Source organism: Arthrobacter sp. Dra40 (assembly GCF_059091905.1).
In genome coordinates, this window is sequence record NZ_JBNHHB010000005.1 from 1 (window position 1) to 110,583 (window position 110,583).

Here is a 110,583-nt window from a genome sequence, read left to right on the forward strand (position 1 = left end):
GGGAAAACGACCAAAGACACTGCACTAAATTCAAACCAGGCTGATAAAACCGCGACACACCACAGGGGCGGCACGCCACGGCACTTCAACCAATAAATAATTGGTATCAACAAACTTGGCACACTATTGAGTTCTCAAACAACAGGAGCACCCGGCACCAAGACGACCCTCACAGGCCCTCCATCGCTCCGGAGCAACTTTTCAAACTTACCCGGTTCCCGCGACCTTTGCAAATCGCCGTTTCCGGCGGATTCAGGTCCGAATCCCGGCCCCCGCCAAAACCCCAAGAGGCGCGTAAAACGCACCAAATCCTGGTGATGTTTTGAAGGGGTTTGGCCGCTGTTTTGTCTGCTTCAGCAGCAGCGACTCAGAAAACAATACACCCCTCCCGGCATCCCCGCAAATCGCCCCCGCAACCCGCCCGCACACCCCCTCATACCAACCAAACACCCGCCCAAAAAGCCCGCCACCACAAGGAACCGCCGCCCCCAACACCACCCCGCACCGCAGCCCGGCACCGCCGCACCACACCCATAACGCCCTGTGCAGCCGCTCACAAAACCCGCCTCAAGAACGGATGACCCCGGACCCAACGCCAGCCGGAGCACGAACCCGGCCAACCCCGGTCCACGCATACCGGTCCGGGCTGGCTGCCAGAGACGTAGAGGGGGCGGTTGTGTCCGGGCTGCTCGGTTCTCAAGACGCCACCGTCGACAGCGCCTTACATGAATGCCTGACCCCGACGGAGGTCCCTTTCTCGAGCTGGCGTTGTTGACCGCCGCGGTACCGAACCTCGCAGGCACGAGCGACCAGCAGCCGTGCCGGCAACGTTCTTCAGGCGGGGACCCGTCAGACGACTCCGGGGAACCTGCCCTCTGCAGGCTGCGCATCATCCTGCACGAGCTTCATCGACACGAGCTCGGTGAAGCCGACGCGGCGGGCGAAGCGCACGCTCCTGCGCTTGTACACCGTGAAACCGAGCTTGGTGTAGAGGCCAAGGGCGGGTGCGTTGGTGTCCTTGATGTCCTCGAGCACGTACTCGCTATAGCCGGGCAGCGCCAGAAGGTGATGCAGCAACGCGGTCGCAACGCCGCGCCCCTGGTAGGCCGGCTCGGTGGCGACGAACCCGATCTCGGCGAGCCCGGGCAGGGCGGCGTCGGAGGCGGCCATGAACCACTTGCGGATCACCACGTAGCCAAGCAACCCGCGCACCAACCCGAGGTGCCGCCGAATCTCCCGCCATCGCGGCGCGAACAGCGTTTGGTCACCCTCGGTGAGCGAGGCGAGGCCGGCGGGCTCCCCGTTCACCAACGCGATGTAGAACCGTTCGAGCAACAGCATGTGCTCGAACGCGTCGGCCAACTTGCCGGTGTCGCGCGAGAACGCGACGAAGTCCGCCGCGAAACTACGCACATAGACCTCGGCTATACGGCGACGGTACTCCTCGCCCAGCACGTCTCCCCGCCCGACCACGACCATCGTTTCGCCCACCTGTCCACCCCGTTTTCACCCACCCAGATTGGGTCCGACCCTACACCGACGCCACCACCCGGAACCGGATGTCCGGCGGAGCAGCTGTCCCGACGGCAAAGGGCGCGGACATCGCTGTCCGCGCCCCTCATCCGACGGTCGCTGCGCCACCCAGACGGCAGGTGGCACGTAGCGCCAAGCCGCGCCCCGCCGTCGTTGTTTGCTGTGCGTTACTCCGCGATCAAATCCCGGATCACGATGGTCTGGTCGCGGTCCGGACCGACGCCAATGGCGGAGAACCGGGTGCCGGACATCTTCTCCAGCGCCAGCACGTAGTTGCGTGCGTTCGTCGGCAGGTCCTCCAGCGTCTTGGCGCCGGTGATGTCCTCGGTCCAGCCGTCGAAGTACTCGAAGATCGGCTTGGCGTGGTGGAACTCGGTCTGGGTCATCGGCATTTCGTCATGCCGGACGCCGTCCACGTCGTAAGCCACGCAGACCGGAATCTGCTCGATGCCGGTGAGCACGTCCAGCTTGGTCACGAAGTAGTCGGTGAATCCGTTGACGCGGGAGGCATGGCGGGACAGCACGGCGTCGTACCAGCCGCAGCGGCGCGGCCGGCCCGTGTTTACGCCGAACTCGCCGCCCTTCTTCTGCAGGTATTCGCCCATGTCATCGAACAGCTCGGTGGGGAACGGCCCGGCACCCACGCGGGTGGTGTAGGCCTTGATGATGCCCACGGCGCGGTTGATCCGTGTGGGGCCGATGCCCGAGCCCACGGACGCGCCGCCGGCGGTCGGGTTGGAGGAGGTCACGAACGGGTAGGTGCCATGGTCCACGTCCAGGAAGGTGGCCTGGCCGCCCTCCATCAGCACCACCTTGCCCTCGTCCAGCGCCTGGTTCAGCACCAGCGTGGAGTCGATGACCATGGGCCGCAGCCGCTCGGCGAAGGACAGGAAGTACTCCACCACTTCCTCCACGTGGACGTCGCGGCGGTTGTAGACCTTGACCAGCAGCTCGTTCTTCTGCCGCAGCGAGCCCTCGACCTTCTGCCGCAGGATCGATTCGTCGAAGACGTCCTGTACGCGGATGCCCAGCCGGGCCACCTTGTCCATGTAGGCGGGGCCGATGCCGCGGCCGGTGGTGCCGATGGCCCGCTTACCCAGGAAGCGCTCGGTGACCTTGTCCATGGTCTGGTGGAACGGGGCCACCAGGTGGGCGTTCGCGGAGACCCGCAGCCGCGAGGTGTCGGCGCCGCGGGCTTCGAGTCCGTCGATCTCCTCGAAGAGAGCCTCAAGGTTGACCACGCAACCGTTGCCGATAATCGGAGTGGCGTTGGGGGACAGGATGCCGGCCGGCAGCAACTTCAGCTCGTACTTCTCCCCGCCGACGACGACGGTGTGGCCCGCGTTATTGCCGCCGTTCGGCTTGACCACGTAGTCCACGCGGCCGCCGAGCAGGTCGGTTGCCTTGCCTTTTCCTTCGTCGCCCCACTGAGCTCCGACGATCACAATTGCTGGCATGGGATCCTCCCCCATTCGATGCGGCGGAAGCCCCGGACAGTCTGTACAAGAAGGAGCCGCTGCCGCGCATGAGAACGCCCCTCACTCCAAGCGGAGTATGTGGGGCTCTTACCCACCAAGTTTAGCCGATTGGCCTGCGCGGCCCGGAATCGGTGCCCGGCGGGGTGTAGGCCGCGAGACCGGCCGCGAGGGTTGCCGCGAAAGTGTTGTCCTGAATCGCTGCTGGGCGGCTCGCCGCTGCGTAGTTGCAGCTTGAAGTCGGTCCCCGTCATCAAGTGGAGAAAAGGTGCTGTAAAACCTGTGCTTTTGCAGCACCTTTTCTCCACCCGATTGGCGACAGGCCGCGGGGCCGACGTTCGACGACGGCGGTCGCGAAGCCCGTCGGCGGGGCCGGTCCGCTCTGGCCCGCGGCGCGACGCCGGGGCTGGCACGCTCTGGCCTGCGGCGCAGCGGCGGGATAGCCTGCCGAACATGGCCGTCTCTCAACCGATGGCACGGATCGGCATTTCCGGCTGGCGGTATCCGCGGTGGCGGGGCACCTTCTACCCCAAGGGCCTTCCGCAGCACCGCGAACTGGAGTACGCCTCCAGCCACCTGAACTCGGTGGAAATCAACGGCACCTTCTACTCGCTCCAGCGGCCCTCCAGCTTCCGGCGATGGCACGAGGAAACTCCGCCGGGATTCGTCTTCTCGGTCAAGGGCGGGCGCTACATCACGCACCTCAAGGGGCTGAAGGACGTCCGCGAGGCGCTGGCCAACTTCTATGCCAGCGGCGTGCTGGGGCTCGGCGACAAACTCGGCCCGTTCCTGTGGCAGTTGCCCGAACGCGCCACCTACGACGCCGGCGTTATGGAGAAGTTCCTGGCCCAACTGCCCCAAAGCACGCAGTCGGCCGCGGCACTGGCCGCCGAACACAGCGAGTTGATGAAGGACCGGATCTGGATTCCCGACGGCGGCGCCGACCGACCGCTGCGCCACGCCGTCGAAATCCGCAGCACCACGTTCATCACCGAGGAGTTCTACAACCAGCTGCGTCGGCACAACGCAGCCCTGGTGCTCGCGGACAGCGCCGGAAAGTGGCCGATGCTGCATGAGATCACCGCGGACTTCATCTACGTCAGGTTGCACGGCAAGGACGAGCTCTACGTCGGCGGCTATCCGGACTCGGACCTGGACCGGATGGCAACGGCGGTCAGCGGCTGGCTCTCCGGCTCCGACTGTCCTGACGGCGTGGGCCGGGACGCGTACGTGTACTTCGACAACGATGCCAAAGTCCACGCGCCGTTCAACGCGATGGGGCTGGCAGAACGGCTGGGCCTGCCCACCGGTCCCTGACGCCGTGCCGTTCCCGCGCGGCATACTGGACACTGTTGGCGGGCCAGCCCGGAGCCCCGCCAGCGCCGACCCACTACTGATCGAGGAAGCCTTGGCAACGCCCCAGCTGACCAGCACAACAGCTATCCTGTCGCGGGCCGTCCGGGACCTCCAGGCGTTCGCCGAACATCCTGCCGATTATCTCGAAGACCTGTATGAGAATGCGGAGGCGGCAGCCAGAACCTGGCTGCGCGTGGGCGAACTTCACCGCTTCCAGTACGACGACGGCGTCGTCAGCTTGGCGTGGCAGGGCACACCGCTGCTCGGCGCACCCGTCTGGGACGATGTCTGCGGGATCTGGCGTGGTCTGGTTGGGGTGGTTGCGGACTATTTGGCTACCGGGCGGGGCGAGACGCTGCTTCCAGACCAGCCCGTACCGGTAGTGCTGGAGCGAATCCGCGGCGGCGCGCTGCTCAGGATTGGAGACGCGGCCGTCCGCGTGGATCCGGCGGCCTTCAACCTAGAGCTCTTGGCCGAGGCTGAGCGATTCTGGCAATGGACCGTGCTGCACGGCATTCCGGTGGAGGCGCCGGACGCCCTTCAGGAGATCGCCCGGGCAAGGACCGCATTGGGCCCTGAACGGTCAGGAGGCCCCCCAACCTACAGTTTGCCGCCGGAGGCCTCCAGGTAGCAGGTTCCGCAGAGCGACTCGTACCAGACGTCCTCGCCGTCGATGGCGACCTGCTCGCCGTCGAAAACAACCTCCCCGTCCACTCGGCGGGTGTTGAACACGGCCTTGCGGCCGCAGCGGCAGATGGTCTTCAACTCCTCCAGCGTGTGCGCGATTTCCAGCAGCCGGCGCGCGCCGGGGAAAGCCTGGGTGCGGAAGTCGGTCCGGATGCCGTAAGCCAGCACCGGAACGTTATCCATCACCGCGATGCGGAACAGGTCGTCCACCTGCGCCGGTTCCAGGAACTGGGCCTCGTCCACCAGCAGGCAGGCCACCGGCTGGACATCCACGTGTTCCAGCAGGGCCTCCGGATCTTCGCCGGCGGCCACCCGGCCGAAGTGCTCGCGAACCGATTCGCCTGGCCGAATCATGAAGTCCACGTCACGGGTCATGCCCAACCGGGAGACGATCTTGCTGTCCCCCTTGGTGTCCAGGTTCGGCTTGGTCAGCAGCACACGCTGCCCGCGCTCCTCATAGTTGAACGCAACCTGGAGCAGTCCGGTGGATTTGCCGGAGTTCATCGCCCCGTAGCGGAAGTAGAGCTTGGCCAACACAGTCCTTTCAAGCGGTCCCAGCTGTCGATTCTACTGATCCTGGGGTGGGGTGGACCGCAGTGCCGGATCAGGGCGCGGCTTCGGCGAAACGTTTGAAATCTGTCAGCTGGCCGGAGTCCGCCTCGGCCATCGCGGCGCGGATCTGGTCCGCCATGCCGGCCAGTTCCTCAGTGATGACGACGTCGGCCGTGAGCGTCAGGCGGGTGGCGCCGCCATCGTCGTCGAGCTCGTAGCGGTAGTACGCCTGCACGTCCCCCTGCGACGAGGCAATGGTGATGCTGCGTCCGACGTCGAGCTGGCTCACCGTGCAGCTGCGGTCATGCCCCTGGGAGTGGAAGTCGATGGTTTGGCCTGTGACCAAGGGGCCCTCGGCGTGCATCTCGCTCACCCCGGGCATCCACGCTGGCGCGGCAGCCCAGTCGGTCAACAGCGCCCACGCCCGGGCCGGCGGCACGTAGACCTGCTCGGTGACCGTGAACGCAGTGTTCGCACCCATACCTGCATCATCCCTTCCCGGCCGCTGCGGCGAAAGGCCCGGACGGATCGCCGGCTAGCTTTTCGGTCGGTCGAGGACTGGACGAGTCGGCGGCTGGCTTTTCGGTCGAGGACTGGACGAGTCGCCGGCTGGCTTTTCGGTCGAGGACTGGACGGGTCACCGGCTGGCTCGCGAACCCGCGCGACCCGCTGGACTGGCAACCTTTCGGTTGCGTATTGTTGAGGCTATGGACGCAGTTTTCCACGCCCTCGGTCATCCGACTCGGCGGATCCTGTTGGAGGAGCTGGCCGCAAACAATGACCAGACCCTGTTCCAGCTGACCGTGGGTTTGATCAACAAGCACCATCTGGAGATCTCCCGCCAGGCTGTCACCAAGCATTTGGCCATTCTGCGCGAGGCCAAATTGGTTGCGTCCAGCACCCGGGGTCGTACTACCGTGCACCATCTGGACCCTGCCCCGCTGGCCGCCGCACGGGAATGGCTCACGCTTTTCCCACAGCCCACCACCACGAAGGAAAAACCATGATTGTCACCACCACGAGTATTTTCGTCGACGACCAACAGAAGGCGCTCGAGTTCTACACCACCAAGCTGGGCTTTCAGCTCAAGAATGACGTGCCGCTCGGCGCGGACCGGTGGCTGACGGTTGTCTCGCCGGAGGCCCCCGACGGGGTGGAACTGCTGCTGGAGCCGTCCGGCCATCCGGCGGTGAAGCCGTTCAAGGAAGCCTTGGTCGCAGACGGCATCCCGTTCAACAGCTTTGGCGTGGAGGATGTGCACGCCGAGTACGAGCGCCTGGCCGCGCTGGGCGTGGAGTTCATCCAGAAGCCCGCCGACATGGGACCGGTCATCACCGCCGTCCTCGACGACACCTGTGGCAACCTGATTCAGATCGCCAGCAGGAAGGACTAGTCGCACGGCTTGGGCTGGGTGACGCTGGGGAACCCGGCCCGGCTACTCGAGCACGCGCTGCCGCACCAGCGCGGAGAGCTCCTCCGCCCGGCGCACCACCCCGTCCGCCTTCTGCGTATGTTCCCGAAGAGATTCCTGCAGGGAATCCTCTTCGATCGACGCCAAGTTGGCCTCCACGGTAATGCGCGCGGTGGCGGCGGCGGCGCGGGCCGCCTCGGCCGCCACAGCGATGTCGCTGAGAAGGTCGGCTTTGCAAACATCCAGCAGCTCCCCGCCCAAACGGACGACGGCGGTGGCTAGGTCCAGCTGCGCCCTCGCCGGAAGCGTCGCTTCGACGAGCGCCTCGCGGAAGGCCGCGCTGCGCTTGGCCCTCTCCTCGTCGGATCCGGACGGAAGCTTGTAGCAGTCGACCACCCGCTGGAACTTCTCTTCGTCAGATTCCGCCTGCTGCATGGCGGTCCGCATCAGCTCGTCCGCCTCGGACAGAATGGCTTCGAGGTCCGGTTCCGACCTTCCAGACGCGCCATCCTCGGACTCCGATGCCGACCCGCTGGCTCCCTGGGGCTTGGAGAAGCTGGCAACCATCCCGATCAGCGCCGCTGCCTGTGCTGCATGGATCGCCCCGACAGCGCCCGCACCCGGGGTCGGATCGTTCGACCCGAGCCTGCGCAGATACTGCTCGATGGTCTCGGATCTGCTCACGCTTCGGCTCCATCTATTGCTGCGGCGGCTGCGCTCCAGGTGTCTGCTTCCATCTCTGCATCATGCCCAACAACGCATCGCTGCGAAAGGGCCGGACAGGACCCGGGACCGGTCTTTTCACGCCGATTCAGTGGTAAATTCCCCGCATGGACTGGGGCGAGGAGATGGTCCCCGTTGTACGGATGTTCCCGGATTACGCAGACACCGTGCTGTGGTTTGACGGACCGGTCGACTACGCGGATTGCGGCCTGAGCGAGAGGCTGATTCGGGACCTCACACGGTGGGAGCTGGGCTACTATGACGCCCTCGTCAACTTGGAATGGCGGAGCCGTGAACTGGCGGCCCAGTTCACCAGGGATGGGCTCCGGTTGGCGCAGCAGGTTGCCCAAGAACTTGGCGCTGGCTTCGAGGTCGAGTTCAGATCGTACGAGAAGGGAGCGCACGCTCGCCGCTTTCGAGGCAACGGGCCGGGCTCACCTTCTGCCGTTGCCGCCTTCAGCCGTCGGGTCACTGATCTCCGCAGGGACCAAGAGCAATTGGCGCGGCTAAAGGCCGATGACGAGGCCTCCGGCGCGGCCGGCGCCTGGTTCGCCTACGCGCCGAAGTCCGGAGCGGTCTTCCGGCCAGGGGGTGTCAACGGCGGCCACCCCGGATCCCGTGATGGCGAGAATCGGGGCGAGGAATAGACACCGGGTGCTGCCGCCGCTGAAGCAGCCAGCAAGCCAGAAGAATCCAGTGGTTAGAAAACGGGAGCTGACTCAAGGCCAACTCCCGTTTTCTAACCAACCTATTTACACCTCAGGCGCCTTCGATGGCCGCCTTGGCGTTCGGGTCTGAATCGGCCAGGAATTTGCCGATCCGGTCCACTTCTTCGGCCTCGCCGATGGCACCCGCCGCCCGGCCCAGGGCGTACAGGGCGCGCAGGAAGCCGCGGTTCGGTTCGTGCTCCCAGGGAATCGGGCCCGCGCCGCGCCAACCGGCACGTCGCAGCGAGTCCAGGCCGCGGTGGTAGCCCACCCGGGCGTAGGCGTAGGACTCGACGGTCCGGCCCTCGCCGTAGGCTTCATCGGCCAGAATCGCCCACACCAGCGAGGAGGAAGGGAACCTCGCGGCCAGATCCACCGCTTCGTCGCCGGCGTCCAGTCGGGCCAGGACGTCGGTCTCTTCCGGCAGGTAGGTCGGCTCGGGGCCCAGCAGGTTGGTGCGGAAGGGCTCGGTCATTTACTTCACCGACTTTCCGGCAGAGCCCAGGCGCTGGGCTGCTTCCACCACGCGGGCTGCCATGGACTTCTCGGCGGCCGCGCCCCAAACACGTGGGTCGTAGGCCTTCTTGTTGCCCACTTCGCCGTCGACCTTCAGTACGCCGTCGTAATTGGAGAACATGTGGCCCGCCACCGGACGGGTGAAGGCGTACTGGGTGTCCGTGTCCACGTTCATCTTGATCACGCCGTAGGACACGGCGTCGGCGATTTCCTGCTCGGACGAGCCGGAGCCGCCGTGGAAGACCAGGTTGAACGGGTTGTCCTTGCCGATCTTCGCTCCGACCTCTGCCTGGATCTGCTGGAGCAGCTCGGGGCGCAGCTTCACGCCGCCGGGCTTGTAGACGCCGTGCACGTTGCCGAAGGTCAGCGCGGTGATGTAGCGGCCTTTCTCACCCGCACCCAGCGCCTCGATGGTCTTCAAACCGTCGTCCACGGTGGTGTAGAGCTTCTCGTTGATCTCGTTTTCGACGCCGTCTTCCTCGCCGCCCACCGTGCCGATCTCCACTTCCAGGATGATCTTGGCCGCGGCGGTGCGGGCCAGCAGGTCTTCGGCGATCTTCAGGTTCTCTTCAAGCGTCTCGGCCGAGCCGTCCCACATGTGCGACTGGAAGATGGGGTCCTCGCCGCGCTTCACGGCCGCCTCGGACTCCGCCAGGAGCGGCAGCACAAAGCTGTCCAGCTTGTCCTTCGGGCAGTGGTCGGTGTGCAGCGCCACGTTGACCGGGTACTTCTTGGCCACCTCGCGGGCGAACGCGGCGAAGCCCAGCGAACCGGCGACCATGTCCTTGACGCCGGCGCCGGACCAGTACGCGGCACCGCCGGTGGAAACCTGGATGATGCCGTCGGATCCGGCATCGGCAAAGCCCTGCAGGGCTGCGTTCAGGGTCTGCGAGGAGGTGACGTTGATCGCCGGGTAGGCGAAGCCGCCCGCTTTGGCGCGGTCAATCATGTCGGCATAGATCTCAGGGGTTGCAACGGGCATGCTGACTCCTTGGCTAGCGATACGGATTCGAAGGCGTTGCCTCTGCGCCCATCCTATCGAGTCGCGTCCGGGGAGCGGCTTCGAGTCGGTCACCACCGCAGTTTCGAGACGCCCGAGGCTGCCGCACCAGCCGGCTCCTGCCGCCACAGCCGGATCCGGGCAGACGTGTGTGAAGCCGGGTTACATCCGCGGCCTCACTCCCCCGCGGCGTGGCCCGCCGTGGCAAGCTGGAACCATGACTGAATTCCCGCCGCCGTTCCACGGTCCGCGCGATCCGGGCGACGCCTGGGTGGAAGGACCGGACGGTACCCGGATGTGGGGCCGGTTCGGCTCGGCCGGGCTGCTCGCAGTGGACCGCGAGCGCGGCATCCTGCTCCAGCACCGGGCCCAGTGGAGCCATTTCGGCGGCACCTGGGGAATCCCGGGCGGCGCGCGCCACCAGGACGAGTTGGCAGTCGACGCCGCCCTGCGCGAGGCGAACGAGGAGGCCGACGTCCCGCTCGACGCGCTGGCTCCGCTGTTCACGTCGGTGCTGGACCTGGGGTTTTGGACGTACACCACCGCCGCGGCCAGGACCGTGCGGCCGTTCGAACCGGCCATTACCGATGCCGAAAGCCTTGCCCTGGCCTGGGTGCCGCTGCATGAGGTGGACAATCTGCCGCTGCACCCGCACTTCGGCGAGGCCTGGCCCCGGCTGCGCACCTTGCTGGAACACCCGCCGCTGCTGGTCATCGACGCCGCGAACGTGGTGGGCTCCCGGCCGGACGGTTGGTGGAAGGACCGCGCCGGTGCCGCCCATCGGCTGCTGGCCTCGCTGCGCGCCGCGTTGGAACCGGGGCTCCCGGCCGACCTGCTGGCGGTGCCCGCCGGCACTGTGTGGCCGCGCACCGTCGTCGTGCTGGAAGGCGCCGCGAAGGATGCCGCCGCGGAAGGTGGCTATGAGCACGACGGCGGGGCCGAACCTTCCCCGCACGGCACCACCTCGCGTCCGGCTTCCCCGCGCGACGACGGCGGGGCGGGCCAGGCTGCGGCGGCGCACCGCCGCGGTGTGCAGTTGGACGTAGTGCACGCGGCCCGGTCGGGCGACGACGAGATCGTGGCCCAGGTGGAGAAGGCGTTCGGTGCCGACTCCGAGGCGTCGGTGACCGTGGTGACGTCGGACCGCGGCTTGCGCGAACGGGTCGAGAGCCACGGCGCCCGGACCGTCGGCGCCGGGACGCTGCTGGGCCTGGTCGGCTGACTGCGGCGTCCACGCAGCTGCGGAGTCACCCAGACGGCTCCCTGCCCAGGGCTCCCGCGGCCTACTTGGCCCCGCGCTATGCCATCGGTGTCCACGTTTTGGCGGGGCCGTGAGCATCGTCGCAGGTCAGAGGCCTGTGGACAGCCAAGACATGGACAATTCCCGCTGAACGTGGACAGCTGACGGCGGAGCTAGGCTAACCGCGGGTGCCGCCAGGCCCACCCGGCCCGCCTTGGGAGCGGTGCCACCCGGCCCGCCTTAGGAGTCTCCCGAGCCCGCCTACGGAGCGGCCGGTGCCCCCACCGGCTGCGAAAACACGTGGCGGCGGATCCAGGCATGCATGGCGATGGCCGCGGCGGCGGAGGCGTTGATCGAGCGGGTGGAGCCAAACTGGGCGATCGACAGCGTGGCGTCGGCGGCGGCGTGGACCTCAGGCGTCAGCCCGGGCCCTTCCTGCCCGAACACCAGCACAACGTTCTCGGGCAGGTCGTAGGTCTCCAGCGGCACCGAGTCGGGGAAGTTGTCGATCCCGATGATCCGCAGCCCCTCGCCTTGCGCCCAGGCCACGAAGTCCTCCACGGTGGGGTGGTGCCGGACGTGCTGGTAGCGGTCGGTGACCATCGCCCCGCGCCGGTTCCACCGCCGTCGTCCGATGATGTGCACTTCCTTGGCCAGGAAGGCATTGGCGCAGCGCACTACGGAGCCGATGTTCAGGTCATGCTGCCAGTTCTCGATGGCCACGTGGAAATTGTGCCGGCGGGAGTCCAGGTCCGCGACGATCGCGTCGTGCTTCCAGTAGCGGTACTGGTCCGTCACGTTGCGGCGGTCGCCGTCGGCCAGCAACTGCGGGTCCCAGTGGTCGCCCTCCGGCAATGTCCCCTCCCAGGGCCCGACGCCGATGCTCGCCTCCGGGGCGCCGGTTCCGGGCGCGTCGGGGTCGGCTACGGGAACGTCCGATCCGGGCTTCTGTCCGTCGGTCAACGGCTGTCCGGCCTCGGCTTCGCCTGCGTTTTTTTCCACCCCACAAGCCTAGGTGACAGACTGGGTCGAAGGCGCCGTCCCGCGAGCTCAGCGGGGTGCACCCGTACCCGCTCCGGCAGAAAGGGAACCATGCATCTGCAGAAGATTCGCACGCCGGCCGACATCGAATGCTGGCTCACCGACATGGACGGCGTGCTGGTGCACGAGAGCACCGCCATCCCTGGTGCAGCTGAATTGATCCGGCGCTGGATGGACACTTCCAAGCGGTTCTTGGTGCTGACCAACAACTCCATTTTCACTCCCCGGGATATGGCCGCACGGCTGCATCAGGCCGGGTTGGAGGTGCCGGAGGAGAACATCTGGACGTCGGCGCTGGCCACTGCCCAATTCCTGCGCAACCAGACGCCGCCCTCAGAGGGGCACGGCCGCGCCTACGTCATCGGCGAGGCCGGGCTAACCACTGCCCTACACGAGGCTGGTTTCATCCTGACCGACCGGGACCCGCAGTACGTGGTGCTGGGCGAAACGAGAACGTACTCCTTCGAAGCGATCACCAAAGCCATCCGGCTGATCCTGGCCGGCTCACGCTTTATCGCCACCAATCCGGACGCCACTGGCCCGTCCACGGAGGGGGTGCTGCCTGCCACCGGAGCAATCGCGGCACTGATCACCAAAGCCACCAACCGCACGCCGTACATTGTGGGCAAACCGAATCCGATGATGTTCCGCTCGGCCATGAACCAGATTGATGCCCACTCCGAGACCACGGCGATGATCGGCGATCGGATGGACACAGACATCGTCGCCGGCATGGAGGCCGGGCTGCACACGGTGCTGGTCTACACCGGCATCACCCAGCCCGAAGATGTGGCCCGCTTCCCCTTCCGGCCTAACCAAACGGTCGACTCGGTGGCCGACCTGATCCCACTCGTTTAGTCGGCGGCCGGAGCTAGCCGGCGGCCGGACCTCCAAGCCGGGCCAGGCCTATCCGCACCCCCATCGAGCCGCGCGGGGAACGGGCCATCCTAAACGGGAGCGATGCGCGGGCGCAGCCAACCGGATCGGGCTAGAAGAACTGCGCCTTCATGCCAGCCACCGGCAGCGGGAAGAACTCGTTTTCCACCTGCTGGATGATCGGCACGTAGATTGCCGAGTTCCATTGCGGGCTGGCGTGGGCCGGCCGGGCGCCTTCGGTCACCAGGTTGTTGGTCAGGAAGTTCGCCTCGTAGTTCACCAGCCAGCTGCGCCGGGCGGTGGTGTAGTTGATCGTCTGATCGCCCGGGTTCCCCATCCACGCCATCTTGGTCTCGCCGATGCTGTGGCTGAAACGGTGCGCGTCGAAGTGGTAAATGTACGAGGACTGCGACTGAATCAGCGTGCTGGAGACGGCCAGCGGGGACAACTGCTCCATGGTCTGCTCCACGATCTGCCGCCAGCTGCGTTCGTTCTTGTGCACAATCCGCTCGCCCAGCTCGTATCCCCCGCGCAGATAACTCGGGACCCGATAACCGGCCTCGTACAGGAACACCACGCCTTCGAACATGGTCTTGTCCAGCACGTCGAAGCGGCTGTACGGGGACGAGTCCATCAGGATCAGCTCCACCGGGAAGCCCTTGGCCCGCAGCCGCGCGGTCATCTCCACCGCCACCATGCCGCCGAAGCTGTGCCCGTAGAAGTAGAGCTTCTGCAGCTTGTTGTCCTGAATGTGTTTTTGCAGCACCTCGGTCAGCTCAGCCAGATCCAATCCGCGGTTCGAATAGCCCGCCACCGCCAGTCGGCCGCGCTCCGTCAAGCCCGTGCGCAGCGAGTTCAGGATCCACAGCCCCTCCTCCCAGCTGGTCTTGTACCCCGGGAACACTACCCAGCTGGAGCGCGGGAAGCGCCGGTCCGCACTCTCGTCCGCCAGCGTGAGGATCTGCGCTTCGTTCCGCATACTCTGGATGGCCCGGGTGGCCGCCAGATCCGCGGCGGTACCCAGGCCGAAAGCGGCGCCGATCAGGAACGAGCGCCGCGAGACCCGGTGCAGGTCGCTGGCCAGGCGCAGCTGGCGGGCGGCCTTGTTCCTGCGTACATCCATGAGTTTGGTGGGCTGCCTGCCGCGGCTAGTCCAGGCCCAGCTCGTCCTTGCCGAAGGCGAACAGATACGGAACGCCTGCTTCAGCCTCAATGCGTTCCTTGGCGCCGGTGTCGCGGTCCACGATGACGGCCACGGCCTTGATCTGACCGCCGGCGTTGCGCACGCCTTCCACCGCGGTCAGAGCGGAGCCGCCGGTAGTGGAGGTGTCTTCCAGTACGACGACGGCCCGATCCTTCACGTCGGGACCCTCAACTTGGCGGCCCATTCCGTAGGACTTCTGCGCCTTGCGCACCACGAAAGCGTCCACGGCGCGGCCGGCGTCTGCCGCGGCGTGCATCAGCGCGGTGCCCACCGGGTCGGCGCCCATGGTCAAGCCGCCGGCCGACTGGAACTCGATGCCGGCCTCATCCAGCATGGCCAGCATGACCCTGCCGACCAAGCGGGAGGCTTCGTGATGCAGGGTGACCCGCCGCAGGTCAATGTAGTAATCGGCCTCGGCACCACTGGAGAGTGTGACTTTGCCGCGCACCACGGCCAGTTCCTTGATCAGTTCGAGCAGGCGGGCGCGGTCGGCCGCTGGATCGGCCGCAGAAGTCTGGGTCATGATCCCCAGTCTATGGGGTTGCTCCTGCGACGTTCAGAATCGGTGACGCAGGGACGCCCGGCGCGGAGTTTGGTTGCTTCCGGACACCCGACGTACCCGCACCAGTGACCATTCAGGCCGCGCCTGCCATAATCAGGGCCACGCGAGCTAGGGGAGGTTTGCACACATGGCCACCTTTGTGTTGATTCACGGGGCCGGGGATGTCGGCTGGTATTGGCACTTGGTGGAGGCCCAACTGCGTGCCCGCGGGCATGACGTGGTGGCCCCCGACCTGCCCAGCGAGGACGAAACCAAGGGGCTGGACGATACGGCGGACGAGGTAGTCCAAGAGATCGGCGACCGGCGGGACCTGGTGATCGTCGGCCAGTCGTTTGGCGGCTTCACCGCGCCGCTGATCGCCGCCCGGCTACCGGTCAAGGTGCTGGTCTACCTCGCGGCGATGGTCCCGGCCCCCGGCGAGCGGCCCGCGGACTGGTGGCGCAATACCGGATACGGCGAAGCGGCCAAGGAGCAGGCCGCCACGGACGGCGGGCTGACTGGAAACCCGGATCCGTTCATTAGCTTCTACAACGGCGTCCCGCGCGAGCTGGCCGAGGAGGCATTGAGTTATGAGCGCGGCCAGTCGGAAGCATCCCAGGCCGAGCCGTGGCCACTGAAGGCCCACCCGGACGTGCCGACGAAGTTCATCCTGTGCAAGGACGACCGCTTCTTCCCCGCCGACTTGTTCCGTCGGATCGTTCCCGAGCGGCTGGGCATTGTCCCGGACGAAATCCCCGGCTGCCACTGCGTGGCGCTCAGCCACCCCAAAGAGTTGGCCGACCAACTGGAGGGTTACCTGAGCGAAGTAGCCTAGAGCCCGCGGACCAGCAGGTTCGGGTGCAGCTGCTCCCAGCGGTCGGCCAGGTCCTTGCTCGCGTCGTAACCGTCGACTGCCAGCTTGGCCGTGACGCCGCTGCCGCTGATCTCGAGGGGGCTTGGCTCCGCGGGCGAAAATTGGCGGGGTTCCGCCAGGGTACAGCCTGCCAGCCAGCTGGAATCATGCTGACGATTGGCGTAGATGAGGCAGACGCCGCCCGGAAGTGCGTTGGCCACATAGAACGAGTGATCATCCTGCTCCGCGAGCAACCTGACGCTGCCCGGAGCCACATGCTCCACCTCAATATGGGCAGGAAGTTCTACAGCTGTGGCGTCCTTCTCGGTCAAAGCGGAAAAGCCCGCTGTTGAGCCGCCGCAGCCGGCCAGCGCCTGCAGCAGAGCAACACCGGCTGCCACCTTGACCAATGTGCGCATGACTCCCCTGCCGTCGATGGATGAGCGTTTGTCTCACGCTAGCCGCGTAACAGCAGCCGCGGGAGCTCCAGCAGGTTGCGAAACGATAACTTCAGACCAAGGGGGCGAAACAGGAATCACGCGGACGCCGCGGCCTCGATCGCCTCGGGCGAGAGCACATGCCCGATCGCCAGCGACACGGCCCCCAGCACGCCCGCCCGCTGCCCGGCCACCGACGGGGCAATCCGCAGGTGCTCGGTGGCCAGCGGCAGCGAGCGCCGGTAGACCACTTCGCGGATGCCGGCCAGCAGGTGCTCGCCGGCCTGCGCCAGCCGGCCGCCAATCACGATCACGGACGGATTGACCAGGTTCACGCAGGTGGCCAGCACGTCGCCGATGTCCCGCCCGGCCTGGCGCACCGCCTGAATCGCCTGCAGGTCGCCCGACCGCACCAAGTCGATCACGTCCTGGCTGCTGCTGGCCTTCTTCCCCTCGGCCGATAATGCCGCGGCCAACGCCGGCCCGCCCGCCAGCGCCTCCAGACAGCCGGTGTTCCCGCAGCGGCAGGCCACGCCGTCGCCGCGCGGCACCCGCACATGCCCCAGGTCCCCGGCGGTGCCCTGCGCGCCGCGCTGCAGTTGGCCCGAGGAAATGATGCCGGCGCCAATCCCGGTGGCCACCTTGATCAGCATCAGGTCGGCGGTGTCCGGCCAGGCCATCGCCTGCTCGCCCAGCGCCATGATGTTGACGTCGTTGTCCACCAGTACCGGCACCTCGAAGTGTTGCTGCACCAGCCCGGGAACGTCCACGCGGTCCCAGCCGGGCATGATCGGCGGATTGATCGGCCGGCCCGTGTCATGCTCTACCGGCCCGGGCAGCCCGATGCCAATCGCGCCCAGATCCGCCGCGCTCCGGCCGGCGTGCTGCAGCAGCCGCGCCACCGCATCGCAGAGCCAGCCCAGCACGCTGTCCGGACCGCTGGCGATGCTCAGCTCGGCGCGCTCTTCGGCCAGCACCGCGCCAGAGAGGTCTGCCACGACCACCAGCGCGTGCGTGGCTCCGAGGTCGGCTCCGACCACCAGCCGCGCGGCCGGATTGAGTGCAAACAACGACGGCGGCCTACCGCCGGTCGAGGTCGCTCCGCCGACGGGCGCGATCAGCCCCACCCGCATCAGCGCATCCACGCGGGCGGTCACCGTGGACCGGGCCAGGCCGGTCAGCTGCGCCAGCTCGGCGCGGGTGCGGGGCTGGCCGTCACGGAGCAGCTGGAATACCTCGCTGGCTCCAGCGGCCGGCTGCACTGCCAGGCGCTGCGGGGCGACGTCGGACTTCAACACACTTTCAGTAGAGCATGCCCCACTTCCGTTTGTCTCTATGCCGACTAAAAAAGACCTTTCAACAACTTATGTTGGACTATCGACAAAAGTGTGTGATGCGTGCCACAGTAGGGTGCGTGGAGCGTACTGCCAGCAACGATGCGGCCGGAATCGGCCCGGAGCGGGATCAGCCTGTGCTCGAGGTGCGCGGGCTGACGAAGAGTTTCTTTGGGAACCCGGTGCTGCAGGATGCGGCGCTAACGCTGCACCCGGGCGAGGTCCACGGCGTCGTGGGGGAAAACGGCGCCGGAAAGTCCACCCTGATGAAGATCCTGGCAGGGGTTTACCAGCGGGACTCGGGAACGGTGCTGCTGCGCGGCGAGAGCGTGCAGTTCAGCCACCCCACTCAGGCACACGAAGCCGGCCTGTCCACGGTGTTCCAAGAATTCAACCTGCTGCCCGACCGCACGGTGGCAGAGAACATCTATCTGGGCCGCGAACCCCGCAAAGGCCTGTTCGTCAGCCGGGCGAAGATGAACGCGGCCACCGCCGACCTGCTGGATTCCCTGGGCATCGGGTTCATCCGTCCCACCTCGCTGGCGCGGTCGCTGTCCGTGGCCGAGCAACAGATCGTGGAGATCGCCAAGGCGGTCAGCTACGACGCCCGGATCATCTCCATGGACGAGCCGACCGCCGCCTTGTCCGGTCCGGAAGTCTCCCTGTTGTACGGCATCGTGCAGCGCCTGGCCGAACGCGGAACCGGAATCCTCTACGTCTCGCACCGGCTGCGCGAAATCTTCGACCTTTGCCAGAGCATCACCGTGCTCAAGGACGGGCGGATCGTAGATACCAAGCCCGCCGCCGAACTCGACGACGCGTCGCTGGTCCGAATGATGGTGGGCCGGCCCATCTCCGCCTACTTCCCGGACAAGCTCCCGGCCGAGCCCGCGGCGGAAAGCCCGGCGGCCGCCCCCGGCGAGGCGACGCCCCCCACCCCGTTGCTGGAACTGGACGACGCCGGCAACGACCAGCTCGACGGCATCGGCCTGCGGCTGATGCCCGGCGAGATCGTCGGAGTCGCCGGACTCCAGGGGTCCGGCCGCACGGAATTGCTGCACGCGGTCTTCGGCGCCGCACCGTTCAACCGCGGCACCATGCAGTTGGACGGCCGGCCGGTGCGTCCACACTCTCCGCGCCAGGCGGTCCGGCACGGCATCGCGCTGATTACCGAGGACCGCAAGGCGCAGGGCCTGAGCCTGAACCAGTCGCTGCTGGACAACGCGCTGGGCGTGGTCCGCGCCGTGTTCCCCGGCCGAACCTCCACCGTGCGCCGCGAAGTCGCCGGTTCATTCAGCACCTTGGAGGTGGTCGCCAGGGATTTGGACCAGGAGGTGCAGTACCTCTCCGGCGGCAACCAGCAGAAGATCGTGCTGGCCAAGTGGTTGGCAGTCTCCCCGCGGGTGGTGCTGCTGGACGAACCAACCCGGGGCATCGACGTCGGCGCCAAGGTCGCGGTGTACCGGCTGATGCGCCAGCTTGCAGCCGAGGGGAAGGGCGTACTGATGGTTTCCAGCGAGCTGCCGGAGGTGATCGGCATGTCCGACCGGATCCTGGTGATGCGCGACGGGCAACTCGCCGGTGAACTCCCCGCCGGTGCCACCGAGGAGGACATCCTGCGGCTGGCCACCGGCGCCAGGGTTCCCGGCCCGGCGTCCGAGGGCGGGCACCTCCTAGACCCCCAGCCCGACGGCGCCGCGCACCCGGGCGGCGTCCAGCCCGACGGCGCGGCGCCCCCGAGCGGCGGCCAGCCCGACGGCGCCGCGCAACTGAGCGAAGGCCGGCCCGACGGCTGGCCCCGCGTTCCGGAAGATGGCAGCACGACCGGAGGCACGGCATGACGACGACGAGCTCCGCAACCCGGGCCAAACCATCAGCACAGGCCGGCGGTTTTTTCGCCAGGCTGAGCTCCACCCAGATCGTCTATCTGGTGGCGCTGCTGGTCCTGATCGCCGGCAGCATTCTGGTGGCCACCACCGGCCGCAACTTCTTCAGCCCGGGCAACATCTCCGCCATCCTGACCGGCACCAGCGTGCTGGGCTTCATCGCCATCGGCCAAACCCTGGTGATCCTGGTCGGCAGCCTCGATCTTTCCGTATCTTATGTGACCAGCCTGGCCAGCCTGATCGGCGCCGGCGTCATGGCCAACCAGAGCGGGAACGTGCCGGCCGCCGTGGCCCTGACACTCGGGGTCTCGGCGGTGATCGGCTTGGCCAACGGCCTGATAGTCGCAGGCCTCAAGGTGCACGGCTTCATTGCCACGCTGGGCATGGGCCTGATTATCAGCGGCTATCTGGGCACCAACTTCAAGGGCAGTTTCGGCCAGACCCCGTTCTCCTTCCGGCTGATCGGCGCCACCGGCCTGGGGCCGGTGCCGATCTCCACGCTGATCATGCTTGCCTGCGCCGCGCTGGTGCTGCTGATGCTGCACCGCACGCGGATCGGCCACCACATTTATGCGGTGGGCGGCGACCGGGAGGTGGCCCGCATGTCCGGCGTCCGGGTCCCCGGCGCCGTGATCACCGCCCACGTGACCTGCTCGGTCCTGGCCGGCATGGCCGGCCTGCTGCTGGCCAGCCGGCTGGGCGTCGGCAGCCCAACGGTCGGTTCGCAAGGCGGCTACGACCTGCTGTCGATCGCCGCCGTCGTGCTGGGCGGAACCCTGCTGGCCGGCGGCAAGGGTTCGGTCGTCGGCACACTGGGCGGGGTGTTGATCTTCGCGATGCTGGACAACATCATGTCCGTGCTGCAGATCAACCCGTTCCTCAAGGACGTGGTCCGGGGCGTGGTGATCGTGGTCGCCGTCGCCGTCTACGCCCGCCGCACCATCGTCACCCGGCCCCCGCGCTTCGGGCACGGCGGGCACCAACAGGAGATCCAGCCATGAGTACGATCCTGGACCCGGCGGCCGGCCGCGCCGTCCTGCAGCAGAACCGGGCCAGCCGCGGCGAACGGTTCCTGCGCGGCCTGCGGACGCCCGGCGGCGGCGTCTTCGTCCTGCTGCTGGCGCTGCTGGTGGCTATCATCATCCAGAACCCGTCGTTCGGCGAGCCCGAATCCCTCATCCGCTTCATTGGCCGCACCGCCCCGATTGCGATCGCGGCGATCGGGCAATACTTCGTGATCGTCTCCGGTGAATTCGACCTGTCGATGGGTTCCGTCGTCACCATGCAGGTCATCGTGGCGGGCAACTTGATCCGCGACGACGACTCCAAGGTCGTCCCGGTGCTGGTGCTGATGTTCGTCCTCGGCGCGGTCATCGGCTTGATCAACGGCTTGATCACCACCTTGCTGCGGGTGCCCAGTTTCATCGTCACGCTGGGCATGATGCTGGCCCTGCTGGGTCTGGTGTTGTACTGGACCGGCGGCGCCGCCCAAGGCAATCCGGCGGACAGTTTCCGGCAGATCGGCCGCGGCGGCATTAAGGACGTCCCGGTGTTCGGGATCATCCCGTATCCGGTGTTGATTCTGGCCGTGGCCGCAGTGCTGGCCTTCTGGTTGATGCGCCGGCCCTACGGCCGCACGCTGCTCGCCGTGGGCGACAACGACGCCGCCGCCGCGCTGACCGGCGCCCGGGTCTGGTGGGTGCGCACCCGCGCCTTCATGCTCTCCTCGCTCGCCGCCACCGTCTCCGGAATCCTGCTGGTGGGTTACGCCGGAGTCCACCCGTCAGTGGGGCGGGGCTACGAGTTCACGGCGATCACCGCCGTCGTACTGGGAGGGGTGGTGCTGGGCGGTGGGCGCGGCTGGGTGCTTTCCGCCGCCGCCGGTGCCTTTGCGCTGGAGTTGCTGTTCACGCTGCTGAATTTCATGGGCGTGGCGTCCACCTGGCGGCCCACCGTGCAGGGCGCCATCATCATCGTCGCCGTAGCTGCCGCCGCGCAGTCCTGGCAACGCAAGCGCCGCGGAGGCTCTGCGGCCGCGCAATCCGAACAACAACGAATCACTGCGGCACCAGAGCCCGCTGAGGGCACCGACAAGGGAGGGAACTGACATGACGAGGAAACGTCTTAGTACCGCGGTCGCGCTCACAGCGGCCGTCTCGTTACTGGCCATGACGGCCTGCACCACCGATCAATCGATCACCGAAGACACCGGCGGCCCCGGCGGCGCGCCATCACCGGCGGAATCCACCGAGGCTTCCCAGGAGTGGTTCAATCAGGCGCTCTATGACGAGCAATTCGAACAGCGCACCGCAGACTTCCAAGGCGACGCCAAACAGCCGTGGCTGCAGTACATCGCTGGCGACATGACCGATACCTCCGACTTCGCTTCCAAGGGTGCCAAGAAGGTCTGCTTCGCCAACGCGTCCATCTCCAACCCATGGCGGCAGACCGGCTGGATCACCATGAACCAGCAGTTGAAAGTGCTCCAGGACAAGGGCGTGATCTCCGAGATGGAGACCCGCGACGCGCAGGACGACTCCGACACCCAGATTGCGGACATCGACTACTTCATCAGCGAAGGCAAGTGCGACGCCTTCGTCATTTCACCGAATGCGACGGCGGCGCTGACGCCGGCGGTCGAACGGGCCTGCAAGACCGGGAAGCCGGTAGTGGTGTTCGACCGCGGCGTGGAGACCGACTGCGCCACCACGTTCATCCACCCGATCGGCGGTTTCGCGTGGGGCATCGACAGCGCCAATTTCCTCACCGACCGGCTGAAGCAAGGCGACAAGGTGGTGGCACTGCGCATCCTGCCCGGTGTGGACGTGCTGGAGCAGCGCTGGGCGGCGGCGGAGAAGATCTTCAAGGAGAAGGGGATCGAGGCCACCGACTACTTCACCGGCGCTGATCCGACCGAGATCAAGAAGATCATCTCCGACGCGTTGGCCACCGGCGACGTGCAGGGTGTCTGGATGGATGCCGGCGACGGCGCGGTGGCAGCAATCGAGGCCTTCGAGGACGCGGGCAAGGACCTGCCGGTGATGACCGGCGAGGACGAGCTGAGCTTCCTGCGCAAGTGGAAGGACACCGGCATCGACGCGCTGGCTCCCGTTTACTCCAACTTCCAGTGGCGCACCCCGCTGCTGGCGGTGCAGAAGATCTTCGCCGGCGAGGAGGTTCCGGCCGAGTGGGTGCTGCCGCAGAAGCCGATCCCGGCCGAGGAGCTGGACGACTGGCTGAAGCGCAATGACGGCATGCCGGACGGCCACTACGCGAAGTTCGGCGGCGAGGACCTGCCGGGCTACCCGGAGGTCTGGCAGAAGCGCCAGATTCCGTAAGGCAGGCGTGTCCGGCCGGGTGTGGGGACCCGGCCGGACACGTTGTTCCCGCCCGGGCCCCTGGTCGGGCGGATGGAGCACGGCACCAGCGGCAACTCGCACGGCAGTGATGACCGCAGAGGGAGGTACACGATGGACCGGCCGATCGGGGTCAACACCTGGGTGTGGCAGTCCCCGCTGACCGACGCCGTGCTGCCGCAGCTGCTGGCGAAAATCGCCGGGATGGGGTTCGACGCGGTGGAACTGCCGTTGGAGAACCCCGGCGACTTCACCGCCGGCACCGCCCGGGACGCCCTGGCGGCCACCGCCCTGAAGCCCTACCTGGTGGGAGCCATGGCACCGGGCCGCGACCTTGTCCTAGCCGAGGCCGGTTCGGTGCAGGCTACGCAGGACTATCTGGCCGCCTGCATCGACCTGGCGCACGAGCTCGGCGCCCCGGCCGTGTGCGGCCCGTTCTACTCGAGCACGGGACGGGTCTGGCGAATGGACGCCGACGACCGGGCCGAGGCGTACCGCCAGCTGCGCGCGAATCTGGCACCGCTGGCCGCCCGGGCCGAAGCGGCCGGCGTCGTGCTGGGGATCGAGCCGCTGAACCGGTACGAGACCTCGCTGATCAACACCGTGGAGCAGGCGCTTGAGGCGCTGGAACCGCTGCTCGGGCACGGCGTGGGGCTGGCGCTGGACAGCTACCACCTGAACATCGAAGAGCGTTCCAGTTCCGCGGCCATCCGCGCCGCCGGAGAGCACTTGGTCCACCTGCAGGTCTGCGGCAACGACCGCGGAGCCCCGGGCGGCGACCAGACCGACTGGCCGGCGCTGGTCGCGGCGCTGGACGAGGTGGGCTATGCCGGCCCACTGAACATTGAGAGCTTCACCGCGGACAACGCCGCCATCGCCACGGCCGCATCGATCTGGCGGCCGCTGGCACCGAGCCAGGATCGGCTGGCCGAGGACGGGCTGGCGTTCCTGCGCAGCATCTAACCGCGGCGGCGCGGGCCTTTCAGCCGCTGGTTCCGCCGCAGCACAGACCGGGCCGCACTACAGACGACGAGCACGAAGGAGAAGACAATGACCGCCAATCCGGACGGGCCGCCGCTGGGCGTGGCAGTGCTGGGGCACGCCTTCATGGGCAAGGCGCACTCGAATGCCTGGCGCAACGTCTCCGCCTTCTATCCCGGCGGGCCCGCGGTGACGCAGCGGGTCCTGGCCGGCCGGGACCCGCACGGCGTGGCCGCGGACGCCGCCCGCTACGGCTGGGCCGAGGGCTCCACCGATTGGCGTGCCGTCCTGACGCGCGACGATGTGCAGATAGTGGACATCTGCACTCCGGGACACTTGCATGCTGAGCTGGCCGTGGCCGCGCTGGAGGCCGGTAAGCACGTGATCGTGGAGAAGCCGCTGGCCAACTCCGTGGCCGAGGCCGAGCTCATGGCGGCCGCCGCCCGCACCGCCCGGGCCGCCGGTGTGCAGGCGATGGTCGGCTTCAACTACCGTCGGGTTCCGGCGCTGGCCCTGGCCCGGCAGCTGATCGCCGAGGGCAGGATGGGCACCGTTCGGCAGGTGCGGATCGCCTATTTGCAGGACTGGCTGGCCGACGATGCCACGCCGATGACCTGGCGGCTGCGCCGTGAGTCCGCCGGCTCCGGGGCGCTCGGTGACCTGGCCTCGCACGCGGTGGACCAGATCCACTTCCTGCTCGGCGCGCGGGTCACCTCCGTGTCCGCAACGCTCAACACCTTCGTGGACACCCGGCAGGGTCCGGACGGGCCGGAACCGGTGACGGTGGACGACGCCGCCTGGGCCACGCTGCGGCTGGATTCCGGCGCGGTGGCCAGCCTGGAGGTCACCCGGATGGCCACCGGCCGCAAGAACGCGCTGCGGATAGAGGTGTACGGATCGGGCGGGCACCTCAGCTTCGACCTGGAGCGGCTGAATGAGCTCTACTATTACGACGCCGGTGCCCCGCCAGGGCTGGCCGGTGCGGCGAGGATCCTGGTCACCGAACAGTCGCACCCCTACCTGCAGGCCTGGTGGCCGCCCGGGCACGTGCTCGGCTGGGACCACACGTTTACCAGCCAGGCCGCGGATTTCCTGACCGCCGTTGCCACCGGCTCGGCACCCAGCCCCAGTTTCGAGGACGGCCTGGCGGTGCAAAAGGTGCTGGACGCCATGGTGCGCAGCGCCGCGCAGGAGGGCACCGCCGTCGTCCTCGCCGAACCCGGCACCCGCCACGACCTTTCAGCGACAGGAGCAACCGATGCCCCGTAACTTCACCCTGTTCACCGGCCAGTGGGCGGACCTGCCCTTCGAGAAGGTGGCGGAACTGGCCGCCGGCTGGGGCTACGACGGCCTGGAAATCGCGGTGTCCGGCGACCATCTGGACGCGTGGCGCTGGGACGACGACGACTACATCGCCGACCGGCTGGGCATCCTGGAGCGCCACGGATTGAAGGTCTGGGCCATCTCCAACCACCTGAAGGGGCAGGCGGTCTGCGACGACCCGATCGACTTCAGGCACCAGGCGATCGTCGGCGAGCGCGTCTGGGGCGACGGCGATCCGGAGGGAGTGCGGACGCGGGCGGCGGAGGAGATGATGCACACCGCGCGACTGGCGCAGCGGCTCGGGGTGAAGACGGTGGTCGGGTTCACCGGGTCCTCTATCTGGCAATACGTGGCGATGTTTCCGCCGGTGCCGGCCCACGTGATCGAGGCCGGCTACCAGGACTTCGCCGACCGCTGGAACCCGATTTTAAACGTGTTCGACGAATGCGGCGTGCGGTTCGCGCACGAGATCCACCCGTCCGAGATCGCCTATGACTACTGGTCCACGGTGCGGGCGCTGGAGGCCGTGGGACACCGGGAGGCGTTCGGGATCAACTGGGATCCGAGCCACATGATGTGGCAGGACATCGACCCGGTCTCGCTGATCTGGGATTTCAAGGACCGGATCTACCACGTGGACTGCAAGGACACGAAGCTGCGGATCACCGGGCGCAACACCCGGCTTGGCTCGCACCTGCCGTGGGGCGACCCGCGGCGCGGCTGGGACTTCGTCTCCACCGGGCGGGGCGACGTGCCGTGGGAGGCCAGTTTTCGGGCGCTGGTGGCGATCGGTTACGACGGGCCGATCTCGGTGGAGTGGGAGGACGCCGGGATGGACCGGCTGCAGGGGGCCCCGGAAGCGCTGGAGTTCCTGAAGCGATTCGACTTCGAGCCGCCGTCGGTCTCTTTCGACGCCGCGTTCAAGCAGTAGGGCGGGGCTGGGTGCGGGGGCGGGCCCGCGGGTCTGCGCCGGGCGGGGTCGGGGCCGAGGCCGTGCGGGGGCGGGCCCGCGGGTCTGCGCCGGGCGGGGTCGGGGCCGAGGCTGGGGCCGCCCGCGGGGCCGGGCCAGTGCCGCCACAACTGTCCACGTTCAGCGCCAACTGTCCACGTTCTGACGCGACGCGAGCCCCTGACCTGCGGAAATGCTCATGTGCCCGCCAAAACGTGGACACCCGGCCGCGGTCCTCCAGTAGGCTGTGGTCATGCGTGAACTTCAGGCCACGATCATCGACGAACTGGGCGTCCAGCCCTCCATCGACCCGGCGCAGGAAGTCGCCCGGCGCGTCGGATTCCTCAAGGACTACCTCAAGAGCAGCCGCACCAAGGGCTTCGTGCTGGGCATCAGCGGCGGGATCGACTCCAGCCTCGCCGGCAAGCTCGCCCAACTGGCCGTGGACGAGCTCAAGGCCGAGGGTGTCGACGCCACCTTCGTGGCCGTACGTCTGCCCTACGGCGTCCAGCATGACGAAGACGACGCCCAGGCCGCGATGGACTTCATCAAGCCGACGACGTCATGGACGTTCAACATCAAGTCGGCCGTTGAGGGTTTCCAGTCCGAGTTCACGGCGACCACCGGCGAGGAGATCACTGACTTCAACAAGGGCAACATCAAGGCCCGCGCCCGGATGATGGCCCAGTACGCGCTGGCCGGACAGCACAACTACTTGGTGCTGGGCACCGACCACGGCGCAGAGTCGGTGACCGGCTTCTTCACGAAGTTCGGCGACGGTGCCGCCGACGTGCTGCCGCTCTTTGGGCTGAACAAGCGGCAGAACCGCCAACTCCTGGAACACTTGGGCGCCAGTGACCAGGTGGCGCACAAAGTGCCGACGGCGGACCTGCTGGATGACAGGCCAGGCCGCACGGATGAAGACGAACTGGGCATCAGCTACGACCACATCGACGAATACCTAGAGGGCGGTACGGTCCCCGATGAGGTCGCCGAGAAGATCGAGCAGCGCTACCTGCTGACCAGGCACAAGCGCACCACCCCGGTGACCATCCTGGACAAGTGGTGGCGGAGCTGACGCTCAGCCGACCAGGCCCTTCGCCCGCCTCACTGCCTTGCGGAAGTCTTCTTGGTTTTTCTTGCTGATCAAGGCCTTGCCGCCGGGGCTGGGCGCCTTGATGACAGTGGGCCGGGTGAACGCACCCATGTGCTTGGCCCACTGGGCCTTGGTGAAGGTCCCGCACAGCACCACCACTTCGAGGCGAGGCAGCAGCCTCATGACCGACTTGAGCGCCTTGACCCCGGCGATGGTCTGGACCGGTGTCGGCTCGGCACCGTCCAGGAAAAAGGGAACCGTGTTCCACTGGAGGATTCCGTCGTGAAGCTCCGCCTCGTTCCGTTCGTTCCAGCACCGTTCGGCGGCCTGGTCCGGGTTGTCGACTGAGACGAATCCCAGCCCCTCGGCGGTGACGGCGTTGCTTCCGGGGCTGTCGAGCAAGAAGAGCACCCGTGCCGCGGAACCGGCATCCGCCGGGTCAAAATGCGGTACGGGTTCGGTCCGTGTCTTGGCAAACCCTTCCCGCCATTCTTCAAGTTCTTGAATGGCCGGCTCGGTTTGCAGCATGGCTTTCCTCTGCTGCTGTTCGTTCGGATCTGCGAGTGACTGCGGCTTATCGGCGAACATGTCTCCAACATACCCCCGGCCCAAGCCAGCCGCAGGGTCCTCTGCGTGGTTTAAGCTCGGCGCAGCCCGTTTCGCCCGGACGGGGAGCGATGCATGCCCCGTTTGGGTAACCTAGCTGTTGTGAAGATTGCTACCTGGAATGTGAACTCGATCCGTGCCCGCGCCGACCGCGTTGAGGCCTGGCTGCAGCGCTCCGACGTGGATGTCCTGGCCATCCAGGAGACCAAGGCCAAGGATGAGAACTTCCCGTGGGACCTGTTCGAGAAGAACGGCTACGAAGTGGCGCACTTCGGCCTGAACCAGTGGAACGGCGTGGCCATCGCCTCCCGCGTGGGCCTGGATGACGTGGAACGGACCTTTCCCGGCCAGCCGCACTTCGGCAAGACGGAAGAGATCACCGCAGCCGAGGCCCGCGCCATCGGCGCAACGTGCGGCGGCGTGCGGGTTTGGAGCCTGTATGTTCCCAACGGCCGGGCAGTCAACGATCCCCACATGCCCTACAAGCTGAACTGGCTGAAGGCCTTGAAAGAAGAAGCCGCCAGCTGGGTTCAGGCTGACCCCACCCTGAACCTCGCCCTGATGGGTGACTGGAACATCGCCCCCACGGACGACGACGTCTGGGACATCGAATGGTTCCGCGCCCAAAACGCCACGCACGTCACCGAGCCGGAGCGCTCCGCTTTCCGCGCCTTCGAGGAGGCCGGATTCGTGGACGTGGTCCGGCCGCACACGCCCGGTCCCGGCGTCTACACCTACTGGGATTACACTCAGCTGCGCTTCCCCAAGAAGGAGGGCATGCGCATCGACTTCATCCTGGCCTCCCCGGCGCTGGCCGCCCGCGTCAGTGGTGCGATGATCGACCGCGAGGAGCGCAAGGGCAAGGGCGCCTCGGACCACGCACCGGTCATTGCGGAGCTGGATTGAGATGAAGTTTCCGTACGTCTCCTACCTGCGGGTCTTCGAACCACTCGACGTGTTCGACGACGACCAGCAGCTGCTCATCATGAGCCAGCGCGGCCGCGGTCGGGACGTGACGGAGAACTTGGACCGCGGTGACTCGCTGCGCCGGATCACGCGCACGGTGTCCGATCCGTTCCCGCATACCAGCGAGGACCTGATCCGGGTATTGCATTACCCGACGGCGGATGGCATCACCGCCCCGCGGTACTGTCCCAACCAGCTGGCCGTCCGCAGTACCTTGGCCGCCGAATCGCTCTCCAGCAGTCTGCGGGATCCGCTGCTGGGGCTGCTGGTGCCGGAGGCCGCGCGCGACGCCCAGCAGTCGCGGCTGGATCCAGACAACTTTGTGGAATCGCTGGCCAAGCTGCACACGCGCAGTTCCACCTGGGGCATTCCGTTCGGCTGGTTCGTGCTGTTCCGCGAGGACGACCACACCGAAAGGGTGGAGACGGACCACACGCTGCAGACCGTCCGCCTGGCCGCCCCGGTGCCGCAATGCATCGACCGCGCCCGTTACGCGGCGGCCTCGCTGGCCGTGGCCGCCCCGGGGCTGGATCTGCTGGAAGAATTGACCGAGCTGATCGAGTGGCTGGAGACCTTCACGGCCGACGCCATTGTGGAGCTGGACTATGGCCGCGTGGCTGAACTGGTCTACCCGGACGAATCGCCGTCGGACGTCCACGCCGGCATCGAGTCGCTGGCCGACGGAGACATGACCGGCGCCGCTGCCGCGTACCGCCGCCTCGCAGGGCGCTGGATCAAGATCCGCCAACTGGCCCGCGCCTCCTGACTGGACGCCGAAAGCCCGGCGGCCCTGATTTACGACGACGGTGGGCCTGTTGACGCCCTGATCACCAGTTCGTGCGGGTGGATCCGCGGCACCTCCCGCCGCGCCTTACCCTTCAGCGCGGCCAGCCTCCACCGCTTATTCACTCAAATCGCGCGCCACACTGAGGCCCGGCCACCGAATGACGCACGAGCAGCACAGCGAGGACATCCGAGAGACCCTCACCGGCATCGACGCTGAGACCGGACCATTTGCTTAGGCACCGCGAGAGAAGGTCTCAAGTCAGACCACGGTTGTCATAACGTCGATTATCGGCGCGAACAACGGGAACTACAATCAACGCAAAACCTTCCGGCACCCCACGTAATTTATCGGTTTCGCAGTCGGAATTGGGCGGGCACAGGATCCCTCTCCTCCCCCGGGAAGCAAACGGAAGCACCAACCCATGAGAGTTCTGACGGAGGTGCTGGCGCGCTTTCGGATATCTTCAGAATCCTTGGAATTCACCGGCACAGTTGCCTGTTGAAGGTTCAGCTGTCTGGGTTGGTTGGTTGCTTATGCGTTGCGCGTGGATGCGGCTCTGAAGATCTGGTTCTTAGTCATCCGGTAGCGGAGGCCGTCGGGCAGTTCCTGGGGCGTGACCCACACCTGATGTCCCTGGGACGCTTCAAACATTTGGCGGGGGCCGTTGGCGTCCGCGGCGATCCAGAGTATGGAGGAGTCGGGCATGGCGTCTTCGACGAAGCCGGTTCTGATGACTTGGCCGTCGTGTCGGATTTCCACCAGAGCGTTGATCAGCAGGCTCCATGCGCCGTGTTTGCTGGGCGTTGCGCGGTTGAGTGTCAAGTGACTTACGGGGGCTTGGGCAGCAGCGGCTGCGCCCGTTTGGGCCGGCAGCCGCCACTGCCGGAGGGGCAGAGGTGCGGCTGTGAATCGTCGGTCCGATGCGGCGCCGTCGGATTGTCGCCTGTGATCTCTCACGACCAAAATTCCTCGTCAGTACGCATGGCCCAGGAACGCGCCCTGGCCACGTCGTGCCTGATCTGGGTTACCAGTTCATCGGTTCCGTGGAATCTGCGCTGGGGGCGTATATAAACGTGCAGACTCACCATAACGATGCGACCGTACAAGTCACCGGTGTAGTCCAGAAGGTGAGCTTCCAGCAGGCGCGTTCCTTTGCGGTAATACGTCGGGCGGCGCCCCACCGAGACAGCGGCAGCATATGTCTCGCCCAGCCCTTCCGGCCCAAGGCAGACAGTGCCCGCCCAGACACCGTCCCGAATCTTCGCGTTCGGCACGGAGATGTTGGCCGTGGGATAACCAAGCTCCCGGCCGCGGGCATCACCATGCTCAACTACGCCTTCAAGCCGGACGGCGGCGCCGATTTGAGGCACAACGACGGCGCCCGGCAGTTGGTGACTACCGACGGAAGAGGCGCTCACTTCGGTAATGGCTTTCATTGACTCACTCGCAGATCTAGCTGTTTTATGTTGGTCCGTGGCTGTGGTTCCGGGACGGTAGCGGGGCAATGGCCGGTTGCGGCGAGCACTTCGTCCAGCCAGATGACCCGATTAGTAAAGCGCTTTGCCTTGTGCGGGGCAGTCCACCGGTAAGAGTCGTGTTCCCAGTTGGTTCTTAACCGCCGGCGGGATGTCAGGGCAGTAAAGGTGTGAACCAGCCAGGGAGTTCCCGAGCCATCGGCGACCACCAGAACCGGTCCCTGCCGGAGGTCAAGGAGGTCTTTGGCCTGCAGCCCCGTTTCTTCAAATAACTCTTCAAGAGCCTGCTGTTCGGGTGTTGCACAGGCTTCCACAAACCCCGTGATGCAGTGCCAAAGGCCACTGTCATGGCCGATCTGACGACTCCTTCTGAACAAGGCAATCCTGCCCCGCCACTCGACCACGGCAGCGATGACGACGCGGGCCGCAGGGATGCTACTTGCAGCGTCAGAGGAACACCTGACGCCAAGAGATCGGATGATCGTGCTCATTTCCTCTCCTCACACTGGGAACGCTGTTTTGGCGGTAAACCGGCAGGCGTTCGGTCGGCCGAGGGTACAAGGCTGCCCCTTCGCATTACCGATCGCGACCGACGCCTGAGCGGTCGAGGCCACTCACACTTTCGCAAGTGTGCTCCGCCCTTTTCTTGAGTGAGAAGGGCGGAGCCACACCCGCGAACGCGCGAGCTCTCTTACTCGGCCAGGCGTCCGCCGTCGACGACGAGTTCGCTGCCGGTCATGTAGGAAGCCTCGTCGGATGCGAGGAACAGCACCGCGTACGAGACCTCCCGCGGATCGGCGAACCGGCGGATCGGGAGCGTCTGAGCGATCTCGTCCAGCGTCTCGGCGTCGTTCAGATTCTTCGCCATCGGGGTGAGGATCGCGCCCGGGTGAACCGAGTTGACGCGGACATTGTGCGGCCCATACTCGATCGCGGTGGCCTTGGTCATGCCCCGGACGGCGGCCTTTGCACCCGTGTAGGCCACGTTGGGCGTCCCCGGCAGGTGGGCCATCGCCGCTGCCGACGAGATGTTGACGATCGAGCCGCCACCGGCCTCGATCATGCCGGGCAGCACGGCGCGCATTCCCAGGAACACCCCGGTCTGATCGACCGCGACGACCTTGCTGAACGTCTCCGGGTCGAGGTCCGCTGTGAACGCGTTGGGCCCCGAGAGCCCGGCGTTGTTCACGAGCACCGTGACGGGACCGAACTTCTCGACAGCCGCGGCCATGACAGCTGTCCACGAGTCGGCATCGGCGACGTTGTGACTCACGAAGAACGCGTTCTCGCCAAGTTCCTCCGCGAGCACTGCGCCGTCTGTCTCGTTGAGGTCGGTGATGACGACCTTCGCGCCCTCCTCGACGAACAGGCGCGCGTGCTCGGCACCCATCCCGACTGCTGCGCCCGTGATGATCGCGACCCTGTTGTCCAAGCGTCCCATTGGGACCTCTTTCTTCCGGTGCACCGACAATGCGGCGCGTAGTTGATGGGATCGATTCCGTTACGCGGCGTCGGCGGCCGGAAGATCCGCGAGCTCGCGGAACGTTGAACCGTGCCAGACGAGCGGCTCGTTCTCACCGGCACCGAGCCGGTGCGCTTCGAGCAGTACCATCCAGTGATCGCCGGCTTCCGAGACCGAGGAGATCGAGCAGTCGAGCCACAGTGCCGCCCCGTCGATGAAGACAGCTCCGTCGTCGCTGGCCTCGACCGCGACCTGCTCAAACCGCGCCGCGCGATTCTTGCTGGCGAGCTGTCGAGTGAGCCCGCCCTGCCCCTTCCCGAAGATCGAGACGCCGAGGCGGCTGGCCTTCGAAATGTGGTCCCACGTCTCGGACGTCTTCTGCACCGCGACCGCGACGAGGCACGGTTCCAGGGACACACCGACCATAAAGGAGGATGCGACGAGCGCGTGCTTCACGCCGTCGATATCGGCTGCCAGTGCCGCGACGCCCGAGGGGAACTGCGCGAACGTTTGACGCACGATCATCGGATCGTCATCGAAACCGCACAGCCTGTTCTGAATCATGACTAGTCCTTCCTTCTCTGCCACAGACATCGCGGTCACCTCGACACGTCCGCTGCGTCGGCGGGGAGCACCGCGTCGAGCTCGGGCGCCAGGTACACCATCTGGTCGCGGAACGACTCGCTCGCATTGCGGAACTGACGCAGTTCGCCGTCCTTCATAAGCGCATCCCCGCTGTCGGCCCAGGCCTCTGGCGTCGGCACCTCGACCTTCATTCGCGGCATGCCGGCAATGGTCACGCGGCCTGCCGCTACCCCGGCGATCTCGAACGTCTCGCCGTAAACTGTGGTGTCTTGGTGAGCCAGCCACGTCACGAAGGCAGATACAGCGCTGGGCGGAACCGTCGTGCGCATGGCGTCTTGGATGACCGGGTTAGGGAACGCGTCCTCGGTCATCGGCGTCAACGCAACCGGCATCAGCGTGGAGACCTGCACCCCGACCTCCCGCGCCTCGGCCGCGAGGCTGATGCTCAGTCCCCAGATCGCTGCCTTCGCAGCGTTGTAGGCTGTGTCGGTCGGCACTCCCATGACCCCGTTCGACGAGATGTTGATCAGGCGGCCGCTGCCCGAGGCGATGAGGTGCGGCATCGCGGCGCGCGAGACCCCGACGACGCCCTTCACTGCGACGTCGAAGATGCGCCACCACGTGTCGGAGTCCATCTCCCAGAAGCGGCCGAAGGCGTTGATGCCGGCGTTGTTGACGACGATGTCCAGCTGCCCGAACGCATCGAGCGCCGCCTGGACGATGTCGGACGATCCGGTGACGACGTTATGGGCGTCAGCCACCGCGGTGCCGCCAGCCTCGTTGATCTCGGCCACCGCGTCGGCAGCATTGGCCGCGTTGAGGTCGTTGACGACGACGCGCGCCCCGCGGGAGGCCAGCATTTTGGCATGCTCGCGCCCCATCCCCTGCCCTGCGCCGGTAACGATCGCCACCCGTCCATTGAAATCAAGCTGTTCGCTCATTAGTAGCTCCGTTCTCCTGCGTGAAGGTTATTTTCGTAGTCGCGCTGGGAGTCCTGCGGAAGGAACTTCTCTTCCGTCTCACGCACGTAGTCGGTCGAGGGTCGCCCGAACATCGCGCCCCAACCGATGCCGTCGGTGTCCTCGGTCATGCGGTCGATGTACTCGGCGAGCGGCGTAGCCTCGCCCGACTCCTTCACCTGCATGAGCAGTCGCCACACCTCATTAATCCCGGGCAGCACGAAGGGCACGGGCTGGATGGCCTGACCGATGGCGGTCATTTCGGCGACACTCTTGCGCCCGATCATCGGAACTCCGATGGCGTATGCGGGCCCGGGAGTCTCCTTCAGCGCGAGTTCTGCCTGCTCCCACGTGTGGAAGCCCTCGAAGAAGATGACGTCGGCGCCGGTCTCGGCTTTGTACAGCTGTGCGCGGCGAATCGCCTCGTCAACTCCGCCGCCGGCCGCGCCGTAGCCGTCGGTGCGCGCGACGATCACGAAGTCCGCGCCGTACTTGTCACGTGCGTCGACCGCGGCATTGAGGCGACCGACCGCCTCGGCGTCCGGGACCAGTTCGATCCCCGCGACACCGCCTGACTTCTTCGGCTCGCGCTGATCCTCGATATGAATGCCGCCGACGCCAGCGTCGATGAACTCCATGACGGTGCGCTGCACGTTGATCGGCGCGCCGAAGCCGGTGTCGGCGTCGCAGTAGATGGGGATGTCGACAGCGCGGGCCGTGCGTTTCGCGTGCTCGACGACCTCAGTCAATGTGAGCCATCCTGTGTCGGAAACGCCCTGCCACCAGGCGGACATGCCACCCGAGAGCTGGAACGCGCCGAAGCCGGCGTGCTGCGCCATTTGCGCGTGGATCGGCAGGGCTCCGAACGGCATCAGAGCCGTCTCTTTGCTCTCAAAGACCGCCCGCAGCGCCTTGCCGGGTGAAGTCAGGCTCACGACGTGACCTCCGGGGTGTTGAAGCCGACCGTTACAACGATGTAGACGCAGTCCTCGTCGTACGGGTTCTTCCAGGCGTGGGGTACGCCCGCCATGACGAGCAGGTCGCCCGGAACGAGCGTGCGCTTCTTGCCGCCGGGGAGCACGAGGTCAACCTTGCCCGAGATCACGACCTCGTAGTCGATCGTGTCGCTGGCATGCATGCCGGCGTCTCCATCGTCTTCGGTGGCGGTCATGCTCTCGTCGAGCGTCCCCGCGTCGACCTCGCCCGAGGAGTGCGCGGGGAAACTGCTCACACCGAAGGTGGATCCATTCGGTCCGGCCAGTGCGACCTTCTTGGGCGGAGCGCCGAAGTTCTCCTTGCTGTGGCCGCCGTCGACGGCCCAGTAGAACGCGCCCGCGGACACGCCGGGGAAATCGAACTCGGCGGCGGGGCCTGGCTCGATGAAGTCGGTCTCGCCCGATTCGGTCGTGCCCGCTACGACGAGACGGAACTTCTTTGGGTCAGGAAATGTCATTTGAAGTCTCTCTTCCTCTGAGTGGTCGACGTCGTCAGGCGCGCAGGCCGGCTTCGCGCATCAGCGGGAAGATCTGCTCGTTCATCCGGTCCAGGCCCTCGTCGTAGTCGACGAGCCCGGTGCAGACGCCGGTGATGCCCGAGTCCTGCAGTTTCTGGAGACCCTCGACGATCATCTCCGGCGTGCCGACGAGCGGAACGAGGCCGGCGCGGAAGAACGTCTTGATGGTCTCGTCCTGCTTCGGGTCCTCAGACTTCTTGTAGTTGTCCCAGCTCCAGCCGCGTGAGTCGCCGTTCATGATGATGTGCTTGTACTTGAGCGCTGCCTCATAGTCACCGTTCTCCTCGACGTACTCGAGGTACTGGCGCGCCTCCTTCTCGGTGTCCTTACAGATGATGTGCACGCCGGACCACAGCCCGAGGTCCTCGCGGCCGGCCGCGTTGGCATTCGCCCGCAGCTTGGGCGTGACCTCGGCGCTGTGTGCGACACTCGTGATCGCCGCGAAGAGGATGTTTGCATGCTTGAACGCGAACTGCTGGCCGGCGGGGCTCGAGCCCGCGCTCATCACCATGGGACCCGGCGTCTGCACCGGCTTCGGGTGCGACTGCGCACCCTCCAGTTGGAAGAATTCCCCGTCGAAGTCGAACTCGATCTCGTCGTTCGACCAGAGCCGCTCAACGATCGTCATCCACTCGTCGGCGAGCTCGTAGCGCACGTCGTGCTCGGGCACCGGCACGCCGAACATGGCGTACTCGGGCTTGAAATAGCCCGCCGTCGCGTTCAGGCCCATACGTCCGCCGCTGATGTGGTCGACCGTCGCCATCATCTTCGCAGCCATGATCGGGTGGATGAACGGGATGAGGCAGGTAGCGAAGATCTGGATGTTCTTCGTCGCCGCCGCCAGGCCCGCCGCCCAGGTGAACGTCTCGAACTGGCGGCCCCAAGGACCTTCAGGGCCCGTGAGTCCCATCCACCGCGCGATCGGGATGAATCCGTCGACGCCGTAGCGGTCTGCCTTCTGCGCCAGCTGCTCGATCTCGGCCCAGTTGCCCAGCTTGATCGTGTTCTCGGCCAGGTTCAGCCCTCCCTGGCCCGTCGTCACGTTCGCCCCGAAAACCGCGACCTTGAACGCGTTATCGCCACCGATCATCGGGCTCTTATCGCGTTCGACGGTGTGATCGGCGATGAAGTCACGCTGTGCTGTTGTTGTCGTGGTTGCCATGTCGGTCATTGGTGTACTCCCATTCATTGCGTCGGTGAGTGCCTTCGAGCGCGCTGTAGGTGGGCGTGCGATTGCACGACCGCATCGATCTGCCGGATCCGAGGTCTCTCGGGAAACGGCAAATCGACGCGGGGGCCTGCCAGTGGATTCGACCCGTAGGTCGGAGCTCTTCGACTCTCCTGTGATGTCCATCCGCCAGCGCCTCTGCTTGCGGCGGTTCATGTCAATGCTATGAGCCACCTCACTACATCCGTCCGGCAAATAACGCCAACTAGCCGGGAATTTACGCCACAAGGTAGAGTCGTGATCTGGAGCACGCCACCGCGGCAATCACAGGTCCTGCAACGGGTCGCCCCCAACGTTTCGTCACCGTGTGGCGATTATCCTGACGACGAGGAGTAAAGCGATGAAGTTGAACTCTTACCAGAACCTGCGCGTGCCGAACTTCAGCGTCCACAACCTGCGCGATCTGCTCAGGGATTCTGGTCTGGACTGGCGTGCCGCGCTAGCGCGCGCCGACATCGCGCCCTACGCCGTCGACCGACCGGGAGGAACCATTCCCGCCAAGAAGGAGCTGGCGTTCCAGCTGCAGTTCGTGGCGCTCACGCGCGACCGTGTTGATCTCTGGATCCGAGCCGCGCGTGCGTATACGACGAGTACGACCGGTGCCCGCGGAATGGCCCTCGCAACAGCGCCGACCGTCGCAGCATGGCTGGAGGCCGCCACCGCGATGGACTACACACCGGGACTCCTGCAGATCGTTCCTCTGCGGACACCGGAAGGGACAATCACCGGAATGGAGTACTCCTACCCTGAGACCCCGGTAGACCTGATACCGATCAGCGTCTACCGCGAGCTCTGCGTCACCTCACGCTCCCTTGACTGGCTGTATGGTGAACCATTCCCCTTCACACGGGTTGAATTCCCCCTCGCGGAGATTTCCCCAGAGGCCACAACGTACGTTTCCTGCGATGTCGACTGCGGCTCCGAGGCATTGCGCCTGTGGTGGGATCCCGCGATGTCGACCTATGAACTCCCCTACGGAAACGCTTTCCAGCACGCGGCCTGGGTGCGAGCCGACAATGAGGTGCTCGATTCGTTCCGCGCCACGGGAGACTGGCCCGCGACCGTCGCACAAGCCATCAAGGCCGCGCCCAAACTCAACCGGAAGCTGGCCAACACGGCCGCGGCCCTGCGCGTCTCCCCTCGAACTCTGCAGCGTAAGCTCGAGAACACCGGTCACGATTTCGCCCAGGTACGGGATCAGGCCCTAAACGAACTCGCCTCCGACATGCTCTCAAATACCGATCACTCCGTCGCCCAAATTTCTCGCACACTGGGCTACACCGACCCGGACAGCTTCACCGTCGCGTTCAAGCGATGGACGGGGGTTCCCCCCTCCACTTTTCGTGAGGCCGCTCGCGGCGACGACGCAAACAGCGAAGGATGAACGGTCTACGCGGCACATCCCGGATTCTAGTTGTGCAGGCCGCCGGCCTCGTTCTCAGTGTCTTGCTTCATGAACCTTCTCCCTTATCGATGCCTTGGCCGCGGCGTTGGCGTTACTATCCGTGCACACCTCATCTATCGCTACTCCCCCGGAGACGCATTTCGACATCCCTCGAGATGCACCAAAGAGGTCATACGGCCCTCAAGCTAAACGAAATCTCACAAACTCACCGCCCGTCCACGAGCCGGTCTTAGTAGCGACCCGTCGGCCGTCCTAGTTGTGCTGACGTCTTGCTACGTTCCAGGCCGTTGGCTTCTCCGCAGGGGCCGACTCCCGCTGCAGCCAACGGCCCTGCGAAAATAATTTACGACGGCGGTGGGCCAGTTGAGGCCCTGACCACCAGTTCGTGCGGCTGGGTCAGCGGCACATCCAAGCGCGCCTTGCCCTGCAGTTCAGCCAGCAGCAGCTCGGCGGCGTAGGCCCCCTGCTCGTCCGGCCGCTGCCGGATGGTGGTCAGGCCCATCGGCTCGGCGAACTCGTGGTCGTCGATACCCACCACGGAAACATCCTCCGGCACTCGAAGCCCTCGTTCATGTGCGGCCAGCAGCGCACCGAAGGCCATCTCGTCCGCGGAGGCGAAGATCGCCGTCGGCCGCTCCCCCGGAGTATCCAGCAGCTTGCCGGCTGCTGCCTTGCCGCCGGCGAACCGGAAGTCCCCCATGGCCTGCCATTCCGGCCGGACCGGCAGGCCGTGCCGGGCCATGGTGTCGCGGAAGGCCTGCTGGCGCCGGCGCGGCACGTCGAAGTCGATGCCGTAGGCGCCGCCGCCCTGCAGGTGGGCAATCCGGGTGTGACCGAGCGAAATGAGGTATTCCACGGCCTCGGTCGCCGCGGCGGTGTCGTCCACGCTGACGCTGCGCAGCCCGTCCACGTGGCCGCCCACAATCACATTGGGATACTCCAGCGCCTGCAGGGCCGCCAGCTCGTCCGGCGTCAACTGCATGCACATCACCAACAGCGCATCGATCCGCTTGCGCAGCATGGACCGGTGGAAGACGCGTTCGCGGTTGGTGCCGGTGCCGCCCAGGCTGAACACGATCAGGTCGTAGCCCGCAGCCCGCAAGGCGCGGTCCACGCCCTCCAGTGCGGAGGCAAAGTACCAGCGCTCGATCTGCGGCAGCAGCACGCCCATCGCCATGGTGCGGCCGGAGGCCAGGTGGGCAGCCGACGACGACGGCTCGTAGCCCAGCGAGTCGGCCGTCTGCAGCACCCGGTCCCGGGTGGCCGCGGAGACCCCGGACAGCCCGCGGAGGGCACGCGACACCGTCGCCGTCGAGACGCCGGCGGCCCGCGCGACGTCGTCGATCCCGCTCACGGCGCCTTCACCCCTTGAGGCCACCCGCCAGCAGGCCGCGGACAAAGTAGCGCTGCAGGCCGAAGAAGACCGCCAGCGGCACGATGATGGAGACGAACGCTCCTGCCGTCAGCCGGTGCCACTCGTCGCCGCGGGTACCGGTCAGCTCCGCCAGCCGCTGGGTGATCGGCGCGACATCGGCCGTGCCGCCGGAGAACACCAGCGCCACCAGCAGGTCGTTCCAGACCCAGAGGAACTGGAAGATGCCGAAGGCGGCGATTGCCGGCACGGAGAGCGGCAGGACGATCCGCCAGAAGATCGTCGCGTGTCCAGCGCCGTCCACCCGGGCCGCCTCGATGACTTCGCCGGGGATCTCGGAGATGAAGTTGTGCAGCAGGAAGATGGCCAGCGGCAGCGCGAAGATGCTGTGCGCAATCCAGAGCTGGGCGTAGGTTCCGGACGGCAGCAGCTGGAACTCACCGATCTTGAGGTTGATGAACAGCGAGAGCAGCGGGATCAGCGCCATCTGCAGCGGCACAATCTGCAGCGCGAAAATGAAGATGAACAGCGTGTCCTTGCCGCGGAACCGGCCCCAGGCAAAAACATAGGCCGCCATGGAGGCGATCACCAGCGGGATGATGGTGGCGGGGATGACGATCGCCAGCGAGTTGATGAAGTACTGGCCCAGGTTGGACGCGGAGCCGCCCCCGGACGCCAGCACCTCCGTGTAGTTCTCGGTGGTGAACTCCAGGTCGCCGAGGATGTTCCACCATCCGTTGGCTTGGATGTTGTCTTCCGGCCGCAGCGAGGAGATGAATAGCCCGAACGTCGGCACCGTCCAGATGACGGCAATGATGATCGCGGCGGCAGTGGCCCCGCGCGAGGTGAGGCGCTTTTTGACCCGCCGGGCGATCGGGATCTGCGCTTCGGTTGCTGTGGCCACGGCTGCCTCGGGAGCGGCCGGGATGGCAGGGCTTGCGCTCATCGGATTTCCCTCTGCTTCTTCAGCTGCCTGGCGTTGTAGAGGACGATCGGGAGCACCATCAGGAACAGGATCAGCGCCAGCGCGGCGCCGCGTCCCGGCTCGCCCGCGCGGAACGCCTGGGTGTACATTTCGTTGGCCACCACCGACGTTTCAAAGTTGCCCGCGGTCATGGTCCGGACAATGTCGAAGACCTTCAGCGTGCCGATGGTAATGGTGGTGACCACCACGATCAATGCCCCGCGGATGGACGGAATGGTGATGGAGAAGAACTGTTGCCTGGCACTCGCCCCGTCCAATCGGGCCGCCTCCACAATTTCGGTGGGAATGCCCTTGATCGCCGCGGAGAGGATGACCATGGCGAAACCGGTCTGGATCCAGACCATCACGGCGATCAGGAAGAAAGTGTTCTCCGGCGCGTCCAGCAGGAACTGCTTGGGCTCGGCGCCGAACCACACCAGGATCTGGTTGAGCAGGCCGATCTGCTCGCGTTCGGCCCCGCGGTAGGTGTACATGAACTTCCAGATCACGCCGGCGCCCACAAAGGAAATGGCCATCGGCATGAAGACCAGTGCCTTCAAGGCCTTCTCACCGCGCGCCCGGTCGATGAACACCGCGTAGGCCAGCCCGATGCCGGTGGACATCAGCGGCACCAGGACAACCCACAGCAGCGTGTTCCGCAGCGTGACCAGCGCCTCGGGCTGGGTGAACATCCACACGAAGTTGTCCACGCCGTTTAGCGTTCCATTCCGGTCGGTGAACGCCAGGTAGGTGGTCTGGATGGCAGGCCAAATCAGCCCAATGGCCAACAGCACGACGGCGGGGGCCAGGAACCCGATAATCGTCGCCTTATCGCGGAACGACTTCGGGGCCCGATCCACCAACAGCATGATCAGGCCTATGATCGCGGCAAAGACTGCCAGGGCGATCACTACCTGCACCAGCTTCTCGCCAACGTCTTCCATGGCACTGACCTCCTCGCTGCGTGGAAGGGAAGGTCCCGGCCGTGCCGCCTGCAGTTCTCACAGGCGGCACGGCCGGGCTGCGGGTACCGGCTTAGTCCTTAGGCCAGCTGGCTTCGATCGAGTCGACCACTTCCTTGGTCGATTTGCCGTTGATCCATTCCACGACGCCGCTCCAGAACGAGTTGGCGCCCACCGCACCGGGCATCAGGTCCGAACCGTCGAAGCGGAACGTGGTGTCCTCCGACTGCAGCAGTTCGATGGACTGGCGGTCCAGGTCGCTGGCGGCCAGGGCCGGGTCCAGGCCCTTGTTGGCGCTGATTGCGGCGCCCTGCTCCACCCGCTTGTTGGCGAACTCGGGTGACGCCATGAACTGCAGGTAGGCCGAGACCTCTTCGCTTTCCGTGTAGGCCGCCACGAACTCGCCGCCGCCGGTGATGGCGCTGGCGCCGGCTTCCTGGCCCGGGGTGATGAAGGCCCAGACGTCGCCGTCCTCGGCCACGTTGGTGCCCTCGGGCCAGTTGGCCGCCTGGAAGGTTGCCTGGTGGTGCATGGCGCAGCTGCCGTCGATCACCGGCTGGCCGCCGTCGTCCACCGAGGTGGAGATGATGGAGCGGACGTCCCCGATGCCGCCGTTGACGTAGTCCTCGTTCTTCAGGATGTCGCCGACCGCGTCGAAGGCATCGGCCACCTTCGGATCGTTGAACGGGATGTCGTGGTTGACCCACTGGTCGTAGGCGTCCGGACCGGCCTGGCGCAGCAAGGCATCCTCGATCCAGTCGGTGCCGGCCCAACCGGTCGCGTCGCCGGATTCAAAGCCGGCGCACCACGGCTTCATGGAGCCTTCGTCCGCGATGGTCTTGGTCAGCGCCATCATCTCGTCCCACGTCTGCGGGACCTCCCAGCCCTTCTCCTTGAAGGTGGATGGCACGTACCAGATGTAGCCCTTGACGCTGGCCAGCATCGGTGCGGCGTAGAACGTGCCGTCGATGGTGCCGTAGGCCTTCCAGTCTTCGGACCAGTTCTTGTCCACCAGGTCGGAGACCTCCTGCGGTGCAGGCTTGAGGTTTCCGGCACGAGCCTGGGCGGCCAGCAGGCCCGGCTGCGGGATGATCGCCACGTCGGGCGGGTTGCCGCCCTGCGCGCGGACTTGGAGCTGCGTCTCGAATTCATTGGAGCCCTCGTACACCACGTCGATCCCAGTGCACCCCTCGAAGTCCGCCCAGGACTGCTCCAGCTTGTCCTGCTCGGTATCGGTGATGGTCGAGTAAACGTTGACCTCGGCGCCGTCAAAGGTGCCGTAGGACTCGTAGGCGGAACAGTCGGCGGCTGCTTCCGATCCACTGGGCTCTTCCGTGCTTCCCCCGCAGGCGGAGAGCGTCAGTGCCATGGCGCTGAGCGCGACCAACGGCAGGACGGCCTTTCTGGAGCGTGCAATGTGCATGATGTGACTCCTTTGTCCGGTGGCCGCGCAAACGCTGATAGGTCAGAAAGAAGCCACCCCAAGTACCAATCTGGTAACTGGTAACGTAAACGCTTACTACGTGTGCTGCAAGACACATATTTGGCGCCGGACGCTTCGATATCGAATCGTGATCTGCGCCGCATTCACGGTCGCTGGAGGATCGGGCCTGCCCGCTCCGCCGCGAAGATCATTAGGCTGGAAGTGGTCCTGACCCGCGAGCCGAGGAGTGTTTTATGGCTGCAGCATCCGTACCGTGGTGGCGCGACGCCGTCATCTACCAGATCTATCCGCGGTCCTTTGCGGACAACAATGGCGACGGCATGGGCGACCTGGCCGGCATCAACGCCAAGATCCCCTACCTGAAAAACCTGGGCGTGGACGCCATCTGGCTCTCGCCCTTCTACGTCTCCCCGCAGAACGATGCAGGCTATGACGTGGCCGACTACCGCGACGTCGATCCGCTCTTCGGCACGCTGGAAGACTTCGACTCCCTGCTGGCTCGCACGCACGAACTCGGCATGCGGGTGATCGTCGACCTGGTTCCCAACCACACCTCCGACCGGCACGAGTGGTTCGTCAGCGCGCTGGCGGCCGCCCCGGGTTCGCCCGAGCGCGCCCGTTACATCTTCCGCGACGGCAAAGGCCCGGACGGCGCCGAACCGCCCAATAACTGGCAGTCCGTGTTCGGCGGCAACGCCTGGACCCGGACCACCGGCCCCGACGGCACACCCGGCCAGTGGTACCTGCACCTGTTCGACTCCACGCAGCCGGACCTGAACTGGGAGAACCCGGAGGTCCAGGCGGAGATGGTCTCCGTCCTGAGATTCTGGCTGGACCGCGGCGTGGACGGCTTCCGGATTGATGTGGCCCACGGTTTGGTCAAGGCCGACGGCCTGCCGGACTGGGCGGCGAAGACCTCTATGGTGGCAGGCAGCGAGCGGCTGCCCGGCGAAGACGCATTGATCGACGACGACGGGGCTCCCATCGGCCAGCCTGCCGGCGGATCGCCCGCCCCCGATGCCCGCCCGGCCCAGGAGCAGGTGCTGGAAGCCGTCGGGAGCACCCAGCGCACGGCGCTGCGGCAGGCAGCCGACCCGGAGGAAGCGACCGCCCACCCGGACACCCCGCCCTACTTCGACCAGGACGGCGTGCACGAGATTTACCGGGAATGGCACAAGGTTTTGGCCGAGTACGACGGCGACCGCATGCTGGTGGCGGAAGCCTGGGTGGAGCCGGCCGAGCGGCTCTTTGCCTACGTCCGGCCGGACGAAATGCAGCAGGCCTTCAACTTCGACTTCCTGCTGGCCGGCTGGGATGCCCAACGCATGGCCCGCAGCATTGACGATTCAATGGCGGCGGCAGCCGCGGTGGGCGCGCCGAGCACGTGGGTGCTCTCCAACCACGACACGGTCCGCCACAGCTCCCGCTACGGCCTGACCGACCCCACCACGTTTCCCAAGGGCATCGGTCCGGAGGACGAACAGCCCGACGAGGAACTCGGGTATGCCCGCGGCCGTGCCGCCGCACTGATCATGCTGGCGCTGCCCGGCTCCGCCTACGTTTACCAGGGCGATGAGCTGGGCCTGCCGGAGCACACCACCCTGCCGGCCGAGGTGCGGCAGGATCCGGCCTTCTTCCGCACCGGCGGCGAGGAGCGCGGCCGCGACGGCTGCCGCGTTCCGATTCCCTGGCGGGCGGAGGCGCATGGCTTCGGCTGGGGCTCCACGCAGCACGAACCGTGGCTGCCGCAGCCGGAGGGTTTCGCCCGCTATGCCGTGGACCGACAGCTGGGTGTGCCGGGTTCCAGCTACGAGCTGTACCGGGCGGCGCTGGGCCTGCGCGCCGAGCGGAAGCTGGGCCAAGGCAGCTTCGAGTGGGCTGCGGAGCACGATCCGGCGTCCGGCGTCTTGAGCTACCGGAACGGAACGGTGCAGGTGCTGGCCAACCTGGGCAGCTCAGCGATCCGCTTGCCCGCCGGCGCTTCGGTGCTTCTGGCGTCCACGGAGCGAACCGCCGACAGCGGTTCGCTGGCACCCAACGCCGCTGCCTGGCTGACCTCGGGACGCTAGCACCGCCCGCCCCGGTTCAACTGAGGGTGGTCAGCGGACCCGGTCGGGCCGGACCAGGCGCGAGCGGGCACCGGCCACCAGGTGGATCACCACCGGGAAGCTCATGCCGAGGGCAAGGTCCAGCGCCTCCACCAGGTCGGAGACTTCGTCGGCCACGTCTTGCGGGGATACCCCCAGCCGGGGCGCCACCCGGATGCGCAGGGCCCCCCCGCCGTCGTAGTCATAGGCGGTGACGGTTGCGTGCAGGATGCTGTCGTGATCCAGCAACGCGGCCCGCAGGGCCTGCTCGGCCACGCCGGAACTGAGCTGGACGGCGCCAGGCGCGCCGTCGCCGTCGAAATCAGCGGCAATGGTTCCGGTGCGGCCCTTGCCTTGCTGCGCGACCCACGCGATCGTCAGCAGCACCACCAGGAGCAGCAGCAGGGACGCCACGATCCAGAGCCAGCTGTCCCGCTGCCCGGGCAGAGTGGTGGCGTCCAGCACCGCCTGCATGTTGGCGCCGGCCTGTGCAGTGGCTGCATGCCACCAGCCCGCGAGCGCTGGAACCAGTGCCAGCGCCAGGGCGGTGCCGCCGGCCAGCATCAGCAGCAGCCCGAGGATGGTGATCAGGATGCGGTTCAGGGTCCGGGGGGTCTGGTTCACTGTCCCACCACCCCGGAGCTGGAGACGAAGACGCGCACCTGCGGAACCGGACTGATCCGGGCCCGTCGGACTTCGTCCTCCACCGCCAGCTGGATGGCATCGGCGTTCACCGGGATGCCGGACGTGGGCCGCAGCCGGACGTCCACCAAGCCACGAGACACCACCACCAGCACCTGCTCGCGCGTCACTTGCGCCTCGGTGCGGGCGCGGCGCGCCAGCGAGGAAGCGAGCACTTCATCGTCCACCACCACAACGCCCCGGCGGCTGGGAATGCGGTGGCGGTGCAGATGCCCGGGCAGCACGCCCTGCAGGAAAAAGAACAGCCCCAGCATCAGGATCAGGGCCCCGGACGCCCCGAGAACGGCCGGTGCCACATTGCCCGGCAGTTGGTGCAGCCAGCCGGCCATCTCCTCCGGCGTGGCCAGCCAGGATGGCTGCCCGATCGCCTTCAAGGCGGCCTCGAGCAGCAGGTACAGGCCGGCCAAAGCAATCAGGACGGCGGCAATCACCGACGCCGTGGCCCGGGAACTGCGCAGTTCCCGGTGGGCCAGGCGCTCATCGCCCAGGCGTTCGCCGGTCGGCCGGTCGCTATCAACCTCTGTGTGGCTCACCGGACCCGGCCTCCTTCCTGCACGCGGATGCCGGTGACCCGGATGTCTACCCGGCTCAGCCGTGAACCGCTGATCCGCGAGACCTCCGCCAGGATCGCCCCCTTGGCGGAATGTGCCCGGTCCCAGATGGAGCCGCCGAAAGCGGCCACCAGCTGGGGGTCGCGCAGCACCCGGTTCAGCGAGGGGATGCCGATAGGCAGTGCCAGGTACAGGGCCAGGGAACCGGCGTCGTCACTCCACGTGGCGCGCACCAGCCCCGGCGAAATTCCCAGCACACGCGCCGCGGCGCCCTGAGCGGTGCTGGTCAAGGCCTGCGTGCTGACCCTGGTGTGTCCGGCATAGCTCTCCGTGGGCGGCGCGGCGGGCTGTGACGCCGGCGGCGCTCCGTCCGGGCGGTAGTCCGGCGCTGGTCTGCCCGGATGGGGAGGCAGTTTCTCGGCGGGCACGACGCGGTCCGTCATGAAGACGAGCGTCGTCCGGTCAATGCATCGCGGATGCTGCGCCAGTCGAGTTTTCCTTCCGCGGCGCGGCCCAGCAGCGCCCCCACCAGCAGGAACACCGCCATCAGCAGGAACCCCCAGAAGTTGAACACCAGCGCGGCCCACGCCAGCACCGCGCCGACGGCCATGCCGACCACCGTGTAGCTCATCCTTGCTCCTCCTGCCGTCCCGCGCATCCTGTTACTGGGCCACCTGGCGGGCCGGCTTCTCCGGCGCCTTGGGGTCCAGCCCGGGCACGTGCACGTCGTTGATCTCCACGTTCACTTCAACCACGTCCAGCCCCACCAATTGCTCGACGGCGGAGTACACCGCCGCGCGCACGCTGCCCGCCAGCTCGTGCAGCGGCTTGCCGTAGACGGCCACCAGGTTGATGTCCACGGCGACCTGCGTCTGGCCGACTTCCACGTGCACGCCCTGGCCGACATCGCTGCCACCCACCACATCGCGTAGCGCGCTCAAGGCGCGCGCGGTGCCGCTGCCCAACGCATAGACCCCGGGAACGGAGCGGGCGGCAACGGCCGCGACCTTGGCCACGGCGGCTTCGGAAATGGTGGTGCGGCCCGGTGCGGCCGGGACCACGGCCGAGTCTGGAAGCAGCGCCGGGGCAGTCTCCACCCGTCCGGCCGCTTGCGGGTCCGGAAGTTCGGTACCGCCTGCAGGGGGTGCAGCAGGTGCGGAGACGGGGACTTCCCCAGGGGCATCTCCCACGGACGGGGCGGGGGGCCGATCCTCGTTGTGCATCTGTTCTCCCTGGGGCTGTGATCACTCTCAGGGCAAGCCTAACGCCTCATTCCCCGCAGTGTTCGACCAGCCAGTCCTCCACCGGCTGAAGCGCCTCGGCAAAAGCTGTGACGTCGAAGTCGCGGTCCGGTGCCGACCGCTTGAGCAGGCGCTCGACGCGGCGCAGGTCATCGGTGAGCTCGGGCGGAACGTCGCGGCTGAAGTCGCCCAGTTCATCCTGCAAGGACTTCAATTCGGAGTCTTTCACGCCGGTCATAAAGCCAAGCGGGACCAGCAGGAGCGAGGCCACGTTCGCGGCCACAGCTGCGCAGGCGTCGGCCTGGTCCGCGTAACGGCCCCAGTGGTCGCCTTTGCCTGCTCCGCCGCCTCCCTTGGCGTCAGCGGAGCCCGACGGCGATGTTGGGCTAGGCGATGCCGTGGCGGATTGTTTGTCGGCCGGGCCAGGTGGCGTGGGTGCTTCTGCCGGAGCGGTCGGTACCGCGGCCGACGCAGAGGGGGCAGGCACCGCCGTCGTTGTTTCCCTTGCCGGCTCAGGGCTGGTGCACGATGTCAGCATCACGGCCGTTATCAAGCCGCTGGCTGCAATCTTCAGAAGGGCCTGCACTACGCTCCTCGCTCCCATCGTCCCCGGTCAGTGCCTCATCAGGTGCAGGCGGCACTCGGAATACCCATCCATGGTAGGCCAGAGATCCTGAATGGAGGCTGGGAACGGGCTGTGCCGGGCGTGCAGCGGGGTGCGGCGCTCCGACGGGCGGCTCCGGCGGCCAGCCGATGCGCCGCGGCGAGGAGGTTAGGCGGGAAGCAGTGTCCGCGGCAACGACGTTGGATCCTGCAGCCATTCGTCCAGCGTCCGGTTGAAGAGCTCGGGACGGTTCATCGGCCACTCGTGCGGGGACTTCGGTGCCAGTCCGCCGCGGGCGTTCGGCATCAGCCTGGCCAGCACCGCCGCTGACTCCCTGGCCTGCCGCGGTTCCTTTTCACCAGCGGCGATGAGCACCGGGCAGGCGGCTTGGTCGAGGCCCTCCATATTGGTGCCGACAAAGATCTCCGAGATGATGGCCCGGTATTGCTGCGGGTCGAGCGGCTGGTTCCGCGCCAAGTACTCGGTCATCTGCGCTGGCCCGAGCCGCAGGTACTTGGCCGAGGCCCGCCACAGGACGCGGTTCTTGGTCAGGCCCGCAAGGGCAAGCTGCGCCTTCAGCATCCACGGCGGCACCGGGAGCACCAGGACCCCGGCCAGAAGGGCGGTCCGCACCAGTTCCGGGCGTTGTGCCAGCAGCCGCAGCCCAACGTCACCGCCCATCGACAGGCCGACCAGGTGGACCGGCTGGTCCGTGACGGACTCGATGAGTTCGGTGACCAGTTTTGCCGTCGCGTCCAAGCTTTGCCAGCCGATGCCGCTGCTGGCGCCATGTCCCGGTAGGTCTACGGCAAGGCAGCGGTAGGACTCGGAGAAGTGCTTCATTTGCTGGTGCCAGGTGATGCCCGGCCAGCCCGCCCCATGCAAGAAGAGGACAATTTCGGCGGAATCGGGTCCGGAGGCTTCGAAGGCAAGATGCGGCATCAGCCCACTGTAGCTGCGGGGGAATCGCAACAGGGAAGACCGGATGAAGGCCTGGTGAATTGCGGACGGTCTTGGCTTGTCGCGCGGGCGGGACGCCCCTGCCTACAGGGAGAGCTTTTCCCCGGGCGTGGGGATCCGCAGCCGGTCATCCAGGCTGCCAGCCGCGAAGGCGTCGCGAAGCTGTGCGTGGCCTTCGCTGTAGTGGCTCCAACCCTCGGCATGCACCGGCACGACGGCGGTCGCTTCCAAAGTGCGGGCAGCGGCGGCGGCGTCTTTGGCGGTCAGCGTCAAGGCGGCGTTGTCGAAGGCGCCCACCCGGGCAGCGCCGGCGAAGAGAACCGCCAATCCAATCGGTGCGAACCGTTTGGCAACGGCGTTGACCACCTCCAGCGAGGCGTTGTCGCCGCTGACATAAACGGTGGGCAACTCTGATGCGGTGAGAACGAATCCGGTCACGGTGCCGAGCACGGGTTCACATCCGTCAGGTCCGTGTTGCGCCGGGACGGCGGTGACGGTGACCGTGGCCCGGTCCGCAGCCTCAAGCACCGACCGTTCCCACGGTGCCATGCCGGTCACGGCCGTCATCCGTTCCGCTGTTTCCAGCGTCCCGAGGACTTTGGCGCCGCCGGATTCCACCAAGCGCCGGCCGGAGGAATCCAGGTTGTCCACATGCTGGTCATGTGAGAGCAGAATGACGTCCATCGCCGGCAGGTCTTCGACCCGGATGGCCGGCCTGATGGTCTTCACCAAGGTTCCGGTCGCCGCCTGGAACTCGCCCGGTTCATCGAAGGTGGGGTCGGTCAGGAAGGTCCAGCCGCCGTACTCCAGCAAGGCCGTCGGGCCCCCGACATGGGTGAATGCGGTTACGCTCATGTGCCTATGTTCCCCCACCGAGCCTGCTGTGGACAGTGGTCGGACATCACGAAGCCCGCATCCTCAATAAGGACTGCGGGGCTTCGCCGTGCGGGTGGCGCCGTGCGACCGGGCATAGGTATCCGGCCGTGGATGGTGACTGACGGACCCAGCAGGCACAATCGGAGCCAGGGACGGCGACTATCCCGCCCCCACGGAATATCGGGAGGCAAGCCATGAGAACATTCGGGCAGTTGATCCTGGCCCTCGCCGCTGGCTCTGCGCTGGCAGCGATCTGGATCACCGAGTTCCGCTGGCAGTGGGTGTTCACCGCCCTGTTGGTTTTCTTCATCGGCAGGGCACTGGCAAAACGGCCGGAGCGAGAAAAGCGACTCAGGTACACCCGGGCGAACATCAACGCGGTGAATCGGCTCCTCAAGGACTAAAAGCATCTACGCGAATACACCGGAGGTCTTGCGACGGACAAAGAAAAACCCCGGAACGTGACTAGTTCCGGGGTTTTTCATTTAGTTTTGCTGGTGGCTCCGACCGGCGTCGATCCGGTGACCTTTCGATTTTCAGTCGAACGCTCTACCAACTGAGCTACAGAGCCTGGCAACATCTCTCGATGATCACCGATGGCGTTCCGAAATCGCTCCGGAAACCAAAGCGACCCTGACGGGACTTGAACCCGCGACCTCCGCCGTGACAGGGCGGCGCGCTAACCAACTGCGCTACAGGGCCTTGCATTTTTTACGAGACTCAATCCTACCAGCCTTTTGAAGCGGTTCTGACCACTCCAGCGGCTGCCATTCATGACGTCTCGCGTACCCCCAACGGGATTCGAACCCGTGCCGCCGCCGTGAAAGGGCGGTGTCCTAGGCCGCTAGACGATGGGGGCCAGGACCACTTGGGATTCGTTTCCCCGCTGTGGACCTATAAAACTATAGGGCCTGCTTCGGGAAAAACCAAAACGGGCCATTCGGCCCTGCTCGGGCCCGCACCGGGCCGCCCTACCGTGGCCACCCGCAGGTAAAGTCGGTGGCATGCCGATGGAGATGTCCCTGCCGGAATTCGAGGACGCGGTCAACGACGCGATCGACCAGATTCCGGAAGACATCATGCGCGAAATGAGCAATGTCGGCATCTTCGTAGAAGAGGAGTACGTCCCGCAGCCCTGGGAGGATCCGAAGACGGAGTTGCTGGGCATCTACGAAGGCACGCCGCTCACCGAGAGGGACCACTGGTGGGGCGCGGGGTCCATGCCCGACCGGATCGTGATCTTCCGCGGTCCGACCCTGCGGATGTGCTCCTCCCGGGAAGAAATAGTTCACGAGGTCCTGGTCACGGTGATCCACGAAGTCGCCCACCATTTCGGCATCGACGACGACCGCCTGCACGAGCTGGGCTGGGGCTAGCCCTTAGCTCCGGCTTCCCCTGTTCAGTCGGCGCCACATCACCGCGGCTGTAGCCTGCAAGGCGTCGCAGGTGCGGCACTACTGAGCACCTCCCGACGCATCTGCGCGGAACCCCCTCCCAACGCCGTCAAATGTGGCGCGGGCTGCGGGGCAAACCCACCGGCGACACGCCGCTTCACATCAAAACCGTGGAAATGACACCAATGTTGTTTATGTTACTCGTGAGGTAAATGTTGCTTAAGTGACCGAAGGTGCATATTCTCATCGTGCTGTGTGAATGCAGTTCGGTCTAGTTGGGGTGCCACCCGTTCGCACATTGACCGCTCTCGGTCCCAAGGCCGGCCGTCCCGAAAGGGCGCGTACATTCACTGCGCTCGTATTAAGGACCCGTTCGGATGAGGCTGCTTCCCTCGGGGCGTCCTGCCCCGCATCGATCGACGACGCCGGTGCGCGCCGTCGCGCTCTTTTCGGCTACCGCCCTGCTCGTCTGCGTTCCGGCCCTGGCGCCGGCCGTCGCCGCTCCAGCCGGACACTTGCCGCAGGTGACGTCAGTACGGATCACGCTGCCGGCCGCGCCGACGCTCCCTTCCGGCGACGAGATCGACGATGCCAAGGGCGACGCAGCGGCCACCCAGGGGTTGGTAGACCGGATCGAAGAACAGCTGAAGGCGGCCTCGGGGAACCTGGCCAACGCCCAGTTCGATTCGATGCGTTCGCAGAACACCTACAGCGAGTCTCTGCTGAAGCAGCAAGAGCGGACCGCAGAGCTCGAAGACGCCAAGGGGAAGGCATCGCAGGCCGCCGAATACTTCGAGTCGGTCAAGAACCAGGTGGGCCAACTGGCCGGCGAGCTGTACCGGAACGGCGGCGTCAACCCCGCCTTGAGCGCACTGCTGGACAGCAAGGACACCAGCGATGTGCTGTACAAGGCCTCCACTCTGGATGCCCTGACCGCTAACCGCTCACAGACCCTGACCGAATCCCAGCAGGCCGCCCAACTGTGGGCTGCCTGGGAGCTTTATGTGGCGCAGGCCGATGAGGCCGCGAAGGACGCCGCGGGAGCAGCCGAAGCCGCCGAGACTGATGCCAAGGCCGCCAGCGCCGCTCAGGAACAGCTCGTGATCCGCTACGAGGAACAGCGCCAGGCGCTCCTGGTGCATCTGGCCGAACTCAGAGGGACTAGCACAAGCGAAGAAGACGCCCGCATCGCCGCCTTGGAGAAGGCCGAGCAGGACCGCCAGCTCCAGGCATTGGTCGAGCGGTCGGCGCAGGAAGCGGCTGCCACACAACGTCCGTCCAGCAACAACTCGACGGCACAAGGTTCCACGGTGGCGCCGGCCAGCGACGACATCACGCCGTCCCGGCCTACACAGCCATCAACCCCGCCGCCAGCGACATCCACGCCCCGGCCTTCGGCGCCTGCTCCCACCAGGCCCGCCACGCCCCCGTCGACGCCCGCTCCCAGCAAGCCCACCACGCCTGTGACACCCCGGCCGACTCCCCCGCCGGCCAAACCAAAGCCCAAACCCGAGCCGGAACCCGAGGTTGTGACGCCTCCGCCGGCTGTTGGTGCTCCGTCAGTCAACGGCGGCATCGCCAACGCGGCCATCAACTTCGCGATGGGCAAGGAGTCCAACAAGAAGACCTTCTACGACTGGGGCGGCAACGGTCCGCTGGGCTACGACTGTTCCGGGCTGACACAGCAGGCATTCGGCAGCGCGGGCCGGTGGCTCCCGCGTACTGCACAGGCCCAGCTCGATCAGGCGCCCTATCAGGTTCCGCTCTCGCAGCTGCAGCCCGGCGATTTGGTGTTCTGGGGAGAACCCAATGCCATCTGGCACGTGGCGGTCTATATCGGCAACTGGCAGGTGGTCCACGCCCTGAATCCGGATGTCGGCTTGGTCGTGACAAATATCAGCCACATGTACGGAAAGCTGCACACCTCCGGGGCGCGCTGGGCCGTCTAGGTCGGCACAGCTCAATCGGCAACAGCTTAAATGGGCCGGGCCCGGAACCTTGTTGGTTCCGGGCCCGGCCCATGTGTACTGCGGTGGTTAGTGCTCTTCGGCGTCGGGGACGGGACCGAAGTTCCGGCGGTCGTCCAGCCGTGGATCCTGCCTGTCCGGGACCACCATGACCGGCCCCTTGGCGTGGTGCAACACGCCCTGGCTGGTGGAACCGAGCAGCATTCCGGCGAAGCCGCCGCGACCGCGAGTACCGACCACCAACAGTTCTGCCGTGCGGGAAGCCTCGATCAGAAGTTCCACCGGCGAGCCGTCCTGCACCTCGCCGATGACGTACAGGTTCGGGAAGTGGCTCTGGATCCACGCCACGCCGGCGTCGAGCTGCTCGCGGATGTCGGCGTAGAGTGCCTCCCGATCCAGCGGCGCGGGCACCCACGCCAGCGAGCCAGTGAACGGCGGCAGCGCGCACACCAGCTTGAGCGGGTAGCCAAGCCGCTCGGCCTGCTCTGCTGCCACCAGGGTGGCATTGCGTGCCTGCTCCGACCCATCGACGCCGACGACGACGACCTTCTCGATGTCCTCCGGCCGCACGGCCTGTTCCTTGGACCGTGGGACTTCGATGTCCAAGTCGCCGAGCCGGGGCGCGCAGGCCAGCGGAATGGTCACAGTGGGGCACTCCGCGTGGGCCGGGACGGCGCTGCTGACCGAGCCGAGCAACCTGCCCATGAAGCCGCCGCGCCCGCGCGTGCCGACCACTATCAGTTCGGCCTGTTCGGAGAGCTCCAGCAGGACGCCGGCAGCGTCGCCGGTCTCCACCCTGGCGTCCACGTCGAGGTTATAGCCGGCGATTTTGGCCACTGCCTGCTCCAGCACGGCTTCGGCGCCTTCTCGGATGACGGAATCGTCCAGCGTGGCATAGCCGGCATCCATGCTGGATGCCGCAAAGACCGGAACGGTATAGGCAGTCACGACATGCAGTGGGGTCCGGCGCCGCTGCGCCTCCTCAGCAGCCCAAACCAACGCACAGATGCTCTGGTCGGAGCCATCGACTCCGACGACGATGCCACGTGGTGCGGCACCCTGTCCGGCGCTTCCGGCCGTGGCTTCTGTCATTCGTTCCGCCTCCCTCAACGTTGCGCGGGCATCCTCGCCAGCTACCCTCAGCTTACTCCGCGGCAAAGGCCTTCTCAGTGGCCGAAAAGTTATGTAGGCTTCGAGGCAAATTACTATTGAACAACAGTTTCACAATGCGTTGAGGGCGGTCCGTTCGCCGTCCGAGGTTCTCCCTACCGTTCAAGGAGTCCGTGCAGTGAGTGGCGTTTCCACCTCAGAGGTCCCGACCGAGTACACCACCACGGTGGTCATCGGCTCCGGACTGCCCGGATTGGCGGTCGCCAGTGAACTGAGCCGCCGAGGCGTGTCCTCGATCGTCGTGGAGGGGCTGCTCTCGCAGCCGTCCGGCCCCAGCCGTCGGTCCCCATTGCCAGACTCGTCGGTCCGCGGCCAACGCAACGACCTGCTGCGGTTGCTGCACGCCTACGCCGCCAGCCATGCCCTCGACATTCGGCGCAGCACCTTTGCCTGCGGAGTCAGCCGGACCTCCGGAATGCCTGCGCACGCAGCGCAGCTGGACGCGCGCCCTGCCGCACAGGACGCCCGTACGGCCCGCGTCCCTTCGATCAGCCGGGACAGCAGGCAGCGCTGGGCCATCCGCACCGAACGCGGGCTGCTGGTCGCCGATTCGGTTGTCCTGACGGGCTGTGCGCAGAACCAGATGCGGCGCCTGCTCCGCAGCCTGGGCATCGCGGCCGGGGAAAACGCGGTTGCTGTCCTGAACGCCATCGGCCTCTACTTGGTGGGCGTTGCAGACCTGCTGGCCCCGAGTACACGGGAGATCATCCGGCAGGCAAAAGTGGCCGGAAACGCCATCGCTTCCTCCGGTCGCACGGCCGTTGCCTGAGCATCGGAAGCCAAGCACCGCCGTCGTACGCCTCTGCACGCTGCAGGAGCGTAGAATTCTGGGGAAACTTCCAACTATGCCACTTACCCGTGGAGGACATTCCCCATGCCCGCAAAGGCAGCAGTAGCCGACAAGACCCCGGTGATCGACCGATACTTCGAGATTACCAAGCGCGGCTCCAACTATTCACGTGAAATCCGCGGCGGCCTGGCCACGTTCTTCGCGATGAGCTACATCGTGGTGTTGAACCCGCTGATCCTGGGCGGCGCCGATTCAACCGGAGCCATGCTTGGTGCCGAACGCGTCGCGGCGGTGACGGCCTTGGTGGCCGGCGTGCTGACGATTGCGATGGGCGCGTGGGCCAAGTACCCGTTCGCACTGGCAACCGGCCTGGGCGTCAACGCCTTCGTCGCCATCACTGTCGCTACCAATCCGGGCCTGACCTGGCCTGACGTCATGGGCCTGGTGGTGCTCTCCGGTATCACCATGCTGATCTTGGTGCTGACCGGGTTCCGGACCGCGGTATTTAACGCCGTGCCGCCAAGCCTGAAGACCGCCATTGTGGTGGGCATCGGCATGTTCATCGCCCTGATCGGCTTGGTCAACGCTGGCTTCATCCGCCGCATTCCGGACGCGGCGGGCACCACTGTTCCGGTAGGCCTCGGCTTCGAGGGCGTGCTGCTGGGCTGGCCGACCCTGGTCTTCATTTTCGGTCTGATCCTGACCATCGCCCTGGTGGTGCGCAAGGTCAAGGGCGCCATCCTAATCGGTGTGCTGTCAGCCACTGTGCTCGCGGTGATCATCGAGGCAGTGGCCAACATCGGACCTTCTGTGGGTCCTGATGGCTTCAACCCGCAGGGCTGGTCCCTGGTGGTGCCCGAACTGCCGAACGGCAGCTGGGTGGGGCTACCCGACCTGAGCCTGGTCGGCCAGGTCAGCCTTTTCGGCTCCTTCGGAACGCTGGGCTTCACGGCCGCTTCCCTGCTGGCCTTTGCAATCCTGCTGAGCATCTTCTTCGACGCCATGGGCACCATGGTGGGCCTGGCCAATGAGGCCGGACTGACCGACAAGCAGGGCAACATTCCGCACGTGGACCGGGTACTGATCGTCGACGCCGTGGGCGCGGTTGCCGGTGGCGCCGGATCAGTCTCTTCCAACCAGATCTACGTGGAATCCGGTGCAGGCATCGGCGAAGGTGCGCGCACCGGCCTGGCCAACGTCGTCACCGGACTGCTGTTCCTGATGGCTATGTTCTTCACGCCGCTGATTTCGCTGGTGCCCTTTGAGGCAGTGGCGCCGGCACTCGTCGTCGTCGGTTTCATGATGGTGTCCCAGGTGGGCAAGATCGATTGGGCCGACTGGGGGGTGGCCATCCCGGCCTTCCTGACCTTCACCCTGATGCCGTTCACGTATTCCATCGCCAACGGACTGGGCGCAGGTTTCATCGCCTACGTGCTGGTGCGCACATTCCAAGGCAGGGCCAGGGAAATCCACCCGCTGATGTGGATTGTTGCCGCCGCCTTCGTGCTCTTCTTCGGCATCGGGCCAATCGAGCAGCTCATCGGCTTCCGCTGACCAACTGCCTCTCCCTGAACAGCGAAGGGACCGGTGCCACCCCCCAACGGATGGCACCGGTCCCTTGTGCTTGCCCTGGTCAGGCCTTGCCCTGGCTGGGCCAAGGTTGGCCTGGCCCGGATTTGCTTAGGCCTGGGCCCGCACGTCGACTCCGGTCTGTGCGGCGAGGTCGGCCCGGTCCAGATCGCGCAGCGAGGCGCCCTTGGTTTCACGTGCAAAGTACACGGCCACGATGGTGATGACCGAGGCGATCACCAGGTACAGGGCCACCGGCAGCCAGTGCCCAAAGTCCTTCAGCAGCGTGGAAGCGATGATCGGGGCAAGCGAGCCGGCGAAGATCGACGTCACCTGATAACCCAGTGAGACACCCGAGTAGCGCATCCGGGTGGGGAACATCTCGGCCATGATGGCCGGCTGGCCCGCATACATCAGACCATGCACGCCAAGGCCTAGGAAGATCGCGGCCAGGATGATGATCGGGTTCTGCGTGTCGAACATCGGGAAGGCGACGAAGGCCCAGACGCCCGAGAGCACGGCGCCGGCCATGTAGACCGGCCGGCGGCCAATGGTGTCCGACAACCGCCCGTAGAACGGAATCACCACAAAGTGGAAGGCGTGCGCCAGGATCAGCAGGCCCAACACCGTGGTGACGTCGAAGTCGTGCACGGTCTTGAGGTAGGTGATGGAGAACGCCACCACCACGTAGTAAATGATGTTCTCTGCTACGCGCAGGCCCATGGCGGTGAAAACACCGCGCGGGTACCTCTTCATCACTTCCACCACGCCGTAGGAGGTGGACTTGACCTTGGCGGACTCGGCCTGGGCTTCCAAGAAGATGGGCGCCTCGGTGACCTTGGTGCGGATGTAGTAGCCCACGATCACGATGACTGCGGACAGCCAGAAGGCAACGCGCCAGCCCCAGGCCTGGAATTCGGCTTCGGAGAGGATGCCGGACATGACCCACAGCACCACCGTGGCGAGCATGTTGCCCATCGGCACGCCGGCCTGCGGCCAGGACGCCCAGAAGCCGCGCTTGGCAGCCGGGCTGTGCTCGGCGACCAGCAGCACTGCGCCACCCCATTCGCCGCCGATGGCAAAGCCCTGAATGAACCGCAAGGCCACAAGCAGGCCCGGCGCCCAGTATCCGATCTGGTCGAACCCGGGCAGGCAGCCCATCAGGAAGGTGGCTGCGCCGATCAGGATGATGCTCAGCTGCAGCAGTTTCTTCCGGCCCACCTTGTCGCCGAAGTGTCCGAACACGATGCCGCCCAGCGGCCGGGCGATGAAGCCGACGGCGAAGGTGACGAAAGCGGCGATGATCGCGTCCAGTTCGGTACCCGCATCCGGGAAGAACAGGGCGCCGAAAACCAGCGTGGCTGCCGTGGCGTAGAGGAAGAACTCATACCATTCCACGACCGTGCCGGCCATGGAAGCCGTAACGACCTTGCGAAGGACCGACGGCGGTGACTCGTGCGAGGCGCCGGATCCGGGTCCGGTGGGGGTAGCTTGGGCGCTCATCTTTCTCCTTGCGTGGCGTGCGGATACTGCGGTGCGTGGCCGCCGGGACATTCCGGCGCGCCTGTGAGTGAGGTCACAATGCGACCACCCTGAGTATTCCCTCTCACCGCTTGTGCATCAATGGCAAACTTTGCAGGTCGGGTCTGCAAAAATGCAGACATGACTTCCGCGCCTCATCGCACCAACCCGGACGACCTGATCATCCTGCTCGCCGTGGCCCGCACGGGCAGGTACACCTCCGCGGCCGAAAACCTGGGCCTGAACCACACCACGGTCTCCCGTCGGGTCGCCGCCCTGGAGAAGGCCTTGGGAGGTCGCGTGTTCTCCCGCGCGCCGGGTGGCTGGGAACTGACCGACCTTGGCCGTAAGGCGGCGACGGTGGCCGAACGGATCGAGGAATCGCTAGCCGGCCTCAACCGCACGCCGGATGAAGCAGACCAACTGGCGGGAGTGGTGAGAATGTCCGCCACCGACGGCTTCAGTGCGTTCGTCGCCGCGCCGGCAATTGCCCGCCTGCAGCAGGACCACCCGAAGCTCAGCGTGGAGATCGTGACCGCCGCCCGGCGGGCTTCGCAGCACCGCCCTGGCCTGGATTTCGAAGTCGTCGTCGGGCGGCCGCAAGTCAATCGTGCACGGTCCATCCGGCTGGGCAGCTACGTCCTGGGCCTGTTCGGTTCCCGCGACTATCTGGCCAAGCACGGCACGCCGGACAGCGTCCGCGCGGCGATGAACCACCCGCTGGTGTATTTCATCGACTCGATGCTGCAGGTTGACGATTTGGACGCCCCGCGCCGGTTGCTGCCGGCAATGGTGACCGCCCTCGGATCCACCAACGTGTTTGTCCACGTGGAGGCCACCCGCGCCGGCGCTGGCCTCGGGCTGCTGCCGTGCTTCATGGCCAACCAGCATCCGGATCTGGTCCGCATCCTGCCGGAGGAACTGGAGGAGCGCCTCGGCTACTGGCTGGTGGCGCGCCCGGAGTCGCTGCGGCAACCGGCCGTCGCCGCAGTCGTCGATGTGCTCAGGCGAGAGGCCCGCAGCAGGGAGGCGGAACTGATGGGAAGACCAGCGAAAGGCGAGGTGGAAAGGTGAAACCAGTTCGGTGAAAGCTCGGTGAAAGGATTCACTAGACCGAGATGCCGGGCACTGTACCTAACTTGGGGGGATTAGGTTGTCAGCACCCGGCATCCGGCGCCGGAACAAGTCCGGCTGAGCAGACATAGCGCTCCAGCCACCATCCATAGTGTCGAAGCCGTTTTTCCTATGCCTGCCTCCGGAGAGCCAGCCGCAAGCGGCTCGCTCCCGGGCCTAATACGGCCGCCATCGGCCGTTCGCTTCCATCTTACAAACAAAATCGAGCCGAAGTCATAACGTTCCACGAAAGGCGGCTAATTGACCGGCGGGTCTTGCCTGATCGCCGATCCTCTGCAAAACTGCGCTATTTTTGCCCCGTCCCACAGCTGTGCAGGCACCGCACCGTGCAGCAGTTCGCGGATCAACGCCGGGCCGGTCTCCAGCGGCTTGTCGCTGGCGGCGATCACCACGTTTCCGTGCCGCCGGCCCTTGAGCATTGGCGGATCGGCGATCATCACCAGGTGCTCGAAAACCTCGCCGATGGTCACCGCTTCCTCGCGCGCTCCGGCCAGCTGGGGCGTATCGCCGCAGTTCACCAGGTAGACGCCGCCGGGCGAAAGCACACGCCGCGCCGCCCGGGTGAATTCCAGCGTGGTCAGGGGCTCCGGGGTCGTACTGCCGGAGAAGACGTCGCGGATCAGCAGGTCCCTGCTGTCTTCGCTCAGCGATTCGGTCACCGACCGCGCTTCGCCTACCCTGATCCGCACCAGCGGCGCGCGCGGAATGTCGAACCACCGCCGCACCAGTTCGGCCAGCTTCGCATCAATCTCGACGACGACCTGCCGGGCCTGCGGATAGGCAGCTGCCAGATAGCGTGCCATCGAGCAGGCTCCACCGCCCAAGTGCAGGACGCGCAGCTTTTCCTCGGACTCCCAGCGGGATCCGATCAGCGCCGCCATCCAGCGCATGTATTCGAAGTCCAGGCGCAGCGGATCGCCGACCACCACGTGGGAGGACTGGACACCGTTGATCTTGAGCAGCCAGCTGTCCGCGGATTCCGGTTCCCGGACCAGCTCGGCCATCCCGGAGGAGATTTCGTAGCGTCCTTCGACCGGACCGCCGGACGCATCCGGCTCCCGAGCCTCGTCGGCACGGGTGCTTCGCCGCGCCATCGACTACTTGACCAGAGCCAGCGCGAAACCGTCCCAGCCCTTGCCGCCCACGGTCTGGATCGCGGTGGCATCGAGTCGCTCGTCGGAGCCCAGCAGCGCCAGCGCGTCGCGGGTGCCGCGGATGTCGCGGTCCTCCGTACTTCCGTCGCCGCCGTCGGCCAGCACCTGCCCGGAGCGGACCACGTTGTCCACCACAATCAGGCTGCCCGGACGCGTCAGCCGCAGGGCCCACTCAACGTAGTTCCGGTTGTTTTCCTTGTCCGCGTCTATGAAGACCAGATCGAAAGGCCCGGCGTTCCCGGCGGCCAGGCTCGGCAGCGTTTCCAGCGCCGCGCCCACCCGGATGCTGACCTTATCCGCGACGCCGGCGGCCTCCAGATTCCGCCGGGCCACCTCTGCGTGGTGCGGCTCGTACTCGCAGCTGACCACTTCGCCGCCGTCCGGCACGCCACGGGCCAGCCAGATGGTGCTATAGCCGCCGAGCGTGCCGATCTCCAGCACCTTGCGCGCACCGGTCAACTTGGCCAGCAGCATCAGCAGCTTGCCCTGCGGGGCGCTGACCTCGATGGCCGGCAGGCCTTCCCGGTCCGCGCTCTCCCGGGCCGAAATCTGGGCTTGGTCTTCGCCCACCAAGGTGTCGGTCAGGTAGTCCTCGACCGCGCTCCACGCTTCGGCCCGGTCTGCGTCCTGCATGCCGCGTTCGCGGCTCACTTCTGCTCCCGCTCGGCGATGGCGGCCTCCAGCCGGTCCACCTTCCCGGTGAGCTCTCCGTAGTATCCCGGACGAATATCTGCTTTCAGCACCAGCGACACCCGCGATCCGTACCGGCTCACGGCTTCGGTGGCGCGCTTGACGACGTCCATGACCTCGTCCCATTCGCCCTCGATGGTGGTGAACATGGCGTCGGTCTTGTTCGGCAGGCCCGATTCCCGGACAATCCGGACGGCCTCGGCAACGGCGTCGTGCACCGAGGCGTCGTGCGGCGCGGGACCGGTCACGGGAACTCCGGACGGTGCAACAGAGAAGGCTACAAGCATGGCTTCAGTCTTCCACAGGGCCACAGCCAACGACAGGTCCACCGTCACCTGCCGCAATCCACTGTCCCGTGGACCACACAGGTAGGTGACGCATCTTATATGCGTATGCATAGAAGTTCGGCGGCTTGCGGCCTACGGTGGAAGGACAACAATGATTCCGCCGGCCGGTCCCGCGGAAACAGCCCCGCTGATGCCGAGTCCAAGGAGATCCCATGAAAGCCTGGCAGTTCACCAATACCCACGAGCCCCTCGTACTGAACGACGTCGACGAGCCGACAGCCGCCCCCGGCGGTGTGGTTGTCGATATCAAGTCGGCCGGCCTGTGCCACTCCGACGTCGGCATGCTCGAGGACGAAGGCTGGCTCTCCACGCTGGCCAAGCGCCCCATCACCCTGGGCCACGAGGTTGCCGGCGTCGTCACCGAGGTGGGCGATGGCGTGACCGACTGGAAGGTCGGAGACCGGGTTGGCTTCTGCCCCACCACTTCCGCGGGTGCTCCCGGCTACGCGTTCGACGGCGGTTTCTCCTTCAAGGCTGCGATTGACCAGGAGGCGTTGGTCCGCATCCCTGACAATGTCAGCTTCTCGCAGGGCGCGGCCGGTACCGATGCCGGCATGACCAGCCATCACGCTGTGATCGCCAACGGACAGGTCAAGGCCGGCGACAAGGTCGGCATCATCGGCTTTGGCGGCCTCGGCTCGATCGGCGCCCGGGTAGCGGTCCTCGCAGGCGCGGAGGTTTACATCGCCGAAGTCAACGAAAACATCTGGGACCAGGCCCGAGAGGTCGGCGCCAAGGATGTGGCCAAGTCCATCGCAGGCTTCAAGGAGATTGGCCTGGACGTCATCGTTGACTTCGCCGGCTTCGGCACCACCACCGCCGAGGCCATCGAGACCGTCCGCCGCGGCGGACGGGTTGTCCAGGTCGGCATGGGCCGGTTGGAATCCACCATCAGCACCAAGGCCCTGATCCTGTCCGAAGTCACCTTGGTTGGCTCCCAGGGCGGCACCAAGGAGGACGTGCAAGGCGTCTATGACTACTTCGCCACCGGCAAGCTCAACCCGACCGTCACCGAGATCAGCTTCGAGGAGATCCCGGAAGGCCTCGAAAAACTCAAGAAGGGCGAGGTCGTCGGCCGACTTGTCGCCAAGATCGCTGACTGACTCCTGACCGCATGATGGACGACGGCGGTGCGCACCGCCGTCGTCCATCCGCCTTAAGCGGTCAACTCGCCCTTACAGAGAGTGACAACGGCCGGCTTGAGGAAGGGCAGCCGCCGCGGCTACCCCCAGCCGGCCAGCCGGATCAGGGCGGCCGCGGCGGCTCCGGCGATGACCACCACCAGGAAGGGCGCGCGCAGCAGCAGGGCGACGGCGGCGGCCAGCAGGGCTCCGATCCGGGCATCGAAGACCAACTGCTGGCCGCTGGAGAAGGTGTTGACTACGGTCAGCGATGCGAGCAGGCCGACGGTCATGGTGGCGGCGATGCGGGACATCCGCTGGTTCTTCATCCACTTGGCCGGCACCAGGTAGCCCGCCAGCTTGGTCAGATAAGAGATGGCGCAGGCGACCAGGATCCAGATCCACAGGGTCACGGGGCTTCCTTTCCGTCTGCGCTGTCGCCGGGGCCGCCGTCCTGCCCGGTGGTGTTGCGCTCCGACTCGACGAGAGTGTGGGTGCCGTCGTGCTCGGCGTACGGTTCGTCGTAGGGTTCGATGTCCGGAGCCATCCCGGCCGGAACCGATGTGTGCGTGAACCAGCCAATGGCGGCCGCTGCTGCTGCGGCCACCAGGATGGGCACGCCGCTGGGGACGAACGGCACGGCCAGCAAGGTGGCCAGGGCACACACTACGGCGATGGCCGCCGGCTCTTTGCCTTTCAACCGCGGCCAGAGCAGGGCAAGGAAAGCGGCGACAGCGGCCCCGTCCAAGCCCCACTGCTTCGGGTCCCCCAGCGCGTTGCCGGCCAGCGCACCCACCAGGGTGAACACATTCCAGAGCAGGAAAATCCCCACGCCGGCGGTCCAGAAACCGCGCCGCCGCTCGTCCGGATCCTCTTGGCCGGACGCCGTGGCGGTGGACTCGTCGATAGTCACTTGCGCGGCCAAGGGGCGCCGCCAGCTGCGCGGGGAGATCAGAGCATTCATCTGCATGCCGTAAATACCGTTGCGGATACCCAGCAAGGCGGAAGCAGTCATCGCGGCCACGCCCGTCCCGCCGCCGCCGATCACCCCGATAAATGCGAACTGTGAGCCGCCGCTGAACAGCAGCAGGCTCAGCGCCATGGTCTGCCAGAGATCCAGTCCGCATGTCACGGAGAGCGCGCCGAAGGAGACCCCGTACAGCCCGGTGGCGATGGAGATGGACAGCCCCACCTTCACGGCCGGGGACTGGAAAAACTTCACCCGTCTACAGTAGCCGGGCAGGGGGTGCCGTGCGGGCACACAGGAGGGCACCGCCGTCGTCGTGCTGGGAACGGCAGGGAGAGGCGCGGGCGGCCTACACCGGGTCCTGCGCGTGGCCGTTGATGGCGTCCGCCGCCCGGATCAGCGCCAGATGCGAGAACGCTTGCGGAAAGTTCCCCGTCATCCGCTTGTTCACCGTGTCGTACTCTTCGGCCATCAGCCCCAGCTCGTTCGCGTAGCCCACCAGTCGGTCCATCAGGTCGCGCGCATCGCCGATCCGCCCGGAGCGGGCATACTGTTCCACCAGCCAGAAACAGCAGGCCAGGAACGGATGTTCGCCCGGCGCCAGCCCGTCCACCCCGGAGCCGGTCCGGTAGCGCAGGATCAGCCCGTCCGCGTCCACGAGATCCTGCTCCAGCCGGGCCACGGTACCGAGCATCAGGTCGTCGTCGTACTTCAAAAAGCCCACCTGCGGCAGCACCAGCAGCGAGGCGTCCACCTCGGTGCCGTCGTAGCACTGGGTGAAGGAGTTGATCTCCCGGTTGAAGCCGTGCTCCATGACCTCCTCGCGCAGCCGGTCCCGCAGTTCCGCCCACCGCACGGCCTTGCCGTCCAGCCCGTGCTCCCGCACGGCGCGGACGCCACGGTCGAAGGCCGCCCACATCATCACCCGGGAGTGCGTGAAGTAGCGCCGGTCGCCGCGGGTCTCCCAGATGCCCTGGTCCGGCTGGTCGAAGTGCTTCTCGACGTAGTGCAGCATGGCCTTCTGCAGCGGCCAGGAGAAGTGGTCCTCGGTTCCGCCCAGGTTGCGCAGCTTCTCCAGCGCCACCATGACCTCGCCGATCACGTCCGCCTGGTACTGGCAGACTGCACCATTGCCTACCCGGACCGGTGCGGAGCCTTCATAGCCGGGAAGGTGCTCGATGATGCGTTCCTGAAGATCACGTTCACCGGCCACGCCGTACATGATCTGCAGGTCTTCCGGGTCGCCGGCCACCGCGCGCAGCAGCCAGTTGCGCCATTGCAGGGCCTCGGTCTCATAGCCGTGGGTCATCATCGATTCCAGCGTCAGCGCCGCATCGCGCAGCCAGACGTACCGGTAGTCCCAATTCCGCTCCCCACCGAAGGACTCCGGCAACGAGGTGGTCGGCGCGGCAACGATTCCGCCGGTGGTCTCGTGCGTCATCGCGCGCAGCACCAGCAGCGAACGCTTGACCATGGCGTTGTAGTCGCCCTGCGGCGGGAACCGCGAGCACCAGTTCTGCCAGAAATTCACCGTCTCATCCAGCGCGGCGTCAACGTCGATCATCGGCGGGACGGCCCGGTGGGAGGGAAACCAGCACAGCTCGTAGTCGATCTTCTCGCCGGCCCTGACCGTGAATTCGCCCCGGTGCCGGCGTTCCGCGGCGCGCGGCAGGTCGTCCCCGTGCAGCACTAGCGCGTCCGGCCCGGCGATCGCGACAATCGATTCCTTCCCGGTCTGCTGGTCCTTGACCCGGTTCACCCAGGGGACCACGTCCCCGTAGTGGAACCGCATGATCAATTCCTGCCGGATCTTCATCTCGCCGGACAGGCCCTCGACCCGGCGCACCAGCGACGCCCTGCGGTCGCCCACCGGCATGAACTCGGTGATTAACGCTTCGCCGGTGCTGCTCTTCCACCGGGTCTGCAGCACAAAAGTGGACACAAGGTAGGTGCGCTTAACGACGACGGCGTGCGGCTCCTCTGCTGCGGCGGCGGTTGGTCGACGGTGATGCCTTGCGGCCTGCGGGTGGACCGGCGCCGAAACCACACCGCCGTCGTGCATGGCGTCCGTTGTGGTGGACTGCCCGGATCCCGAGCCAGCCGCCGGTTCGGCCGTGGCGCTGGTGGCCGTGCCGGCGGACCCGGCCTCGGCGGTGCCGGCCGCGTCGCCGGATTCTCCTGCTTCGCGGGCCGCGCCACCGGACTGGGCAGCTTCACGGGCCGCGCGGCCCGTCCCGGCAGCCTTCTTGGCCTCCTCTGTGGCGGACGGCCCGTGGATCCCCGGGTCCGAGGAGACAGCTGCGTCTTGTTCCTGCCTTGAGACCGGGCGTTGGCTCCCCTGGACGTCCGCCGGGTCGTTGCTCTGTTCGCCCGCCGGGCCGGCGCCCATCGGCGACTCCGTCTGGGGACGCGCGCCGTCCGGGGCCAGCAGCCAGCAACCGTGTTCTGGGCTGCCCAAGAGCGCGGAGAAAACAGAGGGCGAGTCGAAGCGGGGCAGACAGAGCCAGTCCATGCTTCCGGACCGGGACACCAGCACTCCCGTATGCAGATCCGATATGAGTGCATAATCCTCAATGGGAGATGCCATGCACCAAATAAACCACAAAGGCCATGATTGCGGCAGTGGCCGCGGGCTGCTTTTCGCCCGGCAGCGGCAGGGGCCTAGACGCGGGACGTCGCGAGTTGCCGGCGGACCTCGGCCGGGCGGTTGGTGGTGATCTCGCCGAAGCCCAAGTCGCGGCACAGCTTTACGTCCTGCGGATCGTCGACCGTCCAGACGCGGAACCGCATGCCGGCATCCAGCCAGCGGCGGACCAGCGGCAGATGCGAGCGCACATAGTCCACGCCAGGCCCGGCCAGGCCCACGCGGTGCTCTTCGATCAGCCCTTCGCCCTCGGACAACGCCCGCCGCAGCAGTCCGGCCACGGCGCCGACGGTCAGCTCGCCCATCATCAGGCTGGCCTTGAGCTCCTCGGCGTCGATGTCATCCAGCAGTTGGCAGACGTACTCGCCGGGCATGTTGTCGGCCAGGTACTTCACCGCGTCCGGGTGGAAGCTCATGAAGCTCATCTGGATGTTGTCCAGCCGGGAGGTTTCCGGGTCCCAGCCCTCTGCCATCAGGTACTTGAGCAGTTCGTCTTCCAGCTCCTGCCCGTACGGGCTAGGGTGCTTGAGCTCCACCGCCAGGCCCAGCGGCCGTCCGGCGCCCCGCATCAGGTCCACCAGCTCGTCGAGGGTGACCAGTTGATCGGCGGTGCCGCCGTATTCGGGCGGAATCGGCACGCCCTTCCACGAACTCACGTCCAGCTGCAACAGCTCATCCAGCGTGTAGTCGGAAACGTTACCGGTGCCGTTGGAGGTGCGGTCCAGCGTGAAGTCATGGAAGCAGACCAGCCGGCGGTCCTTGGTCAGGTGGACGTCGCACTCGATCCCGTCGGCGCCGTCGGCGATCGCCTGCAGATAGGCGGCACGGGTGTTCTCCGCATACTGCTCGCTGGAACCGCGGTGAGCGTAGATCCTCTGGTCCATGAATTCACCGTACGCGATGACCGGACTACCGGGACCGCCGTAGGGTTGACTGAAGGGTGAACGGTCGATGATCGTTCGGCGATTTGGCTTCGGAGGCAACATGGGCACTCAGACGGGCGGCGGCGTCGCACCTGACACGGCGGACGGGCGGACGGACGGGCCCAGAGGCGAACCGCTGGGCGGACACGCGGCGGGAAACATGCCCGGAAGCGGACCACACGGCGGCAGCCGGACCGCTGCGGTGCCGGACAGCGTCCGGGCCGCGGGCCTGCGCCGGATGAAGCTGCTGGCCACCGGATTGCTGGTGGTCCTGGCCCTGGTCTTCATGGTCTCCTTCGCCTTGCAGGAAAGCTATCCGTGGCTGGGCTACGTTCGGGCCGCGGCCGAAGGCGGCATGGTGGGCGCCCTGGCGGACTGGTTTGCGGTGACCGCGCTGTTCAAGCACCCGATGGGGCTGAAGATCCCCCACACCGCGATCATTCCGCGCCGCAAGGACCAGATCGGGGCGAGCCTGGGCCAGTTCGTGGAGGAGAATTTCCTGGCCGAGGACGTGGTCAAGGCCAAGATCGGCTCGCTCGGCATTACCGCCAAGGCCGGGCTCTGGCTGGAACGGCCGGAGAACACCGAACGGGTCGCCCGCGAGGGAGCCACGGCCATCCGCGGGGCCCTGCAGGTGCTCAACGACGAGGACGTGCAGGCATTGATCGAGTCGCTGGCCCGCCGGCACCTGCTGGATCCGCCGTGGGGTCCGCCGCTGGGGCGGCTGGCCGAGCATGTGCTGCGCGACGGCCACCACCTGAAGCTGGTGGATCTGCTGCTGGACCGTGCCGCCGACTGGGTGCTGGACAACCAGGACACCGTGGCACGGCTGGTCTCCGACCGCTCGCCGACCTGGGTGCCGCAGTTCGTGGATTCGTTGGTGGGCGACAAGGTGCATCTGGAGCTGTACAAGTTCATCCTTGCGGTGCAGGCCGACCCGGACCATCCGATGCGGCGGCAACTGGACGCCTATCTCAACTCCTTGGCGCAGGATCTGCAGCATGACCCGGAGATGATGGCGCGGGTCGAAGCGATCAAGCACAATGCGCTGGGCGATCCCGAAGTGCGGGCGCTGGCGACCCGGACCTGGGAGACGCTGAAAACCGCGCTGCTGGAGGCGGTGGAAGATCCGCAGAGCGAGTTGAGCCTGGCGTTCAAGCGGGCGGTGGCTGACTTCGGCCACCGGCTGGCGACCGATGCGGAACTGGCGGCCAAAATCGACGGCTGGATCGAGGAGGCGGCGGGGTACCTGGTCCGGACCTACCGTTCGCAAATCGCCAGCGTCATCACCGAGACAGTGGAGCGCTGGGACGCGCAGGAGACCTCGCGCAAGATCGAGCTCCAAGTGGGCCGGGATCTGCAGTTCATCCGGATCAACGGCACCGTGGTCGGTTCGCTGGCCGGGCTGACCATCTTCACGCTGGCCACCGCCGTCTTCGGCTAGCCTATGCCCGGCGGATTCAGCCGGCCCAGAAGAAGCGGACGCGCTGGCCGGGCCGGGCCTGGGCGAGCAGTGGCAGGTCCGCCGCTGCCACCACGGCCGGCACCGGGTACCCGCCGGTCACCGGATGGTCGGCCAGGAACACGGTGGGCAGCCCCGAGGGCGGCACCTGCACCGCGCCGGTGACCATGCCCTCGCTGGGCAGTTCCCGTTCAACCACCCGCTGCAGCGGCCGCCCCAGCAACCGCAGCCCCACACGGTTGCTGTCGGCACTCACCGACCAGTTGCCGAGCGCCAACCGCCGGCGGGTGTCCGGGGCGAACCAGTCCAGCCGCGGGCCGGGCTGCAACCGCACCGCCACGGGGCCGGCGGGCGGAAGCGGCACCGGAGTCCATGCTGACTCGAGGGAAGGCGTGCCGGCGCCGACCCGCAGCACGTCCCCGTCCTGCAACCGCGCCGGGCCCATGCCGGAGAGCAGATCGGTGGCCGCCGACCCCATCGGCGCCTCGGCCATGATGCCGCCGGCCACTGCCAGGTAATAGCGCAGTCCGGACGTGGCCACGGCGATCTCCAGCCGCTGGCCCGCTTTGATCCGGAACGGACGGTAACGCTCCCTGCTCCTACCCGCTACCGACACCTCGCCGCAGGCGCCGGTCAGCGCAACCACCGCGTCGTCGTCGAACTGCAGAACCGCCCCGCCCAGCAGCAGCTCCAGGCCGGCCGCGGATTCCGGGTTGCCCACCAGCCGGTTGGCCGCGCGCAGGGCCCGTGCATCGAGCGCACCGGACGGGCTGACCCCAATGGCGGCATGGCCCGGCCGGCCGAGGTCCTGCACCAGCAGTTCCGGCCCCGTCTTGACCACCGTAATCACCGGCTACACCGCCCTGAACCGGACGCGCGTCCCCGGCGCTATCAGCGCAGGCTGCTCCCGCGCGGGGTCCCACAGCCGCGCCTCGGTCCTGCCGATCAGCTGCCAGCCGCCGGGCGACGCCGACGGGTAGACGCCGCTGAACTCACCCGCCAGGCCCACGGATCCGGCGGGCACCCGGGTCCGCGGCTCGGCCAGCCGCGGCACCTGCAGCGGATTCTCGGGTGCCACCAGATAGGCGAATCCGGGTGCGAAGCCGGTGAACGCGGCCGTCCACTCGCAGTGCTGATGCCGCCGGACCACCTCGGCCTCGCTCACGCCCAGCAGCCGCGCTACCGCCGGCAGGTCCTGGCCCGAATAGTCCACCTCAAGGGTGACGATGTCCCCTGGGTCTTCGGCGGTGCTCGCTTCGGCATCGCGCGGTGCCGTTTGTTCCAGCCATTCGCGAACGACGGCGGTGCTCGCCGGGGCGGCGAATGTCACCAGGATGGTGCGGGCAGCGGGAACCAGTTCCGTGACCCCGGGCGGCGGCGAAGCCGAGAGCGCGGAGTAGTGCGCCAGGACGTCGTCAAGGGTCGTGAATTCGGCCAGCAGTGCGCCCTCGCCGAAGGGCAGGATCCGCACCCTACCGTCCGGATGTCCGTGCGGCATCGGTGAAGGGACGGACGCTGATGCCCGCCGCGGCCAGCCGCCGCCGGACCAACCGGGCCATGGCCACTGCCCCGGGAGTATCGCCGTGGACGCAGAGCGAATCGGCCGCGCCCCGCAGGGCGAATTCCACCGCACGGTCGGCAATCTGCTCCAGGTCTTCCAGCAGGTCGCCCGGCTCGCCGCGCGGGATCAGCGTGCCGTCGCTGCGGTAGCCGCGATCCACGAACGCCTCCCGGAACACCGGCAGCCCGGCACCGGCAGCCAGCTCCAGCACCGCGGATCCGGGTAACCCCAGGATGGGAAGCTGCGGATCGAAAGCGCCGACCGCCTCCACCACTGCCGCGGCCTGGGTGCGGTCGTGGACTATCCGGTTGTAAAGCGCGCCGTGCGGCTTTACATAGGCGATGGGCGTTCCCACCCCGCGGGCAATCCGGTCGAGCGCGGCCAGTTGGGACGCGACGTCGGCAACCAAGTCGGCCGGCGCCACCTCCATGGACCGACGGCCGAATCCGGCCCGGTCCTGGTAGGAAACGTGCGCGCCCACCGCCACCCGGTTCTCGGCCGCGCGGCGGCAGCTGGCCAGCATGGTTTCCTCGTCGCCGGCGTGGTAGCCGCAGGCTATGTTGGCGCTGGTGATCAACGGGAACATCGCAGCGTCGTCGCCCATCAGCCGGCCCTCGACGGATTCGCCGAGGTCGCTGTTCAGGTCGATCCCCGGTTGGTCACTCGCCGTCATCGTCAGCGGACTCCGTGATGGCTTTGGGGCCCTTGCGCTTGAGCACGGGCAGCTTCTCCACCATTTTGGCGGTCAACCGCCCCGGCGCCGCCGGAAGCTCGCCCAGCCGGTACCGGTTCTCGACCAGGTCCTCCACCAGGGACATTGGCAGGGCCAGCGGCGGTTCGCCGAAGGCCGTTTTGGTGGCGCCGATGACGCGCCGGCCCATGACGTGGTTGCCCACACCGCCCACCGCCGCACCAATGCCGAATGGAATGACCCGGCCCAGCATCGCGGTACCCTGCTTGGCCACCAATTTGGCCAGGAAACGTTTCTTCAGGCTGTCCACCAGTGAACTGACCATGCCGGAGGACATGGTGCTGCCCACCGCGTTTCCCCAGGCGCGGGCCGGATTCCCGCCGCGTCCTCCGGCCTGTCCGGCGAACTCCTTGATCAGCGAGCGGCCCTCCTCGCCCATCAGGATGGCCAGCACCAGCGCCTGCGAGCGCTCTGGGTTCTCAGTGTCTATGCCGTGCAGCTCTGCGATGGACTGGGCGAAGAGCGCCGTGGATTCCAGGAAGCCAACAGTTGCCACCGCCGAAAGGCCCAGTGAGGCCAGCGCATTGATCCCGGGAACGACCGCGGTGGCTCCTACCGCCGCTCCGCCGGAGCTCACCGTTGTCAGATAGTGCTTCTCCAGCTTCGCGGCCAGCTCCGCCGGCGTGGCGTCCGGATACTTGCGCCGCAGCCGGTCCAGGTTGGCCAGCACCAACGGCCGCTGGACGTCCAGGGCCCTCATGAAGGCAGTCGTCGTGCCGGGCTTCGGGTTGCCCTGCTTATCGAAAGCCGCATCCGCAGCCACCCGCATGGCTGGATTGATCTTCCGTCCTTTGGCCACAAAACCTCCTGGAACTCTCAGCACCGCGATGGTGGTCTGGCCTTAAGCCTAAATCACAGCTTCCGGGACGTTTCCGCAAACAGCAAGTATGCTGCCAATTGCACCGCGTACTTCCTATCCGACGGCCGGCAGCAGCACTGGCTGCGCCGGCCGCCCTATGTCAAAGGAGTTAGTGGCTATGAGAATCGGATCATCAATTGCGTTGATTGCCATCGGCGCCATCCTGGCTTTCGCTGTTGCGGACGTCGTGGATTTCATCGACCTGACACTAATCGGCTGGATCCTCATGGGGGTCGGCGTGCTGGGCCTGATCATCTCGATCGTCATGGCCGTTCCCCGCAGAGACCACCGGGTGACCGAGAGCCGCCAAGTGCAGGACCCGAACACCGGCGAAACCATCCGTCGAGACGAAACCCGCGGCAGCCTATAGGCCAAACTCCAGAGTCGGCAGCCAGGCCCGATGGCGCGGGGCCGCGGAGCTCAGCGCGGCTTCTTGCTTCCCAGCGCCACCAGCGAGAGCACGATGCCCGCCCCGCTGACCAGCGTGGCGATGTACGCCAAGAGCGGCGTGCCGCTGGCCGCGCCCAGGGCCAGGCTGAGCGGCAGCCAGAGCACGGCCCAGCCGAGCACGGCGAACAACGGCGCGTAGCGTTCGCCCCGAGCCGTCCACCGGTACGCACAGATCGCCAGCACCACGACGGCGAGCGCGCCGGCTAGGGAGATCACGGCGAGGGCGCCGCCCGCGTCCGGCTCATCCCGTGCCCCGGTGGCATAGGCGGTCATCGCGTCCACGGCCATCACGATGACACCGGCCGCGATGACCAGCAGCAGGACGTTGCCTGCCTGGATCAACAGCATGCGGCGCACATCGGGTCTCATGCTGCCTCCTCACTGCAGGTCCTCTGTGAGCGCAGTGCCCCCGGCGGAACATGTCCGCCCGGGGCACTGCGTCCGTGCATTGCGCCGTTCTTACCAGCGCACCTTCTTCTCCGGCGGAACATGTCCGCCCGGGGCACTGCGTCCGTGCATTGCGCCGTTCTTACCAGCGCACCTTCTTCTCCGGCGGCCCCTGCCTGCCGCTGGCGTGCTTCGGCTTGTGGCTGTTGCCGATGCTGTGCCAGGCAGGCAGATCGCCTGCTTTCGCGCCCCGCGAGGACGCCAACTTGGCCTGCTGCTCAGCGGTCAGCTTGGCGGCTGCGGCCGGAGCGAGGTGGATGTTCGGTGTATTGAATTCTGCGGGCTTCGGCGCCCGCGGATCGATATCAGTCATGGCTCTCCTTCGGTATTCTCGTCGAGCCTGCTGGAGACTTTTCCGCCGGATCAGAGCTGAAGGCGAAGACGCCACATAGCCGGATCAGATCCGGAGAGCGGGGGTGGATTCAGGGAACCACTCGCGAGGTAGAGCCTCAGCAAGCATTGTTTCGGTTGTCGGTTTTGACCGGTCCAAGACCTGGTTACTCGAAAATCAGAATTCCCATGGCGCACAGCCTAACAGCGTCGCCCGGCATCCGGTAGATTCAAAACAGAGGCCGGCGACAAGGGGGACCATGTCCGCATCACAGTTCGACCAGCGGTACGACTCGATCTACCAGCGGGGCGGTGAAGCCCATGAATCTGCGCGAAGCGGCGGCCGGCCCGCCGCGCCCCAGATAGCCGCGGCCAGGCCCGCGGCGCCCACCGCCGATCATGCCCAGGATGCCCGACCCGCCTTCAGTCCGGCAGCAATGAAGCTTGAGGGCGACAGTGTCGCGCAGTCGACCGGCATTGCCGAGATCATTCCGCCGGACGCGGCGCCACAGGTCCGGCCGGAAGGCGCTCCCGCTGCGCGCCGGAAGATCAATCCCTACCTGGTGGCACTCTGGGTGCTTGGCCTAGCGCTCTCCGCCTTCGGCGCGTGGGCGTCATTCGCGCCGTATCTCATCGAGATGCAAGCCATGGCTGCGCCGAGCAGCCCGTTCGGGCCGCCGTGGTCTTTCCTGTTGTCCACCGTGGCACCCAGTGTGCTGGTCGCCGGGCTGATTACTATCGCCGGTGTGCTCACCCTGCACGCGGTCGGCTGGATGCGCCGGCACGGTTAAGCGACGCCGCTGCCGGGATTCGGGCGGCTCTCGGGCATCCACTGCCCAGCAGGCGCCCTTTTCATGCTCGAAAGGGGCGCCTGCTGAATACTACTTTCGGGCGGAGTTGCCCCAGCGGTCAGATCAGGCCGTCGGCCAGATGGTCGGGCGTTCCGAAGCGGTGCGCGGTGATGCTGACCGCTTGCTCGTGCAAGAAGGGCAGCATTTCCAACCGGCCGGCTTCGGTCACGGGGTGGGCATAGACCGCCACATCCGGCCGTCCACCGGTAGCGACGGCGAGTGCCTTGGCGTCCCCGCCGATCAAGCGGATCCGGCCGGCACCGAGCCGGGGCACCCGAGCCAGCCAGGCGCCGTCGTCCTCCACCGTCACGGCAAGGCCCAGCTCCGTGGCCACCGCCTGCAATGACGCGGGAAGCGCGACGGCGGTGGAAACCGCCACCTCGGAGCCCGCCAGCACGCCGGCGGCCAGCACGCGGACCAGCTGTGCCAGCGGTTCTCCTTCGGAGAGTCGGACCGTCACCGGAACCGGCAGGTAGCGGAACACGTTGCGCTCCGCGCTCAGCCCGGAGACGTCCCTCGCCGCGCCGAACTCCTCGGCCCAGGCCGCGGCATCGGAACGCAGCGAGCGCTCCAGTCCGCCCAGCTCCTCGGCGGACAGTGCCTGCCTGGTCCTGCGCGCGGCGTCCAGCAGCTTCGCCGCGGCACCGTGCACCTCCGCCGTGGCGGTGGACGGAGCAGTCTCCCACTCACCCAGCCCCATCAAGTAGTTGGGCCCGCCGGCCTTGGTGCCGGCGCCCACCGAGGACTTCTTCCAGCCGCCGAACGGCTGGCGCCGCACGATGGCTCCGGTGATACCGCGGTTCACGTAGAGGTTGCCGGCCTGAATGTTCTCCAGCCAGTAATCCAACTCGTCCGCATCCAGCGAATGCAGGCCGGAGGTCAGCCCGTAGTCGATGTCGTTGGTCATGGCCACCGCTTCTTCCAGGGTTTCGGCGCTCATCACACCGAGGATCGGGCCGAAGAACTCGGTCAGGTGGTAGCGGGATCCGCGCGCCACTCCGGTCCGCACACCGGGGCTCCAGAGCTTCCCGGAATCGTCCAGCTGCCGGGGCTCGATCTGCCAGCTTTCCCCGGTGCCGAGCGTGGTCAGCCCGTCCAGCAGCTTGCCTTCGGCGGGCGCGATGATCGGGCCCATTTGCGAGGTCGGGTCCTCGGGGTAGCCCACCTTCATGGACGTGACCGCATCCACCAGCTGGTTGCGGAACCGCGGCGAGGTGGCGGCGGATCCCACCAAGATCACCAGCGATGCCGCGGAGCACTTCTGGCCGGCATGGCCGAACGCGGAGTACGCCACGTCCTTGGCGGCCAGGTCGAAGTCGGCGCTGGGGGTGACGATGATGGCGTTCTTGCCGGACGTCTCGGCCAGCAGCGGCAGGTCCGGACGGAAGGAACGGAACAATTCGGCGGTCTCGTAGGCGCCGGTGAGAATCACCCGGTCCACCTCGGGGTGCGAGATCAGCTGCTTGCCAAGTTCACGCTCGCCCAGCTGCACCAACTGCAGCACGTCGCGCGGTACGCCGGCTTCGTCCAGCGCCTCCCACACCGCCTCCACCATCACGGCACCGGTGAGTGCGGCCTGCTGGGCAGGCTTAATCACGACGGCGGAGCCCGCGGCCAGCGCGGCCAGCACACCTCCGGCGGGGATCGCCGTCGGGAAATTCCACGGCGGGGTCACCACGGTCAGTTTCGATGGGACGAAGGTGGCGCCGTCCACGGTGTCCAGCTTCCGGGCCAACTCGGCGTAGAAATGCGCGAAGTCGGCGGCCTCGGAGACTTCCGGGTCGCCCTGGTCCAGGGTCTTGCCGGCCTCGGCGGCCATCACCTCCAGCAGCCGGGCGCGGTTGGCGTTCAGTTTGTCGCCTGCCTTGTGCAGCACGTCGGCGCGCTCGGCGCCGCTCATGGCGCCCCAGCTCTTGGACTGCTCCACGGCGTTGGCGATCACCTGCTCCAACCCTGCCTCGTCCCGGATCTGTGCGGCCGCAACCGCATCAAGACCGAGCGTCGAAGCCGGCACACGGGCCAGGATCTCCCTGCCCCAGGCCAGGTTGGCGGGCAGCGACGGATCGGTGTCCGGGATGTTGTCGAAGGAGTCGGTCGGACGGGTCGGTTCCGGCTTGGTCCGGTCCTGCTGCCGGGCCGGTTCCGGCACTTCGTCGTCGAGCGCTTCCAGCGAGGCGAGGAAGCGCTGCTTTTCGCGTTCGAACAGCCGCTCGTTCTTGCTGAGTTCGAAGACCGCGGACATGAAGTTTTCGCTGCTGGCGCCTTCTTCCAGCCGGCGGATCAGGTAGGCGATCGCCACATCGAACTCGGCGGGATGGACCACCGGCGTGTAGAGCAGCAGCGAACCCACGTCCTTTTTCACCGCTTCGGCCTGGCCCTGCGCCATGCCCAGCAGCATCTCGAAGTCGATGCCGGCCTCCACGCCGCGCTGCTTGGCGAGCAGCCATGCGAACGCGACGTCGAAGAGGTTGTGCCCGGCCACGCCGATGCGCACGTTGCCGATCCGCTCCGGCTGCAGGGCATAGTTGATCACGCGCTTGTAGTTGGTGTCCGAGTCCTGCTTGGTTTCCCACGTGGCCAGCGGCCAGCCGTGCAGCGACGCTTCCACCTGCTCCATGGGCAGGTTGGCGCCCTTGACCACCCGCACCTTGATGGCGGCGCCGCCGCGGGAACGGCGGGCGGCGGCCCATTCCTGCAGCCGGATCATGGCCGGGAGTGCGTCCGGCAGGTAGGCCTGCAGCACAATGCCGGCTTCCAACTGCTCGAACTCGGGCTGGTCCAGGATCTTGGTGAAGACCGCCATGGTCATCTCCAGGTCCTTGTATTCCTCCATGTCCAAGTTGATGAACTTGCGCTTCGGGGAGGTGGCTGCCTGCCGGTAGAGCGGGGTGAGGCTTTCGACGACGTGCTCCACCGCCTCGTCGAAAGCCCAGTGAGAGTGCGGGGCCACGGTGGAGGAGACCTTGATCGAGACGTAGTCCACGTCGTCGCGGGCCAGCAGGTGCTTGGTGCCTTCCAGCCGGCGTTCGGCCTCGCGGCTGCCCAGGACCGCCTCGCCCAGCAGGTTGATATTCAGCCGAACATCGTCTTTGCGGATCTTGGCGATCGCCGGCCCCAGCTTGGCATCGGTGGCATCGACGATCAGGTGGCCCACCATTTCCCGCAACACCCGGCGGGCCGCAGGGATGACCACTTGAGGCAGTACCGGCGCCAAGGCGCCGCCCGTACGCACGGCGGCGCGCATGTACCAGGGCAGGAAGGCCGGAGCCTTCGGCGCCAGCGTGGCCAGGTTGCGGGCCGCGACCTTCAGATCCTCAGGCCGGATCACGCCGTCGACGAATCCGACGGTGAATTCCAAGCCATGGGGATCGTTCAGCACACCGGCCAACTGCTCGGCCGCGGCGTCGGCCGGAACTTTCTCTGCTTCGGTCAGCCAGTGGCGGACCAGCTTGATGGTGTCGGCGGCGAGGTCGGCCGCCTGCGTACCGGCAAAACTTGTGGTCTGCATCGGTGCCTCCTTGAGGACGTCGGTCACGGCAGCATCTGTCCCTTCAACGTAATTGCATTGTTAGTTAAGGACCAGTATGGAACTAGACTTCGTGAAGAAAAAGCGATCTTTTCCGACTAGTAATCATCGGCTTTCGTGATGAATGGAGCGCTCATGCTGGATGTCCGAAGGCTTCGGCTGCTGCGGGAGGTCAAAGTGCGCGGCACCCTGGCCCAAGTGGCCACCGTATTGAACCTGAGCCCGTCATCCGTGTCCCAACAGCTCACCCTGCTGGAGAAAGAAGCCGGCGTGGAACTGCTGCGCAAGGCCGGCCGCCGCGTCCAGCTCACGCCGCAGGCGGAGATCCTGGTGGCCCACACGGAGTCGTTGTTGTCCCGGCTTGAACGGGCCGAAACAGACCTGGCCGCATCCCTGACCACGGTGACCGGAAGCGTTCGGCTGGCGGTCTTCCAGTCCGCCGCGCTGGCGCTGCTGCCCGAGGCGCTCACCAGGATGCGGCAGCGGTACCCGGAGGTGCGAATCGAGATGGTCCAGCGGGAACCGGAAACCGCGCTGTACGAGACGTGGGCGCGCGACTTCGACCTGGTAGTAGCCGAGCAGTACCCGGGCCACGCCGCACCTCACCACCCCGAACTGGACCGCAAGAGACTCACCACCGACGCCCTCCGGCTCGCCGTCCCTCCGGCCGGCCTGCCCGGCGGGGAGGCCAGGTCCCTCGAAGATGCCGGCGGCTTGCCCTGGGTGATGGAACCGCACGGGGCAGCGTCCCGGCACTGGGCGGAACAAGCATGCCGCCAAGCCGGCTTTGAACCGGACGTCCGCTACGAAACCGCTGACCTGCAGGCCCAGATCCGGCTGATCGAATCCGGCAATGCGGTGGCTTTCCTCCCGGATTTGGTCTGGAGCGGCCGGGGCATCACCTGCCGGATGCTGGACCTGCCGGATCATCCCCGCCGGACCGTCTTTACCTCCGCACGCCGGGCGTCGGCCAACCGGCCCGCCATTCTTGCGCTCCGGGAAGTTCTGGAGGAAACCGCCCGGAAGGTCAGCGGCGGGCGCCAATAGCTGGCGGTCAAGCGAGCGCCAGCGAGCGCGTGGAGACCCGGCCGGTCCCACCACTCAGGGGCGCAGGTCCAGGCTGAGGTTGCCGTGGACCGTGGCGTAGACGCGAAGACCACCAGACTTCACCGGCAGCCCCTCCCCCGGCGCCAGGATCCGCCGCGGAGGCCCTTCCAAGCCATCCAGCCCCAGCTGCACAAACAGGTCCACCAACACATTGCCCAGTCCGGCCAGTTCGGCCCGCGGCAGAACGGCACAGTACCCGCCGGCGTCGTGCTTGGCGTCGAAGCTCCGCGCCTCAGCAGTCCCGCGCCCGCGCCCGATCACCCGGACGGATTCGAACTCGGCTGTCGGTTCAAAGTGCAGGCCAAACGCCACCGACTCTTCGTCCAGTTGCGGCAGCAGGGCGCGCGGCGTCGGCTTCAGTGCTTCCTCGGTGTCCGCCAGCTTCAGCAGGCCTTCCGCATCCCGTGCCCGGACCAGCTGCGAGCGTTGCCGGAAGGGGAAGTCCAGCTGAGCGTCCAGCCGCTCCGGGATGTACTGGTCCACGAAGCCGGCGTGCGCTTCCACCCAGCGCTTGCGGATACCGGCAGGCATCGAACGGTAGCGGGAGGGCACGTACGTGCGAAGTAGTTTGCGCCGATACAAGTCCAGGACCAGCTGCTCGGCTTGATCCGCGTCGTCCCGGTTCTCCGTGATGATTCGGGCGATCTCTGCCACCGAGCCGGTGTAGCTTTCCGGGACGGCGCGCTGCGAACTGATGTTCGTACCGTCGTGCCGGGTCCGGATGAAGTAGTAGTCGTAGTCGGCCGCAATCGCATTCCGCCGCGAGGCCAGGTAGCAGCGGGTCAGCATCATGCCGTCTTCCAGCCGGACCTTGCCTTCCGGGAAACGAATGCCGTGGGTGTCCAGCAGCTCGCGCCGGATCAACTTCTGCGGCGAGAGCGTCCCCAGGATCTTCCGCACCGGCACGTCGGGGACGGTCTCGGTGAAAAGCGAGGACTGGACCCGCCGGCCACCGATCCCGACCATCCGCGGCGCCAGCACATCCACCTGATGCCGGTCGGCGAACGCCACCATCCGGCGCAGCGCCTCGACCCCCAGCTTGTCATCGGCGTCGCAAAAGAAAAGGTAGTCCGACGTGCTGGCGTTGATCCCCACGTTGCGCGGTTTTCCCGGCCAGCCGCTGTTCTGCTGGTGGATCACGCGCCAGTTCGGGTGCTTCGCCACGTACTGGTCCAGCAGCTTGCCGCCCTCATCCGTGGAGCCGTCGTCCACGGCCACGACCTCAAAGAGCGCGGGGTCCATATCCTGCGCCGCCAGCGAATCCAGCAGTTCCCTCAGGTACGGCATCGCATTGAACACGGGGATGACTACGGACACCCGGGCCGTCTGCGCGCTGGCCGTCGGGCCGGAGTCGCTCTCCCGCACGCGGATTTGCCCCGCCCGGGCCGCGTACGTCTTCAGCTTGCGCTGGGCCCCCGCCAGCTTGTCCTTGATGGCCACGATGTCCCCTTTGATCGTTTGCCGTTACTGCATTCTGCCACGGCCGTCTAGGACCCGGGCGGGCAAGACAGTCGGCACCCAAATCCCCCATCGGACGCTTCGAACCTTGCCCGCTCCCCCGTCACTCTTTCGGCGTTCGCGGACCCGCTTCCACGCCGGCTCGGTCTGACCCCGACGCACCATCCAGCAGTTGTGCCAGATGCACGCCGCGGCGGCGGGCCAGGTCGGTGAGCTGGGTTCGGCAGGAGAACCCGTCGGCCAGCAGTACGGCATCAGGTCCGGCCGACCTGACTGCCGGCAGCAACTGGGTCTCGGCAACGGCCACGGAAACGTCGTAGTGGCCGCGCTCCACGCCGAAGTTGCCGGCCAGTCCGCAGCACCCGCCCAGGCTTTGCACGCTGGCGCCGGCGTCGCGCAGCAGGCCCAGGTCGGTTCCCCAGCCGAGGACGGCGTGGTGGTGGCAATGCGGTTGGGCCACTATCTCCTCCCCCGCTAACGACGGCGGTGTCCACCCGTGGGTGCCAGCCAGCAGTTCCGCGAGGGTGCGGGTGGCTTGGGCGACCGGGAGCGCCTTGCCGCCGAGCAGCTCTAGCGCATCGGACCGCAGCACAGCGGTGCAGGACGGTTCCAGTCCCAGCACCGGCACGCCGTCCGCTGCGTAGGCGGCGAGCGCGTCAACGGTGCGGTCCACGATCCGGCGCGCGGTGTCGAGCTGTCCGGTGGAGATCCACGTCAGCCCGCAGCAGAGCCGTTCGCCTGGAACGAGCACCTCGTAGCCGGCACGCTCCAGCACCCTGACGGCCGCGTGCCCGATCTCCGGCGAGAAGTAGTTGGTGAAGGTGTCGGCCCACAACAGCACCTTTCCGTTCGGTGCCGCGGCAGCGGAAGGATCCCGGTTCCGGAACCAGTGGTCGAACGTCTCCTGCGCGAACTGCGGAAGTCCGCGCCGTACATCCACCCCGGCCAGCCCTAATCCGGCCTGGCGCAGGCCCGGGACCTTCAGCAGTCCATTCGCAAGTTGCGGTGCAAACGAGGCCAGTCTGGCCCAGCGCGGCAGCCAGCCGAGCGAGTAGTGCGACGCCGGCCGCAGTCGGCCACGATAGCTCTGGTACAAGACCTCGGCCTTGTAGGAGGCCATGTCGATTCCGGTGGGGCAATCGGAGAGGCAGCCCTTGCAGGACAGGCACAGGTCCAGCGCCTCATGCACTGCCGGCGAGCGCCAGTCCGGCACCACGTCGGCCGGCCCGCCGCTCCCGCCCATCGCGCCGCCGGGGACGGCACCGCCGACGCGGGCACCGCCGTCGTCATCACCGCCCGAGGCACGCAGGATCATTTCCTGCAGCGCGCGGGCGCGGCCGCGGGTCGAGTCCTTCTCCTCCCTGGTGGCCACGTAGGACGGGCACATCACCATGCCCGGCCGGGTCGACGCGTCCGTGCGGCACTGGCCGATCCCGGTGCAGCGGTGGACCGCCCGGCTGAAGTCGCCGCCGTCGTGCTGGTAGGAAAAACCCAGCGGAATCCGGACCGGCTTGGCCGCGGCGGTGCGGATGTCCGCGTCCAGCGGCCTTGGGTCCACCAGCACGCCCGGGTTGAGCAGGTTCTCCGGGTCCAGGATGCCCTTGACCGTGCCGAACAGGCGCATGGCCTCCGGCGAGTAGATCCGCGGCAGCAGCTCGCCGCGGACCCGGCCGTCGCCATGCTCGCCGGAGAGCGAGCCGCCGTAGCGGGCCACCAGGTCGGCCGCGTCGCTCATGAAGGCACGGTATTCTCCGCGGCCGTCGGTTTCGTTGGGGCCGCGGTTGCCGAACGGGAAGTCCAGTCGCACGTGCACGCAGCCGTCGGCGAAGTGCCCGTACGGGAAACCGCTAAACCCGTGCCGCTCCACCAGGTCGTCGAACTCGCGCAGGTAGGCGCCCAGCCGTTCCGGCGGCACGGCCGCGTCCTCCCAGCCGGAGTGCGCCGGCTCCCCGGCCGGCGACCGCCCCGACAGCGCGGATCCGTCCTCGCGGATTTTCCACAGCGCGGCGGCCTCGGCCGGACGGTCCACCACCCGGGCGTCCACGGCCTCCGGCAGCCGGAGCATCCGGGCGGCGCGGTCCGCCACGTCGGCGGCGTGGTCGCCGGCCAGCTCCACGAACAGCCACGCGGCGCCGGCGGGCAGTTCCGGCACGGAGCCCGGCCCCTTCCGGCTGCGCACCACGTCCACAATCCGCCTGTCCAGCCCCTCGCAGGCGGTCGGCGAAAAGGCCATCACTTCCGTCACCACGTCGGCGGCGGTGCCGATGTCGGCAAACCCCAGCGCCACCATCGTCTTGTGCGCCGGGTCCTTGACCAGCCGCACTCCCGCTTCCAGCACGACGGCGAGGGTCCCCTCGCTGCCCACCAGCGCCTTGCGCAGGTCGAATCCCTTCTCCGGCAGCAGGTGCTCCAGGGAATAGCCGGAGACCTGGCGGCCGAAGCGGCCGAATTCGGTGCGCAGCGTCTCCAAGTGGGCGGCGGCCAGTTCGCGCAGCGCCCCGGTCTCCGGCGTGTCCGGGACCTGATTGCCGTCCAGCCGGAGCCGGCGTCCGGAACCGGTGACCAGCTGGAGCTGCTCCACGTTGTCCACGGTGCGGCCGTAGGCCGGGGTGCGGGCGCCACAGGAGTTGTTGCCGATCATCCCGCCGATGGTGCAGCGGGTGTGCGTGGACGGGTCCGGTCCGAAACGCAGTCCGTGGGCCAGCGCCATCCGCTGCAGCGTGGCGTGCACGGTGCCCGGCTGCACGGTGGCGGTGCGGGTGTCGGGGTCCAGCTGAAGCACGCGGTTCATGTGGCGGCTGAATTCCAGCACCACGCCGGGGCCCACCGCGTTGCCCGCTATGGAGGTGCCCGCGCCGCGGGACGTGAGCGGGACGCCGGCCTCTCGGCAGGCTGCCAGCACCGCCAGCACCTCGTCCACATCGTGCGGGAAGGCCACGGCCGCCGGGCGCACCCGGAAGAGCGAGGCGTCCGAAGAGTACACATCCCGGGTGGTGTCGTCGGACCGGACATCCGCCACGCCGTTCCGCCGCAGCGCCTCGAGCACCCTTGCCGCCGCCGCGCCGTCCACCGCAGCCCCGTCAACCGTCTGCATGCCGCTCACACTACCGACCGGCACCGGCAGGTGTCTGCCCCTTATGGCGGCTGGTTTGGCCCGTCCGCTGCAACTGGATCGCCGTTGCGTTTGCCGAGCTCATGCTCGGGGTCGGCCCGAGCAGGTGGGCGGCCATGTGAGCTATACGCCACATCGGCTCGAGGGTCTCACCGGCAATGGCTCAAGCGCGGAAGCATGAAGGCGTTTTCCCTGCTTTCGCGGATCAGGTGGTGTCCCGAGGCCCGCAATGTGGCGCATAACGTACGGTCTCTCGGGACGACGGGCCCGGGTTGGCTGGCGCCGGCATCCTGGTGGTGTGGGCCGGCCTGCGCACCACCCGGCCGGTGCTAGGCAAGGTTCTGGCCGCCGGCCGCTGAGCGGCTGGGGCCGATACCGGCCTAAATGAGGCCTGCGCCCCGCCTTCCGCACCTGACCTGCGGAAGACGGGGCACCGCCGTCGTTATTTGCTGTCAGCCCGGTAACGGCCCGCCGGTGCTACCGGCCGGCCGGGGTGAATTGCCGGGCGCCGATGTAGTCCGGCCGCGGGTTTTTGGCGGCAAAGGGTTCCACGGCCGTGTTTTCCACACTGTTATACACAAAGAACAGGTTGGAGCGCGGGTACGGGGTGGCGTTGCCGTTGGAGGCGTGCATGCAGTTGCAGTCGAACATGGTGGCCCCGCCTGCCTTGCCTTCCATCACGTCGATCCCGTAGCGGTCGGCGAATTCACGCAGCGTTGCCTTGTCCGGGGTCCCGGCGCCCTGCATCACCAGCGACTGCTTGTAGTTGTCGTCCGGCGTCGCGCCTACACAGGAGATGTACTCCCGGTGCGATCCGGGCATGATCATCAGCGGACCGTTGTAGGAGTAGTTGCCCGTGAGCGAGATGGAGATGGACACGGTGCGCATGCGCGGCAGCCTGTCCTCCGCATGCCAGGTCTCGAAGTCGGAGTGCCACATGAACTCCTTGCCTTCGAAGCCGGGCTTGAAGTTCACCCGGGACTGGTGGATGTAGACGTCGGAGCCCATCAACTGCTTGGCCCTATCCACCACGCGCGGATCGTTGGCGATCTGCGCGAAAACCTCGCTGATCTTGTGCACCGCGAAGATGGAGCGCACTTCCTGGCTCTTGGCTTCGACGATGCAGCGTTAGTCCGCGCGGACGGCCGGGTCCGCGGCGAGCCGATCCAGCTCCGCCTGGTATGCCTTCACTTCCTCGGGCGAGATCAGCTCCTCAATGTTGAGGTAGCCCTTCTCCTCGAAGCCGGCCAGCGCGGCGGCGTCCATGGGCCCGATTCCGCGGAGCCCCAGACGACCTTGTCCTGGCGGGGTTGCACGCTCGCTGTGCCTGCCGATCGTGTCGGATAGAGGTCAACACGGCTTTGTTCTGCGGTCGCAGTCATCTTTATCCTCCTCGTGGTTTATTTCTTGTGGGTTATTTCTTGGGCCGGGTGCGGAAAAGCCCGGCCGGCACAGTTGCCGACCGGGCCCTCCTGCTGCCGGGGTCAATGAGCCGATTAGGCCTCGACGAGCGGGTACACGCCGTTCTCGTCGTGGACTTCGCGGCCGGTGACGGGCGGGTTGAACACGCAGGCCATCCGCAGCTCGGTGGTGGCGCGGACGGTGTGCTTCTCGTGCCCGTTCAGCAGGTACATGGTGCCGTCGCGCAGGTCGTGGACCTCGCCGGTGACCTCGTTGGTCAGTGTGCCTTCACCCTGCACGCAGTAGACGGCCTCGATGTGGTTGGCGTAGTGGAACGTGGACGTGGTACCGGCGTAGATCACCGTGTCGTGGAAGGAAAAGCCCACGCCTTCCCCTGCCAGCACCATCCGGCGGCTCCGCCAGGTCTCCGACTTCACGTCGCGGTCGGTGTCGTTCAGGTCGTTCAGGTTGGTAACAATCATGGGTACTCCTCGGTGTGGATTGTGAGAAAGCTGTTGATGCGTGGAGGGACGGCGGCTTGCGCGCCGTTGCGGCAGGCGCGCTGGTCGCCTGCCGCCGGAACGACGTTCTAGTGGGCGCCGGCCAGTTCCGGAACCGCTGTGACGGCGCGGGTCGCCTCGATGAGGATGTCCAGGCCGCGGTCCAGGTCTGCCGCGCTGATGGTCAGCGCCGGCATGAGCTTCACGACTTCGCTCTCCGGCCCGGAGGTTTCCACCAGCAGCCCGTTTTGGTAGGCCTCGGCGGCAATCTTGCCAGCGGTCTCGTTGTCGGCAAACTTGACTCCCGCCAGCATTCCGCGGCCGCGCACGCTGGCGCCTTCCACCGAGGCGGCGATCCGTTCCAGGCCCTCGTGCAGCTGGGTGATCCGGGCCTTGACCTGCTGCTGGAACTCACCGGTCCGCCAGTACGTCTCCAGGGCGGCCGTCGCCGTGACGAAGGCCGGGTTGTGGCCGCGGAAGGTGCCGTTGTGCTCGCCGGCTTCCCAGACGTCCAGCTCGGGACGGAACAGGGTCAGCGCCATCGGCAGGCCGAAGCCGGAGATGGACTTGGAGAGGCAGACGATGTCCGGGGTGATGCCTGCTTCTTCGAAGCTGAAGAAGGTGCCGGTGCGCCCGCAGCCGGCCTGCACATCGTCCACAATCAGCAGGATTTCGTGCTTCTGGCACAGCTCGGACAGGCCGCGCAACCAACCGGCGCGGGCGGCGTTCAGGCCGCCTTCGCCCTGGACGGTCTCCACGATGATGGCCGCTGGCTTGTCCACGCCGGACCCGCTGTCTTCGAGTACACGCTCCAGCCACAGGAAGTCCGTGGTTTCGCCGGAGAAGTAATCGTCGTAGGGGATTTTGGAGCTGTTGGTCAGCGGAATGCCCGCGCCCCGGCGCTTCATCGAGTTGCCGGTCACCGACAGCGAGCCCAGGGTCATGCCGTGGAAGGCGTTGGTAAAGGACAGGATGTGCTGGCGCCCGGTGACCTTGCGGGCCAGCTTCAGCGCCGCTTCAACCGTGTTGGTTCCGGTGGGTCCGGGGAACATCACCTTGTAGTCAAGATTGCGCGGCCGCAGGATGACGTCCTGGAAGGTCTCCAAAAACTTCCGCTTGGCCGGGGTCTTCATGTCCAGTGAATGGACCACCGCGCCGCTGGCCAGGTACTCCAGCAGCGGCTGCAGCAGCTTCGGGTTGTTGTGCCCGTAGTTGAGCGCGCCGGCGCCGGAGAAGAAGTCCAAGTAGGTGCGGCCGTCCTCGGCGGTCAGGCTGCTGCCCTCGCCGCGGGTGAACACGGCAGGCCAGCTGCGGCAGTAACCGCGGACCTCGGACTCCAGGGTTTCGAAAATGTCAGTCATGAAAACGCTTCCTTCCTCAGTACGGCCGCGGGCGTCCCCGGGGTACGGGGCAGCGCCACAGCAGCCGCAGGATCGATTCGTGCGGATGTGCGTTGGTACAGGTGGTGTGTGGCCGGCGTGCGGTGCGCACAGTGGCTGACGCCGGCGGGAATTACGTGAGCGGGCCGATCCGGTACAGGTACTCGGTGTCGTGCCCGTCCGGGTAGAGCTCTGCGGTGAACAGCGGCTCGCGTTCCATCGGCGCCTCACGGCGCGACGCGAAGCCGGCGAACAGCCGGTCGGAGGCCTCATTGTCCGCAGTAATGGTGGTTTCCACGTGCTCGGCCCGCACTTGCCCCGCCAAGCGGTCCAGCATCTCGGCGGCCAGCCTGCGGCCGCGGAACTCGTGATCCACGGCGACCTGCCACACCATCAGCGTGCCGGGTTCGCTGGGCCGCATGTAGCCGGTAATAAAGCCGGCCGGCTCGCCGTCCACCGTGGCCATCAGCGACGTCTCGGCGAAGTCGCGGGACCACAGCAGGTAAGAGTAGGACGAGTTCAGGTCCAGGACCTGTGAGTCCCTGGCCATGCGCCACAGGGACTGCCCGTCATGCAGGGTTGGTTTACGGAATTTTGCTTGGATCCTCGGACTGGTCTGGGTTTCTGCTAGTTCTGTAACCATCCCTTCCAACCTAACGAGGATGAAAGCTTTATCAACCGGCCTCCTCCCGATTTGACAAGGGTTGCCGGCATATTCGCGTCCCGTCCGGCCCGCCTCGGTCCCGCCGGATCCCTTGTGCCAGTTGCCAACCAGCGGAATCACGACGGCGGTGTTCGACCCATGGCTTTTCGTTATCATTTCGTGACATTAGCCTGGTGACGGAAGGTTCATGCCCTAGCCAGAACGGCGGCAAGAGCGCCCGACAGGCCGTTATGTGGAGGGCGGGGCGGTTCTTCACCGACGCTGCGGCAAGAGCGGGGTTCCTGCGCGAGTGAGCCTGCTCGACGGCTGGGAGACCGCGGCGAGGCTTGAGTGCCGGGGCACGGGCCCGCACGCCCGCCGCAGCCGCCGGTGCGAGCGGTGGAGAACCGTCCGGAGCTTTTCGACGAGGCCACCGGTGTCCATGTTTTGGCTGGCCCACCGGCATCGTCGCAGGTCAGCGGCCTGTGGATTGCCAAGAGATGGACAGTTTGGCCTGAACTTGGACAGTTCCTGCCGCCTGCCGGGAATCAAGCGCGCCCGCCCGAGTTCCACCGGGCAGCCCAGCGCCCGGCGGGCAAAGGAAAAGCGGCTCCGACCGGAAACAACCGGTCGAAGCCGCTTTCGCGGTGGGCCCTGCGGGGATCGAACCCGCGACCCGCGGATTAAAAGTCCGATGCTCTACCAACTGAGCTAAAGGCCCGCCAGCCGTTCCGTCCATCCTGGTCGAGACCGGGACGTGGACAGATTTGGCCGGTTCACAGTTTATCGCACCCACTGCCGCGCATTCGAATCCGCCGTGCCGGCCGTGGAGATGGCCGTGCTGCGACCTGCCGCTGCCCCGGGAGGGCGCCTCCCTGTACCGGCGTCAGAGGCGGGAGTAAGGTCGTGGACATGAGCCCGAACAACGGAAATGACGTCCCCCGGCCGCACAAGCCGAAGCCCTTTGCCCCGTTGGATTTTGAGGACTTCGCCGGCGGCGCCGACCCCGCACGGGTGTCCGAGGCGGCCCATCTGGCAGCCCAGGCTTTGGTGCACCGCGGCCGCGGCTCGGATGATCCCGAGATCACCAAGCGCTTGGTCAAACTCGCTGACCAGCAGGGGCTCGAGGCCATAGCCGAAATGTGGTCCGAGAGCCCGGCCCGGTCCCTTCCCGGTGCGCTCTGGCGGCTCTACGCCATTCGCGCCGCGGTTCAGTCCCATCCGGACAAACTGGCGGCGTTCTTCAAGGCGGGCACTGCATCTGCCGAAGTGTCCAAGGTCATCGCGGGCGTGGCCGAACCGCCCGGTGCCGACGAGGTGCGCACCATGGCCGACACGATCCTGTCCGGAGCCTTCGACGGCGATTTCGACGTCGCGTTGGACCGGTCCGCGGCCTTTTGCCGCATCGTCGCCCTCGGCCAGACCCATCACGCCGACTCGGCTGACCCTTCCAACGAGAATCACGCCACCAAGCTGACGCTGAGTTCGCATCGGCTGGTGAAGACCGCGGAGGACCTTGAGGCGGCGGCCGCCGCCTGGCGCCGCGGCGAACTCGACTGACGGCTGGAGCACCAGCGCGCACCCCGTCCACCGGCCGGAATTCCCTGCCCGCGCCCCTTGACAAGGGCCGCTCTCAAGGGGCCGAAAACCACCGCGAATCTCGCCCAAGCATGACGCGCGCGTGTACCACAAATATCGTCAGTTGACACGTTTTTCCCCGGTTTTCCGGGGCTGTTGACATCGGCTCTGAGGCGTAGAAAACTGAAGGTGGTGTCGAACCGTGGCAGCCCCGGGCTCCAACTTTTAGCCGCCTCGAGCGGCCTTCCGCCGAGAGGCGCTCCCGGTTCGGCACCATTAATCTTGTTCACCCAGAGGCGCTAATCTAGGCACGGCGGATGCTTCCCTTCCGCCGTTCGGACCAGTGAGAAAACCGCCGGTGACATGAAGTTAAGCCTCTTCCCGCAGGACACCAAGAGCCTGGAGCTGCTCGCCCAGACGGCAGCCGAGCTCATGGCAGGAGTCAAGACCCTCTCGGAGATCCTCGGGGCACCCGCAGACGACTACGACAAGCTCTCCGAAGAACTGCACGACAGGGACGGCAACGTCTCCCGGCTGCGCTTCGCGCTGCTCACCACCTTGCGCACCAGCTTTGTGAATCCCCTCCCGCGAGAGGACATGTTCCAGCTCTCGCTACATCTGGTCCACACCTTCGAACACCTCGACGCGGCCGCCGAATTGATCGCCCTCAACCGGGTTAAGCGCCTGTCTGCTCGGGCCTCCGAGCAGCTGGAAGTGATCGGGCGGATGTCGGAGATGACCCGGGACGCCATGCCGCGGCTGAACTCCCTGGAGGATCTCGAGGAGTACTGCATCGAGATGGTCCGGCTGGCCAAACGTGCCGAGCGCACCCACCGGGTGTGGGTATCGGAGCTGTTGTCGGACCACAAGGGTGCCACCTTGGCCCGGCACCGCGACGTTGCCGACCAGCTGGTAGCCGCCACCAAGACCCTGCGCCAGGCGTCCCACCATGTGGGGCAGATCCTGGTCAAGGAATCGTAGGTGGAGCTTGTCCTTCTGGTGCTGGTGGTCGCTTTCGCCGGCTGCTTCGCGTTCATTAATGGCTTCCATGACGTCTCCAACGCCGTCGCGACGGCAGTACGCACCCGCGCCCTGACGCCGCGCATCGCCGTCGTTCTCGCCTCCGTCTGCAACCTGGCCGGCGCCCTGCTTTCCAGCACGCTGGCCCTGGTGATCAGCACCGGCTGGATCGGCCTGCCAGAGGGGCGGTCCGGGCTGGCCATCCTCCTGGCCGGGCTGCTGAGCGCCAGCGCCTGGGGGGTGTTCACGTGGTGGCTTCGAATGCCGTCCTCGTCCACGCATGCGCTGCTCGGCGGCTTGGCGGGGGCAGGCGCGGCATCCACCGTGTTGGGCGGGGAGAACATCAGCGCCACCGAGAACCCGATCTGGGCCCAACTGGCGCTGCCGTTGCTGCTGTCCCCGCTGGTGGCGTTCGCGTTGTCCTACCTGGTGATGGTGCCGCTGACGTGGCTGGCCCGTTACCGGACGCCGCGCGAGGTGGGCCGGACCACCCGGCTGGCCCAGGCGGTCTTTGCGGGGACGTTCTCGCTGGGCCACGGGCTGCAGGACGGCCAGCGGACGATGGCCGTGGTACTGCTGGCGCTGGTCGCGGCGGGCTATGCCTCGGGCGAGCAGATGCCGCTCTGGGTGCAAGTCTTCGCGGCGGTGCTGCTGGCGGTGGGCGCGCTCTTCGGCGGCTGGCGGATCGCACACACCCTCGGTTCCCGGCTGGTCCGGATCGATCCCTTGCACGGAGCGGCCGCGCAGGGTGTCAGCTCCGCCATGCTGTTCATCGGGGCCATCGGCCTGCACATGCCGCTCTCCAGCACCCACACCATGACGTCATCCATCCTGGGTGCCGGCGCCAGCCAGAAGCTGCATGCGGTGCGGTGGCGGGTGGCCATCCGCGTACTGGCCACCTGGGTGCTGACCCTGGTCGTCACCTCGCTGGTGGGCGGCATCCTGCTGCTGGCGCTGGATCCGGTCCTCTGAGCCGACCTCAACGGCCGCAGCAGCCCAAGACCACGGCGGCTGCGGCCTAACTGCCGCTCTCCCGGGCCAGAATTTCTCCCAGGCGTACATGCGGCCCAGGATTGCTCCCAGGCGGACATACCCTCCCTTAACCCCGACGGCGGTGCCCCCCGCGCGTGGGGAGGCACCGCCGTCGTGCTTGCTGAGGGGTTTATCCGAAGCGTCCGGACACGTAGTCCTCGGTGGCCTTCTCGACGGGGTTGCTGAAGATCGTCGGCGTATCGCCGTATTCGATCAGCTTGCCCGGCTTGCCGGTGCCGGCGATGTTGAAGAACGCGGTCTTGTCGGACACGCGGGCCGCCTGCTGCATGTTGTGGGTAACGATCACCACGGTGTACTGCGTCTTGAGTTCCTCGATCAGGTCCTCAATGGCGAGCGTGGAGATGGGATCGAGTGCCGAGCACGGCTCGTCCATCAGGATCACCTGCGGGGAGACCGCGATGGCGCGGGCAATGCACAGGCGCTGCTGCTGGCCGCCGGAGAGGCCGGATCCGGGCTTGGCCAGCCGGTCCTTGACCTCATTCCACAGGTTGGCGCCGGTCAGCGACTTCTCCACCAGGGCGTCGGCGTCCGACTTGGACATCCGCTTGTTGTTCAGCTTGACACCGGCCAGCACATTGTCGCGGATGGACATGGTGGGGAACGGGTTGGGACGCTGGAAGACCATGCCGATCTGGCTGCGCACGGTTACCGGGTCCACGCCCGAGCCATAGAGGTTGTCGCCGTCCAGCAGGACTTCGCCCTCCACCCGGGCGCCGGGCAGCACTTCGTGCATCCGGTTCAGTGTGCGCAGGAAGGTGGACTTGCCGCAGCCGGAGGGGCCGATGAACGCAGTCACGGACCGGGCGTCGATGTTGATGTTGACGCCCTCCACGGCGCGGAAGTTGCCGTAGTAGACGTTCAGGTCCTTGACGTCGATGCGTTTGGACATGGGGTTCCTTCTCTTTGGTTCTGGCTCAGCGGCCGGTCTTGGGGGCGAAGATGCGGGCGATCAGCCGGGCAATCAGGTTCAGCAGCATCACGAAGATGATCAGGATCAGCGCCGCAGCCCAGGCACGCTGCATGCTGGGGTCCACGTTGGTGGGCGAGGTGGGGTTCATCAGCTGGCGGTAAATGTAGGTGGGCAGGGTGGTCATCCAGCCGCCGAACACGTTCCAGTTGATGCTGTTGACGAAGCCGGCGGTGACCAGCAGCGGGGCGGTCTCGCCGATGATGCGGGCGATGGACAGGGTGACGCCGGAGGCAATGCCGGAGATCGCCGTCGGCACCACCACCTTCAGGATGGTGCGCCACTTGCGTACGCCCAGCGCGTAGGAAGCCTCGCGCAGTTCGTTCGGCACGATCTTGAGCATCTCCTCGGTGGAGCGGACCACCACCGGGATCATCAGCACGGAGAGCGCGACGGCGGCCACGAACCCGGTGCGGGTGCTCGGCCCGAAGACCAGGCCGAACAGCGCGGCGGCGAACAGGCCGGCAACGATCGAGGGGATGCCTGTCATGACATCCACGAAGAACGTGATGCCGCGCGAGAGCGCTCCGCCCTTGCTGTATTCGACCAGGTAGACCGCCGTGAGCAGGCCGATCGGAACCGAGATGATGGTGGCCCACATGGTGATCAGCAGCGTGCCGATAATGCCGTGATAGGCACCGCCGAGCACCTCGGTTCCGTTGGCTACGGTCTCGTTGTCCACCATGCCGGTCATGCCGTTCATGGACGTGAAGACAAGGTTGTAGCTCAGTCCGGCGATGCCGTTCTGCAGCACCGTCCAGATCACCGAAATCAGCGGCACCACGGCAATAATGAACGCCGCGAAGATCAGGTTGGTGGCAAAGCGGTCCTTGGCCTTGCGGGCGCCCTCCACCGAGAGCGTGACCACGTAGCCGGCGATCACGAAGATCACGGCCGAGATCAGTGCCCATGAGACCAGGCTGAAACCGATCAGCGAGGACACGGCCGCGCCGAGGATGAGCGAGCCTGCTGCGACTGCCCAGATAGCCCAGCCGGGCAGTTGGTTCTTGGTGAGCGTGTTGCGTTTGGCGGGTGCGGGGGCTTCAGTAAGCAGTTTGGACATTAGTTGGCTCCCGAGAATTCCTTGTGCCGGCTAATGATCCAGCGGGCGATCATGTTCACGGCCAGGGTGATGATGAACAGCACCAGGCCTGCGGCGATGAGTTCGGACAACCGCAGACCGTACGCTTCCGGAAAGTTCAGGGCGACTTCCGCGGCAATGGTCTGGTTGCCCGACTTGATCAGGCTGGCGATCAGCCCGCCGCCGGACAGGACCATGGCCACCGCCATGGTTTCACCGAGCGCGCGGCCCAGTCCCAGCATCACGGCGCTGATCACGCCGGGCCGAGCAAACGGGAAGACGGCCATCTTGATCATTTCCCAGCGGGTAGCTCCCATGGCCAGGGCCGCCTCCTCATGGAGTTTGGGCGCCTGCAGGAAGATCTCGCGGCTGAGCGAGGTGATAATCGGCAGGATCATCACGGACAGCACGATGCCGGCCGTCAGCATGGTCTTGCCGGTCTGGCTGGCCGGCCCTTCGAAGATCGGGATCCAGCCGGCGTTCTCCGCCAGCCAGGTGTAGGGACCCACCAACGCCGGCGCCAAGACCGCTATGCCCCAGGCGCCGTAGACCACTGACGGGATGGCCGCCAGCAGGTCAACCACGTAACCCAGGCCTTGGGCAAGCCGGCGCGGCGCGTAGTGGGAGATGAACAGGGCCACGCCCACGCCCACGGGGGTGGCCAGCACCAAGGCAATGACTGCGGCGATCAGGGTGCCGATGACGATGGGCCAGATGTAGGCCCAGAAGCCGTTCCCGCCGGAGATCGCGGAAGGGTCCGCCCCAAACGTCGGCAAGGCCTGCCAGAGCAGGAAGGCCGCCACGCAGAACAGCACGAAGAGGATCAGGCAACCTGCGGCAAGCGTCAGGCCGGAAAAGACCTTGTCGCCGGTCCGGCCTCTGCCTGTCTCGGTCATTGTTTGGGACACTTCACAACCCTTCGGGTTCCTTCTTCACTTCGTCTGGCGGTTCTGCCAGTCTTGCTGGTTCGCCCCGTCCCGGCAATATTGCCGGTCCGGAACACGGCTGCGCCCCGCGCGTCAAACTGCGACGGCGCGGGGCCAACCGGACTTCGATAAGGACTATGACTTCACCGAGATGGAGTCGATAGCCTTCTGGGCCTGCTCGCGCAGGGTTTCGGAGATCGGAGCGTTGCCGGCCGAGTCCTGCGCGGCCTGCTGTCCTTCTTCGCTGATCACGTAGCTGCCGAAGGCCTTCACCAGGTCAGCCGTGTTCTGATCAGCATAAGTGGAGCAGTAGATGTGGTACGAAACCAGCACGATCGGGTAGGCACCGGACTCGGTGGTGTCGCGCTTGAGGTCCAGAGACATGTCCACGTCGCTGCGGCCCTCAACCGGGGCGGCCACTTCGACGGCCTTGGAGGCTGCCTCGGCGCTGAGCTCGACGTATTCTTCGCCGACCTTGACCTTCACGGTGCCCAGACCGCCCACTGCGGAAGCGTCGGCGTAGGTGATGGCGCCGTCGGTGGCGGTGGTGGTGGAGACCACGCCGGAGGTGCCCTGCGCGTTTTCGGCCTGCAGCTTGGCGGGCCAGTCGCCGGAGACCTCGTCGGTCCAGACATCGCTGGCGGCAGCGGACAGGTACTCCACGAAGTTCTCGGTGGTGCCCGACTCGTCGGAGCGGTGCACCACGGTGATGGCGGTGTCGGGCAGCTCGACGCCCTCGTTCTGCGAGGCGATGGCCTCGTCGTTCCACTTGGTGATTTCGCCGCGGAAGACCTTCGCGATGGTCTCGGCGTCCATGTTCACCGAGTCGACGCCTTCAAGGTTGAAGGCAACGGCGATCGGGGAGACGTAGCCGGGGATGTTCATCGCACCGTCGGGGCCGCAGACTTCCTGTGCCTGCTTCCACTCTTCGTCGTCCAGGTAAGCGTCCGAGCCTGCGAACTGCACGCCACCGGCGAGGAACGCGTCGCGGCCGGCGCCGGAGCCGTCAGGCGAGTACTGCACGTTGGCTTCGGGGTTCTTGGCGGTGAAGCCGGCCATCCAGGCCTGCATGGCCGAATCCTGCGAGGAAGCACCGGCACCGGACAGGGTGCCGGAAACGGTCGACGCGGAATCGGTGCTGCCGGCAGCTGCTTGGTTTCCGGTGGCGTTGTCCGAGCCACATGCGGTCAGTGCCAGCGCTGCAACGGAGAGGACGGCGGCCGCGCGGCCGATGCGAATTGCCTTCACGAGTATGGTCCCTTTCAGGGTGAGAACGGATCACGACGACCGGACGTATTCCGCCCCCGTGTCGTGCTCCTTTGACGCTATGGGCGCCACGTAAAGAATGTGCACGATTAAAGTGAACGCAAGGTGAACAAGGCAGGACCGTTTGCCAACGAACGGCGCGCATGTCTTGCCATCGTGAGCAGCCTCATACTATGGACCCCGGTTTGGCCGGGCACGGTCCGGCCGCCTGATCGCGGTCCGGCAGAATCGCCGATCGGCCCGCCTAGACTGGGAGCATGAGCGCAGGCACCCGGTTGGTACAGGCCCGGACGTTCCTGCGCAGGCGGGGACGTGCCGGCTACAGCCGCAGCAAGTCCTCGTTCATGCCCGCGCTGCGAATCACGTTCTGCGCCGTCGCCGCTTACGTCTTCGCCGAGCGGGTACTCGGCCACGAGGGCCCGCTGTTCGCGGCCACCTCGTCCATCATTGCGCTAGGTTTCGCCAAGGGTCCGCGGGTGCGCAAGGTGCTCGAAGTCGCCATCGGCTGCACCTTAGGCATCACTGTCGGCGACCTGCTGCTGCACTTCCTCGGACCGGGCATCTGGCAGGCGGCCCTGGTGCTGCTGGTCTCCATCCTGCTGGCCAGGTTCTTGGACAGCGGCAGCATCTTCACCACCCAGATGGCGCTGCAGTCGGTGCTGGTGGTGCTGCTGCCCGCGCCGGCCGGCGGACCCTTCACCCGCAGCCTGGATGCGGTCATCGGCGGAGCCTTCGCGCTGATTGTGACCATGCTGATTCCCGGCGATCCGCGTTCGGAACCACGCTCGAATGTGCAGAAACTTTTGGACGAACTGTCCGGAGTGCTGCGCGAGTGCTCACATGCCTTGGCCAAGAGCGACCCCAGCCAGGCCTGGCACGCGCTGATCCGGGCGCGAGCCAGCCAGCCACTGATCGACGAGGTGCGCGGCAGTTTCTCCTCCGCCCGGGAGGTTGCCCGAATATCCCTGGCCTACCGCCGCCACCGGGACGAAGTGGGGGACCTGCAGGATTCCGCCGAGATGGCGGATCTAGCCATGCGCAACAGCCGGGTGTTCGCCCGCCGCCTAACCTCCGTGATTAACCACGCGGCCATGACGGACGAAGCGATCGAGGCCTTCTCCGAAGTACTGCAAGAAACGGCCGACGCCGTCGAAATCCTTGCCGAGGGCCTCTCCGACCGTGATCCCGGCGCGCGCGAACGCCGGCTCTCCGGGGCCAGGAACGACTTGGCCGAGATCGCCACCCGGCTGCACCCCAAGCACCTGGGCATTGCGACCATGGAAGGAGAGGGGCTGGTCTTGGTCTTCCGGCCGCTGATGGTGGATCTGCTCGAGGCCGCCGGGCTCAGCCACGACGACGCCGCGTCCTACCTGCCCAAACTCTGATTGTCTGTGGCCCCGGCTACGCTGGGTGCATGAGCACCAAGACCCGGTCCAAAGCCCCTGCCTACCGCTGCGCCGAGTGCGGCTGGAGCACGGCAAAATGGGTCGGGCGCTGCGGCGAGTGCCAGGCGTGGGGAACGGTTGAAGAGGCCACGCCGGTGGCGGCGCGCACCACGGCCGCTGCCGCAGTCTCCCGGCCGGCCGAACGGATCGCCGACGTTGATGCCACGAACGCCGCCTTCCGTGCCACCGGGGTCGGCGAGCTGGACCGGGTGCTCGGCGGCGGCCTGGTTCCAGGTGCGGTCATCCTGCTGGCCGGCGAGCCGGGCATCGGCAAATCCACGCTGCTGCTCGATGTTGCGGCGCGGGTGGCCCGGCAGGACCGCGACGTGTTGTACGTGACCGGCGAGGAATCTGCGGCCCAGGTCAAGCTGCGGGCCGAACGGATCTCCGCGGTGGCCGACAACCTCTATCTGACCGCCGAGACGGACCTGGGCATCGCGCTGGGCCACATAGAACAGTTGCAGCCGTCGCTGTTGATCGTCGATTCGGTCCAGACGCTCAGCAGCAGCGCCCTGGAAGGGGCTGCCGGCGGCGTGACGCAGGTGCGCGAGGTCGCGGCGTCGCTGATCAACGCCGCCAAAACCAAGGGCATGACCACCATCTTGGTGGGGCATGTAACCAAGGACGGCTCCATCGCGGGGCCGCGGCTTCTCGAACATCTGGTGGACGTGGTGTGCCAGTTCGACGGCGACCGGCATTCGCGCCTGCGGCTGGTGCGTGCGGTCAAGAACCGCTACGGCCCCACCGACGAGGTCGGCTGTTTCGATCTGACGGAGGCCGGCATCGAGGGGCTGACCGATCCGAGCGGCCTGTTCGTCTCCCGGACCAAGGACCCGGTCTCCGGCACCTGCATTACCGTCACGCTTGAGGGCCGCCGGCCGCTGGTGGCGGAAGTGCAGGCGTTGCTGGCCGAGACCTCCAACGCGCAGCCGCGCCGTGCCACCAGTGGGCTGGATTCTTCCCGCGTGGCGATGATGATGGCCGTGCTGCAGCGCCGTGCATCCATGTCGCTGCACAAGGACGACAGCTACGTGGCGACGGTGGGCGGGGTGCGGCTGGGCGAACCGGCCACCGATCTGGCCACCGTACTGGCCATTGCCTCCGCTAAGACCAACCAGCCGCTGCCGGCGCAGTTGATCGCCTTCGGCGAAGTTGGGCTGGCTGGCGAGGTGCGGCCCGTGCCCGGAATCGGACGGCGTATCCAGGAGGCCGAACGGCTCGGGTTCACGCACGCGATCGTTCCGGCTTCCCCCGACGGAACGAGCCAAGTTCCGGCCGGATTCACGGTAAAGGAAGTACACACGGTCTCGGAAGCGCTGTCCACGCTGTTCCGCTGAGCGCCCGGGGAGAAGGATAGCCGGATTCCGGCACTATCATGGAGCCTGAGGCTGTCCGGACGGCGGCCCCGCTCCCATGCCCGCCTGCCCTAAGGAAACTCCCACATGGTCAAGAGTCCCGAGGACGCCCTCAAGGCGACCCTGGCCCGTGTAGCTCCGGGAACCCAGCTGCGCGACGGGTTGGAACGGATCCTCCGTGGGCGCACCGGCGCGCTCATCGTGCTCGGGTACGACCAGCAGGTGGAAAGAATCAGTAGCGGCGGGTTCGATATCGGCATCGAGTTCTCGCCCACCCGGCTGCGCGAACTGGCGAAGATGGACGGCGCCATCGTCTGCGACAAGGACGCGGCGACCATCGTCAAGGCCGCGGTGCAGCTGGTCCCGGACCCGTCCATCGCCACCCAGGAGTCGGGCACCCGGCACCGCACCGCCGAACGGGTCGCGATCCAGACCGGACTGCCGGTGATTTCGGTCAGCCAATCCATGCAGATCATCGCGCTGTATGTTGAAGGCATCCGGCATGTCCTGGAAGGCTCGGAGCCGGTGCTGGCCCGCGCCAACCAGGCGCTGGCCACACTGGAGCGCTACCGCGCGCGGCTGGACCAAGTCACCGGCTCGCTGTCCGCTCTGGAAATCGAGGCCATGGTGACCGTGCGGGACGTGGCGGTGACCCTGCAGCGGCAGGAAATGGTCCGCCGCATCTCCGACGAGATCTCCCAATACGTGCTCGAGCTCGGCGTGGACGGCCGGCTGCTTTCGCTGCAGCTGGATGAACTGACCTCGGGGCTGGGCCCCGACAGTGAAATGATCCTGCGCGACTACGCGGAGATCAAGGGCGGCATCGACGTCGACACCGCCCTGAAGACACTGCGCAATTTCACGTCGAACGATCTGATCGATTTGGGCCGGGTGGCCAGCGTGATCGGCATCCAGGCCGGCCAGGACTCCCTGGACGCCGTGGTCCAGCCCCGCGGCTACCGGCTGCTGGCGGGAGTCAAGTCCGTACCGCGGGCGGTAGCCGACCGTTTGGTGGATCACTTCGGCGGCCTGCAGTCGTTGATGGCGGCCAACATCGACGATCTGATGGCCGTTGACGGCATCGGCGAGCAGCGGGCCCGCGTGATCCGCGAGGGCCTGTCCCGGATCGCCGAAACCAGCCTGCTGGACCGGTTCCTTTAGGTTCCGGGGCCGGAACCACTAACGCAGTTCGAACACGGTCTTCTTGCTGGACTTCTTGTCCAGCTTGGTGATCAGGACGTAAGTGCCCGGCTGCGGGTTGGCCTCTACCGACGTACAGCCCGGCGCGGTCCGGTTCCGCTCCCACGTAAAACGCGCCTGCTCACTCTTGCCCGGCTCAAGGGTCATCATCAACGGTTCTGCGTCCACCTGGCAGTCCGTGGAGGAGAAAATCCGATCGTCCCCGCTGGTGACCAGAAACTCCATGGCATCGGTGCCGACGTTGACTTCACAGGGGCTCTTGCCCTTGTTCGCCACTTCCAGAATCAGCGTGGGATTCTCCCCGCTCCCGTAAGCCGGAGCATCGGTTTCGGCACGCACGACCACGTCCGAGTCCTCACAACCTGCACTGGCTGCGGGGCTGGCCGCGGGGGAACTGGGCGCTGCCGCCCCGGCCACTTCGCCCGAGGCTTCTTCCTGTCCCGCTCCCACCAGGCTGGCGACCCAGAACCCGGCAGCTACGATGACGGCCACCACCAGCACGGCCAGCACCAGCACAACCAGGCGCCGGCGGCGGTAGACAGCGGGGCTGGGCCGGCGGACGGATGAACCCTGTCCGCGCCCTCCGGATGTGCCGCTGCCTGCCATACCTCAAGGTTAGGAGACTGCATCGGCCCGTGCAGTCAGCACCACGCCGGGCAGTACAGTATTGGTTGGTCACATCGTAGGAGTTCCATGCCCCGCCCCGACGCCGCCGCTCCGGCATCTTCCATCGAACCGGCAGAAGCCGGCATGCTGCACCGCCGTATCCGCGACTGGTTTGCGGCCAGCGCCAGGGATCTGCCCTGGCGTCGCCCGGGGTGCGATCCTTGGGGCATCCTGGTCAGCGAATTCATGCTGCAGCAGACCCCTGTGGTCCGGGTGCTGCCGGTCTGGGAGCAGTGGATGCAGCGCTGGCCGCGGCCGGCCGACCTCGCCGCCGAACCGGCCGGCGAAGCGGTCCGGGCCTGGGGGCGGCTGGGGTATCCCCGCCGTGCGCTGCGCCTGCATGCCGCCGCAGCTGCGATCGTGGACCGGCACGGCGGCCGGGTGCCCGACGACCACGCCAGCCTGCTGGAACTTCCCGGCGTCGGAACCTACACGGCTGCTGCGGTGGCGTCCTTCGCCTTCGGGCTGCCGGAAACAGTGGTGGATACGAATATCCGCCGGGTGCATGCCCGGTTGGTGACCGGCGCCGCCCTCCCCGCGCCAGCGCTCACTGCGGCCGAAATGCGCCTGGCCCGTGAACTGATGCCGACCAGCGGCACCAAAGAGTGGAACGCCGCCGCCATGGAACTTGGGGCCCTCGTTTGCACGGCGAGGTCGCCGCGGTGCGACGCCTGCCCGGTGATGGACCGCTGCGCCTGGGTGGACGCCGGGCGTCCGGAACCCCATTACGTACCCAAAGGGCAGGCCTGGGCGGGCACCGACCGGCAGGTGCGGGGCGCCATGATGGCCGTCCTGCGCGAAGCGGAATCGTCCGTCCCGCGCGAGATCCTGCTGGGCAGTATGGAACTGGCGGTCCTGCCTGCTGCCTACCAGGGGCCTCTGGCGGCGCTGCGCGCGCTGCCGGCCGGCGACGAACAGCTGGGCCGGGCCCTCGACGGGCTGCTGGCGGACGGTTTGGCCGTCGCAACAGGCGACGGCATCAGTCTTCCCGGCTGACCAGAGGGAGCCGGACCCGGCCAGCCGCGCCGGCCGGTCAGAGTGAGCGGATCATCCGGGTGTTGCCCAGCGTATTGGGTTTGACCCGGGCCAGGTCGAGGAACTCGGCCACACCTTCATCGGTGGATCGCAGCAGTTCGGAATAGACGTCCGGATCCACCGCCGATTGGTCGGCCATCACCTCGAAGCCATGCCGGGTGAAGAAGTCCACCTCGAAGGTCAGGCAGAACACACGATTGACGCCCAAATCCTTGGCCGCGCCGATGAGCTCGTCCAGCAGGGCGTGGCCGACTCCCCTGCCGCGCCAGTGCGCCGCGGTGGCCAGCGTGCGCACCTCGGCGATGTCCTCCCACATGACGTGCACGGCGCCACAGCCCACCACTTCGCCCTCCGGCGTCTCGGCGACCCGAAACTCCTGGATGCTTTCGAAGTACGCCACTGCTTCCTTCTCCAGCAGCACCCGTTCGTCGGCCAGCGGTTTCACGAGGCGGCGGATCTGCACGACGTCGGAGGTGCGGGCGGGGCGGATCTTGAAGGCGTCGGTCACCCAGTCAGTCTAAAGCCCCAGTTCGGCCGGCAGTTCCGTCTCCTGGTCCAACACGTGCCTGGCGAGGAAGTTGCAGACTACCGAGTACCAGATCTTGGCATGCTGCGGTGAGAGCACCCAATGGTTCTCGTCGGAAAAGTAGAGGAACCGGTGCGGCGTCTCCCCGTCCGCCCCCGCGGCAAGCTGCGACCGGGACAAGAGTTCGTACCAGAGCCGCAGCCCCTCGCCGATCGGCACCCGGTAGTCCTTGTCCCCGTGCACCACCAGCATCGGTGTGTTGATGTTCTGCACATGCAAGTGCGGGGAGTTCTCCAGCGCCATCTCCGGGGTCATCTCCCGCTCCCAGTAAGGGGATACGTCAGTCGTCGGGCCGAACTGGTCCAGTGCCCAGAGGCTGGCGTGGGTGACGATGGCCCGGAACCGGTCAGTATGCCCGGCAATCCAGTTGGCCATGTAACCGCCGAAGGAACCGCCCATCGCGGCCGTCCGGGTGCCGTCGATATCGTCCCGCTGCACGGCGGCGTCGGTGATGGCCATCAGGTCCGTAAAGGGGGCCTGTCCCCACTGCCCCCAGCCCCGGCGGATGAAGTCGTCCCCGTAGCCGGTGGAGAGGGCCGGATCCGGCAGCAGCACGGCGTAGCCCTGTGCCACCAACAGCCACGGGCACCAGCGCCAGCTCCACGCATTCCATGAGCCGAGCGGGCCGCCGTGCACCCACAGCAGCAGTGGCGCAGGGTTCTGCGCAGACGCACCGTCGGGCAGCGCCAGCCAGGCGCGTACCGGGGCCTGCGCGCCGTCGGCGCCCACCGTCGTCGTGATTTCTTCCAGCCGTCCGCCCAGTTCCGGACGGGGTGCAGGCGCGGGCAGCGCCGTGGTTTCCCCGGAGGCCAGGTCGATGCGCACCGGCTCCGGCGGGAACAGGTAGGAGCTGCGCAGCGCGTAGGCGAACCGCCCGTCCGGGCTGACCACCACGTCGGTGTACGCTGCATCGTCGTGCGTCAGTTGGCGCACGGAGCCGGTGCCGGCGTCGACGCAGAACAAGGGAGCTCGGCCGCCGTCATCGGCTGTTACCAGCAGGCCCGAACCGTCCGGCAGCCAGGCGGCCGGGTGGGGCCAGCGGTCCCATTCCGCGGCCAGCGGGAGCAGCTCGCCGCCGGCCAGCGGCAGCAGTCCCAGGCGAACCGACGGAACGGTCTCCGGCCCGGAAACGGATTCGCAGACCACCACCACGGTGCGGTTGTCGGGGCTGACCGGACCGGGCGAGTAGTCGGTGTCCGGGCTTTCCAGTAGGATTCGCCGTTCGCCGGTGGCCGTGTCCACGGCGGCGAGCACGCTGCGGGCGTCTCCCCGCGGTAGCGGCTGACGGACGTTGACCATCAGGGTGGTGCCGTCCGGGCTGAGCTCCGCCGCGGTTTCCATCAAGGCATTTCCCGCCCAGGCGGTGATGTTGCGCAGGCTGCCCTTCGGCTCGTCTTCCACGGTCAATGTTGTCGTTGCGTCATCGGCGGCTTCCTCTAGGACGAAGTGCCGTTTCTCCTCCGGGCCCAGGTCGTGGTCCCAGAAGCGCACCGGGTACCCCGAATGCAGGATCGCGGAAACCTTCTTGTCCTTGCGGGCGGTCCGCAGGTTCGCGTCGTCCTCTTCGCCGTCGGAACCACTCAAGACTTGGCCATCCACCACCACGGTGTCTGCATCGCGGGCACAGCGCACCGCGGCGACGCCGCCGGGACGCGACAGCACCATCCGGCCTTCACCTCCGGCCGCAGCCAAGCGCCACAGTGCCGGGACCGTCTCTTCAGCGGGATCATCGGTATTCGGGCGGGCGGAGGTGAAGAAAAGATCGCCGTTGCGGGCAAAGGCTGCCCCGGACTCGCCCTTGGAGCTGCGGGTGATCCGGTGGGCAGGGCGCTCACCGGCGGGATCGACTTCCCAGAGGGCCGAAACGTACTCGGTGGCGGCGGAGTTCAACACGCTGACGCAGGTAACCAGCCGGCTGCCATCCGGGCTCAGCGCCAGGGACGCCAGCCGCGGCAGCGCGATGAAGCGGTCGAGGTCGCGGAACGGGGTGGCGGGAGCCTGCTGGAGGGGTGCCTCCGCCCGCATATCGGAAGTAATCGCTTCAGAACTCATGGATTCAGTAAACACTACTTGTGCTGCGGATCACAGGTTTCTGCGCAAATCAACGTCAACCGCCCTGCTGCATCGGGACGTTTAAGCGGAGAACCCCGGCCGAAGCCGGGGTTCTCCGTGCGCAGTGCAGGCTACTGAGACAGTGCCGGGGTGTCCGGAACTTCCTCAATTGCCTTGGGGGCGTTGGAACTGGTGAAGACGAACGTTGCCGTTTCGCCCTCGCCGTCGACGTCCACGTGGATGGTTTCGCCGGGGTGGAACTCGCCGAAGAGGATCTTCTCCGAGAGCTGGTCCTCGATCTCCCGCTGGATGGTCCGGCGCAGCGGACGGGCACCCATCGTGGGATCGTAGCCGCGGGTAGCCAGCAGCACCTTGGCCGGATCGGACAGCTCGATCTTGAGGTTCTTGTCGGCCAGCCGCTTCCGCAGCCGCTCGACGAATAGATCCACGATCTGGACGATCTCTTCCTCGCTCAGCTGCGGGAAGACCACCGTGTCGTCAACGCGGTTGAGGAACTCGGGCCGGAAGTGCTGCTTGAGCTCATCCTGGACCCGGGCGCGCATCCGCTCGTACCCGGTCTTGGTGTCCGTGCCCGACTGGAAGCCGGTCATGACGCCCTTGGAGATGTCCCGTGTGCCCAAGTTGGTGGTCATGATGATCACCGTGTTCTTGAAGTCCACGACGCGGCCCTGGCTGTCCGTCAGGCGGCCGTCCTCAAGGATCTGCAGCAGCGAGTTGAACAGGTCCGCGTGGGCCTTCTCCACCTCGTCGAAGAGCACCACGGAGAACGGACGACGGCGTACCTTCTCGGTCAGCTGCCCGCCCTCTTCGTAGCCGACGTAGCCCGGAGGGGCGCCGAACAGCCGCGAGACGGTGTGCTTCTCCGAGTACTCGGACATGTCCAGGGTGATCAGCGCGTCTTCCTCACCGAAGAGGAATTCCGCCAGGGCCTTGGCGAGCTCGGTCTTGCCGACGCCGGTGGGGCCGGCGAAGATGAACGAGCCGGAGGGACGGTTGGGGTCCTTCAGGCCGGCGCGGGTGCGCCGGATCGCCTGCGAGATGGCCTTGATCGCCTCGTCCTGGCCGATCACGCGCTTGTGCAGTTCGGCCTCCATGTGCATGAGGCGGCTGGACTCTTCCTCGGTCAGCTTGAACACCGGGATGCCGGTGGAGTTGGCCAGCACTTCGGCCACCAAGTCCTCGTCAACCTCGGCAATCTCATCCAGGTCGCCGGACTTCCAGGCGCGTTCCTTCTCCGCCCGTTCGTCCTGCAGCCGGCTCTCCTGGTCCCGCAACGTGGCGGCACCCTCGAAGTCCTGGGCATCGATGGCCGATTCCTTTTGCTTCTTCAGCTGGGCAATGCGCTCGTCGATGTCCTTGAGCTCCGGCGGTGCAGTCATTCGGCGGATGCGCAGCCGGGCGCCGGCCTCGTCGATCAGGTCGATGGCCTTGTCCGGCAGGAATCGGTCGGAAATATAGCGGTGAGCCAGATGCGCGGCGGCATCCAGGGCGCCGTCGGTGATGGAGACCCGGTGGTGCGCCTCGTAGCGGTCGCGCAGGCCCTTGAGGATCAGCACGGCGTGCTCCACGGACGGCTCCTCAACCTGAATCGGCTGGAACCGGCGCTCCAGCGCGGCGTCCTTCTCGATGTGCTTGCGGTACTCGTCCAGCGTGGTGGCACCGATGGTCTGCAGTTCGCCGCGGGCCAGCATGGGCTTCAGGATGGACGCGGCGTCAATTGCACCCTCGGCCGCACCCGCCCCGACCAGCGTGTGGATCTCGTCGATGAACAGGATGATGTCGCCGCGGGTCCGGATTTCCTTCAGGACCTTCTTCAGCCGCTCCTCGAAGTCACCGCGGTAGCGGGAACCGGCCACCAGTGATCCGAGGTCCAGCGTGTAGAGCTGCTTGTCCTTGATGGTCTCGGGCACGTCGCCGCGGACAATGGCCTGGGCCAGACCCTCGACCACAGCCGTCTTGCCGACGCCGGGCTCGCCGATCAGCACCGGATTGTTCTTGGTGCGGCGGGAGAGGACCTGCATGACGCGTTCCATCTCGTGCTCGCGCCCGATCACCGGGTCGAGCTTGGATTCACGCGCGGCCTGGGTGAGGTTGCGGCCGAACTGGTCCAGCACGACGGACCCGGCAGGAGTGCCCTCCTGCTGCTGGCCGGCGGTGACCGGCTCCTTGCCCTGGTAGCCGGAGAGCAGCTGGATGACCTGCTGGCGCACGCGGTTCAGGTCCGCACCCAGCTTGACCAGCACCTGGGTGGCCACGCCTTCGCCTTCGCGGATCAGGCCCAGCAGGATGTGCTCGGTACCGATGTAGTTGTGGCCAAGCTGGAGGGCTTCGCGCAGCGACAGCTCCAAGACCTTCTTGGCGCGCGGCGTGAACGGAATGTGACCGCTCGGAGCCTGCTGGCCCTGGCCGATGATTTCCTGGACCTGCTCACGAACGCCGTTCAGGGAGACGCCGAGGAACTCCAGTGCTTTGGCGGCAACGCCCTCACCCTCGTGGATCAAACCCAGGAGGATATGTTCGGTGCCGATGTAGTTGTGGTTGAGCATGCGGGCTTCTTCTTGAGCCAGCACGACAACGCGACGGGCACGGTCGGTAAATCTCTCAAACATCTCGCACACTCCTAGCTACTGCGTACTTTGATGCTACGTGCCCGACTGGCTCTTGGGAGGCCTGTTCGCCCTAGGGGTAATGCCCCGCCGGAAGAGCGCAAAACGGGGCGGACAGTTGCCTGTCCACCCCGCAGATTGATCTGCCCGTCAGGGAACGGGCCGCCCGCTATCCCCCGTGGGCGGCCTTGTAGGCCTCGATGATCTCAGACTGCACACGACCGCGGTCGCTGACGTTATAGCCGTTGTCCCGCGCCCACGCCCGGATTGCCGAGGCATCCTGGCTGCGGGTGCTGCTGGCCGGCTTGCCGGCCCTTGCGCCACGGGAAGGGATTTTCCGACCGGCGGAAATGAACGGCTTAAGAGCGTCGCGAAGGGCCGCGGCATTCTTTGAAGAAAGATCAATCTCGTAGCTGCTGGAATCCATGCCGAAGCGGACCGTTTCATCCGCCGAGCCGCCATCCAGATCGTCAACCAGAATGATTTTTACTTCTTGCGCCACGGAAGGCTCCTTTAGTGAGTGGATCTATTTGGCCGGGATTACCGAACCAAATTGATTATTGCGCACACTCCATTTGAAGGCAATACGGACCGATTAGGAAAACCCGAGAGAATCTGGCATGCACGATATCGGTATAAGAATAATCTCGGCCAAACCACATGCGCTGTAGTGCTTAAAGGAGAAACCCCAGACGATGGATTTATTGTCCGGGGTTATTCGCCGCTATTCGGTGCCGTCGTCGGCCGAGCGCCTATCGGCCTCGCGCTCCGCCTCCGCCAATGCTTCGCGTTCTTTGCGGTCCGCATTGAATATGGCTTTCATCACGAAATAGAACAAGAGTCCGACGCCGAGCGACGGCGCGAGTACCCACAGATATTCCATGCTCAGCCCACCTCCGGCTTCAGCAGCGGAAACAGAATGGTTTCCCTGATACCGACCTGGGTGAAGAGCATCACCAGCCGGTCAATGCCCAGTCCGATGCCGCCCATCGGCGGAGCGCCGTATTCGAGGGCGCGCAGGAAGTCTTCATCCAGTTGCATGGCCTCTTCGTCGCCGGCAGCTGCCAGACGCGACTGCTCGGTCAGGCGTTCGCGCTGGATCACCGGATCAATCAGCTCGGAGAACGCGGTGCCGCGTTCCATTCCGCCGATAATGAGATCCCATGCCTCAATCAGCCCCGGCTTATCGCGGTGGTTTCGCGCCAGCGGTTGCGCCGCGGGCGGGTAATCGTAGACGAAGGTCGGCTGCAGCAGGGTGGGCTCAACGATTTCGCCGAACAACTCAACCACTGTTTTCTGGGTATCCCACTTCGGGTCGATCTTCACGCCGTGCTCGTCGGCAATTTCGCGCAGGACGCCGCCGCCCGTCTCCGGGGTGATTTCCCGGCCCACCGCTTCGGACAATCCCGGGTAGACGCCCAGCCAGCGCCATTCTCCATTCAGGTCGATGGTGCCCTGCGGGGTTTCGAGCACGCGGCTGCCCAGGCTGTCGGCCACATTAAGGATCATCTCCTTGATGCGGTCAGCCATCACGAACTGGTCGGCATAGGCCTCGTAACTTTCCAGCGTGGTGAATTCCGGGCTGTGCGTAGAGTCCACACCCTCATTGCGGAAAATCCGGCCGAGTTCAAAGACCCGGTCAATGCCGCCGACCACCGCACGCTTGAGGTAAAGCTCGGTGGCGATGCGCAGCGTCATGTCCTGGTTGAACGCATTCAGGTGCGTTTCGAAGGGGCGGGCCGTCGCACCGCCGTGAATCAGCTGCAGCATGGGCGTCTCCACCTCCACATAACCATGGGAGTGCAGGGTGTCACGGATGGAACGGATCACGGCTGCCCGGGTGTACACCATCTGCCGGGCTTCGTCGCGGACCATCAGGTCCACGTAGCGCTGCCGCACGCGGGTCTCTTCGCTGAGGCCGGCATGGAGCACGGGCAGAGGGCGCAGCGCCTTGGAGGCCATCTGCCATGACTCGGCCATGACGGACAGCTCGCCGCGCTTGGAGCTGATGACTTCGCCACGGATGAACACATGGTCGCCCAGGTCCACCAGCGCCTTCCAGTCCGCCAGCGCTTCCTCGCCGATGTTCGCCAGGCTCAGCATGGCCTGCAGCCGGGTGCCGTTGCCTTCCTGCAAGGTGGCGAAGCACAGCTTTCCGGTGTTGCGGATGAAGACCACCCGGCCGGACACGCCGACGATGTCGCCGGTGGTTTCGTCCGCCTCGAGATGACCGTACTTTTCACGCACCTCGGCCAGCGTATGGGTCCGGTCCACACCCACCGGGTAGGCCTCCACACCGCGTTCCAGGAGTTTGGCGCGCTTGGCCATGCGCACGTGCATCTGCTCGGACGCGTCGGCGGCCTCGGCTGCGGGATGTGGGGTGGGGGTATTTTCGCGGGTCACGGTAGTTAAGGGTACCGGTACCCGGGCCGGGCCAGCCAAACGCCCAAAGTCAGTCCTCCGGGTCAGTAACCCAGCTGCACGTTGTCGATCAGCCGCACCGGTCCGACCTTCGCGGCGACCAGCGCCAAGGCCTCGCCGGTGAACGGCGTTTCCCGGCAGTTGAAGGCCAGCGGCTCCAGGGTCTTCGGGTCCACCACTTCCAGGTAGTCCGGCTGGACCAGCGGCACCGACTCGATCATGGCCAGGGCACCGTCGATGTCCAGGGCTTCATGGCGCTCCGCCTGTCCGCGCAGGTATGCCAGGCTGCGGGACAGCACCAGCGCCGCCTCCCGCTCCGCCTCGGAGAGGAAGCGGTTGCGGCTGGAGAGGGCCAGGCCGTCGTCGTCGCGCACAATCGGCACCCCCACCACGTCCACCGGGAAGTTCAGGTCCGCCACCATCCGCTTGACCAGCACCAGTTGCTGGGCGTCCTTCTGGCCGAAGAACGTCCGATAGTCCGCGTCGCCGGTTGGCAGCCCGAAGTGCAGCAGCTTGGCCACCACGGTGAGCGCTCCGTCGAAGTGGCCAGGGCGGGAGGCCCCCTCGAACTTAGCGCCGAGTTCCCCGGCGGTAATCCTGACCATCGGCCCGCCGTTTGGGTAGACCTCTTCCACGCTCGGCGCAAACACCACGTCCGCCCCGGACTCCGCCAGCAGGTCCAGGTCGGCCTCGAGCGTGCGCGGGTAACGGTTCAGGTCCTCCTCTTCACCGAACTGCAGCGGATTCACAAAAATGGAAACCACGACGACGTCGCTCGCCTGCCGCGCGGCGCGCACCAGGGCGGCATGGCCGGCGTGCAGCGCCCCCATGGTCAGCACCAGCCCCAGCGACGGCCGGCCGCTCGCTCCCGCCTCGGCCAGGAGCCCGCTGGTGGCATCCTTCAGCTCGGCTGCGGTGTTCACAAGGCGCGGACGGGTCACGGGTTCTCCTCCGGTTTGGATTGGGCCAGGATGTCAAGGATTTCGGTGGCCTGCGCTTCTTTCAGCATGCCCCGTTCCACTGCGCGCTGGGCCGTGGCGCGGGCCAGTTCTTCGTAGGCCAGGCGGATGTCGGTGCTGCCCGAATCCACTTCGCGGCGCAGCAGCGCTTCATGATGGCTGCGGACCGTACCGGCATCGCCTCGCGCCACCGGCCCGGTCAGCGCCGATTCACCTGAGGCCAGCGCGTTCTCCAGGGATGCCCGCATCAGGGCGCTGAGCACACGCTCCGGCTGTTCCACGCCGGCTTCGGCCAGCAGTTGGGCGGACTGCGCCGCAATGGTCACCAGGTGGTTCGAGGCATGCGCCAAGGCGGCGTGGTAGAGCGTGCGGTCCTGCTCGGCGATGACCACCGGTTCGCCGCCCATCTCCACCACCAGCGCCTGCGCTATCGGCAGGACCGGGGCTTCGGCGGTCACGCCGAAGCTGCAGTCGTTCAACCGGGCCAGGTCAAGGCTCATGCCGGTAAAGGTCATCGCGGGGTGGATGGCCAGCGGGATGGCTCCTTTCGCCCGTGCCGGGGCGAGCACGCCGGTGCCGAAGCGTCCGGAGGTATGCACCACCAATTGGCCCGGCTGCCAGACCCCGGCCGCGGCCAAGCCGTCCACCAGTTCCGGCAGCGCATCATCCGGTACCGCCAGCAGGACCAGTTCGGCCCGTTCAACGATCTCCGGGATCTGCAGTACCGGTACGCCGGGCAGCAAATTCTCCGCCCGCTCCTTGCTGTCCTCTGACACTGCGGAAACGCCGACGACGGCATGCCCGACTCCGCGCAGCGCGGCGCCGAGCACGGCTCCCACCTTGCCGGCACCGATCACGCCAATGCCCAGCCGTCCGGGCCTAGTGCTGCCCGCCATTGCGGCTCTCCTGTTCCGGTTGGGGTCCGTCCTGCTGCTGCGGACCGTGCTGGCCGTCAGGGCGCTCGGTGGCTGCCTCGGGTTCCAGTCCGCTACTGGATTCGGGCGTGGCTTCGGGTCTAGGTTCGGGCGTGGCTTCGGGTCTGGCTTCGAGCCAGCGCTCGGGAAGACTGCGGCGCCTGGCCGCGGCCGCCCGGGCCGCCTGTTCGTCGAAGAGCCGGCGGGCCGTGTCGGCGTCGATCTGGTAGACCACCGGCGTGACCGGCCCGGCGGTGGTGTGCAGCCGCAGGTCGGCCACCCGCAGGCGCCGGGCCAACGGACCTTGGTGCAGCGCGATGGATTGGGTCCGCTCGTGCGGCACCACGGCGAGGCTGCGCCACAGCCGGCCGCTGCGGG

107 protein-coding genes, 4 tRNA genes and 1 pseudogene (1 of these 112 only partly in view) are annotated in these 110,583 nt (G+C 66.7%); 38 read left to right on the plus strand and 74 right to left on the minus strand.

Annotated elements, in window-relative coordinates; genetic code table 11:
• Positions 1-849: 849 nt before the first annotated feature.
• Together AC5RWT_RS03850 and AC5RWT_RS03855 are read right to left on the minus strand one after the other, a co-directional pair.
• On the minus strand, positions 850-1,491 hold the full coding sequence (locus AC5RWT_RS03850) for a GNAT family N-acetyltransferase (protein WP_494079223.1): 642 nt from the start codon (positions 1,489-1,491) through the stop codon (positions 850-852).
• Between the two features lie 209 nt (positions 1,492-1,700).
• Positions 1,701-2,990 carry an adenylosuccinate synthase gene (locus tag AC5RWT_RS03855; RefSeq protein ID WP_494079224.1) on the minus strand — a complete coding sequence of 430 codons (1,290 nt, stop codon included), beginning with the start codon at positions 2,988-2,990 and terminating at the stop codon, positions 1,701-1,703.
• Between the two features lie 471 nt (positions 2,991-3,461).
• On the opposite strand from AC5RWT_RS03855, the gene AC5RWT_RS03860 reads away from it, so the two are divergent.
• Both AC5RWT_RS03860 and AC5RWT_RS03865 read left to right on the plus strand, forming a co-directional pair.
• Positions 3,462-4,325: a DUF72 domain-containing protein gene (locus AC5RWT_RS03860; protein ID WP_494079225.1), complete on the plus strand. Its 864-nt coding sequence runs from the start codon at positions 3,462-3,464 to the stop codon at positions 4,323-4,325.
• Between the two features lie 91 nt (positions 4,326-4,416).
• Entirely contained in the window at positions 4,417-4,995 is a 579-nt protein-coding gene (locus AC5RWT_RS03865) for a hypothetical protein (RefSeq protein ID WP_494079226.1), read from the plus strand.
• Here AC5RWT_RS03865 and AC5RWT_RS03870 read toward each other — a convergent pair.
• Positions 4,965-5,585 (minus strand): thymidine kinase, encoded by a 621-nt coding sequence (locus AC5RWT_RS03870; RefSeq protein WP_494079227.1) that lies wholly within the window; start codon positions 5,583-5,585, stop codon positions 4,965-4,967. The two genes, AC5RWT_RS03865 and AC5RWT_RS03870, sit on opposite strands and share 31 nt — an antisense overlap.
• 70 nt (positions 5,586-5,655) lie before the next feature.
• Positions 5,656-6,084 carry an SRPBCC family protein gene (locus AC5RWT_RS03875; protein ID WP_494043465.1) on the minus strand — a complete coding sequence of 143 codons (429 nt, stop codon included), beginning with the start codon at positions 6,082-6,084 and terminating at the stop codon, positions 5,656-5,658.
• A 226-nt stretch (positions 6,085-6,310) separates the two neighbouring features.
• Between AC5RWT_RS03875 and AC5RWT_RS03880 the strand changes: the two genes are divergently transcribed.
• On the plus strand, positions 6,311-6,610 hold the full coding sequence (locus tag AC5RWT_RS03880) for an ArsR/SmtB family transcription factor (protein WP_494079228.1): 300 nt from the start codon (positions 6,311-6,313) through the stop codon (positions 6,608-6,610).
• The gene (locus AC5RWT_RS03885) at positions 6,607-6,996 is read left to right on the plus strand and encodes a VOC family protein (RefSeq protein WP_494079229.1); all 390 of its coding nucleotides are present in this window, start codon (positions 6,607-6,609) and stop codon (positions 6,994-6,996) included. The genes AC5RWT_RS03880 and AC5RWT_RS03885 overlap by 4 nt, the downstream gene beginning before the upstream one ends.
• A gap of 42 nt (positions 6,997-7,038) precedes the next feature.
• On the opposite strand, the gene AC5RWT_RS03890 is transcribed toward AC5RWT_RS03885, so the two are convergent.
• Positions 7,039-7,698 carry a cyclodeaminase/cyclohydrolase family protein gene (locus tag AC5RWT_RS03890; protein WP_494079230.1) on the minus strand — a complete coding sequence of 220 codons (660 nt, stop codon included), beginning with the start codon at positions 7,696-7,698 and terminating at the stop codon, positions 7,039-7,041.
• A 146-nt stretch (positions 7,699-7,844) separates the two neighbouring features.
• Here AC5RWT_RS03890 and AC5RWT_RS03895 point away from each other — a divergent pair, with 146 nt between their 5' ends.
• Positions 7,845-8,384, plus strand: coding sequence for an immunity protein CdiI family protein (locus AC5RWT_RS03895; RefSeq protein ID WP_494079231.1), 540 nt, complete (start codon positions 7,845-7,847; stop codon positions 8,382-8,384).
• A gap of 112 nt (positions 8,385-8,496) precedes the next feature.
• On the opposite strand, the gene AC5RWT_RS03900 is transcribed toward AC5RWT_RS03895, so the two are convergent.
• Complete coding sequence (locus AC5RWT_RS03900) at positions 8,497-8,919, minus strand: DUF3151 domain-containing protein (RefSeq protein ID WP_494043460.1); 423 nt, start codon at positions 8,917-8,919, stop codon at positions 8,497-8,499.
• Positions 8,920-9,942, minus strand: a complete 1,023-nt coding sequence (gene fbaA / locus AC5RWT_RS03905; RefSeq protein ID WP_494079232.1) for a class II fructose-bisphosphate aldolase — start codon at positions 9,940-9,942, stop codon at positions 8,920-8,922.
• A gap of 235 nt (positions 9,943-10,177) precedes the next feature.
• On the opposite strand from fbaA, the gene AC5RWT_RS03910 reads away from it, so the two are divergent.
• Entirely contained in the window at positions 10,178-11,182 is a 1,005-nt protein-coding gene (locus AC5RWT_RS03910; RefSeq protein WP_494079233.1) for an NUDIX domain-containing protein, read from the plus strand.
• Between the two features lie 279 nt (positions 11,183-11,461).
• On the opposite strand, the gene AC5RWT_RS03915 is transcribed toward AC5RWT_RS03910, so the two are convergent.
• Positions 11,462-12,082 carry a TrmH family RNA methyltransferase gene (locus tag AC5RWT_RS03915; protein WP_494079328.1) on the minus strand — a complete coding sequence of 207 codons (621 nt, stop codon included), beginning with the start codon at positions 12,080-12,082 and terminating at the stop codon, positions 11,462-11,464.
• Positions 12,083-12,292: 210 nt separating this feature from the next.
• Between AC5RWT_RS03915 and AC5RWT_RS03920 the strand changes: the two genes are divergently transcribed.
• Positions 12,293-13,099 (plus strand): HAD-IIA family hydrolase, encoded by an 807-nt coding sequence (locus AC5RWT_RS03920; protein WP_494043457.1) that lies wholly within the window; start codon positions 12,293-12,295, stop codon positions 13,097-13,099.
• Between the two features lie 130 nt (positions 13,100-13,229).
• Here AC5RWT_RS03920 and AC5RWT_RS03925 read toward each other — a convergent pair whose 3' ends face one another.
• A complete protein-coding gene (locus tag AC5RWT_RS03925; RefSeq protein ID WP_494079234.1) occupies positions 13,230-14,240 on the minus strand; it encodes a thioesterase domain-containing protein in 1,011 nt (336 codons plus the stop codon).
• 25 nt (positions 14,241-14,265) lie between these two features.
• Positions 14,266-14,844: an orotate phosphoribosyltransferase gene (gene pyrE, locus AC5RWT_RS03930; RefSeq protein WP_494043455.1), complete on the minus strand. Its 579-nt coding sequence runs from the start codon at positions 14,842-14,844 to the stop codon at positions 14,266-14,268.
• Positions 14,845-15,010: 166 nt separating this feature from the next.
• Between pyrE and AC5RWT_RS03935 the strand changes: the two genes are divergently transcribed.
• Positions 15,011-15,697, plus strand: a complete 687-nt coding sequence (locus tag AC5RWT_RS03935) for an alpha/beta fold hydrolase (protein ID WP_494079235.1) — start codon at positions 15,011-15,013, stop codon at positions 15,695-15,697.
• Here the strand turns inward: AC5RWT_RS03935 and AC5RWT_RS03940 are convergent.
• Both AC5RWT_RS03940 and AC5RWT_RS03945 read right to left on the minus strand, forming a co-directional pair.
• Positions 15,694-16,134, minus strand: coding sequence for a hypothetical protein (locus AC5RWT_RS03940; RefSeq protein ID WP_494079236.1), 441 nt, complete (start codon positions 16,132-16,134; stop codon positions 15,694-15,696). The genes AC5RWT_RS03935 and AC5RWT_RS03940 overlap by 4 nt on opposite strands.
• Before the next feature lie 116 nt (positions 16,135-16,250).
• Entirely contained in the window at positions 16,251-17,450 is a 1,200-nt protein-coding gene (locus tag AC5RWT_RS03945; RefSeq protein ID WP_494079237.1) for an ROK family transcriptional regulator, read from the minus strand.
• Positions 17,451-17,566: 116 nt separating this feature from the next.
• Between AC5RWT_RS03945 and AC5RWT_RS03950 the strand changes: the two genes are divergently transcribed.
• The 8 genes from AC5RWT_RS03950 (at position 17,567) to nadE (ending at position 27,059) form a co-directional block, all read left to right on the plus strand.
• Positions 17,567-19,327 (plus strand): sugar ABC transporter ATP-binding protein, encoded by a 1,761-nt coding sequence (locus AC5RWT_RS03950; RefSeq protein WP_494079238.1) that lies wholly within the window; start codon positions 17,567-17,569, stop codon positions 19,325-19,327.
• Positions 19,324-20,373, plus strand: a complete 1,050-nt coding sequence (locus AC5RWT_RS03955) for an ABC transporter permease (protein ID WP_494043450.1) — start codon at positions 19,324-19,326, stop codon at positions 20,371-20,373. The genes AC5RWT_RS03950 and AC5RWT_RS03955 overlap by 4 nt, the downstream gene beginning before the upstream one ends.
• Positions 20,370-21,479 (plus strand): ABC transporter permease, encoded by a 1,110-nt coding sequence (locus tag AC5RWT_RS03960; RefSeq protein ID WP_494079239.1) that lies wholly within the window; start codon positions 20,370-20,372, stop codon positions 21,477-21,479. The genes AC5RWT_RS03955 and AC5RWT_RS03960 overlap by 4 nt, the downstream gene beginning before the upstream one ends.
• Before the next feature lies 1 nt (position 21,480).
• A complete protein-coding gene (locus AC5RWT_RS03965) occupies positions 21,481-22,710 on the plus strand; it encodes a substrate-binding domain-containing protein (protein WP_494043448.1) in 1,230 nt (409 codons plus the stop codon).
• 132 nt (positions 22,711-22,842) lie between these two features.
• Entirely contained in the window at positions 22,843-23,691 is an 849-nt protein-coding gene (locus AC5RWT_RS03970; RefSeq protein ID WP_494079240.1) for a sugar phosphate isomerase/epimerase family protein, read from the plus strand.
• An 87-nt stretch (positions 23,692-23,778) separates the two neighbouring features.
• On the plus strand, positions 23,779-24,978 hold the full coding sequence (locus AC5RWT_RS03975) for a Gfo/Idh/MocA family protein (protein WP_494079241.1): 1,200 nt from the start codon (positions 23,779-23,781) through the stop codon (positions 24,976-24,978).
• The gene (locus AC5RWT_RS03980) at positions 24,968-25,963 is read left to right on the plus strand and encodes a sugar phosphate isomerase/epimerase family protein (RefSeq protein WP_494079242.1); all 996 of its coding nucleotides are present in this window, start codon (positions 24,968-24,970) and stop codon (positions 25,961-25,963) included. The genes AC5RWT_RS03975 and AC5RWT_RS03980 overlap by 11 nt, the downstream gene beginning before the upstream one ends.
• Positions 25,964-26,234: 271 nt before the next feature.
• Entirely contained in the window at positions 26,235-27,059 is an 825-nt protein-coding gene (gene nadE / locus AC5RWT_RS03985; protein WP_494079243.1) for an NAD(+) synthase, read from the plus strand.
• 3 nt (positions 27,060-27,062) lie between these two features.
• Here nadE and AC5RWT_RS03990 read toward each other — a convergent pair whose 3' ends face one another.
• Positions 27,063-27,665 carry a uracil-DNA glycosylase family protein gene (locus tag AC5RWT_RS03990; protein ID WP_494079244.1) on the minus strand — a complete coding sequence of 201 codons (603 nt, stop codon included), beginning with the start codon at positions 27,663-27,665 and terminating at the stop codon, positions 27,063-27,065.
• A 120-nt stretch (positions 27,666-27,785) separates the two neighbouring features.
• Here AC5RWT_RS03990 and AC5RWT_RS03995 point away from each other — a divergent pair, with 120 nt between their 5' ends.
• Positions 27,786-28,589, plus strand: a complete 804-nt coding sequence (locus AC5RWT_RS03995; protein WP_494043442.1) for an exodeoxyribonuclease III — start codon at positions 27,786-27,788, stop codon at positions 28,587-28,589.
• Position 28,590: 1 nt separating this feature from the next.
• Positions 28,591-29,415, plus strand: coding sequence for a DUF8083 family protein (locus AC5RWT_RS04000; protein WP_494043441.1), 825 nt, complete (start codon positions 28,591-28,593; stop codon positions 29,413-29,415).
• Positions 29,416-29,967: 552 nt separating this feature from the next.
• Here AC5RWT_RS04000 and AC5RWT_RS04005 read toward each other — a convergent pair.
• The 9 genes from AC5RWT_RS04005 to AC5RWT_RS04045 all read right to left on the minus strand — a co-directional run bounded on the left by AC5RWT_RS04005 (position 29,968) and on the right by AC5RWT_RS04045 (position 36,601).
• Complete coding sequence (locus AC5RWT_RS04005) at positions 29,968-30,258, minus strand: hypothetical protein (RefSeq protein WP_494079245.1); 291 nt, start codon at positions 30,256-30,258, stop codon at positions 29,968-29,970.
• Between the two features lie 131 nt (positions 30,259-30,389).
• Positions 30,390-30,872, minus strand: coding sequence for a riboflavin kinase (locus AC5RWT_RS04010; protein WP_494079246.1), 483 nt, complete (start codon positions 30,870-30,872; stop codon positions 30,390-30,392).
• Positions 30,869-31,402 carry an NUDIX domain-containing protein gene (locus AC5RWT_RS04015; RefSeq protein ID WP_494079247.1) on the minus strand — a complete coding sequence of 178 codons (534 nt, stop codon included), beginning with the start codon at positions 31,400-31,402 and terminating at the stop codon, positions 30,869-30,871. Before AC5RWT_RS04015 ends, AC5RWT_RS04010 begins: the two co-directional genes overlap by 4 nt.
• A 200-nt stretch (positions 31,403-31,602) precedes the next feature.
• Positions 31,603-32,352, minus strand: coding sequence for a glucose 1-dehydrogenase (locus AC5RWT_RS04020; protein ID WP_494079248.1), 750 nt, complete (start codon positions 32,350-32,352; stop codon positions 31,603-31,605).
• 60 nt (positions 32,353-32,412) lie between these two features.
• Complete coding sequence (locus AC5RWT_RS04025) at positions 32,413-32,937, minus strand: flavin reductase family protein (protein WP_494079249.1); 525 nt, start codon at positions 32,935-32,937, stop codon at positions 32,413-32,415.
• 35 nt (positions 32,938-32,972) lie between these two features.
• Positions 32,973-33,899, minus strand: coding sequence for an SDR family NAD(P)-dependent oxidoreductase (locus AC5RWT_RS04030; protein ID WP_494079250.1), 927 nt, complete (start codon positions 33,897-33,899; stop codon positions 32,973-32,975).
• Entirely contained in the window at positions 33,899-34,852 is a 954-nt protein-coding gene (locus tag AC5RWT_RS04035) for an isocitrate lyase/PEP mutase family protein (protein ID WP_494079251.1), read from the minus strand. Before AC5RWT_RS04035 ends, AC5RWT_RS04030 begins: the two co-directional genes overlap by 1 nt.
• Complete coding sequence (locus AC5RWT_RS04040; protein ID WP_494079252.1) at positions 34,849-35,370, minus strand: cupin domain-containing protein; 522 nt, start codon at positions 35,368-35,370, stop codon at positions 34,849-34,851. The genes AC5RWT_RS04035 and AC5RWT_RS04040 overlap by 4 nt, the downstream gene beginning before the upstream one ends.
• A gap of 34 nt (positions 35,371-35,404) precedes the next feature.
• Positions 35,405-36,601 (minus strand): LLM class flavin-dependent oxidoreductase, encoded by a 1,197-nt coding sequence (locus tag AC5RWT_RS04045; protein WP_494079253.1) that lies wholly within the window; start codon positions 36,599-36,601, stop codon positions 35,405-35,407.
• 397 nt (positions 36,602-36,998) lie between these two features.
• Here AC5RWT_RS04045 and AC5RWT_RS04050 point away from each other — a divergent pair, with 397 nt between their 5' ends.
• Positions 36,999-38,042, plus strand: coding sequence for a helix-turn-helix domain-containing protein (locus tag AC5RWT_RS04050; RefSeq protein WP_494079254.1), 1,044 nt, complete (start codon positions 36,999-37,001; stop codon positions 38,040-38,042).
• Between the two features lie 364 nt (positions 38,043-38,406).
• Here AC5RWT_RS04050 and AC5RWT_RS04055 read toward each other — a convergent pair whose 3' ends face one another.
• From AC5RWT_RS04055 to AC5RWT_RS04070, 4 genes are all read right to left on the minus strand, one after another.
• Positions 38,407-39,417, minus strand: a complete 1,011-nt coding sequence (locus AC5RWT_RS04055) for a LacI family DNA-binding transcriptional regulator (protein ID WP_494079255.1) — start codon at positions 39,415-39,417, stop codon at positions 38,407-38,409.
• Positions 39,418-39,424: 7 nt separating this feature from the next.
• Positions 39,425-40,381 (minus strand): carbohydrate ABC transporter permease, encoded by a 957-nt coding sequence (locus AC5RWT_RS04060; protein WP_494079256.1) that lies wholly within the window; start codon positions 40,379-40,381, stop codon positions 39,425-39,427.
• Positions 40,378-41,343: a carbohydrate ABC transporter permease gene (locus AC5RWT_RS04065; RefSeq protein WP_494043438.1), complete on the minus strand. Its 966-nt coding sequence runs from the start codon at positions 41,341-41,343 to the stop codon at positions 40,378-40,380. The genes AC5RWT_RS04060 and AC5RWT_RS04065 overlap by 4 nt, the downstream gene beginning before the upstream one ends.
• A 91-nt stretch (positions 41,344-41,434) precedes the next feature.
• Positions 41,435-42,784, minus strand: a complete 1,350-nt coding sequence (locus AC5RWT_RS04070) for an ABC transporter substrate-binding protein (RefSeq protein ID WP_494079257.1) — start codon at positions 42,782-42,784, stop codon at positions 41,435-41,437.
• Positions 42,785-43,038: 254 nt separating this feature from the next.
• Here AC5RWT_RS04070 and AC5RWT_RS04075 point away from each other — a divergent pair, with 254 nt between their 5' ends.
• Positions 43,039-44,874: a glycoside hydrolase family 13 protein gene (locus tag AC5RWT_RS04075; RefSeq protein ID WP_494079258.1), complete on the plus strand. Its 1,836-nt coding sequence runs from the start codon at positions 43,039-43,041 to the stop codon at positions 44,872-44,874.
• A gap of 30 nt (positions 44,875-44,904) precedes the next feature.
• Here the strand turns inward: AC5RWT_RS04075 and AC5RWT_RS04080 are convergent, their stop codons facing one another.
• The 8 genes from AC5RWT_RS04080 to AC5RWT_RS04115 form a co-directional block, all read right to left on the minus strand.
• The gene (locus AC5RWT_RS04080; RefSeq protein WP_494079259.1) at positions 44,905-45,516 is read right to left on the minus strand and encodes a hypothetical protein; all 612 of its coding nucleotides are present in this window, start codon (positions 45,514-45,516) and stop codon (positions 44,905-44,907) included.
• Positions 45,513-46,127: an Asp23/Gls24 family envelope stress response protein gene (locus AC5RWT_RS04085; RefSeq protein ID WP_494079260.1), complete on the minus strand. Its 615-nt coding sequence runs from the start codon at positions 46,125-46,127 to the stop codon at positions 45,513-45,515. The genes AC5RWT_RS04080 and AC5RWT_RS04085 overlap by 4 nt, the downstream gene beginning before the upstream one ends.
• Positions 46,124-46,588: a hypothetical protein gene (locus AC5RWT_RS04090; RefSeq protein WP_494079261.1), complete on the minus strand. Its 465-nt coding sequence runs from the start codon at positions 46,586-46,588 to the stop codon at positions 46,124-46,126. The genes AC5RWT_RS04085 and AC5RWT_RS04090 overlap by 4 nt, the downstream gene beginning before the upstream one ends.
• The gene (locus tag AC5RWT_RS04095; protein WP_494043432.1) at positions 46,585-46,776 is read right to left on the minus strand and encodes a DUF2273 domain-containing protein; all 192 of its coding nucleotides are present in this window, start codon (positions 46,774-46,776) and stop codon (positions 46,585-46,587) included. Before AC5RWT_RS04095 ends, AC5RWT_RS04090 begins: the two co-directional genes overlap by 4 nt.
• Before the next feature lie 31 nt (positions 46,777-46,807).
• Positions 46,808-47,368, minus strand: coding sequence for an Asp23/Gls24 family envelope stress response protein (locus AC5RWT_RS04100; protein WP_494079262.1), 561 nt, complete (start codon positions 47,366-47,368; stop codon positions 46,808-46,810).
• A 46-nt stretch (positions 47,369-47,414) separates the two neighbouring features.
• Positions 47,415-47,669 carry a hypothetical protein gene (locus tag AC5RWT_RS04105; RefSeq protein ID WP_494043430.1) on the minus strand — a complete coding sequence of 85 codons (255 nt, stop codon included), beginning with the start codon at positions 47,667-47,669 and terminating at the stop codon, positions 47,415-47,417.
• Between the two features lie 489 nt (positions 47,670-48,158).
• Positions 48,159-48,932 (minus strand): alpha/beta fold hydrolase, encoded by a 774-nt coding sequence (locus AC5RWT_RS04110; RefSeq protein WP_494079263.1) that lies wholly within the window; start codon positions 48,930-48,932, stop codon positions 48,159-48,161.
• Positions 48,933-49,034: 102 nt separating this feature from the next.
• Positions 49,035-49,805, minus strand: a complete 771-nt coding sequence (locus AC5RWT_RS04115) for an MBL fold metallo-hydrolase (RefSeq protein ID WP_494043429.1) — start codon at positions 49,803-49,805, stop codon at positions 49,035-49,037.
• Between the two features lie 215 nt (positions 49,806-50,020).
• Here AC5RWT_RS04115 and AC5RWT_RS04120 point away from each other — a divergent pair, with 215 nt between their 5' ends.
• Complete coding sequence (locus tag AC5RWT_RS04120) at positions 50,021-50,230, plus strand: hypothetical protein (protein ID WP_494043428.1); 210 nt, start codon at positions 50,021-50,023, stop codon at positions 50,228-50,230.
• Between the two features lie 91 nt (positions 50,231-50,321).
• Here AC5RWT_RS04120 and AC5RWT_RS04125 read toward each other — a convergent pair.
• The 3 genes from AC5RWT_RS04125 to AC5RWT_RS04135 all read right to left on the minus strand — a co-directional run bounded on the left by AC5RWT_RS04125 (position 50,322) and on the right by AC5RWT_RS04135 (position 50,685).
• Positions 50,322-50,397: transfer RNA gene (locus AC5RWT_RS04125), tRNA-Phe, on the minus strand.
• 57 nt (positions 50,398-50,454) lie between these two features.
• Positions 50,455-50,528 (minus strand) — tRNA-Asp (locus AC5RWT_RS04130).
• An 84-nt stretch (positions 50,529-50,612) separates the two neighbouring features.
• Positions 50,613-50,685: transfer RNA gene (locus AC5RWT_RS04135), tRNA-Glu, on the minus strand.
• A gap of 145 nt (positions 50,686-50,830) precedes the next feature.
• On the opposite strand from AC5RWT_RS04135, the gene AC5RWT_RS04140 reads away from it, so the two are divergent.
• Positions 50,831-51,202, plus strand: a complete 372-nt coding sequence (locus AC5RWT_RS04140; protein WP_494079264.1) for a metallopeptidase family protein — start codon at positions 50,831-50,833, stop codon at positions 51,200-51,202.
• Between the two features lie 395 nt (positions 51,203-51,597).
• On the plus strand, positions 51,598-53,169 hold the full coding sequence (locus tag AC5RWT_RS04145) for a C40 family peptidase (RefSeq protein WP_494079265.1): 1,572 nt from the start codon (positions 51,598-51,600) through the stop codon (positions 53,167-53,169).
• 87 nt (positions 53,170-53,256) lie between these two features.
• Here the strand turns inward: AC5RWT_RS04145 and AC5RWT_RS04150 are convergent, their stop codons facing one another.
• Positions 53,257-54,279: a universal stress protein gene (locus AC5RWT_RS04150; protein WP_494079266.1), complete on the minus strand. Its 1,023-nt coding sequence runs from the start codon at positions 54,277-54,279 to the stop codon at positions 53,257-53,259.
• Positions 54,280-54,475: 196 nt separating this feature from the next.
• On the opposite strand from AC5RWT_RS04150, the gene AC5RWT_RS04155 reads away from it, so the two are divergent.
• Positions 54,476-55,126, plus strand: coding sequence for an FAD-binding protein (locus AC5RWT_RS04155; protein WP_494079267.1), 651 nt, complete (start codon positions 54,476-54,478; stop codon positions 55,124-55,126).
• Between the two features lie 105 nt (positions 55,127-55,231).
• Entirely contained in the window at positions 55,232-56,701 is a 1,470-nt protein-coding gene (locus AC5RWT_RS04160; protein ID WP_494079268.1) for an NCS2 family permease, read from the plus strand.
• A gap of 126 nt (positions 56,702-56,827) precedes the next feature.
• Here AC5RWT_RS04160 and AC5RWT_RS04165 read toward each other — a convergent pair whose 3' ends face one another.
• The gene (locus AC5RWT_RS04165; RefSeq protein ID WP_494043422.1) at positions 56,828-58,219 is read right to left on the minus strand and encodes an MFS transporter; all 1,392 of its coding nucleotides are present in this window, start codon (positions 58,217-58,219) and stop codon (positions 56,828-56,830) included.
• A 159-nt stretch (positions 58,220-58,378) separates the two neighbouring features.
• On the opposite strand from AC5RWT_RS04165, the gene AC5RWT_RS04170 reads away from it, so the two are divergent.
• Positions 58,379-59,311, plus strand: a complete 933-nt coding sequence (locus AC5RWT_RS04170) for a LysR family transcriptional regulator (protein ID WP_494079269.1) — start codon at positions 58,379-58,381, stop codon at positions 59,309-59,311.
• Between the two features lie 296 nt (positions 59,312-59,607).
• On the opposite strand, the gene AC5RWT_RS04175 is transcribed toward AC5RWT_RS04170, so the two are convergent.
• The 3 genes from AC5RWT_RS04175 to AC5RWT_RS04185 are packed head-to-tail and all read right to left on the minus strand — an operon-like array spanning position 59,608 to position 61,502.
• Complete coding sequence (locus AC5RWT_RS04175) at positions 59,608-60,465, minus strand: spermidine synthase (protein WP_494079270.1); 858 nt, start codon at positions 60,463-60,465, stop codon at positions 59,608-59,610.
• A 3-nt stretch (positions 60,466-60,468) separates the two neighbouring features.
• Entirely contained in the window at positions 60,469-61,158 is a 690-nt protein-coding gene (locus tag AC5RWT_RS04180; protein WP_494079329.1) for an O-methyltransferase, read from the minus strand.
• Between the two features lie 14 nt (positions 61,159-61,172).
• Positions 61,173-61,502 (minus strand): thiamine-binding protein, encoded by a 330-nt coding sequence (locus AC5RWT_RS04185; RefSeq protein WP_494043419.1) that lies wholly within the window; start codon positions 61,500-61,502, stop codon positions 61,173-61,175.
• 212 nt (positions 61,503-61,714) lie between these two features.
• Between AC5RWT_RS04185 and AC5RWT_RS04190 the strand changes: the two genes are divergently transcribed.
• Positions 61,715-62,665 (plus strand): zinc-binding dehydrogenase, encoded by a 951-nt coding sequence (locus AC5RWT_RS04190; protein ID WP_494079271.1) that lies wholly within the window; start codon positions 61,715-61,717, stop codon positions 62,663-62,665.
• A 119-nt stretch (positions 62,666-62,784) separates the two neighbouring features.
• Here AC5RWT_RS04190 and AC5RWT_RS04195 read toward each other — a convergent pair whose 3' ends face one another.
• The 4 genes from AC5RWT_RS04195 to AC5RWT_RS04210 all read right to left on the minus strand — a co-directional run bounded on the left by AC5RWT_RS04195 (position 62,785) and on the right by AC5RWT_RS04210 (position 67,178).
• The gene (locus AC5RWT_RS04195) at positions 62,785-63,096 is read right to left on the minus strand and encodes an AzlD domain-containing protein (protein WP_494079272.1); all 312 of its coding nucleotides are present in this window, start codon (positions 63,094-63,096) and stop codon (positions 62,785-62,787) included.
• Positions 63,093-63,905 (minus strand): AzlC family ABC transporter permease, encoded by an 813-nt coding sequence (locus AC5RWT_RS04200; protein ID WP_494079273.1) that lies wholly within the window; start codon positions 63,903-63,905, stop codon positions 63,093-63,095. Before AC5RWT_RS04200 ends, AC5RWT_RS04195 begins: the two co-directional genes overlap by 4 nt.
• 94 nt (positions 63,906-63,999) lie before the next feature.
• Positions 64,000-66,255, minus strand: a complete 2,256-nt coding sequence (locus AC5RWT_RS04205; protein WP_494079274.1) for a glycoside hydrolase family 15 protein — start codon at positions 66,253-66,255, stop codon at positions 64,000-64,002.
• 56 nt (positions 66,256-66,311) lie between these two features.
• A complete protein-coding gene (locus AC5RWT_RS04210) occupies positions 66,312-67,178 on the minus strand; it encodes a glycerophosphodiester phosphodiesterase family protein (protein ID WP_494079275.1) in 867 nt (288 codons plus the stop codon).
• A gap of 199 nt (positions 67,179-67,377) precedes the next feature.
• On the opposite strand from AC5RWT_RS04210, the gene AC5RWT_RS04215 reads away from it, so the two are divergent.
• Positions 67,378-68,661: a DUF445 domain-containing protein gene (locus AC5RWT_RS04215; RefSeq protein ID WP_494043507.1), complete on the plus strand. Its 1,284-nt coding sequence runs from the start codon at positions 67,378-67,380 to the stop codon at positions 68,659-68,661.
• A 16-nt stretch (positions 68,662-68,677) separates the two neighbouring features.
• Here AC5RWT_RS04215 and AC5RWT_RS04220 read toward each other — a convergent pair whose 3' ends face one another.
• From AC5RWT_RS04220 to AC5RWT_RS04235, 4 genes are read right to left on the minus strand one after another with little or no spacing between them, the layout of a single operon-like run.
• Positions 68,678-69,529: a 5-oxoprolinase subunit C family protein gene (locus AC5RWT_RS04220; RefSeq protein ID WP_494079276.1), complete on the minus strand. Its 852-nt coding sequence runs from the start codon at positions 69,527-69,529 to the stop codon at positions 68,678-68,680.
• A gap of 3 nt (positions 69,530-69,532) precedes the next feature.
• Complete coding sequence (locus AC5RWT_RS04225) at positions 69,533-70,150, minus strand: 5-oxoprolinase subunit B family protein (protein WP_494079277.1); 618 nt, start codon at positions 70,148-70,150, stop codon at positions 69,533-69,535.
• 1 nt (position 70,151) lies between these two features.
• Positions 70,152-70,913: a LamB/YcsF family protein gene (locus AC5RWT_RS04230; RefSeq protein WP_494079278.1), complete on the minus strand. Its 762-nt coding sequence runs from the start codon at positions 70,911-70,913 to the stop codon at positions 70,152-70,154.
• Positions 70,900-71,790 (minus strand): hypothetical protein, encoded by an 891-nt coding sequence (locus AC5RWT_RS04235; RefSeq protein ID WP_494079279.1) that lies wholly within the window; start codon positions 71,788-71,790, stop codon positions 70,900-70,902. Before AC5RWT_RS04235 ends, AC5RWT_RS04230 begins: the two co-directional genes overlap by 14 nt.
• Before the next feature lie 178 nt (positions 71,791-71,968).
• Between AC5RWT_RS04235 and AC5RWT_RS04240 the strand changes: the two genes are divergently transcribed.
• On the plus strand, positions 71,969-72,220 hold the full coding sequence (locus AC5RWT_RS04240) for a DUF6458 family protein (RefSeq protein ID WP_452034129.1): 252 nt from the start codon (positions 71,969-71,971) through the stop codon (positions 72,218-72,220).
• Between the two features lie 50 nt (positions 72,221-72,270).
• Here the strand turns inward: AC5RWT_RS04240 and AC5RWT_RS04245 are convergent, their stop codons facing one another.
• Together AC5RWT_RS04245 and AC5RWT_RS04250 are read right to left on the minus strand one after the other, a co-directional pair.
• Positions 72,271-72,669: a hypothetical protein gene (locus AC5RWT_RS04245; protein ID WP_494079280.1), complete on the minus strand. Its 399-nt coding sequence runs from the start codon at positions 72,667-72,669 to the stop codon at positions 72,271-72,273.
• 160 nt (positions 72,670-72,829) lie between these two features.
• A complete protein-coding gene (locus AC5RWT_RS04250) occupies positions 72,830-73,060 on the minus strand; it encodes a hypothetical protein (RefSeq protein ID WP_494043408.1) in 231 nt (76 codons plus the stop codon).
• A 277-nt stretch (positions 73,061-73,337) separates the two neighbouring features.
• On the opposite strand from AC5RWT_RS04250, the gene AC5RWT_RS04255 reads away from it, so the two are divergent.
• Entirely contained in the window at positions 73,338-73,868 is a 531-nt protein-coding gene (locus tag AC5RWT_RS04255; protein ID WP_494079281.1) for a hypothetical protein, read from the plus strand.
• Between the two features lie 118 nt (positions 73,869-73,986).
• Here the strand turns inward: AC5RWT_RS04255 and AC5RWT_RS04260 are convergent, their stop codons facing one another.
• Positions 73,987-77,436 carry a bifunctional proline dehydrogenase/L-glutamate gamma-semialdehyde dehydrogenase gene (locus tag AC5RWT_RS04260; protein WP_494079282.1) on the minus strand — a complete coding sequence of 1,150 codons (3,450 nt, stop codon included), beginning with the start codon at positions 77,434-77,436 and terminating at the stop codon, positions 73,987-73,989.
• Between the two features lie 153 nt (positions 77,437-77,589).
• Here AC5RWT_RS04260 and AC5RWT_RS04265 point away from each other — a divergent pair, with 153 nt between their 5' ends.
• Positions 77,590-78,501: a LysR family transcriptional regulator gene (locus tag AC5RWT_RS04265; RefSeq protein WP_494079283.1), complete on the plus strand. Its 912-nt coding sequence runs from the start codon at positions 77,590-77,592 to the stop codon at positions 78,499-78,501.
• 54 nt (positions 78,502-78,555) lie between these two features.
• Here the strand turns inward: AC5RWT_RS04265 and AC5RWT_RS04270 are convergent, their stop codons facing one another.
• From AC5RWT_RS04270 to AC5RWT_RS04300, 7 genes and pseudogenes are all read right to left on the minus strand, one after another.
• Positions 78,556-80,001, minus strand: a complete 1,446-nt coding sequence (locus AC5RWT_RS04270; RefSeq protein ID WP_494079284.1) for a glycosyltransferase family 2 protein — start codon at positions 79,999-80,001, stop codon at positions 78,556-78,558.
• A gap of 121 nt (positions 80,002-80,122) precedes the next feature.
• Complete coding sequence (locus tag AC5RWT_RS04275) at positions 80,123-83,113, minus strand: FAD-binding and (Fe-S)-binding domain-containing protein (protein ID WP_494079285.1); 2,991 nt, start codon at positions 83,111-83,113, stop codon at positions 80,123-80,125.
• A gap of 495 nt (positions 83,114-83,608) precedes the next feature.
• A pseudogene (thpD, locus tag AC5RWT_RS04280) lies at positions 83,609-84,397 on the minus strand (ectoine hydroxylase).
• Positions 84,398-84,627: 230 nt separating this feature from the next.
• Complete coding sequence (locus AC5RWT_RS04285; RefSeq protein WP_494043400.1) at positions 84,628-85,014, minus strand: ectoine synthase; 387 nt, start codon at positions 85,012-85,014, stop codon at positions 84,628-84,630.
• A gap of 107 nt (positions 85,015-85,121) precedes the next feature.
• A complete protein-coding gene (gene ectB / locus AC5RWT_RS04290; protein WP_494079286.1) occupies positions 85,122-86,393 on the minus strand; it encodes a diaminobutyrate--2-oxoglutarate transaminase in 1,272 nt (423 codons plus the stop codon).
• 151 nt (positions 86,394-86,544) lie between these two features.
• A complete protein-coding gene (gene ectA / locus AC5RWT_RS04295; protein ID WP_494043398.1) occupies positions 86,545-87,054 on the minus strand; it encodes a diaminobutyrate acetyltransferase in 510 nt (169 codons plus the stop codon).
• Positions 87,055-87,702: 648 nt separating this feature from the next.
• Positions 87,703-87,775: transfer RNA gene (locus AC5RWT_RS04300), tRNA-Lys, on the minus strand.
• Between the two features lie 191 nt (positions 87,776-87,966).
• Here AC5RWT_RS04300 and AC5RWT_RS04305 point away from each other — a divergent pair.
• The 3 genes from AC5RWT_RS04305 to AC5RWT_RS04315 all read left to right on the plus strand — a co-directional run bounded on the left by AC5RWT_RS04305 (position 87,967) and on the right by AC5RWT_RS04315 (position 90,624).
• Positions 87,967-88,614 (plus strand): hypothetical protein, encoded by a 648-nt coding sequence (locus tag AC5RWT_RS04305; RefSeq protein WP_494043397.1) that lies wholly within the window; start codon positions 87,967-87,969, stop codon positions 88,612-88,614.
• A 381-nt stretch (positions 88,615-88,995) separates the two neighbouring features.
• Positions 88,996-89,613, plus strand: coding sequence for a nuclease PIN (locus AC5RWT_RS04310; protein ID WP_493942184.1), 618 nt, complete (start codon positions 88,996-88,998; stop codon positions 89,611-89,613).
• The gene (locus AC5RWT_RS04315) at positions 89,614-90,624 is read left to right on the plus strand and encodes an inorganic phosphate transporter (protein WP_494043396.1); all 1,011 of its coding nucleotides are present in this window, start codon (positions 89,614-89,616) and stop codon (positions 90,622-90,624) included.
• 190 nt (positions 90,625-90,814) lie between these two features.
• On the opposite strand, the gene pstB is transcribed toward AC5RWT_RS04315, so the two are convergent.
• From pstB to pstS, 4 genes are all read right to left on the minus strand, one after another.
• A complete protein-coding gene (pstB, locus tag AC5RWT_RS04320; protein ID WP_494043395.1) occupies positions 90,815-91,594 on the minus strand; it encodes a phosphate ABC transporter ATP-binding protein PstB in 780 nt (259 codons plus the stop codon).
• A gap of 25 nt (positions 91,595-91,619) precedes the next feature.
• The gene (gene pstA, locus AC5RWT_RS04325) at positions 91,620-92,735 is read right to left on the minus strand and encodes a phosphate ABC transporter permease PstA (RefSeq protein ID WP_494079287.1); all 1,116 of its coding nucleotides are present in this window, start codon (positions 92,733-92,735) and stop codon (positions 91,620-91,622) included.
• Positions 92,735-93,649: a phosphate ABC transporter permease subunit PstC gene (gene pstC / locus AC5RWT_RS04330; protein WP_494079330.1), complete on the minus strand. Its 915-nt coding sequence runs from the start codon at positions 93,647-93,649 to the stop codon at positions 92,735-92,737. The genes pstA and pstC overlap by 1 nt, the downstream gene beginning before the upstream one ends.
• Before the next feature lie 165 nt (positions 93,650-93,814).
• A complete protein-coding gene (gene pstS / locus AC5RWT_RS04335; RefSeq protein ID WP_494079288.1) occupies positions 93,815-94,927 on the minus strand; it encodes a phosphate ABC transporter substrate-binding protein PstS in 1,113 nt (370 codons plus the stop codon).
• Positions 94,928-95,202: 275 nt separating this feature from the next.
• On the opposite strand from pstS, the gene AC5RWT_RS04340 reads away from it, so the two are divergent.
• The 3 genes from AC5RWT_RS04340 (at position 95,203) to disA (ending at position 98,906) form a co-directional block, all read left to right on the plus strand.
• The gene (locus AC5RWT_RS04340; protein WP_494079289.1) at positions 95,203-96,330 is read left to right on the plus strand and encodes an FUSC family protein; all 1,128 of its coding nucleotides are present in this window, start codon (positions 95,203-95,205) and stop codon (positions 96,328-96,330) included.
• Between the two features lie 29 nt (positions 96,331-96,359).
• Entirely contained in the window at positions 96,360-97,727 is a 1,368-nt protein-coding gene (gene radA / locus AC5RWT_RS04345) for a DNA repair protein RadA (RefSeq protein ID WP_494079290.1), read from the plus strand.
• 105 nt (positions 97,728-97,832) lie between these two features.
• Positions 97,833-98,906: a DNA integrity scanning diadenylate cyclase DisA gene (disA, locus tag AC5RWT_RS04350; protein ID WP_494043390.1), complete on the plus strand. Its 1,074-nt coding sequence runs from the start codon at positions 97,833-97,835 to the stop codon at positions 98,904-98,906.
• Between the two features lie 18 nt (positions 98,907-98,924).
• Here the strand turns inward: disA and AC5RWT_RS04355 are convergent, their stop codons facing one another.
• Complete coding sequence (locus AC5RWT_RS04355; RefSeq protein WP_494079291.1) at positions 98,925-99,551, minus strand: hypothetical protein; 627 nt, start codon at positions 99,549-99,551, stop codon at positions 98,925-98,927.
• Between the two features lie 87 nt (positions 99,552-99,638).
• Between AC5RWT_RS04355 and AC5RWT_RS04360 the strand changes: the two genes are divergently transcribed.
• Positions 99,639-100,607 (plus strand): HhH-GPD family protein, encoded by a 969-nt coding sequence (locus tag AC5RWT_RS04360; RefSeq protein ID WP_494079292.1) that lies wholly within the window; start codon positions 99,639-99,641, stop codon positions 100,605-100,607.
• 37 nt (positions 100,608-100,644) lie between these two features.
• Here the strand turns inward: AC5RWT_RS04360 and AC5RWT_RS04365 are convergent, their stop codons facing one another.
• The 9 genes from AC5RWT_RS04365 to AC5RWT_RS04405 all read right to left on the minus strand — a co-directional run.
• Positions 100,645-101,154: an amino-acid N-acetyltransferase gene (locus AC5RWT_RS04365; RefSeq protein ID WP_494043387.1), complete on the minus strand. Its 510-nt coding sequence runs from the start codon at positions 101,152-101,154 to the stop codon at positions 100,645-100,647.
• A gap of 9 nt (positions 101,155-101,163) precedes the next feature.
• The gene (locus AC5RWT_RS04370; protein WP_494079293.1) at positions 101,164-103,284 is read right to left on the minus strand and encodes a prolyl oligopeptidase family serine peptidase; all 2,121 of its coding nucleotides are present in this window, start codon (positions 103,282-103,284) and stop codon (positions 101,164-101,166) included.
• A 131-nt stretch (positions 103,285-103,415) separates the two neighbouring features.
• Entirely contained in the window at positions 103,416-105,914 is a 2,499-nt protein-coding gene (locus AC5RWT_RS04375; protein WP_494043385.1) for an ATP-dependent Clp protease ATP-binding subunit, read from the minus strand.
• Between the two features lie 166 nt (positions 105,915-106,080).
• A complete protein-coding gene (locus tag AC5RWT_RS04380; RefSeq protein WP_494043384.1) occupies positions 106,081-106,413 on the minus strand; it encodes a histone-like nucleoid-structuring protein Lsr2 in 333 nt (110 codons plus the stop codon).
• A 222-nt stretch (positions 106,414-106,635) separates the two neighbouring features.
• Positions 106,636-106,794: a hypothetical protein gene (locus tag AC5RWT_RS04385; RefSeq protein WP_494079294.1), complete on the minus strand. Its 159-nt coding sequence runs from the start codon at positions 106,792-106,794 to the stop codon at positions 106,636-106,638.
• A gap of 2 nt (positions 106,795-106,796) precedes the next feature.
• The gene (gene lysS, locus AC5RWT_RS04390; RefSeq protein WP_494079295.1) at positions 106,797-108,314 is read right to left on the minus strand and encodes a lysine--tRNA ligase; all 1,518 of its coding nucleotides are present in this window, start codon (positions 108,312-108,314) and stop codon (positions 106,797-106,799) included.
• Between the two features lie 62 nt (positions 108,315-108,376).
• On the minus strand, positions 108,377-109,273 hold the full coding sequence (gene panC, locus AC5RWT_RS04395) for a pantoate--beta-alanine ligase (RefSeq protein WP_494079296.1): 897 nt from the start codon (positions 109,271-109,273) through the stop codon (positions 108,377-108,379).
• Positions 109,270-110,187 carry a Rossmann-like and DUF2520 domain-containing protein gene (locus AC5RWT_RS04400; RefSeq protein ID WP_353915983.1) on the minus strand — a complete coding sequence of 306 codons (918 nt, stop codon included), beginning with the start codon at positions 110,185-110,187 and terminating at the stop codon, positions 109,270-109,272. Before AC5RWT_RS04400 ends, panC begins: the two co-directional genes overlap by 4 nt.
• Positions 110,171-110,583, minus strand: the 3' portion of a protein-coding gene (locus AC5RWT_RS04405; RefSeq protein WP_494079297.1) for a PH domain-containing protein. 1,288 nt of this gene lie beyond the right edge of the window; the window shows 413 of its 1,701 coding nt (coding positions 1,289-1,701); the start codon falls outside the window, past its right edge — the gene reads right to left on this strand; its stop codon occupies positions 110,171-110,173. The genes AC5RWT_RS04400 and AC5RWT_RS04405 overlap by 17 nt, the downstream gene beginning before the upstream one ends.

What these genes read in the sequence shown, in the direction of transcription:
- AC5RWT_RS03940 (WP_494079236.1), bottom strand. Translation starts at nt 16,134, where the DNA reads ATGCGCACATTGGTCAAGGTGGCAGCCGGTGTTGCTCTGCTGCAGGCG.
- AC5RWT_RS04255 (WP_494079281.1), top strand. Translation starts at nt 73,338, where the DNA reads ATGTCCGCATCACAGTTCGACCAGCGGTACGACTCGATCTACCAGCGG.
- ectB (WP_494079286.1), bottom strand. Translation starts at nt 86,393, where the DNA reads ATGACTGACATTTTCGAAACCCTGGAGTCCGAGGTCCGCGGTTACTGC.
- AC5RWT_RS04360 (WP_494079292.1), top strand. Translation starts at nt 99,639, where the DNA reads ATGCCCCGCCCCGACGCCGCCGCTCCGGCATCTTCCATCGAACCGGCA.
- AC5RWT_RS03895 (WP_494079231.1), top strand. Translation starts at nt 7,845, where the DNA reads ATGGACTGGGGCGAGGAGATGGTCCCCGTTGTACGGATGTTCCCGGAT.
- AC5RWT_RS04025 (WP_494079249.1), bottom strand. Translation starts at nt 32,937, where the DNA reads ATGATTCAGAACAGGCTGTGCGGTTTCGATGACGATCCGATGATCGTG.
- AC5RWT_RS04165 (WP_494043422.1), bottom strand. Translation starts at nt 58,219, where the DNA reads ATGAGCGCCCAAGCTACCCCCACCGGACCCGGATCCGGCGCCTCGCAC.
- AC5RWT_RS03980 (WP_494079242.1), top strand. Translation starts at nt 24,968, where the DNA reads ATGCCCCGTAACTTCACCCTGTTCACCGGCCAGTGGGCGGACCTGCCC.
- AC5RWT_RS04210 (WP_494079275.1), bottom strand. Translation starts at nt 67,178, where the DNA reads ATGGACCAGAGGATCTACGCTCACCGCGGTTCCAGCGAGCAGTATGCG.
- AC5RWT_RS04145 (WP_494079265.1), top strand. Translation starts at nt 51,598, where the DNA reads ATGAGGCTGCTTCCCTCGGGGCGTCCTGCCCCGCATCGATCGACGACG.
- AC5RWT_RS04050 (WP_494079254.1), top strand. Translation starts at nt 36,999, where the DNA reads ATGAAGTTGAACTCTTACCAGAACCTGCGCGTGCCGAACTTCAGCGTC.
- AC5RWT_RS04120 (WP_494043428.1), top strand. Translation starts at nt 50,021, where the DNA reads ATGAGAACATTCGGGCAGTTGATCCTGGCCCTCGCCGCTGGCTCTGCG.
- AC5RWT_RS04090 (WP_494079261.1), bottom strand. Translation starts at nt 46,588, where the DNA reads ATGACGGACCGCGTCGTGCCCGCCGAGAAACTGCCTCCCCATCCGGGC.
- AC5RWT_RS03965 (WP_494043448.1), top strand. Translation starts at nt 21,481, where the DNA reads ATGACGAGGAAACGTCTTAGTACCGCGGTCGCGCTCACAGCGGCCGTC.
- AC5RWT_RS04310 (WP_493942184.1), top strand. Translation starts at nt 88,996, where the DNA reads ATGAAGTTAAGCCTCTTCCCGCAGGACACCAAGAGCCTGGAGCTGCTC.
- AC5RWT_RS03955 (WP_494043450.1), top strand. Translation starts at nt 19,324, where the DNA reads ATGACGACGACGAGCTCCGCAACCCGGGCCAAACCATCAGCACAGGCC.
- AC5RWT_RS04175 (WP_494079270.1), bottom strand. Translation starts at nt 60,465, where the DNA reads ATGGCGCGGCGAAGCACCCGTGCCGACGAGGCTCGGGAGCCGGATGCG.
- AC5RWT_RS04045 (WP_494079253.1), bottom strand. Translation starts at nt 36,601, where the DNA reads ATGACCGACATGGCAACCACGACAACAACAGCACAGCGTGACTTCATC.
- AC5RWT_RS04305 (WP_494043397.1), top strand. Translation starts at nt 87,967, where the DNA reads ATGAGCCCGAACAACGGAAATGACGTCCCCCGGCCGCACAAGCCGAAG.
- AC5RWT_RS04275 (WP_494079285.1), bottom strand. Translation starts at nt 83,113, where the DNA reads ATGCAGACGGTTGACGGGGCTGCGGTGGACGGCGCGGCGGCGGCAAGG.
- AC5RWT_RS04160 (WP_494079268.1), top strand. Translation starts at nt 55,232, where the DNA reads ATGCCCGCAAAGGCAGCAGTAGCCGACAAGACCCCGGTGATCGACCGA.
- AC5RWT_RS04185 (WP_494043419.1), bottom strand. Translation starts at nt 61,502, where the DNA reads ATGCTTGTAGCCTTCTCTGTTGCACCGTCCGGAGTTCCCGTGACCGGT.
- AC5RWT_RS03880 (WP_494079228.1), top strand. Translation starts at nt 6,311, where the DNA reads ATGGACGCAGTTTTCCACGCCCTCGGTCATCCGACTCGGCGGATCCTG.
- AC5RWT_RS04115 (WP_494043429.1), bottom strand. Translation starts at nt 49,805, where the DNA reads ATGAGCGTAACCGCATTCACCCATGTCGGGGGCCCGACGGCCTTGCTG.
- AC5RWT_RS04015 (WP_494079247.1), bottom strand. Translation starts at nt 31,402, where the DNA reads ATGAGCACGATCATCCGATCTCTTGGCGTCAGGTGTTCCTCTGACGCT.
- AC5RWT_RS04340 (WP_494079289.1), top strand. Translation starts at nt 95,203, where the DNA reads ATGAGCGCAGGCACCCGGTTGGTACAGGCCCGGACGTTCCTGCGCAGG.
- AC5RWT_RS04245 (WP_494079280.1), bottom strand. Translation starts at nt 72,669, where the DNA reads ATGAGACCCGATGTGCGCCGCATGCTGTTGATCCAGGCAGGCAACGTC.
- AC5RWT_RS04190 (WP_494079271.1), top strand. Translation starts at nt 61,715, where the DNA reads ATGAAAGCCTGGCAGTTCACCAATACCCACGAGCCCCTCGTACTGAAC.
- AC5RWT_RS04170 (WP_494079269.1), top strand. Translation starts at nt 58,379, where the DNA reads ATGACTTCCGCGCCTCATCGCACCAACCCGGACGACCTGATCATCCTG.
- AC5RWT_RS03900 (WP_494043460.1), bottom strand. Translation starts at nt 8,919, where the DNA reads ATGACCGAGCCCTTCCGCACCAACCTGCTGGGCCCCGAGCCGACCTAC.
- AC5RWT_RS04000 (WP_494043441.1), top strand. Translation starts at nt 28,591, where the DNA reads ATGAAGTTTCCGTACGTCTCCTACCTGCGGGTCTTCGAACCACTCGAC.
- AC5RWT_RS04075 (WP_494079258.1), top strand. Translation starts at nt 43,039, where the DNA reads ATGGCTGCAGCATCCGTACCGTGGTGGCGCGACGCCGTCATCTACCAG.
- AC5RWT_RS04240 (WP_452034129.1), top strand. Translation starts at nt 71,969, where the DNA reads ATGAGAATCGGATCATCAATTGCGTTGATTGCCATCGGCGCCATCCTG.
- pstC (WP_494079330.1), bottom strand. Translation starts at nt 93,649, where the DNA reads ATGACCGAGACAGGCAGAGGCCGGACCGGCGACAAGGTCTTTTCCGGC.
- AC5RWT_RS04095 (WP_494043432.1), bottom strand. Translation starts at nt 46,776, where the DNA reads ATGAGCTACACGGTGGTCGGCATGGCCGTCGGCGCGGTGCTGGCGTGG.
- AC5RWT_RS03935 (WP_494079235.1), top strand. Translation starts at nt 15,011, where the DNA reads ATGGCCACCTTTGTGTTGATTCACGGGGCCGGGGATGTCGGCTGGTAT.
- AC5RWT_RS04100 (WP_494079262.1), bottom strand. Translation starts at nt 47,368, where the DNA reads ATGCACAACGAGGATCGGCCCCCCGCCCCGTCCGTGGGAGATGCCCCT.
- AC5RWT_RS04150 (WP_494079266.1), bottom strand. Translation starts at nt 54,279, where the DNA reads ATGACAGAAGCCACGGCCGGAAGCGCCGGACAGGGTGCCGCACCACGT.
- AC5RWT_RS03970 (WP_494079240.1), top strand. Translation starts at nt 22,843, where the DNA reads ATGGACCGGCCGATCGGGGTCAACACCTGGGTGTGGCAGTCCCCGCTG.
- AC5RWT_RS03885 (WP_494079229.1), top strand. Translation starts at nt 6,607, where the DNA reads ATGATTGTCACCACCACGAGTATTTTCGTCGACGACCAACAGAAGGCG.
- AC5RWT_RS04375 (WP_494043385.1), bottom strand. Translation starts at nt 105,914, where the DNA reads ATGTTTGAGAGATTTACCGACCGTGCCCGTCGCGTTGTCGTGCTGGCT.
- AC5RWT_RS04030 (WP_494079250.1), bottom strand. Translation starts at nt 33,899, where the DNA reads ATGAGCGAACAGCTTGATTTCAATGGACGGGTGGCGATCGTTACCGGC.
- radA (WP_494079290.1), top strand. Translation starts at nt 96,360, where the DNA reads ATGAGCACCAAGACCCGGTCCAAAGCCCCTGCCTACCGCTGCGCCGAG.
- AC5RWT_RS04265 (WP_494079283.1), top strand. Translation starts at nt 77,590, where the DNA reads ATGCTGGATGTCCGAAGGCTTCGGCTGCTGCGGGAGGTCAAAGTGCGC.
- fbaA (WP_494079232.1), bottom strand. Translation starts at nt 9,942, where the DNA reads ATGCCCGTTGCAACCCCTGAGATCTATGCCGACATGATTGACCGCGCC.
- disA (WP_494043390.1), top strand. Translation starts at nt 97,833, where the DNA reads ATGGTCAAGAGTCCCGAGGACGCCCTCAAGGCGACCCTGGCCCGTGTA.
- pstA (WP_494079287.1), bottom strand. Translation starts at nt 92,735, where the DNA reads ATGTCCAAACTGCTTACTGAAGCCCCCGCACCCGCCAAACGCAACACG.
- AC5RWT_RS03990 (WP_494079244.1), bottom strand. Translation starts at nt 27,665, where the DNA reads ATGTTCGCCGATAAGCCGCAGTCACTCGCAGATCCGAACGAACAGCAG.
- AC5RWT_RS04355 (WP_494079291.1), bottom strand. Translation starts at nt 99,551, where the DNA reads ATGGCAGGCAGCGGCACATCCGGAGGGCGCGGACAGGGTTCATCCGTC.
- AC5RWT_RS04110 (WP_494079263.1), bottom strand. Translation starts at nt 48,932, where the DNA reads ATGCCGCATCTTGCCTTCGAAGCCTCCGGACCCGATTCCGCCGAAATT.
- AC5RWT_RS04040 (WP_494079252.1), bottom strand. Translation starts at nt 35,370, where the DNA reads ATGACATTTCCTGACCCAAAGAAGTTCCGTCTCGTCGTAGCGGGCACG.
- AC5RWT_RS04060 (WP_494079256.1), bottom strand. Translation starts at nt 40,381, where the DNA reads ATGAGCGCAAGCCCTGCCATCCCGGCCGCTCCCGAGGCAGCCGTGGCC.
- AC5RWT_RS03960 (WP_494079239.1), top strand. Translation starts at nt 20,370, where the DNA reads ATGAGTACGATCCTGGACCCGGCGGCCGGCCGCGCCGTCCTGCAGCAG.
- AC5RWT_RS03855 (WP_494079224.1), bottom strand. Translation starts at nt 2,990, where the DNA reads ATGCCAGCAATTGTGATCGTCGGAGCTCAGTGGGGCGACGAAGGAAAA.
- AC5RWT_RS04400 (WP_353915983.1), bottom strand. Translation starts at nt 110,187, where the DNA reads ATGGCGGGCAGCACTAGGCCCGGACGGCTGGGCATTGGCGTGATCGGT.
- AC5RWT_RS03920 (WP_494043457.1), top strand. Translation starts at nt 12,293, where the DNA reads ATGCATCTGCAGAAGATTCGCACGCCGGCCGACATCGAATGCTGGCTC.
- ectA (WP_494043398.1), bottom strand. Translation starts at nt 87,054, where the DNA reads ATGGTTACAGAACTAGCAGAAACCCAGACCAGTCCGAGGATCCAAGCA.
- AC5RWT_RS04215 (WP_494043507.1), top strand. Translation starts at nt 67,378, where the DNA reads ATGCCCGGAAGCGGACCACACGGCGGCAGCCGGACCGCTGCGGTGCCG.
- AC5RWT_RS04020 (WP_494079248.1), bottom strand. Translation starts at nt 32,352, where the DNA reads ATGGGACGCTTGGACAACAGGGTCGCGATCATCACGGGCGCAGCAGTC.
- AC5RWT_RS03875 (WP_494043465.1), bottom strand. Translation starts at nt 6,084, where the DNA reads ATGGGTGCGAACACTGCGTTCACGGTCACCGAGCAGGTCTACGTGCCG.
- AC5RWT_RS04140 (WP_494079264.1), top strand. Translation starts at nt 50,831, where the DNA reads ATGCCGATGGAGATGTCCCTGCCGGAATTCGAGGACGCGGTCAACGAC.
- AC5RWT_RS04010 (WP_494079246.1), bottom strand. Translation starts at nt 30,872, where the DNA reads ATGAAAGCCATTACCGAAGTGAGCGCCTCTTCCGTCGGTAGTCACCAA.
- AC5RWT_RS04070 (WP_494079257.1), bottom strand. Translation starts at nt 42,784, where the DNA reads ATGCACATTGCACGCTCCAGAAAGGCCGTCCTGCCGTTGGTCGCGCTC.
- AC5RWT_RS03975 (WP_494079241.1), top strand. Translation starts at nt 23,779, where the DNA reads ATGACCGCCAATCCGGACGGGCCGCCGCTGGGCGTGGCAGTGCTGGGG.
- pyrE (WP_494043455.1), bottom strand. Translation starts at nt 14,844, where the DNA reads ATGACCCAGACTTCTGCGGCCGATCCAGCGGCCGACCGCGCCCGCCTG.
- AC5RWT_RS04370 (WP_494079293.1), bottom strand. Translation starts at nt 103,284, where the DNA reads ATGAGTTCTGAAGCGATTACTTCCGATATGCGGGCGGAGGCACCCCTC.
- AC5RWT_RS04385 (WP_494079294.1), bottom strand. Translation starts at nt 106,794, where the DNA reads ATGGAATATCTGTGGGTACTCGCGCCGTCGCTCGGCGTCGGACTCTTG.
- AC5RWT_RS03925 (WP_494079234.1), bottom strand. Translation starts at nt 14,240, where the DNA reads ATGGATGTACGCAGGAACAAGGCCGCCCGCCAGCTGCGCCTGGCCAGC.
- AC5RWT_RS03910 (WP_494079233.1), top strand. Translation starts at nt 10,178, where the DNA reads ATGACTGAATTCCCGCCGCCGTTCCACGGTCCGCGCGATCCGGGCGAC.
- AC5RWT_RS04260 (WP_494079282.1), bottom strand. Translation starts at nt 77,436, where the DNA reads ATGCAGACCACAAGTTTTGCCGGTACGCAGGCGGCCGACCTCGCCGCC.
- AC5RWT_RS04230 (WP_494079278.1), bottom strand. Translation starts at nt 70,913, where the DNA reads ATGACGGCGAGTGACCAACCGGGGATCGACCTGAACAGCGACCTCGGC.
- AC5RWT_RS04065 (WP_494043438.1), bottom strand. Translation starts at nt 41,343, where the DNA reads ATGGAAGACGTTGGCGAGAAGCTGGTGCAGGTAGTGATCGCCCTGGCA.
- AC5RWT_RS04180 (WP_494079329.1), bottom strand. Translation starts at nt 61,158, where the DNA reads ATGCAGGACGCAGACCGGGCCGAAGCGTGGAGCGCGGTCGAGGACTAC.
- AC5RWT_RS04250 (WP_494043408.1), bottom strand. Translation starts at nt 73,060, where the DNA reads ATGACTGATATCGATCCGCGGGCGCCGAAGCCCGCAGAATTCAATACA.
- AC5RWT_RS04285 (WP_494043400.1), bottom strand. Translation starts at nt 85,014, where the DNA reads ATGATTGTTACCAACCTGAACGACCTGAACGACACCGACCGCGACGTG.
- AC5RWT_RS03860 (WP_494079225.1), top strand. Translation starts at nt 3,462, where the DNA reads ATGGCCGTCTCTCAACCGATGGCACGGATCGGCATTTCCGGCTGGCGG.
- nadE (WP_494079243.1), top strand. Translation starts at nt 26,235, where the DNA reads ATGCGTGAACTTCAGGCCACGATCATCGACGAACTGGGCGTCCAGCCC.
- pstB (WP_494043395.1), bottom strand. Translation starts at nt 91,594, where the DNA reads ATGTCCAAACGCATCGACGTCAAGGACCTGAACGTCTACTACGGCAAC.